The following is a 115,343-nucleotide window of genomic DNA, read 5'->3' on the forward strand; positions in this document are numbered from 1 at the left end:
GTATGGGCGTGCTAACGCTCCGGCCCGGCTCAACCAGCGGAATGGACGCTCAACCAGCGGAGTGGACGTTCTGCGTTGATCAGCACTCCCTAGTTGGTCACCGCCCGCATCGGGCCGGGTGTCCACCAGCCCGACCGTACGTCGGGCTCGACGGACAACTGCGCAACCGTCTGCGGCACAAGGGGAACCAGCTGAATCAGGTTGCCCCAGTCTTTGGCCCAGCCGTTGCGGAGGTACGTCGGCAGGGTCGTCGGACGCAAGTCGTTCTCGACGACGCCGAGCGGGCCGCCGTAGTCGCCCGCCATCCAGCGCTGCGAGTTCACGCGTTCGCCCTCGGCGTCGGGCTCGATCCGCCATTTGGGGACCTCCCACACACCGTTGACGATGCGCGCCGGGCGCTGGCATGGGAACGCGAGTGCCACCTCCCAGTCGAGGAGAACCGGATCGTCGCTACCCACCAGGGAATTGAGGGTCACCATCTTCGACACGCGCGGTGGCGTCAGCGCGATCCACTTGTCGGCGTCGCCCGCGGAGTCGTCTGCGACGACGCGCACGACGGTCGCCTTCGGCGGCGCGGAGCTGCGTGGGAACCGCAGGTTCTGCCACTTCGGTGCGGTGTGGTTGATGCCCAGCGGCGTCATCATGCTCAGCGGCGTGACGGTACCGTCGGCGTCGACCCGCCCGAACTGCAGCCGCACCTTCTGACCCGTCTGAACCACATTGAGCTCGTCGACGTATTCGACGTTGCCCGCCACCGACATCGTGATCAGCGGGGCGTCGGGCGACGCGGCGGGCAGCTGGTACCAATCCGACGTGAGGTGCCCCTGCCCCGACGACACGCCGTACGTCCCGACGATCGGTGCCGCCTGCGCGGACAATCCGAACGGACGTTTGACGGTGGAGACCGTGTTGGTCCGTCCCGGGGTGTCGGCACTCTGGTCGGTGCCGGTCGCCGTGGGGTCGACGAGGGCGGTGTCGGTCGAGTCGGAATCCGAATCGGAGTCCAGCGTCGACGAGACCGCATTCGGCTCGAATCCCGTTGCGCCAGAACCGAGAAGCGCCGCAAGCGCCGACTTCGGCGCCTGCCCGGCGACCCGCGCGGCCCCCAGCACACCGGCATTGGCGTCGCGTTCGACGAGTACCGCGTCGGCCAGCGCGCAGGTCTTACCACCGAAAGCATCGGCGTTCGACTTCGCCCACGACCACGAATTCCGTTGCGAATAGATGGCTTTCGCCTCGGACACGAAGGTGAAGGCGAGTATCGCGGCGCAGATGATCGCGATCGACTTGTTCGGCAGCCGCTGGAGGAAACTCAGCCGGCCGGCGTCGACGCTGCCCGACGACCGGTCGTCGCGGAAGTACTGCCAGGCACCGAGTGCGGTGAGCGCCACCGCAACCGCGAGGATGACGACGTAAAGACCGATGCCGTGGATCGCGGGAGTGTCGTCGGCCCATGGGATGCCGTAGCTGCCCACGTACCACCACTGGTTGCGCCCGGCGAACGCGATAGCGAGAGCATAGGCGCAGGCGGCCGCGATGAACGTCCGGTTGCACCGACGCTTCATCACCTCGGGTGAGATGAAAGCCGTTGCGGCAGCTGCCAATACGCCGGTCAAGCAGGCGAAGGCGCCCATCTGGTGCGTCGCTTTGGTCGGGACGAAGGCCAGCACCACCACCGCACCGGACATCACGCCGACCAGCCGCCACAGCGGTGCGGACACCACGCCGCGCACCCGACGTCGCTGCAGCAGGATGAGCACGATGATCAGCAGCGACAGGAAGGTCACGAACACCCCGACACGGCGCGCGATGGACCCGTCCGGTGTGGGGTTGAGCAGGATGTAATACCGCATCCCCTCGTTCCACCATTTGTTCGTCGGCCCGACGATGCCCTGCACCTTGACGCCTTCGAGGATGGTCGCCAACGTCTGGTCGGCGAAGATCGCGATCAGGATCACCAGCCCCGACGCTAGGATCGGTATCAGGATGGGCCACAGGCCGTCGCGGCGGCGCCGGATCAGCAGGTGCCGCATCAGCGGCCGCAGCCCGGTGATCAGCGGCAGAATCGCGATCGCGCCCGCCGGATGGACCGTCAATGTGCCTGCCGCGCAGATGATCGCCAGCGCCAACGGCAGGAACCGGCCACTCTGGATGGCCCGCTCGACGAGCAGCCAGGTGAGCAGTGTTCCGACGGTGAGGAAGGGTTCGATGCGCAGACCGTTGTTGAACGGCAGCCACACCGCGAGGAATCCGAGGGCGGCCGCCCACATCACCACCGAGGACGACCGCAGCGCAGGGCCGAGCCGCGGCACGGCCGCGCGGCTGATCAGGAACCAGCCGGCCACCGCGAACAGGAACGGCAGCAGGCGCAGCCACGGCGTCGCCGTGCTCACTTCCATCCACAGCGACAGATACCGGTAGTGCCAGCCGAACGGATCCTGCGGCGCACCGAAGTAGCGGTAGTAGTTGACGAGATAGCCGGCATCGCCCGCGACGCGGCCGACGGTGACCTGGTAGCCGTCGTCGGCGGTGTTGCCGCCGATGAACAGCCACACGGCGAGGATCGCGACGACGGTGACGTCGACAAACTTCGGCCGCCACCACCGTTTCGGCACCAGCCGACGCAGTTTGCGGCCGTCGCGGGCGTCGAGCATGCCGAGCGCGACGATCGACACGACCGTCATCAGCACTCCGACGACGAGCAGTACGCCCTTGAGCAGGGTCGGCGACGACGAGAACCGCATGTCGATCGTCGAGCTGAACGAAAGCCCTTCGGTGGGAGCAGTTTTCGGCAGGTCGGTGTAGACACCGATGATCTGCGGGCGGGCGTCGGGGTCGGCGACGGTGAACTGCAACGGCTTACCGTCGGTGCCACTGACGCCGTCGATGCGCCCGGATGTTCCGGTGGTGTCGGCGTGAACGACGATGCGGCAGTTCGGGTTGTCCTGCGCCGCTGCACGAGGCGTGTTGAGCAGCAAGGTATTTCGCTGCGTCACCTGAATGCTGTCGCCGGTGGCGCGCACGAACAGACCGACCTTGCTCGCCTCGACGCCGGCCGACGGCACAGTCGAGACCAGCACACCACCGGTTTTCGGCAACGACGCCGCGAGCGTGCACGGCACGGTCAGGTCGAGTTTGAGCGGCGCGTAGGCGACGTTGGGTGCGACGACGTTGCCGACCGTGCCGCTCTGCGGCCAATTCAGTTGGGTATTGCTGTATTTCACCGGCAGCAGCGGCGACAGGACGGCCAGCAGCACACCGATGGCTCCCGCGACCACCGCCACGAGCTGGATCCGTTTGATCCGCCGTGCTGCGGAATCGGGTTGAGCTGTCATGGATTTCGCCGAGTCACCTTCAGTCGGATCAATCGAGTCAGTCATCTTGGCGCACCACCCGGATCGCGCCGCTGCGCTGCCAACCCCACCGAGACTGGGTCGCCGTCGTGACCCGCGCCGCCGGGGCGTCGGGCGCCAGTGGCGTCAGTTTCTGCAGGTTGCCCCACTCGCGGAACCAATCGTTGGACAGGTAGGTGGCCATCGTGCCGGCCTTGGTCAACGCCTCCGCCGTCGCCAGGATGCCGCCGTTGACGGTCGCCTGCCACGTCTTCGACTGCCCCGCCGCGGTTGTCGGGTCGGGCAGGATCCGCCACTGCGGGATCTGGTCGATCCCGTCGGTGGCGGTCATCGGGTGCTGGCAGGGGAACTGCGCACCGACCGAGAAGTCCACCAGCACCGGATCACTGGACCCGACGACCTGCTGCAGAGTTTTCAGCTGCGGTACCCGGGGCGGCGTGATCGCCAGCCATTGATCGGGGCTCAAACTGTTGTCGCGGGCCACGATTCGCATGGCGGTGGCCTTGGCCGGGATGGTCGCGGTCGGCACCCGCAGGTTGCGCCACGGGCGGTTGGGCTGGCCCGGTCCCGGATCGATCGGGATCGCGGGCGCACCGACCGGGGTGAACGTGCCGCCGTCGTTGCGACCGAACTCCACCTGCAGGGAGCGCCCGGGAGTGACGGCGCCGTCGCGGTCGATGGAGAAGATCGGGCCGGCCGCGGTGATCACGATCAGCGGTCCCACGGAGCGGGCGGGCAGTTGATACCAGTCCGACGTCAGCGTCGCCTCACCGCTGTTGTGTCCATAGCTGCCCATCACCGGCGTGGTCGCGGGGTTCAGCCCGAACGGCAGAGCGACGGTGCTGCCATTGATTCCACGTGGACCGGTACCGCCGGTGGTGCCCGGGCTGCCGCCGGAGATCACGAACGGGCGAGCCAGGTTGCCCGACGTGTTCATCGTGCCGGGGCTCAGCGAGTTCGGGTCGGGCGTCAGGTCCGCGGCGACGCCGTTGGGATCGAATCCGGTCGACTCGCCAGCCAGCGCGGCCGACGCACTCTTGCCGCCGACCGGAGTGAGCATGCCGCGGTTGGCGTCGGGCTCCACCAGGACGTAGTCGGCCATGCCGCAGGTCTTGCCCCGCACGGCGTCGACGTCGGCCGCCAGCGTCGTGTACGTATCCGTGCGTCCCGCAACGGCTTTGGTGAACAATGCGATCTCGACGAGGACCATCGCGGCGGCGATGAGGAACAACGGCGACGACACCAACGCCACCCGCCAGGTGGGTACCGCGGCGTCGGAATCTGCCGACCCCACGGCGTCGGCGCGCAGATGCAGCACCATCGCCGTGGCCATGGCGACCGCGGTGAGTCCGAGGAACAGCGTCGACACCGGGATTCCGGCCAGGGACGGCGGTTTGTCGAACCAGGAGATGCCCAGGTTCGCGGCGAACGGCCAGGCGTTCTTGCCCGCGGTGGCGATCGCGCAGGCCAGCATCAGCGCGGAGACGAATGCGGCCAAGTTGCGTGGTGAACGTCGGGCCGATTCGGCGACGGCGACGGTCGCCACCGCGGCGAGCGCCGCGGCCACGCCCGCGTAGACGCCGAACTGAATGGTCCACTTGGTCGGGGTGAAGGACAACAGGAACGTGGTCAGCAGAATGGCGCTGACCACGCGCCACACCGGTCCCGGATCGACGCCGCGAATCTTCTTGCGGCGCAGCATGACTGCGAGAGTCACCGCCAGCGTGACCAAGGTGAGCAGCACCGGGACGCGGCGGGCGAGCGCACCGTCGTCGGTGCCGACGACGAGGAAGTAGTAGCGCAGCAGTTCCTGATACCAGACCAGCGTCGGGCCGACGGAGTAGCGCACGCGCAACGTCTCCGCGACGGTCGCCAGCGTCTGATCGCGGAACACGACGATCACCACGACGCCCGCCGCCGCGACGATCGGCAGCAGCAGGGCTGCGATCCCGTCCTCCCCGCGCCGCATGCGCAGCACCCGCAGCATGAGCCGCGACCCTGCCAGCAGCAGCGCGACGGCGATGATTCCGTGCGGCGCGAGGGCCAGGGTCAGGCCGGCGGACAGCGCGGCCAGTGCCGCAGGCAGCATTCGGCGCGTCGCGATGGCCTGCTCGACACCCCACCAGGTGAGCAGCGAACCGAGCACGATGATGCCCTCGCTGCGCAGTCCGCTGCACAGCGGAAGCCAGAACGCGCAGAACACCGCGGCGGCGGTGAACATGGCCCACTGCGACCGGCGGACGGCGCCGCCGAGGCGCGGTAGCAGCACGCGGGTCAGGATGAACCAGCTGGCAAGCCCGGCGACGAGCGCGGGAAGTCGCATCCACAGGCCCGTCGCGGAGATCGTCGACCAGTGCGAGAGGAAGCTGTAATACCAGTCGAAGGGCGCCTCGGGGATGCCGAAGAAGCGGTAGTAGTTGGCCAGGTACCCGGCGTCGGCGGCGTTGCGCCCCATGTTGAGGATGTAGCCGTCGTCGGGCGAGCCGGCGCCCAGCCAGAACCACACGACCAGCACGGCGGTGACGACGAGATCGACCGCACGTGGCCGCAGCAGGCGGCGAATGTCGAGCCGACCGACCCGACGGTGATAGCCGCGTACGACGTCGAGGCGCGCCACCGCGACCAGTGCGACGATCGTCGCGAGGACACCGACGATCATGACCAGCAGTTTGGTCACCGACGGTGCTGAATCGAAGCGATTGTCGACGTCGATGTGCGCCTTGAGCCCCTGCGCGGCGGCCGCCTGCACGCTCGACGACGGCAGGTCGGAGAAGATGCCCGCGATCTGCGGGCGGTTGTCCGGGGTCGTCGTGCCGAGTGGGCCGAGTCCGTTGAAGTGGGCGCCGGTGGACGACGCCGACGACCAGATGTGCAGCGATGTGCAGCGGTCCAGGTCGGCGATCGGCGCGGTGGCGACGGACTTGCCGCGGAAGGCGACGTCGATGCGTGTGCCGTCGTCGGTGACGAACAGCGCCGACTGTCGGGCACGCAGCCCCGACGTCGGCATCGTGGACAGAATGACGGTCGACGATGACGCGTCGCGCGGCGCCGAGGCCAGCAGCGAGCATGGAATGGTGATGTCGAGGTTGCGCGGCGTCTGCGCGACCAGCGGCGCGGTGACCGAGGCCGTCTGCGCCGACAACTGCTGCCCCGACGGCCAGTCGATCGTCACCGTCCGCTCGTTGACCGGCAGAAATGGTGTCAGAATAGCGGCGAGAACTGCGATCACACCGGCGACCACGGCGATCGCGGCAACACGATTCCTGCCCGGGCCCGCTCCCTGCGCCTGCGGCGTCGTCTGTGAATCCGGCACGGCAGGTCACATTAGTGCACTCGGCTGTGAATCATGTGAGCCGGAGCCCTGGGAGACAGGCCCTAGGACAGCAGATGACCGATCAGTGCGTCGACGGCACGGTTCGGCCGGACCCGCGGCTTGCTGACCAGATGCAGATCCCAGACGATCTCTTCGGCGAGGGGACGTACGACTATGTCGGAGCGCCGCGCCGCACTGTGCTGCGGCACGATGGCGATGCCCAGTCCGGCGGCGACGTAGTCGGGGACGGTGGTGAGATCGGGGACTTCCAGCGCGACGGTACGGTGCAGCCGCGCGGCGTCGAAATGCTGCTCCACCAGCACTCTCGTCCCGAAGCCCGCGGGCATGTCGACACAGGGTTCGTCGACGAGGTCGGCGAGTCCGATCCGGCCGGCCGTCGCCAGTCGATGATCCCGCGGCAACACCACCACCATCCGCTGCGCCGACACATGCAGGTAGCGCAGGCCGTCGTCGTCGGGCGGCAATCCGGAGAATCCCAGGTCGAGGCGCCCGGCGCGCACGTCGTCGACGATGTCCGACGATCCGCGCGGCCGCACCGCGATCGACAGTTCCACCTTGGGATGGTCGCGGTGGAAGGCGCCGAGTGCGCTCGGGATGTCGAGCATTTCCAGGTTGCTGATCACCCCGATGCGCACGCGTCCGCGCAGCCCTCTGCGCGCCTGCTGCCCGACGTCGCGGATGGACTCCGCCTCGGTGAGCAGTCGTCGCGCATGCGGCAGCAGGTCGCGGCCCTCGGCGGTCAGTTCGACGCGGCGCGTCGACCGTCGGAACAGTTCGGCGCCGACCTCCCGCTCCAAGCTCACGATTCCCGCCGACACGGTGGATTGCACGGCGTTGACGCGGGCCGCGGCGCGGGTGAAATTGAGCTCCTCGGCTACCGCGACGAAGAACTCGATGTGGCGGCTATCCACGTGCGCCTTTCGTCGGTCGGTGTCGTCGGGTCGCCTCACACTTTAGAACTGTCCTAGGGTTGGACACGTGAGTGTGCGCGCGGGAATTGTGGTCACCGGAACCGAAGTCCTCACCGGACGCATCGCCGATCGGAACGGGCCCTGGGTCTCCCAGTCGCTGCTCGACCTCGGTGTCGACGTCGCGCACATCACCATCTGCGGTGACCGGCCCGACGATCTGACCGCGCAGTTGAAGTTCCTCGCCGACGTCGGCGTCGATCTCATCATCACCTCCGGCGGGCTGGGACCCACCGCCGACGACCTCACCGTCGCGACCGTCGCCGAATTCTGCGGCCTCGAGTTGCGGCTCGACGTCGAGATTCAGGCGCACATCACCACCATCATCGAGCGGTGGCGTCGCAACTCCGGCCGATCGGCGGGCGGTGCGGCGTTGGCCGCCGGGATCCGCAAGCAGGCGATGATTCCCGCAGGGGCCCAAGCGATCCCACCGGTCGGCACGGCGCCGGGCGTCGCGATTGCGGCGTCGTCGGGTCGGCCCGCGGTGCTGATCCTGCCCGGCCCGCCGGGCGAACTGCAGGGGATGTGGGAGTCGGCGGTCGCCACCGCCCCGGTCGCCGCGGTGCTCGCCGACAGTGGGGACTACCGCACGGAAACCCTTCGCGCATATCGACTTTCCGAACCCGACCTCGCGGAGAGCCTGCGGATCGCGCAAGGCAGCGTCGCGGGATTCGCCGAGCTGGAGATCACCACCTGTCTGCGCGGCGGCGAGGTAGAGGTCGTGACGCGGTTTTTGTCCGACGACGCCGCGGCCTATGCCGCCCTCGTCGAATTCCTCACGAAAGCCCATGGGCGACAGATCTTTTCCTCGGACGGCTCGACCATCGACGAGGTGCTGATCGCCCGCCTTGACGGGCGGACGGTGGCGACCGCGGAATCGTGCACCGGTGGACTCATCGCCGCCCGACTGACCGACCGGCCCGGATCGTCGGCGTATTTCTTGGGCGGCGTCGCCGCGTACGCGAACGAGGTGAAGACTCGAATCCTCGGTGTGCCGGCTGAACTCATCGTCGCGCACGGTGCGGTGAGTGAGGAGGTCGCCGAGGCGATGGCCGACGGTGCGCGCGAACATCTCGGCACCGACGCCGCAGTGTCGACGACGGGCATCGCCGGCCCCGACGGCGGCAGCGACCGCAAACCGGTCGGCACCGTATGCTTCGGTATTTCCATTGCGGGACAACCGACTTCGACGACGACGCTCGTCTTCCCCGGCAATCGCGCGACGGTCCGGGCTCTGGCGACGACGGCGGCGATGCACTTGCTGAGCGAGGCGATGGACGGGTAACTCCCAGAGTGTCGCGCCCTTCCGCTCCCCGGGTACCGAAGCGAGGAACGAGCTTCGGTGTGGCCCCGCCCCCGAGTACCGAAGCGAGTTCACCCCGCTCCCCGAGTGCCGAAGCGAGGAACGAGCATCGTGTTCACCCCGCTCCCCGAGTGCCGAAGCGAGGAACGAGCATCGTGTTCACCTCGCTCCCCGAGTACCGAAGCGAGGAACGAGCTCGTGTCTCCCCGCTCCCCGAGTGCCGAAGCGAGGAACGAGCTTCGTGTCTCCCCGCTCCCCGAGTGCCGAAGCGAGGAACGAGCTTCGGTGTAACGAGGGGTCGGCGAGACGAAAACCCAACAGGGGAACGGAATTTCGACGACGCCGGGCAGCTGGGGGCGTAGATTCGACGTGATACCGCCACATCCTGCTGGTTGAGCGAGGCGAAGCCGAGTCGAAACCACTGTGACGCTGCGGGTTTCGCCATTGCCCGGTCGGCGGGTTTCGACTCGCTCCGCTCGCTCAACCAGCAGAGGAACGCAGCGCTGCCGACATCGTCGCTCGCCGTCGACTACGTCGCTGACCAGCCGCTACCCCCGCGCAACCGCCATCGACAATCGAGTGCATTCGTCGGCGATCTCGTCGACCGATCGATCCCGCTCGACCAGCCACGCCTCGATGAGGCGGTTCACTCCCCCGACGATGAACCGCGCGTTGCTCAGCGTCGCCGCGGGGTCGAGCGGTTCGACACCGGGCAGGTCGGCAACAACGGCGACCATCGCCTGTGCGATCCGGTCGAGCGTCTCGCGTCGTCGATCTTCCAGCCCGACGACGCCCGCCGGATCACTGGTCATGATGCGGAACATGCGCGGATCGGCGTCGAGCACCGTCAAGAATCCGACTAGTGCCGCGCGCAGACGTTGCTCGACGCTGCCGCCCGCCGCGGTGCTCGCGTCGATGAGCGCGGTGACGATCTCGTCGCGGACCTGATCGGCGACCGCGAGAATCAGTTCGTCCCGACTCGCAAAATGCTCGTAGAAATAGCGGTAGACCAGGCCCGATTCCTTACAGACGCCTCGGACGGTGATCTCGCTCAGGCCCGCTCTGCCCCACGTGTCACGGCCCGTCGCGATGAGTTTGCAGCGCCGCTCTTCCCGGCGGGCGTCCGCGCTGACGCCGCCGTAGTCGCGCACCACATCTTTTCGAGCCATTGACTGGGCAGTCTAGGCGCAGCTAGTTTTGGAAAACAGTCGTTGTCCAAAACTAGCGAGAGGGTGCGATGGCTCCCCCGATCCCGCAGAGACATCCCGCGACACCGCGCACCGTTCCATCGGGCGTCGCGATTTTCGCTCGACTGCTCGGCCTCCGCGGACCCGACGCCGCCGAGTTCGCCTACCTCGGCGAAGCTCTCACGCACGGCGATCCGCCGATGGACCGCCTCGTCGGATGGATGCTCGACGTCGGCATGAGCACCTCGCGCCCGATGTTCGAGCAGGCAGTACGGGCGGGTGTCGACAGCGTCGTCGACGCTCCCGAACCGCTGCGCGACTTCTTCGCCATCGTGGAAGACACACCGTCCTGGGTCGACCCGGCGCAGCTCCGACTCGGCGCGCAAACCATGAACAGCGGCGGCGCTGACGGTCTCTACATCGCCCGCGACGTCGCGTTGCTCGGCGGATACAGCTTCGCCGGCTTCAATCAGACGCTGCTGCGCACCGGCGCGCTGGAGAAGGGCTCTAACAAGCGCTTCGCGGAGACCTCACAGTGGGCGCTCGACGTGATCGCCGACGATGGGCTGACAGTCTTCGGCGCCGGCTACCGCTCGACGTTGCGGGTGCGGATGATCCATTCGCTGGTTCGGCGCCACGTCGTCGAACAGCCCGATTGGGACTCCGATCGGTGGGGCCTGCCGATCAATCAGACCGACATGGCGGCCACACTGGTGGGCGCACTGGTCGCGCCGATGGTCGGCGGACTCGGCATGGGATTGATCAACAAACCCAGCGAGTACACGGCCGTCGCCCATCTCACGCGCTACGTCGGCTGGCTGATGGGCGTCGACGACGAGTTCCTCCCGACCAGCTTTCGGGATTCGATCCGCATTCTGGCCCACACGTCGGCGGCGCTGTCGGTGCCCGACGACACGTCGCCGCAGCTCGCCCGTCCGATGATCGAGGACCCCTTGCGCTGGAATTACCCACGGCTGGTGCATCTTCGACGCCGGATCGCGCGATCGCAGCACCTGTCGGTGAGTGCGTTCTTCCTCGGCCGTCGCGCGATGGGACATCTCGGCCTGCCGACGCGCGTGGTGCCCTGGTATCCGGTGATCCGCACGCCGATCAACCTCGTCGGCTCGTTCGCCGCGATGTTGCCCGGCGGACGCGCCCGCGCATGCCGTCGGGGACGCGCCAGCCAGCTGCGATTCATGGCGACGATGACCGCAACCCCGGCGACGATCGGTGCGACGACCACATTGGCCGGCCACGCGGCGTGACGCCGACGATATATCGAGAAAATCGATATATCTGACCGAGAATGTTCGTTGGACGTGATTGATCGCCCGACGCAGCATTGATGTTATTACTGATTGATCAGTATGTTCAGGTGAGACGAAGCTAACACTGTCGCTGACACACTGTCAACGGCTTCGGCGTCACCTGAGGTTGGACGCGAGGATCCGCCGACAATCGGTTACAGTCGAATTACTGATCGAGCAGTCACTCTCCCGCTCGACAGCCGAAGAGGAGGATCCACGCCGTGGTGCGAGCCGAGACGATGATGGGCGCCGCGGTCAATCGCGCGGCCGAACAGGGCGCACCGTTGGTCGTCGGCCGAGACCCGTGGGCGAGCGTGTCGTCAGAGACCGCCCGAACGATCTTGAAGGCCGCTGTACAGGCGTTCTCTGAGCGCGGCTTCCACGGCACCAATCTCAAGGCCATCACCGCTGGCACCGGACTGAGCACCGCGGCGCTGTACGTGCACTTCAGCTCCAAAGAGGATCTGCTGTTCGAGATCAGCAAACGCGGCTACCTGGAAACGGTCGAGATCGTCGAGGCCGCCACCGCGTTCGACGATCCGGTGGAGGCACTGCGCGTACTCGTCTACGCGTTCACCCGATGGCAGGCCGAGCAGCACACCACCGGGCGGATCGTATTCTACGAGAGTGAGGCGTTGACCGATGAGCACGCCAACGAACTCCTCGAGCTTCGCCGCGGCGGCGAACTGAAGATCCGGGCGGTCATCGAGAAAGGCATCGAGCAGGGCGCCTTTCTGCCCGGAGACGTCCGGGGCGTCAGTGCGGCACTGCTGTCTTTGAGCATCGACGTGGCCCGCTGGTACGGCCCCCACGCGCCCTACTCCCCCGACGAATTGGGTCGGCTCTACTGCGTCCTCGCCTGCCGCATGCTGGGCGTGCGCGACGACGACTGAGCGCGTTCCCCCATCCCGCCGGTTGAGCGAAGGCGAAGCCGAGTCGAAACCCCGATGACACAATTGATTTCGCACGACTATCACCGCTCCTCCCGCCGGTTGAGCGAGCGTAGCGAGCCGAAACCACGCACCTCACGCCGAGAATCTCTCGACGCAACAACGACCGCACCGATCCACGAAACCTATTGTGTCACCGAAGGTTTCGACTCGGGCCTACGCTTGCGCTCCGGCCCGGCTCAACCAGCGGGCTGATACCGCCACTCCCCCCGGCTCAAACTCCCCCCGGCCCAACCAGCGGGCTGATACCGTCACTCCCGCCGCCACACCCTCCCGTTGGTTGAGCGAGCGCAGCGAGTCGAAACCACGCACCTCGCACTGAGACCAGCGGCGAGAACTGCTCACGCAACCAACAGGCACCCCGTCGACTACCACCCCCGCATGTCGACCGGCCACTCATCGACGACGTCGTCGCCGTCGACGAGGTACATCCGCTCGTGCAGTGCGACGGTGGGATCGATGTGCGCGGGAATGACTCGCACATGATCGCCGACGGCGAGACGATGCTCGGGTGCGAAGGTGATGTGTTCGTCGGAGCAGAACCACACCGCGGCGTCGTCGATGGCCGGATTTCCGTGGTCGAGGCTCAGCGCCTTGATCCCGACGTCGGCGACGCACCAGTCCGACGACGCCGAGATCACCCGGCCCAGCACGAACAGTGCCTGACCGAAAGGTAGGCCCACCTGCTGGTAGGCGGTATCCATGAGTGCATACGATCCGGCCTGGATCTCGTCGACCCAGGTGTTGACGGCATAGGTTCCGGTGCCGCCGCCGCTGATCAAATCGCCGCCGACGTCGGCGCTCGCCGATAGCAGCAACGCCATGGCGCGTTCGGCGTGCTCCCGACGCTCGGCTTCGTCGCCGACGAGCATGAGGTGTCCCTCGTACCCCATCACTCCACGGACGGTCAGCCCGGCGCGTCGCGCGACGTCGGCGAGCGCGCCCGCCTTCTCCGGCGCGATCCCGCAGCGCGGCATCCCGACGTTCACGTCGACGATCACCTCTCGCACCCCGCCGTCGACGGCGGCCTGCACCGTTTCCGTCGAGTCCACGGCGACGGTGACCCGGTGTCCGGCGTCGACGAGGCGTCCCAACCTGCGAGTGTCGAGCACTTCGTTGGCCAGCAGCAGATCCTCGCCGAGACCCGCCGCGGCCATCGTCTCCACTTCGCGAATGGTGGCGCAGGTGAATCCGCGATGACCGTTGTCGGCCTGCAGCCGGGCCAACGACGTGCACTTATGCGCCTTCACATGCGGCCGCAGCCGATCTCCGGGCAGGGCGGCCGACATCGCGTCGAGGTTGGCGCGCACCACCGACTGCTCGACGATCAGGGCGGGCGTCTGCAGTTCGTCGATCCGCATCACGCTCCCACCGATCCCAGTACACGGCGGATGTGGTCGTTGGTGAAGGTTCCGGTCGGATCCACCCTCGACCGGACCGCCTGGAACCGTCCCCACTCCGGGTAGAGGTCGGCCAGCCGCTCAGCGTCGAGCAGATGCCGTTTGCCCCAGTGCGGGCGGCCACCGTGGGCCACCGCGATGTCCTGCACGGCCTGGAAGTACGGCCGCCACGCCATCCCGCGGTACATGTGCACCGCGAGGTACGCGGTGTCCCGACCGCAGGCCGGACTCAAGTACGACGCCGTGTCCCCGGCGACGAAGCGAACCTCGATCGGGAAGTTCACCTCGATCCGGTGCTTGTCGATCGCCCGATGGATGTCGGTGAGGACCTGCGCGCACGCTTCGCGTGGCACCGCCCACTCCGATTCGGTGAACCGAACCGTGCGGGGACTGGCGAACACCTCGTAACTCGCGTCGACGGCGTCCGATGCCGTCATCAGACGGTCGACGCCGCGATTGATCCTCGGGATCTGCGCCGGGAACCTCCGACCGACCCGACAGACGGCGTCGAGCAGCCCGTTCTCGACGAACGACCCCAGTCTCTTCGCCCGGTCGCTGCGGGGTCGGGCAGGCAGGTCGGTCCGATTGTTCATCTTGACCAGCGCCGAATCCGCGTGCGGGAACTGGAAGAACTCGAAATGGTCGTTGTCGTCGACGAGCTCGTCGAGTCGGCCGAGGACCTCGGCCATCGGCATCGAACGCTGCTGCGCGTGCAATCGGAATGCAGGCACCACGCGCAGCCGGTAGCTGGTGATGACGCCGAGCGCGCCGAGGCTCACCCGCGCGGCACGAAGGGTCTCGGGGTCGTCGTCGGTCAGGGCGAGAATGCTGCCGTCCGCGAGCACCATCTCGGCTCCGACGATCCCGACCGCGAGATTGCCGAGCCTGGCGCCGGTGCCGTGCGTGCCGGTGGACACCGCCCCGGCCACGCTCTGCCGGTCGATGTCGCCCAGGTTGGGCAATGCCAGCCCGAGTCGAGCGAGTTCGGCGTTCAGATCGGCCAGGCGAGTACCGGCGCCGACGGTGATCAGGCCCGCGTCGTAGTCGACGTCGCGGACACCGCGCAGGGCGTCGATGTTGAGCAGCAATCCGTCGGTGCAGACGAGGTCGCCGAACGAGTGTCCGGCCCCGACGACGCGTACCGTCTGCCCGTCGGCGCTTGCCTTGGCCACGGCTTCGGCCAGCTCGGTGACCGACTGCGGCGCGAAGATGCGGGCGGGAGTGCATCCCTCGTCGCCTGCCCAATTGCGCCACGAGGTCGAGGTGATTGTCATGAGTTCTCCAGCGGGGTGACGAAGGTGTCCGACGGCGGGCCTGATCATGCGTCGACGCCGAGCGCGGCGGCGACAACGGCGTCGGTGGTCGCGTCATACGGTGGGTGCAGCACCTCGATGAGATCGCCCGCACCGCGTCGTACGACGCCGCGGGGATTGGAGAACTCGCGGAAACCGTCGATGCCGTGGTGGCGGCCGGTACCGCTGTTGCCGATGCCGCCGAATCCCAGCGACGGGATGGCGCCCTGAACCGCACACGCGTTGACAACCGCACCGCCGGAGACGGTGTTGTCGAGGACCCGGTCGGCGACAGCGTCGTCGTCGGTGAACACGTACAGGCCGAGCGGGCGCTCCCCGTCGTTGACGTAGGCGATCGCGTCGTCGAGGTCGTCGTAGACCTTGATCGGCAGAATGGGCCCGAAGATCTCCTCGCGCATCAGGGCGAGATCGTCGGCCGGGTCGAGGACGAGCGTCAGCGGCATCTGCCGAGTCGCCCGATTCGGTTCGGCGTCGTCGACGGTGCGGATCTCGGCGCCGCTCGCGCGTGCTTCGTCGACGAGGTCGAGGAGGCGCTGCAGGTGGCGTTCGGTGATGATGCCGGTGCAGTCGGCCGACGTCGCGTAGCCGGGCACCCGCTCACGCAGGTGTGTGAGGACCAGTTCGACGAAGGTGCTCAACTGCGCTCGCGGAACCAGGCAATAGTCCACCGAGATGCACATCTGGCCGTTCTTGACGAGCTTGGTGCCGACGATCTGCGCCGCGGTGGCAGCGGTGACGGCGTCGGGCGCAACGATCGCGGGACACTTTCCGCCGAGTTCCAGCGTGACCGGGACCAGGTTCTGCGCGGCCGCCAGCGCGACGAGTCGGCCCACTTCCGGATTGCCGGTGCAGAGGATGTGGTCCCAGGCGAGGGTCGGGAACTCCTTGGCGAGGTCGAGTCCACCGGTGACGACCGTGACGACGTCGGCCGGAAACGCCTGCGCGATCATGTCGGCGAGCAGCGCCGAACATGCCGGGGTGTACTCCGACGGCTTGATGATCACTCGGTTGCCCGCGGCGAGCATGTCCACCAGCGGCCCGAGGGACAGGTCGAAGGGGAAGTTCCACGGCGAGATCAGACCGATCACGCCCTTGGGCTGGTAGCTGATCGACGCCGTCGCCGTGCCGTACAGGCCCGGATCGGTGTCGCGGTACTCGGGCGCCATCCACTCGTCGAGGTGCTCGGCGGCATAGAGCGCACGTCCCGCTACGCCTGCCACCTCGACGAGGTCGGCGAAGCCACCCGGGTGCACGGCGAAGTCGGCGCTCAGGGCGGCCCGGATCCGTTCGCGGTTGCCGACGATGACTTGCGCGAGAGCCGCGAGGTGCGCGCGCCGCTGTTCGGCGGTGGGCGCACCGCCGGCGCGAACGGCGTGTCGCTGCGCCGCGAAGTGCCGGTGCAGATCCGCCAGCGCGGCGACGTCGTCGGTGCGGTCGGCGGTGTGCGGGTCGGGGACGGTCTGGGTCATCGGGTTCTCCTCTGAAGGTCGGCGTCCACCCAATCCTGACCATTCACCGATGTGATGTGAAACACCGATGTTGGTCGGTTCTACAATCGGAGAGTTGTGGATATAAATCTGCGCCGACTCCGCGCATATGTCGTACTCGCCGAGGAACTGCACTTCACGCGGGCCGCCACCCGACTCTTCGTGGCACAGCAGTCGCTGAGCCGCCAGATCGCCGAATTGGAGCGCGACCTGGGGACTCCACTGCTGCGCCGCACCTCACGCAGCGTCGAACTGACGTCGGCCGGCGAGGTGTTCCTCGACGCGGCTCGCGAGACCCTCGAGTGTTTCGACCGGGGTGTCGAGCAGACCCGCGCGGCGGGCAGCTCGACGCCCGGCATCCTGCAGGTCGGGTTCATCCCCGGCGCCGCCCTCGAACTCACCGCCCCGATCATGGCGGAGTTCGCCGCCACTCATCCCGAGGTCCGCATCGAGCTGCACGAGTCTGGTTTCGCCGATCCCTCGGCAGGTCTGCGCGGCGCCGACATCGATGTCGCGTTCATCCGATTACCCAGTGACACAAGCAATCTCACGACCTATCGACTCTTCGGCGAGCCGTGCGTGGCTGGGGTGAGTCGGACCCATCGACTCAGCGGCCACCATCGGGTACGCGTATCGGACCTCCTGGGCGAGACCCTCACGATCGGCCGCACCGACGATCAGCACTGGCGCGACTTCTGGACCCTCGCAACCTATCGCGACGACGACGCCCCGCCACGTCTCATCGAAACCACGTCGCAGTCCGAGGAGATGGAAGTGGTGTCGACCGGAATGGCCTGCACCATCACGCCCGCGGCCATCATTCGTTACACGCCGCACCCGGCGATTCGATTCATCGCCATCGAGGACAGCCCGAAGTCGGTACTCGCCGTCGCCCACCGCAGCGGCCCGATCACCGCGGTCGCCCAGGCGTTCGTCGACACCGCTCAATCCGTACGCGACCGGGAACAGGCACTGGTCGACGGCATCGAGCGTCCGACGTTGCCGTAGCCGCGCCGTCCTGACAGGTCGAGCCCCACCGGTGATCGCCGACTCGGCCGCGGGAAAATCGTCCGAATAGTGCTGCGGCAAGGGCAGGCTGCCCCCGGGCTACAGATAGTCGGACGTTTTTCCTCATCGGTCGGCGTGAACGCACCGAAACCTACTGCGTCACTGCCCCGGCCGGCACAACCGACGACCCAGACCGCAGACTCCGCAACAGCGGAATGACCGCCAGCATGGCCACCGCGGGCAGCACGAAGCCAATCGCGAGCGCCGACGAATCGGCAGACAACGCTCCCAGCACCACCGCACCGATCAACGCACCGCCGTAGTTGAACAGGTTCACCCTCGCCATGACCTCGTCGCGCCTCGCCGGGCACAGTTCGCCGGCCCGCCCGAATGCGACCGGCACGACCAACCCCGCGGCCGCCCCGGCCGCGGCGAAACCGACCACCGCGCCGACCGGACTCGGCACCGCGGCCACGAGCAGGCAACCCAGCACGGCCGATGCGATGCCGATCGACACCGTCACCGCGCCACCCAGACGCTTCACCAGCAGATCCGCCGTCATGCGTGACACCAGCACCACCGCGAGATACGCCGCATACCCGAGCGGCGCCACCGACGCCGACGTCTTCAGTCCGTCCTGCAGATAGACCGTGCTCCAGCTCGCCACCGCGGAGTCGACCACGAATGCCGCGAACACGAAAGCACCGACCGCCCAGATCATCGCGCGCGGCAACGGCACCGGGCGCGCGTCGCCGCGGGCGGCCCGTGCCTCGCGAGTCGGATCCGCCCAGCGCACCGATACGAACGCCATCGCCGCAGCGCACGCGGCCGCGATCAGCAGCGTCCCGACCGCAAAACCGCCCGACGCATGCACCGCGGACGTGAGAATCGCACCGACGATCCCGGCTGCCGTGTAGCTCGCATAGAGGCGACCGAACACCGGTGCGCCCGACTTGCTCTGCGCGAGGGCGCCCTGCATGTTGTTTGCGGCATCGACCGACCCCGTACACCGCCATCGCGACCGCGAAAAGCACCACACCGGTGCTGGCCGCCGCGACCACCAGGGAAATCGCCTGGATACCGAAGCCGACGGCGACGGCCCACCGGCTGCCCCGATGCACCGCGATCACGTCGGCCAGCACCGATCCGCCCGCTGCGGTCACACACGCCAACAGCAGCAGCATCGCGATGGCACCGTCGGTGAGCCCGACGCGTTCCTTGATCGCGGGCAGCGCCGTCACGACGATCGCGTAACCCAGGCCTTGAGCCGCGTACACGGCGAGCGCGGGCACCAGACGCGGCCGCTCGGAGGTCTGCGGCGAATTCGGCATCATACTCATGTCAACTCCTGAATCACCTTGCGAGACGGGCGATTACAGCCCGATAGACAGTGTGCCATTCGGCACCGCCCGCACCGACGAAGTCGCCGTCGCGGTTGAGCAGGAGCGTGTGCGCCAGGCGTACTCCGGTCACCCCCGCGCGGGGGCTGACCGTGATGTACTGCCCCTGAAAACCGTTGGCCTGGAAGCCATCCGGCGTCGCTCCGTTCCACCATTGGAACCCGTAACCGCCCGACGTCACTGCCTTGCCGTCGGTGATGTATCCGCCGAAGTCGTCGCCGACGGCGCCGCTGGTCGGGATCATCGTCGTGGCCTGGCGCACGTAGGCGGCCGACACCACCTGACGACCGTTCGACGCCCGACCGTCGTTGCGCATCAACTCGCCGAACCGTGCGAAGTCACCGGGCGTCGCGAAGAGTTCCTCCGACGCCACCGCGGCGCCCGTGCGGTCGGTCATGATGTCGGCCGACGCCGCCATTCCCGCCGGTTTCCACAGCTGATCGGACAACACTTCATTGAAGGGCCGGTGATAGAGCTTTTCCAACATCCACGCCAACACCTGCGGATTCGCGCTGTTGTAGTTGAATCGACCCTGGGGCGTCACCCGCGGCAGCGATGCAATATACGCGTTACGCGTACGGCCTATCCGCCCATTCGAGTAGTAGTCCATCGCCATGTCGACCCATTCGACGACCTGATTGTTGCGGGACAGGTCCTGATTGTGTTCATCCCATTCGATGCCGGATCGCATTTCGAGAATGTTGCGGATCGTGGTTCCGCGCCACGCCGTCGCTTTCAGCTCCGGAACATATCGCTCGATCGGGTCGTCGAGCGAGCTGATTCGCCGCTGATCCAGGGCGATTCCCACGAGCGTCGAAACGAATGACTTCGTCATCGACCAGGCTTGGTGAGCGACGATCGGCGAGAAGCCATTCGCGTAGTATTCGGCCGCGACCGACCCGTTGTGTACGAAGACGAGTGCGTCGGTCCCGCTGTCGTTCAGGAAATCTCCGACATTCTTCGTTCGTCCCTGCCAGCGATACGTGACATCGCGCAGGTTCACCTCTTTTTCCGGAAGCGGCGACACCACCTCACCCGCCGCAATCCGCGCATGCGGGAGTACGACGTCGGGCTTCACGGGGTCGAACGGAAGCGGCAGCAGATTTCGGTTCCGCATCGCCTCCCGCACCCAGTTCGACCAGTAGTCCGGCGAGCTCAGCGTCGCCGACGCACCGCCGGCCAGCGCGGGCAGTGCGGGCAACCCGAGCAGACTGCCGCCCTGAGCTGCGGCCAAAAGGCTCCGCCCATCATTCACCCGTACGCCGGAACCTCCGGGGCTGGCGGAGGCCACGGTCGCGGGCACGCACAGAGCGATCGCGACCACGAGCGCCGCGATACGACCGATGAGTTGCCGTTGTGTCATGTGCATCACTATGCCGACCGCATCGATACCAGCGGAAACACCAAAACTGGAGCCATCGACAACGGAGGCAATGTGAATCGCCACAGCCGAATGACCGCGCCATCAGGCGCCGGAATCGGGCTCGAACATTCGCGGCGGCGCGGTGACCGGAATTCGCGGTGCCCTCGTCGCGGCAATCTGGCCCCGCGGCGCCATCCGCGGACCACTCCCGACCTCGTCACGAGGATGAACCGGCTCACCGCCGCACCGCGTGCTCGACGTCAACGCCGGCCCGCTGATCGGGGTCAAACTGCACCTCCTCACGCGAAAGTCGTTGGGCGGCATCCAAACCGACCTGTCCTCGCGAGCCCTCGACGACGCGGGCGAGCCGATCAGCGGGCTGTACGCGGCCGGTGAGGCCGCCGGTTTCGGCGGCGGCGGCCTGCACGGATACAACTCGCCGGAGGGCACCTTCCTCAACGGCTGCATATTCTCCGGACGGGCCGCGGGGCGCGCGGTGGCCGGCACGAGTTGACCGACCGTCCGTTGCGGTCAGCCGGCCACCTACTCCCCGCTGCGCCCCAACCGATTCCAGAATTGATGGACCAGACCGCTGCGCGTCGCGATCACTTCGACGTCGAAGCGGGACTCGATGCCGCCGAGCCCCTCCCACAGACTGACCCCCTCGCCGAGGACGATCGGTTCGACGGTGAGGTGCATGAAGTCGATCAGATCGGCGTCGAGGAAGCTGCGCACCGTCGACGGGCCGCCGCCGATCCGGATGTCGGCGTCACCCGCGAGTTCCCGCGCCTGCGCGATGGCCTCGTGCGGTGAGGCGTCGACGAAGTGGAAGGTCGTGCCGTTGGCGAAGTCGATGGACTCGCGCGGGTGGTGAGTCAGCACGATGACCGGTGTCTGAAACGGCGGTTCGTCCTCCCACCAACCGCGCCACTCGTCGTCGGACCACGGCCCGGTTTGCGGTCCGAACTTCCCCCGCCCCATGATCTCGACGCCGACGCCCTGCCCCCAGATGCTGGTGGCCGTACGGTCGGCGGTGATCGGGGCGTCGGCCGAGTGCACTCCACCGATGAATCGCCCGTCGAAGTGCGCGAACAGCAGCTCTGCGCCGCCGATGGGGTGATCCAAGGTGATCGTGGTGCCCGCCGCGTAGCCGTCGAGCGAGATGTTGAGCAGGTCGACGCGTACTCGGGACGGTCGGGACATGGTGAGCCTCCTGGGTGAAGTGACTTCCGTTCCGACAGTATTGCCCAGGGGTCTGACATCCGTTGACCAGACCGGACGGCCAGCGGCATCCTCGACTCGACAGCCACCGTCACGACTCCCGGCGGCCCGCCGACCGCCGCCGGTTCGCTGACGGATTACATTGCGTCATAACAACTTCGACACCACACACCGGGCGCTGACTTCACTCCCGCCCGCGCATGACCACCCTCGGCCGGACAGACACCGATGACTGACAAGGCGATTCACCGCTCGTCGCACTTGACCAAAATTTTGGTTGTGTGGAAAACTGTAGCGGAGCGCAACCGCAGGCACGGCACCCGCGAATCGCGAACCTTCGACCTCAGGAGTATCGAATGTCTAACTCTCGCAAGCACATCGGCGAGTTCACATCGTCTGGATCGTGGAGCGGCTACTGGCAGACCGCGGTGAGCGATGTGGCACCGCAGGTCCTCACGATTCGGGGCTACCGCGCCGAAGAGATCATCGCGAAGCTCTCCTACGCGGAGACGCTGTTCATGACGATGCGCGGCGAACTGCCCACCCCGAGTCAGGCACGGGTCTTGGACGCGGCACTGTGCGCCGCACCCGATCACGGCTTGATCTCGGTGCACGCATCGACGGCGCGCTTTGTGGCATCGGTCCAGCCGTCGACTCCGGTGCCCGCGATCGCGGCGGGGCTGCTGTGCTGCGGCGAAGTCACGATCTCTCCTCAGGGATCTGCGACGCTGATCGAACGCGGGGTGCGGATGATGGCCGAAGGGCAGCGCATCGCCGACGCCGCCGCCGCGCTGGTCGATGAGCACATCGCCGCACGGATTCCGGTCCCCGGCATCGGCCATCCCAACCACAAGGAAGTCGATCCGCGCGCTGCGGCGCTGCGCAAAGTTGCTGAGACGGAAGGGGTTTGGGGTGAGGGCGGACAGTTCTACGACGCCTTGCACAAGACATTCCTCGAGCGCAAGGGGATCATCCGGCCGATGAACGTCGACGGAGTGTTCGCCTCGGTGTTGCACGATCTCGGTTTCACCGCGCGGCAGATGCCCGGCATCGCGATGCTGTCGGTCCTGCCGGGGATCATCGCGCACGTGGACGAAGAGATCACCGACGGAATTCCGATGCGGGTGATCGCCGACAGTACCTACACCGGGCAGGCGCAACGCCCTCTGGAATCAGGCCACTGGGCGCCAACCGCCCCGTCGACCGTGCCCGCATAACAACTTCTCGATCGTATCGGCACCACTGAGCTGAGGTCCACATGCCTTTTGGCACAACGCATTCCACCGAGTCGTCGCCGTTGCCGCTGGCGGGGATCCGAGTCCTGGACTGCACACGCTATCTGCCCTTCTCCTACGGTTCTCAACTGCTGGTGAACCTCGGTGCCGACGTGATCAAGGTCGAGCCGCCCGGGGGCGAGGACGGCCGCGCGATGCGCACGACCTTCGACGCCGTCAACGCAGGCAAGGACAGCCTGACGATCGACTTCAGAACTGCCGCAGACGCCGCGCGGTTCCTCGGCATGGTCGACGACGTCGATGTCGTCTACGAAAGCTTCCGGCCCGGCGTGATGGCAGGCTTCGGCCTGGCGCCGAAACAGTTGCTCGAACGCAATCCCGCGTTGATCGTCTGCTCGGCGACGGGGTACGGGCAGAGCGGCCCGTACGCGCAACGGCCGGGGCACGACCTCAACTACCTGGCGGTCGCCGGGGCGCTGGTATCACACACCGATCGAGGGCCGATCCTTCCTGGATTTCCGGTGGCGGACATGTCGGCCGGCGTGTTTGCCGCACTGTCGATCACCGCGGCCGTATTGAGCACCATGCGCACCGGCATCGGCCAGCACATCGATCTGAGCATGTGCGACGTCGCGTTGTCGATGAACATGTTCTCGGTCGCATCGGGCCTCGGGGGCTCAGCCGGGCTGCCGTGGCCGCAGATCACCGTCGGCGACTGTCCTTGCTACGGGGTGTGGCAGACATCCGACGGACAGTGGATCGCGCTGGGCAATATCGAGCCGAAGTTCTGGCGCAACTTTCTCGACGAGATCGGACTGCCTCAGTACCGCGACGATGCGCTCGTCACCGGTACGCGTGCCCGACATATCCGCGCAGAGATCGCGGAGGTGATCAACAAGGACACCGCTGCTCGCTGGGACGCGCGGCTCTCCGCCATCGACGTGTGCTACTCCCCGGTCAACGACATGTCGGCAGTGGGCACCGACGCGCAGGTGCGCCATCGCGGCTTTCTCCGTGAGTTGGACTCCACGTGGACGGTCGCATTTCCCGTCAATTTTTCAGGCTTCGAACCCAAGTTCTTCAGCGACGTCCCCGTCGCCGGGCAGTCGGACATTTCTCAATAGCGTTGCGCTCGCTGGAACACCTCCTAGCCGACGAGCGAGCCCCCTTGGGTGGTCTAGCCGACGGGCGGGCGCAGCGAGCCCGCCGGCATATCGTCGAGACCCCTGAGCTACACGAACTCCGATCATCACCGGAAAAGCGCAGTGGCAGAGCATAACTCGCATGACCGAGAACGCGATGACGGTGGTGGGTGCGTCGACTACGGTGTCTGACGCGATCTCGATACGCCGACGAGCTCGTTCACTTCGACTCGTTCCTCGCTCAGTACGGCGCCTCGCACGACGGCCACTCGACCAGCCAGCGGCAGCGCCCCGATCACCGCATCAGCGCTGTCAACTGACCCTATTGGCCCTAGAACTGGGATCGCGCGAACCTGTCAGCGGCGTCGTAGCCGGCGGTGAACGATGATGTGAACGGTAGCTGGAGGAAGCCGTGCGGGCTTGCGTCGTAGACGTGGGATTCCACGGATCGGCCCAATCGGCTGATCGCGGCCGCCATCTGGCGCGACTGCAGCAACAGGGGATCACGGGATCCGACCGCCAAGAACGCGGGCGGCAGCCGATCGGCGGCGAGTATCGGGTTCAACCGCGGGTCCGCGCGCAAGCTGTCGAAGTCGTCCACGTGCAGGTACAGCTGCTCGTCGCGCGTCGGGCCACCGATGATCGGCCCGATGACGGGCAAAGCCTGATAGAAGTCGAAGATCCCATAGAAGAGGAGGATCGCGCGCGCGGCTTGCGCGCACTGACCGCATGCGACTGCCGCCGCGGCCAGATTGGCGCCCGCGGAATCACCGACGACCACCATGCGGTCGATGTCGCCGCCGAGCCCGGGCCCGTGGGTGAGGACCCAGTCGATCGCGGTGCGGCAATCGTCGAACCCGCCCGGAAAACGATGTCTGGGGGCGCGCCGATAGTTCGGTGCCACCACCAGATAGCCGCGCGCCGCGAATTCCGCCGCGACTCGGCGGTAACCCCGGGGTGTTCCCGTCGTCCAGCCTCCGCCGTGGATGTAGAGCGCGATCGGATGTGGACCCATCCCGATCGGCGTGGTGATCTCGGCGTTCAGCGTCCACGAAACACGTTCTGCCATAATGATTTCGTCGATCGCGGCGACCGCGGGCGGGTTGGCGTCGGATACCCTCTCGAAGGCGGCGAGGAGATCGCGGAGGCCGACGCCCGGCGGCAACTCGAAGGTTTCCGAGTAGCGGGTCAGCATCGCATGGTCGTCCAAGATGCACGTCCTTCATGTCATCGCTGGTTCGAGCGAGCCGGCATGGCCGGGCTCAGCGCCGGGGAAGTGCCGCCAATCCGGCGGCGATGGCGGGCGCCACGAGATCGCCCGCGGTGTCGAAGCCGGCCCCGACCGTCTGCTGTCGGAGGTGACGGTAATAGATGCCCTCCAGGATCGCCGCCCGCTTGTAGTGGGCCAATGCGACGTACCAGTCGAGTTCGTCCAGGTCTCGGTCGCATCGTCGTGCGTAGCGCTCGACGATGTCGGTGGATGTCGGGTAGCCGCGGGCCGAGGTCGCATCGAACGGATTGTGCCGACCGTGTCCGACGCTCTGGTCGGGGCTGCGCGATACCAGCAGCGCCAAGTCGGTCAGGGGGTCACCGAGGGTCGACATCTCCCAGTCGAGAACGGCGGCCACCTCGTCGTCGTCGGTGAATAGGAGATTGTCGAGTTTGTAGTCACCGTGGATCAGGGACGCGCTGGTGCGATCGGGGGTGCGTGCGCGCAATCGATCGTAGAGTTCGTCGACGCCGTCGAGGTCGCGTGACCGCGATGCCTGCAGTTGTGAGTGCCAGCGCCGTACTTGGCGGAGCAGAAACCCTTCGGGGCGGCCGAGGTCGGCCAGGCCCAACTCGCCGGGGTGCAGACTGTGCAGGTCGGCGAGGTGATCGATCATCCGCAAGGCCACCGCCTGGGTGCGTTCGGTCCCGATGGCGTCGAGTTGTCCGGCGCTGCGGTAGGCGATTCCGTCGACCCATTCCATGAGGTAGAACGGTGCGCCGAGGATCTGTTCGTCGGTGCAGAGCAGAAATGTCCGCGGGACCGGCAGGGGGCTGTCGGCCAGCGCGTGGAGCACGCGGTATTCGCGGGCGACGTCGTGCGCCGTCGCCAGGACGTGGCCCAATGGCGGGCGGCGCAGGACCCACCGGCGTGCCGAATCGCTGATCACGTAGGTGAGGTTGGACCGGCCGCCGACCAGTTGCTCCGCAGCCGGCGACGATCCCGGCGGGTCGGTGAGGTGAGTGGCCAGGTAGTCGCCGAGCGCGCGCAGATCGAGACCTGGCGGATCGGCCGGTGCCGCGGCGTCGTGAGTCGGCCGGCCGGACTGGCTCAGAGTCATTGCGCCGCCGGTGCGGCCGGGTAGAACTTCGCCGTCCAATTGCGCACCTCCGCGAAGGCTCGCCCTTCTTCACGGGCATAGGCCGGCCGCTGGGTGTAGCGCATGTGTTCCCATATCTGCCAGTCACGTTCGAACACCTCACGGTGCGCGCCGCGCAGCATTACCGCCGCGGTCCCCGTCGGCTGGTCGCCCTCGTCTCCGTCGCTGCGGGGCAGCCAGGCGGTCATTCGCATGGTGGCGTTGCCCGGGCTGGTGGGTGTCGTGCAGATGGTGGTGACTTCACCCGAGGCGTCGGCGTCGGCGTCGGCGGAATCGGCTGTGCCGAAATCGAATCCGTGTCGGGAGATGACAATCCCGACTCCCCAGGCGGTGATCTCCACCGCCTGGCCAACCGGTCCGCGCTTGGTGTTGAGGGTGCCGCGCATCCTGCTGGAGAACGAGTATCCGTCCGGCCCGTAACCGTCGAGTTGGATGTACTCCGCCCACTTGTGGACGTGAACCAGGTGCGCCCCGTCGACCTGGTTTTCGACGACGAATTGCGGGTGGCCGCCCGGGAGCGGTTCCTCGCGCACCGCGTGGGGGTAGATCGGGTAGTAGTTCGGCGAACCGTGCTCGGCAATCGCGGGCATCGGGTCGTCCCATACCGGGTCGGCACCGTCGACGTGGTACCACGCGAAGATGAGGCCGCTGACGACTCGAATCGGCAAGGTCTTCAGTCGCCGCGCACGGTTGACGCGACTGCTGTAGGGGACGTCGACGACCTTGCCGGCGCTGTTCCACGCCCATCCGTGGTATGGGCAGACGATGCAGTCGTCCTTGACTTCACCGCCGTACCCCAGGTGCGCACCCATGTGGCCGCAGTACGCAGCCATCAGGTGAAACTCGCCTGCCGTGTCGCGGTAGAGAACGAAGTCTTCACCGAACACCGTCAGCGGTTTCACACCGCCTGGGGCCAGCTCACCCTCCCAGCCGATCTGGTACCAGCCCATCGGGATGTCGACCGCCAGCCGCACGGTGGTCTGGGTACCTGTGGTTACTGTCATGGTGACTACCTCATACGTGGTCGGAGATTGAGAACTACCTGGGCGAGAGCCCGTTCGGTGGCGAGACATCGGGTAGATGGGAGGTGAAATTCATTGGCAGGCAACATCATCCGCAGACGCGCGAGCAAGTCCTGCACTATTTCCCTCATCTGAGCTTACGACACAATCCCCGCAAAACCAAGCAATTTTTTGGTCGGTACTCAGTGTTGGGCCGCACCGGCCCGAAGGCTGCGCGTCAACGCATCGCGGTGCTCGGGCGCTGCGATCGCGATGAGTCGGCGGGCCCGCTGCGCCGCACCGCATCCCCGCAGCCACGCGACGCCGTGCTCGGTGACGACGACGTCGACGTCGCAACGCGGTGTGGTCACCAAGCTGCCCGGCAACGCGGGCAGGATGTTCGAGGATCCCGCCGAGCTCGCGCGCAGGATGACGATCGACCGTGCGCCGGTCGTCGCGGCCGCGTGGGCGAAGTCGACTTGGCCGCCGACCGCACCGATGTAGGTGCCCTGCCGGACCTCGGCGTTGACCTGGCCGGAGAGGTCGACGCTGATCGCGGAGTTGACGGCACCAGGTTGTCCAGTTGCGCCAGCACCGCCGATGCGTGCGTATAGCTCGTCGGGCGCACCGCGATGGGCAGGTCGGGCATGGCGTCGTAGAATGCCCGGGACCCGACTGCGGAGCCGACGACCACGAGACCCGCGTCGGTCCCCTTGAAGCACCCGGTGACGGCACCTCGACTGATCAGGGCCAGTACCTCGGTGGTGATGATTCCGGAATGAATCCCGAGATCACGGTGGTCGCTGAGTGCGCCCAGCACCGCGGCCGGGAGCGGGCCGACGCCGGTCTGAACGGTCTCCCGGTCAGAGACGAGCTCGGCGACGCTGCGCGCGATCGTCATGTCTACCGCGTCCGGCGCCCGCTGCGGCGCGGTGCGGAGGGGCCGGTCGGTGGAGATCGTCGCGGCGAATCTGCTCAATGGGATTCGGGGCGCCCGCGGGGTGTCCGGCATCTGATCGTTGATCTCCCCGATCAGTGTGCGCGTGTGTGCGATCGCGTCGGCCGCATAGTCGGCGCCGACTCCCATCGAGCAGGTGCCGTCGACGTCCGGGCGGGACACCTGGACGAACCCGACGTCGGTCGGCAACCGTCGCTCGGCGAAGAGTCTCGGCAGGGTCGAATAGTGACAGGGCAGCACGTCGAGCCGACCCGCTCGGCTCTGCGCGCGCAGATCTCCCAGCGCGCCGTATGAATGCAGCGAGATCCCGGCGAGAGGTTCGGTCGTCAGTCGCCGATCCCAGCTCAATCCGCAGAACGCGTGGATGGGGCCGAGGTGATCGGCCTGATCCAGCAGCGCGTGCACCAGCGGAGTGGGTTCAGCTGCGCCCTGGCCCCACCACACGCCGACTCCGGGGTGCAGGTGGGCTGCCAGATCAATCGTCGCGTCGGGACTGCGCTGTCGGTGACCGCCGGCCGTCAACTGAGTGCCACCGGTGTGCAATAGCGCTCGCGCACTTGATGTTTGAGTAATTTGCCCATCGAGTTGCGCGGTAGCCGATCGGCGATCTCGATGCGCTTGGGCACCTTGTAGCGGGCGATCCGGTCTCGGCAGAAGCTCACCACGTCGGCAACGTCGATGGTGGCGCCGGGGCGTGCGACGAGTATCGCGGTGACCACTTCGCCCCATTTCGGGTCGGGCGTGCCGATCACAGCGACGTCGGCGACGGCGGGGTGGGCGTGCAGAACGTCTTCGACCTCGGTCGAGTAGACGTTCTCGCCGCCGGTCACGATCATGTCCTTGATCCGCCCGCACAGGTGCAGATAGCCGTCGGCGTCGATGAAACCCGCATCGCCGGTGTGCAGACCGCCGTCGTGCAGGATCGCCGCGGTCGCCTCGTCGTTCTTGGAGTAGCCGATCATCGGGTTGGGGCAGGTCACGACGAGTTCACCCACCGTCCGCGCCGCGGGGGCGCCGTCGCTGGGATGGATGACGAGCCCGACGCCTGCGACCGGGCGCCCGGCGGCGAGCAGCAACTCCGGGTGCCCGTCGAGTGCCCGGACATGGTCGGCTGGGGTGAGCGTGGTGGTCAGCAGACTTTCGGTCATGCCGTAGATCTGCAGGAAATGCCGTCCGAGGTCGCCCAGCGCGCCGCGCAGGATGACTTCGGCGATCGGAGACCCGCCGTACATGATCAGGTTGAATCGGTAGTCCGCGGGCTCGCGCCGGGGGATCCGTTCGAGGCAGGCGTGGATCATCGACGGTACGAGGAAAGTCCACGAGATCGGGTGGCGCACCGCGGCGTCGAGGACGGCGTCGACGTCGAATCTCGGTTGTGTCTGTACGTGGCCACCCCAACAGGCCGTCGTACGCCACATGATCAACGCCGCGCCGTGAAACAGCGGCGCGACGACCAAGCTGCGGCCGTTGCGCAGGCCGTCCCACGGTTCGACCATCTGTGCCCACTGCGAGATGCTCATCGTCATCGAGTCGTGGCTGTGCAGCACGCCTTTCGGCTGGCCCGTCGTACCGCTCGTGTAGAGCTGCACATCGATGTCGTGATCGTCGCCACAGCCGGCACGGTCCGGCCGCGCGGCTCCCGGCGTCAGTCGCGCTGCGGCCGTCCAGCCGGGCCGGTCGACGGCTCCGAGCGCAACCCACGAACCGACGTGTTCCAACCTCGTGCGCACGGTTTCCATTGCCGCACAATAGTTCTCACCCACGAATACGATGCGCGCCTCCGCGTGGTCGATGAGCTGGGCCCACTCGGCTGGGTTGAGTCGGGTGTTGAGCGGGACGAGGACGAGGTTGGCTTTGGTCGTCGCAAGGTCGAGTAGCAGGAAGTCGACGCTGTTGTCGGCGACTACCGCGACTCTGCTCTGCGGCGGTAGATCGCCGAGCGCCGCGGCGAGCGCGGTCGAGTCCCGGTCGGCGTCGAGGTAGGTGAGTTCGCGCGAATCGTCGGTCATACACGGATCCTGCGGCCGCATACGCACCTGATAGGCGAAGTAATCGGTGAATTTCATGTTGGGTCCTTGCCTAGTGATCGGCGTCGGTGCGCAATGCGGTGGTCAGCCGGTCGACGACGTCGCCGAGGCCGGCGGGCGCGGTGCCGGTGCAACCGCGGATTCCGATGTGGCCGTCGTCGTCGGAGTCGAGGACGATCACGAGGTGCGGATTCCAGAGCGGTGTGTCGATCGCCGCGCGATGGAGGGCCGGGATCCACGACGGGTCGCGGCGGTTGCGGCGAGTCACCGCGACCGTGATCGGGTGCGACTGTGCCGCGCGGACGGCGACCATGGGGCCCGCCGGGCTGATCAGCGCATCGGGCGCGACCGGGTACGGGTGGAGGCCGAGCCGCGTCAAACCGTCGACGACCCTGGTGGTCGCACGGCTGCCAGGAGTCCCGTCGACGAGCAGGCAACTGGTGCCGCAGGGCTGCGGGCCGGCCATCGGCGGCGGGACGGTGTCGTCGGTGAAATTGGGGGCCAGGTGTGTGATGTCGCGAACCGACATGTCGGCCGAATCGATTGCGTGGACGGCCGTCTGACCCAGTCGGGCCTCATCGAGTGCGGCGCCCGTCAGTTCCGTGCCGAACAGCCGCGCGCCGAGTAGTGCCGCGCCGCGAAGTCGCGCCGACGACAACGCGGCGTCGCGCAGGTCCGCTTCGCACAGGTCGGCTCCGTCCAGGTCGGCGTCGCGTAGATTCGCCCCACACAGTTGGGCGCCGGTGAGGACGGCCCGCGCCGCACTGACCGACCGAAGATCGGCGCGGCGCATACTCACTCCGGGAAGATGCGCCTCGGTCAGCGTCGCTTCGACCAGTAGGGCGTCGTCGAAGGATGCCGGTTGTCGACGATCGCGGCCGGCGGCCAGATCGGCGAGCCAGATCGACTGCCATCCGAACCGGGCCCGCGACAGTCGCGCACCGCGCAGGTCGGCACCGTCCCACCGAGACCCTTCGAGATTGGCACCCTCGAGGCTGACTTCTCGGGCGTCGACGCCGGAGAAGTCGGCGTCGCGTAAATCGCAGCCGTCCAACCGCGCGCCGCGAATACAGGTCGACGACCACATCGCCAAGGCCCCGCGCAGGTCCGCGCCACGAAGATCGGCGCCCCGCAGATCGACGTCCTGCAACCGGGTGCCACGCATCCGCGCCGACTGGAGATCCGTTCCGCGCAGATCGACACCATCGAATTCGCGGTACTCCAGGTCAACTCCCGACACGGGGGTGCTCATCGCGCGTACTCCCGACGTTGCGCGGCCGCATGATCTTCCTCCTGGAGGACCATGCGGTCACTCAGCTCGCCTGCTCGCGCGCCGGGCAGGCCCAGCCACTCGGCGAGGACTTGCTGGTTGTGTTCGCCCCGATACGGCGCGGGCCCACGCGGACCCGACCGTGCGGCGGAGAACTTGTACGGCGTGTTGGTCACGCGACGCGTCGCGCCGTCGCGTCCGTCGACGTCGACTGCCACCGCGCGCGAATACGCCAGGGGGCTGGTCAGCGCATCGCCGGGCGAGCGGATGTCGGCCCACACGAGGTTGGCGGCATCCAGTGCGGCACACGCGTCGGCCCGGTCGTCGAACGCCAGGAGCCATTCCTGCACCAGTCGCCGTCGGGTCGCGATCTTCTCCGCGACCGGCGTGTCGGGGGCGAGTCCGTCGGCGAGGTCGAAGGTCCGGCGCAGCCTGCCCCAGGTGTTGTACAACACGCTGGCGATGATGATGGGTCCGCCTGGCGCAGACCAGATCTCGCCGCCGACCCGCGCAGCGGAATACCCGTCGAGGTAGTTGTGCGCGTAGTCGTCGGTGGCGACCATGGCGTCGAACATGCTCATGTCGATGTGCTGACCGGTGCCCGTCGCCTCGGCCAGCCGGACCGCGGCCAGCACCGCGATGGCGCCGTGCAGGGCCGCGTTGTAGTCGCCGACGGCCAGCGCGAGATCGGTCGGATCGCTGTCGTCCAAGGTGGCCTGGCGTGCCATCAGGCCCGCCTCGGCGTGTACCACCGACGCATAGGCTGGGCGCGGTGAGTCAGCGCCCGTCTGGCCGAATCCCGAGATCGACAGCACGACGAGGGACGGCCTGCGGGCCAGTAGAGTGTCGGGAGCCAGTCCTAGTCGGGCCATCACGCCGGGGCGGAAGTTCTCGATCACCACGTCGGCCCGGTCGATGAGATCGAGCAGCACCTCGACACCCTGCGCGGTCCGCAGATCGATGCACACGTTGCGTTTGCCGACATTGAATTGGGTGTAGAAGCCGCTCAGGCCCGCGCGAGTCGCACCGAAGTGGCGCGACTGATCGCCGTCGGGCGCTTCGACCTTCACGACGTCGGCGCCCAGGTCGGCCATGATTCGCCCCACATAGGGTCCGGCGAGCACCCGGGACAGATCGACGACGCGCAGTCCGGCCAGCGGTGACGGTAGGTCAGATGTCATGTCAATGCCTCAGCTGTATTTGGCCAGTTCGTTCTTCGCGACCGACCTCAGGTGTACGTCGTCGGGTCCGTCGAAGATCCGCATTGCGCGGGCGCGGGCGTAGAGACCGGCCAGCGGGGTGTCGTCGGTGACTCCCTTGCCGCCGTGAATCTGGATGGCGCGGTCGATGACGTCGCAGGCGACGCGCGGCGCGACGATCTTCACCGCCGAGATGTCCCCGCGCGCATGCTTGGCACCATATTTGTCGATCTTCCAGGCGGCGTGCAGCACAAGGTGTCTGGCCTGGTCGATCGCCAGTCGGCATTCGGCGATCTGATGTTGCGCGGCGCCCAACTCGGCCATCGGCTTTCCGAAGGCGATGCGGGCGTGGGCTCTGCGGCAGGCGAGTTCGAGCGCACGCTCGGCCATCCCGATGACTCGCATGCAATGGTGGATGCGGCCGGGACCAAGGCGCCCCTGGGCCAGGGCGAATCCGTCGCCTTCGCCGCCGAGCAGGTTGGCGGCGGGCACCCGGACCTCGTCGAAATAGACTTCGCCGTGGCCGTGCTGGTCGTGGTAGCCGAAGATCGGGAGGTCACGGACCACGCGGATCCCCGGAGTGTCTGCGGGGACGAGGATCAACGAGTGCTGGCGGTGTCGGGGTCCGTCGGGATTGCTCTTTCCCAGGACCAGCAGCACCGCGCAGTTGGGGTCGGCTATCCCCGAGGTCCACCATTTGTGCCCGTCGATCACATAGTCGTCGCCGTCGCGGCGGATCGTCGTCGCGATGTTGTTCGCATCCGACGAGGCGACGTCGGGTTCGGTCATGGCGAATGCCGACCGGATGTCGCCGTCGAGCAACGGCCGCAGCCACCGGTGTTTTTGCTCGCCGGTGCCGAACAGATGCAGGATCTCCATGTTCCCGGTGTCGGGGGCCGCGCAATTGAGAGCTTCCGGGGCGATATCCGGCGAGCGGCCGGTGACCTCGGCGAGGGGTGCGTAGTCCAGCACCGACAAGCCCGATACGTCGGGGAGGAACAGATTCCACAAGCCCTGCGCGCGTGCCTGCTTCTTCAGCGACTCGACGATCGGCGGCAGTCGGTGATCGTTGTGGCCCTGTTCCATGCGCCACGACGCATAGTCGTCCTCGGCGGGATAGACGTATTCGTCCATGAAGTCGTTGAGGCGTGCCAGATAGTCCCGTGCGGTCGGCGACAATTCGAAGTCCATCGTCGGCCCCTACGCTCCGGAGATCTGTCGGTCGGCGTCGCGCCAATACTCCTGGCGGACGGCACGTCGAAGCAGCTTCCCGACGCTGCTCTTGGGCAGCGGTTCGGATCGGAAGATGACGCTGGTCGGCTTCTTGACCGACCCGACGATGCTGCGACAGAAGTCGATGAGCTCGTCCTCGGTTGCCTCGGTTCTATCGCGGAGTACGACGACGGCGCGCACCGTCTCCCCCCATCGATCGTCGGGGACGCCGATGACCGCGGCCTCCAGCACAGCGGGGTGGCTGTAGAGCGCGTTTTCTACCTCGGCCGGCCAGACGTTGAACCCGCCGGAGATGATCAGATCCTCCTTGCGGTCGGCGATGTAGAGGAAGCCGTCGTCGTCGATGTAGCCGATGTCGCGGGTGCGGACCCAGCGTCCGTCGATCATTCGTTCTGCGGTCGCCGCGGGATCTCCCCAGATGCCCTGCATCACGCCCGGTGCCGCGATCACAATCTCTCCGAGTTCGCCTGTCGGACAGCGGTTTCCATCGTCGTCAAGGATCTTGACGAAGGAGTTTGCGGCAGGCCGGCCCGCCGAACGCAGCCAGTGGCGCTCGCGCGGGGTTCCATCCACGACGTGATAGCGGGGCGGCAGCGCAGCAGCCGGAACGCATTCGGACTGACCATAGAGCTGGTACATCACGTTGCCCCACAGCTTCTGGGCCTCGACGAGAGTGCGCTCGGCGATCGGCGACGCACCGTAGAGGACACCCTTGAGACTCGACAGGTCACGCGTGCCGGCCGACGGATCGGTGACCATCATCTGGATCATGGTGGGGACCACGATCGCGTATCCGCATTTCTCCCGCTCGATGAGGTCGAGAGCGTTGCCGACGTCGAATTTCGGCATCACCACCTGGCATGCGCCATGGGCGATCATCGGCCAGACGAGCAGGCATGACATATGCGACAGCGGGCCAGCCACCAGCTGCGCGTCGCCTGCCTCGATCCGCGGCAAGAAGAAGGCCACCTCGTTGCCCGCGGCCGCCCATCCCCGCCAGGAGTGGGCGATGGCTTTGGGCCGGCCGGTGGTACCGGCGGAGAATCGCAGGATGTGAGTGTCGTCCACGTCGACGACGACCTCGGGATCGATACCGGAGGACTCGGCCAAGACCGCGTCGTAACTGAGCGCGTCACCGGTGGCCTGACCGTGCACGATGACGTGCTCGACCGACTCGGCCTCGTCGAGCCGTCCCGATACCTCGGCGAGATGGGTGTCCTGGATGATGAGCGCTTTCGCGCCGGTCAGGTTGAGCATGTACACGTGGGTGTCGGCGGTGTTCTGGGTGTACATCGGCGATCTGACCAACCCCGCCAGCGCCAGCGCGCATATCTCCTCGACGGATTCGAACTGATTGTCCCCGAGCGTGGCGACTCGATCCCCCGGTTTGAGTCCCATGTCGACGAGCGCGGCGGCCAGTCGGCATGAACGTTCGTAAAGTTCTTTGAACGTCAGTCGCCTGCCCTCGTACACAACCGCGTCGAGGTCTCGATATTGTTCGCTGCTCTTTCGCAGCAGGTCGCCGATCTGCATTGTGCCACATGACCTTTCGTGTTCTTCTGAGTGAGTTGTCGATGCGCGTCGGCGGCCCTGCGAGCGCACCGAGCCGGAATCGTCTTGTTGTGAAGCCTGTCACACAATCCTCACCCAAGCAAGATTTTGGTTGGTGATTGTCGACGGCGATTGCCCGCGAAACGGGACGCATCAACGATCGGTGAAGACCGGGACGCGTTTCTCGATGAAGGCTGCTGCGGCCTCCGCGGTGTCATTGCCCGCCTGACAATGGACGTGGCGCTGCGCTTCCCGATCGAGTTGGTCGGACAGACTCAGGTGCAGCGAGTCGTTGAGGTTGGCCTTGATTCCGCGCAGCGCGCGGGGCGCCGAGGCCGCGAGCCGCTCGGCGACGGACAGGACGGTCGCTTCCAGTTCGGCGGCGGGGACGGTCCCGTTGACCAAGCCGATCCGGAGCGCCTCGGCGGCGTCGAACCGCCCGGGCAACAGGTAGAGTTCCCGCGCTCGGGCCGGCCCGACGATGCGCGGCAGCGTCCATGAGCCACCGAAGTCGCCGGACAACCCGGCGGTCAGGAAGGCCGTGTTGAACTTTGCGGAGTCCGCGCAGTAGCGCAGATCCGCCGCGCATGCCCAGGCGAGCCCCGCTCCCGCACAGGCTCCGTTGATCATCGCGATCGTCGGCTTCGGCATCTCGTGCAGGAGTTGGGTGGTGCGCATCCTCTTGCGCAACACACTGATCCGCGAGTTCGCGCCGGTGTCGCAAGCAGCGCGGTTGGCGATTCCGGCCAGGTCGCCGCCCGCGCAGAAGGCCTTGCCCGCACCGGTGACGACGACCACCCGAACGGCTTCGTCGTCGGCCACCGCTTCCAGCACGCCGAGCATCGCGTCGAGCAGTTCGGGGTTGACGGCGTTGAGTCGGTCGGGTCTGTTGAGTGTGATGAGCCCGAGCGGGCCTCGTCGTTCGAGGAGGACGGTGTCTGACATGAGTGCTCCCTTGTCGTCGGGTGAATGGGTCTCCTGGCGAATGGGTAATGCGGCTACCGGCGGCCGCCGTTGACGTAGATCGTTTGGCCGGTGACATGTCGGGCGTCGTCACTCGCGAGGAAGGTGACCACGGCGGCGATGTCGTCGGGCTGGGCGACGCGGCGCAATGGAGTCTCACCGGCGACCTTCTGTTCGAGCTGTTCGGGCTCGGCTCCGACGCGGCGCGCCGACGCGGCTGTCATCGGCGTGGACACCCACCCCGGTGCGACCGCGTTCACGTTGATTCCGTACGGGCCGAGTTCCATCGCCAGCGTCGCGGTGAGACCCTGGACGCCTGCCTTCGCCGCGGAATAGTTGACCTGGCCGCGATTCCCGCGGGCAGCGGTGCTACTCAGATTCACGATGCGGCCGTACTTCGCGGGCACCATGTGACGTTGTGCGGCGCGGCTCATCAAGAACGCGCTCTTGAGGTTGACGTTCAGGGCGACGTCCCAGTCCTCGTCGGTCATCTTGTGAACGAGGTTGTCGCGGTTGATGCCGGCGTTGTTGACGACGATGTCGAGGCCGCCGAAGTCGGCCGCGATCTCGGCGATCGTGTCTTCGACATCGGAGGTGAGGGTGACGTCGCACGCGTACCCCCGAGCCGTTCCGCCCGCGTCGGAGATCTTCTGCGCCTCGGCGCGGGCGGCATCCTCGGCGAGATCGATGATCGCGACATGGGCTCCCTGCGCGGCGAGTCGTTCAGCGGTCGCCGCGCCGATCCCGCGGGCGCTTCCGGTGACCACGGCGACTCGATTGGTGAATCCCTGCATGTGTTTCTCATTTCTTGTGCGGTTGCGTGAGTTGGATGCGGCGCGGCGTCGCCGGGCTCAGCGATAGAACCGGCCGACGGTTTAGGCGATGCAGGCAGGCTTGGCGACGCCGTCGCATTCGATGCGTACCAGCAAGGTGATCTGCGTGCAGTTCTCGCTCACCTCGGTCACCTCCTGGACTTCGGCGCCCGCCCGGATTCGGGAACCGACGACGACCGGGGCGACGAAGCGGACCTTGTTGAGTCCGTAGTTGACTCCCATCCGCACCCCATTGAGTGAATAGATCTCCCGGGTCATCGCGGGGATCATCGACAGGGTCAGATACCCGTGGGCGATGGTGGTTCCGAATGGGCCGTCGGCCGCGCGGACCGGATCGACGTGGATCCACTGTTCGTCGGCGGTGATCCGGCCGAACCCATCGACGCGTTCCTGGTCGATGGTGTGCCATTCGCTGTAGCCGAGGTGACCCTCATACGAGGCAAGCTCGTCGATGGTGGCGAATTCGCGCATGATGTGCTTCTTTCATCTCCGGGTCCCGCCCGGATGGCCGCCGTCGGCGAGCGCCGGATCGACCTTCGCAACATACCAAGCAAATTTTCGGTTGGCAATGGCGGGCGGGAGGCGGTACTGATTTCGATAGTGTTGTGGTCCAACGAGTTACGCTGCGTACGTCGCGCCACGGCGGACCCGGCACGGCGTGTGAAACTCAAAACTCGATCGTCAGCGAGTCCGAGTCAGGGTGTGCCTGGCAACCGAGAATGTAGCCGTCGGCGAGTTCCTCGGCGTCGAGTGCCGCACTGGTGTCCATCGTCACCGACCCGGCGCGGACCCTGCAGAAGCATGATCCGCATTCGCCTTCGTTACACGAATAGGGGACGTCGATGCCGTTGGCGAGCATGATGTCGACGAGACTGCGATGCTGCGGCCAGCGCAGCTGATGAGTCTGACCGTCGAGGTGGACGGTCACCTGAGCTCCGGATTCGTCGCCCTCGTCGTCGACTGTCGCGGCCGACGTGAACGGATCACCCGTGAGGGAGTTGAAGGCTTCGACGTGTATTCGGTTGCGGGGCACCGACAAAGCTGTCAGCGCTGCACGAACGGCGGCCATAAAGGGCGCCGGGCCGCAGACGAATGACCTACGGTCGACGTACGGCGCGAGCAGGCCGGTGAGCTGAGTGGCGCTCGGGCGGCCTTGGACCGACTCGAGCCAGTGAACCGCAGTCAGCCGCGCGCTGTGTTCGGCTTGGAGTTCGCGGAGCTCGCGCTGGAAGATGATCGACTCGCCGTCTCTGTTGGCATAGAGCAACGTGACGTGGGCGGTGCCGCGGGCGAGCACCGATTTGAGGATGGACATCACCGGTGTGATGCCGCTGCCGCCCGCGATGAGCAGCACATCCTCGTCGAGGTCGGTCGGCGTGAAGGCACCGGCGGGTACCAGCGCCTCGATCCGATCCCCGATGCGGACGTGATCGCAGATCCAGTTCGACGCGTACCCGCCGTTCGTGCGTTTGACCGTGATCTTCGGTTGACTGTCGGTGATCGGCGAGCTGGCCAGTGAGTAGCAGCGGGCGACCGATCCGGTCTGGTCACTGGGGACGCGCAGCGTCAGGAACTGGCCCGGCGCATAGGAGAACCTGTGACGATCGGCCGCGGGGACATCGAATTCCACCGAGCAGGCGTCCGCGGTTTCCGCGATCACGTTGCTGACGTCGAGAAGAACACCCCGCGACGCGGTCGGTGGGTCTGCTGGCGACATGGAAGCCCCTGTTCTGACGGTAGGGAGTTGGGGGGCGTGCGCCTGGCCGGATATCGGCGCGGCCAGGCGCACGCATGATCACGGAAATATGCGCTTGAGCCAGGAGATCGCCACCCGATACCAGTCCTGGGTATTGCGCTGCATGTTCAGGCAGTGGCCCGAGTCTTTCAGCACATAGGTCTCCAGAACTGCGTTCGGGTAGGCGGACTTCTCTTGCCGAAGCAACGACTGACTGTTCCGGCAATCCGATCCGAGCGGACCGCAGAAGATATTGTCGAATTGCCCGGACACGTCGAGAACCGGACCGGAAATGCGGTTTGATGTTCCGTTGAACAGGATGAGCGGGAACTGTGCGAGTTCACCGGCGGTGGTGGTGTCTTCAGCATATTTCGCGTCAGCCACCGGCACGCCTGGATCAGTGTCTGGAGCGTTGTAGAACAGTGCGCTTCCGCGAGTTCCGGGGATCGAGGTGAAATACGCCTCGTCGCGGTTGGCGAAGCGCGGATCGAGCTTCGCCGGATACACCACCGAACGGAATTCGGGTAGCCCGCTCGGATTGAGCTTGTGCTGAATACCTGTGGCGATGAGGCCGTCGGTGTCGTGATAGGTCGCGGTTTCGAGCATCGCGGTAATGGTGCCGAGCGAATGTCCGACGAGAACGACTCTGTGTGCCGCTCCGGTGAGACCGGCGATAGCGCCGGTACGCAGTGCCCGCACGAGTTGGTGAACGACGTAGGCGTTGACGGTGACGTCGACGCGTACGCCGGGCGGATGAGAACTCCGGCCGGTGCCGATCCGGTCGATGTTAAACGTCCGATAACCATGTTCGTTCATGGTCCGCACATAGGAGTAGGTGTCCGGCCGGTACGGCAGATCCCAGTAGGCGTGGTTGTAGGTTCCGCCGGCCAGCAGCAGTTGGACCGGCCTGTCCATGCCGCCACCCGCCGGTGAGCACAGTTCTCCGTACACCTGGTAGTCGGCCGGGGTCCCCGGAGCCAGTGCCACCCGGGTCGTGCTCGGCACGCAACCGCCTGCGCGAGACGCACCTGCGGCGCCCACACCGAGTATCGCCGACAGCACCAGAAGTGCGGCTGCGACCATCGCGGTGAAGGCCGCTCCATTCTGTCTCGTCCTGACCGGGATGTTACTTGTCTTCAATGCGTTCCTCTCTCTATTATTCAAACGACGGGTGGGTCGAACAAATTAATCAGTAAGAGCGCGGCAACCCCAGAACGTGTTCGGAAACATAGTTGAGTATCATTTCTTGGCTGATCGGCGCCAATCGAAGCAGGCGAGATTCTCGGAAATATCGCTCGACATGATATTCCTGGGCATATCCCATCCCGCCATGTGTTTGTATCGCGCGATCGGCGGCGAAGAATCCTGCCTCGGCACACAGCCATTTGGCCATATTCGCCTCTTTGCCGCACGACAGTCCGTTGTCGTATCGCCACGCGGCGTTACGAGCCATCAACTCGGCGGCATCGAGTCGAGTGGCGGCTTCGGCGAGGGGGAAGGCGATGCCCTGGTTTTGAGCGATGGGCCGGCCGAACACAACGCGGTCCTTGCCGTATCGCACGGCCCGGCGCAGGGCTGCGCGCCCGATGCCGAGCGCCTCGTGTGCGAGCAGGATCCGCTCGGGATTCAAGCCGTCGAGCAGATACCGGAATCCGCTGCCCTCCTGCCCGACCAATGCTGAACTCGGCACTCGCAGTTCGTCGATCAGCACTTCGTAGGATTGGACCGCGTTGCGACCGAGCTTGGGGATCGGGCGCAGATGGACGTGTGTCGACTCGATGTCGATCAGAAACAGCGACATTCCCTCGGTTCGCTTGGCGACCTCGTCTCGCGGTGTGGTGCGGGCGATCAGGACCATCTTCTGCGATTGCCCCGCTTTGGTGATCCACACCTTGCGCCCGGTGATCACGAAATCGTCGCCGTCGCGGCGAGCGAATGTCGATACTCGGGTCGTATCGGTCCCGGCGTCGGGCTCGGTCACGCCGAAGCACACGTGCAACGATCCGTCGACGGCCCGGGGCAGGACCTCCTTGCGCAGTTCCTCGCTGCCGTGCTTGACGATCGTGTTCAGTCCGAAGATCGTCAGATGCATGGTGCTGCAGCCGTTCATGCCTGCTCCCGAAGCGGCAACCTCTTCCAGCAGCAGCGCGGCTTCGAGGATTCCCAACCCGCCACCGCCGTACTCTTCGGGAATCGCGATCCCCAGCCAGCCTGCGTCGGCGAACGCATTGTAGAACTCGGTGGGAAACTCCTTGTTCGTGTCGCGTGCCGACCAGTAGTCGTCCGGAAAGTTCCCCGCCAATTGGCGCACGGCGGACCGGATATCTTCTTGGTTGTCTGTCAGAGTGAAGTCCATATCAATTCTTTCCTGGATACCTGCATGCCGTGGTCGAGCACTCTCGTGGTTGGCGGCAGACCGCTATTTTCGCGCCAGTTCCCATGACTCTGGACTATCGGACAATTGTGTGAGGTATTCGGCGTAATCATTCTCCGCTACCGCGCGGCATCGTTTCCGGTAATTTCCGACGCCGCCGAAGAAGAATAAGACACCCTGCGGCTTTCCCGGGATATTCGCGCCCAAGAACCACGAGTGACGCCCCCGCGTCATGAGTGATCGGTTTACGTAATCCTGGAGCACTTGCCACCAATCGTTCACCGATGCTTGCGTGGGTTCCAGTGCCGCGATCCCCGATTGCCTCGCGTAGTCGACGGTGTCCGCGATCCAGCCGACGGTGGTCTCGATGACGACCGGGATATTCCCGAACGGACTCTGCGGACCGCTGATCATGAACATGTTGGGGAATCCGTCGATGGTGATGCCCAGGTGCGTTCGTGGACCGTCCGACCAGTGTTCACGCAGCGTCCGCCCGCCGCGCCCGCGGATGTCGATCTGATCGAAGGCGCCCGTCGCGGCGTCGAAGCCGGTTGCGAAGACGATGACGTCGGCGGGGTATTCACTGCTTCCGACCCGAACTCCGTCCCGGGTGATCGCGGAGATCGGTTCGGAGCTGACATCGACGAGTTCGACATTCGGGCGATTGAAGGTCTCGTAGTAGAAGTGTCCGAGGGGAGGGCGTTTGGACCCGATGGGATAGGCGGTGGGGCAGAGCAGCTCGGCGGTGTCGGGATCGGTGACGATGGTTCGAATCTTGTGTCGGACGAATTCAGAGACTCGCGCATTGACGTTCTCGTCGATTGTCGTGTCGTTGAATGTTTCGTAGAGGAATCTGAATCCGCCGACCTCCCAACCCCGCTCCAGGATGTCGTCGAATTCGCTGTCGGTCACGTCGTTTCCCGATACCCGTGGTCGATCGAAGGCATAACCGAGCGGGTGGGTCCGCGCGGTCTGCCAGATGTCGTCGTAGTGGGCCCGAATTCCTTGGCGCTCCAGATCTGCCAACGAGTGGTTTCGCGCGGGCAACACATAATTCGGGGTGCGTTGGAAGACGGTCAGCTTCTCTGCGGCCTGCGCGATGAGAGGGATGGCCTGAATTCCGGAGGCACCGGTACCGATGACAGCGACCCGCTTGCCCGCGAAGTCGACCTCGTGGTCGCGGGGCCACCGACCGGTGACGTGCCACTGCCCGGCGAAATCCTCGATCCCGTCAAACTCTGGCGTGAACGGCTGCGACAGCAATCCCACCGCGAGTACGAGATAGGTGCATTCGATTCGCCGTCCGGTGTCGGTGGTCAGAGTCCACGACACCTGAGCCTCATCGAACCGCGCCGCGACGATACGGGTATTGAAGTCGATGTGGCGACGGACGTCGAAGAGGTCGGCGACATGGCCGAGATACCGATACACCTCCCGCTGAGTGGGAAACTTCTCGGTCCAGTCCCAGGTGTTCTGCAGCTCCTCGGAGAACGAGTAAGCGTAGGTCCAACTCTCACTATCAGTGCGCGCCCCGGGATAACTATTCCAATACCAGGTGCCGCCGACGTCGGCCGCAGCCTCGATGACCTTGACCGTCAACCCTCGTTGAATGAGTTCGTACGCCATCCGCAGACCACCGAATCCGGCGCCGACGACGACTGCGTCGACCGACGTCGACGAGAGCGACTTAGCTGTTTCTTGTGACATAGATACTTCGCCTTCATGTGACCGGCATGCCACGCAAACACGTTGCGTGTGGTGATATTTCGATTCGCCACCCGCGGGTGCCGAGCTGGCGGCGCTCCGACGATGATGCTCCCGCAGTGTGTCAAGTATCACCCAGTGGTCCGCAAAAAGCAAATTTTTGCTTGGTTATGCTCTGCACGTGACCCGTAATCATGTTGCGCTTCAGCCTATTTCGGTCCGCCGACGACGATGTTGACCGTTACGTCAACGAGGGCACCCGCCATCCACTCCGCTGGTTGAGCCGGGCTGGAGCGTTAGCGCAGGCCCGTGTCGAAACCACGTAAGCCGACGATTTCAGCGCACCAAAAACATAGGGACAGTTGGCAACTCGTCTCGCCGTCGTTCTCCAACAGCGAAGGAGCTACGGCGAAGCGACCAGACCGGCTAGCAGCACCGTCGCCTGGACGTCGGCGATCTCGTCGATCTTCACCCGCCCGGTCGGCCGGTACCACTGGCTGACTCCCCACATCGCTCCGCGATACGTGCGGTACACGACTTTCAGATTGACGTCGGCGCGGAATTCTCCACTCTCCACGCCTTCTTCGAAGAGGCCGAGCCACAGTCGTTCGGTGCGTTGAATCCCCCGGGAGACATAGGGGAACACCGACACCAGATAATCCCAGTCCTTCTGCAGGATGGCGACTTCGGCACGGTACTGCGCGGCGTTCAGGACGGTCTCGCGAACGAGTTGATAGAGCTTGTCGCGAGCACTCAGATCGGCATTGATGATGCGCTCGTTCATGGGAACGAGTCCGTCGAAATAGGGTGTCAGGAGCTCATCGAGCATCGCCTCCCTTCCGGGGAAGTGATGATAGAGACTGCCGTTGTGAATATTCGCCCGCTCAGCGATGTCACGGATCCGGGTGCGTGAGTATCCGAGGTCGGCGAACGTCTCCGCCGCTATCGCGAGGAGTTCCTGCCTGCGGGTCGATCCCTTGTCGCCTGACGCGGTGGACCTGGCGGACGCCTTCGTGGCGCGTTCGCGTTGCTGGGGTGGCATGATGATCTCCGATCCTCGACGTGCGTCAGCCTACCAAATATTTGATTGGGGCCGCAGCGCCTCGCCGCTGCCCAACTCTCCCGTTGCGGGTACTGTCACGTCGGGTTGATGAGTTCGTCCCGTCTGCGAGAGCGCAATTCGCGACGGAGAATCTTTCCGCTGGTCGTTTTCGGCAACTCCGCCATGAGATGGATTCGACGGGGCGTCTTGTAGGCGGCGAGATTGCTCCGACAGTGCGCGTCGAGTTCGGGGACCTCGACGTCGACTCGCAGGCTCACAAAGGCCTCGACGGTCTCCCCACGATAGGCGTCCGGCACCCCGACGACGGCGGCCTCGCGGACCGCGGGATGCGCGTACAGGACTTCTTCGACTTCGGTGGGCATGACCTTGAATCCCGATGCGATGATGATGTCCTTCTTGCGGTCGACGACGTAGACCCAGCCCTGCCCATCCATGAAGCCGATGTCCCCCGTTCGGAATCGCCCGGAGTGAAACGACGCCGCGTCGGCGTCGGCATTGTCCCAATGGCCCGGCACCACCATCGGCCCGGCGACGACGATCTCGCCGAATGTACCCGGCGGGAGTTCGCGCATGTGATCGTCGACGATCCGTACATCGGCCCCGGGGACCGGCAGCCCGACCGCGACAACCCCCGTCTCCGGGTCGACTGGCGCTGATACCCCCGAGGGGACAGTCACACATCCGGCCGTGGTCTCGGTCAATCCGTAGCCGTTGCGCAGATAGGTGCCACATCGCTCGGATAATTCGGTCAACAGCGCCGCCGGCAGCGGCGCTCCGCCGCTGAACAAGGCTTCGAATGAACCGAAGTCGTCACGGGTCACACCCGGAACGGACAAGAGCGCGATGTAAGCGGTAGGTGGGCCCACCATGTAATGCGGCCGATGTCTACGGATCATGTCGATGGCCGTCGACGCCTCAAACCTGCAGGTCAGAATCAGTGTGCCGGCACTGGCCAGGGTCGCGGCCAGTTCGGCGACCATACCGGTGATGTGGAACAACGGCGCCAGCGCGAAGATCACCGGATGTCGCGGCACGTCGACCGATCCGATCAGTCGTCGCGCGCTAAAGGCCAGGTTGGCGTGCGTATTGAGCGCACCTTTGGGCGCCCCGCTGGTCCCCGAGGTAAAGCTGATCAGCGCGACGTCAGCGGGATCGGTCGGGACGCTGGAGCGCCGACCGCCCGACCGGCGACGCGCGACATCCAGCAGGTCCGCTACGCCCCGGATCGGGCACCGTTCGATCGCGGCCAGCGTGGGCGGAACACGACGGCGCTGGTCGTGAAAATCCAGTTCGCTGGTAGAGAGCACGATCGGCACCTGCACTCGGCGCAGCGCCTGTTCGACCGAGTGCGCCCATTGTCGTTCGGCGAACACCAGCGCGCGGGCGCCGGTAGCGGCCAGGGCGTCGGCGAGCTCACGCGTGCTGTACATCGGGTTGAGCGGCACCACGATGCCGCCTGATTTCCACGCCGCGACGGCCGAGAGGACGAACTGGGGAATGCTCTGCAAGAAGATCGCCAGGCGGTCGCCCACCGCGAACCCCGAATCAACCAGATACTGCGCAATCCCGTCGGTCAGGGTGTCGACGTCGCGGTAGGTCAGTTCGTCCTCGAAGTATCGAATCGCGACACCGTGCGGATTGGTCTGCACAGCCGCGTCGAACAGCGCGGTGATCGTCGTCGTTTCGGCGCGGAAGTCACGCATCAGGGCGTCGTAGTGCGCTTCCCACGGTTTGGCGTCATACCAGCTCATCACGGATGTCCCTTAAGACAGGCGCTCGATGATCAGCGCCATGCCCTGTCCGCCACCGACACACATGGTTTCCAACCCGAATTGCTTGTCGGTGGTGGCGAGCCCGTTGATGAGCGTTCCCATGATGCGGGCGCCCGTCGACCCGAACGGATGCCCCAGCGCGATGGCTCCGCCGTGCACGTTGAGCCGCTCCGGATCGAGGCCGATCTCCCGGTACGACGCGATGACCTGCGCGGCGAACGCCTCGTTGATCTCGTACAGGTCGATGTCGTCGACAGTGAGCCTCGCTCGGGACAGCGCCCGGCGGGTGGCCTCGACCGGCCCCAATCCCATGATCTCCGGGGAGAGACCCGACACTCCCGTCGCGACGATGCGCGCCAGCGGCGTTATGCCGAGTTCACGCGCTCGCGTGTCGCTCATGATGACGGTGGCGGCCGCGCCGTCGCTGAGTGGGCAGCTGTTGCCCGCGGTGACCGTGCCGCCGACACGAAACGCCGGCTTCAGGCCGGCCACGGCGTCGTGGGTCACGCCCGCCCGCGGGCTGTCATCGGCGGTGATGACCGTACCGCCGGTCGTGGTGATCGGCGTGATCTCGGAGTCGAAGAACCCCCGTGCGAGCGCCGCCTCGGCGAGGTTCTGGCTGCGCACCGCGAACGCGTCTTGATCCTCGCGACTCACCTTCGACAGGTTTGCGACGTTCTCCGCCGTCTGTCCCATCGCGACATACGCGTCCGGCAAGTCTCCGACGGTTCGCGGATTCGTCCACTCCCCGTTGCTCTGCGCGAGTTGTCGGGTCCGTTCCTTCGCCGAGTCGAACAGCGCATTGTCCGCAGCGGGATCGGCGACTCCCAGCCAGCCGCCGTGATACCGCGACACGCATTCCACCCCGGCGGAGATGAAGACATCTCCCTCACCCGCCTTGATCGCGTGGAACGCCATCCGCGCGGTCTGCACCGACGACGCACACGCCCGGATGACCGTGGTGGCGGGCACATCGTCGAGCCCGAGCAGAATCGAGACTCGTCGAGCCATGTTGCGGCCGTGCTCGTCGTGGGGCTCCGCACAACCCAGGTGGAGGTCGTCGACAGTCGAGGGATCGAGTTCGGGCACCTTGTCCAGAGCCGCCCGAATCACCGCCGCGGCAAGGTCGTCGGGACGGACGTCGGTCAGCGACCCCTTGACCGCACGCCCGATCGGAGATCGCGTTGCGGCGACGATTACTGCTTCTGGCATCAGAGATCCTTCCAGCGGCGACACGGGCATCCGTGTCGCGTTGAACCAAATTTTTGCTTGAGTTGACGTTAGCGACGGACCAGACAGACACGAAAACCATTGTCGCCAAAGCTATTTGAGAATAATCCACTCGCGCTTACCGGACTCGGCCTCGGTCATCCGAGTCGAGAACGAACGAGGACACTCGGCGGGCAGTCGCAGGTGTCCTCGCCGTCGCGCACGCCCTAGAACTTGATCGCGACGTTCTTGACGGTCAGAAACTCGTCGAGACCTTCTCGGCCGCCTTCGCGCCCATAGCCGCTGGCGCCGATGCCACCGAACGGCACGGTCGGGTCCAGACCGACCAGTTTCCCGTTGACTCCGATGCCGCCCGCCTGGAGGTCTCGGCACAACCGCATCGCCCGGCTCAGGTCTGCCGTATGAACGTAGGCGGCGAGACCGTATGGCGTGCTGTTCGCGATTCGTACGGCGTCGTCGTCATCGTCGAAGGGGATGACACAGACGACGGGACCGAAGATCTCCTCCTGCGCTACCGCAGATGCGGGGTCGACGTCGCGCAGCAACGTCGGCGCAATGAAGAATCCGGGTCGGTCGAGTGCGGCACCTCCGGTCACACAGGTAGCACCTCCGGTACCGACGCTCTCGTCGATCACGCCGAGGATTCGGTCGAATGCGCCCTGGGTGAAGACCGGACCCATCATGGTGTCGGCGGCGTACGGATCGCCGACCGTCACCTGCTCCAGCGCAGCGGCGACCCGGGCGACCACGTCGTCGTAGACCGATCGTTCAGCAAGAATCCGACTTGGTAGCGAACATCCCTGACCGCTGAGCGTGGTAACGATCGTCGACCACGACGTGGCCGCCTCCAGGTCGGCGTCGGCGAAGATGATGTTCGCCGACTTGCCGCCCAACTCCAGCACCAGCGGGGTGAGATTCTCCGATGCGGCTTGCTGGAGTTTGCGTGCCGTGACACCACCGCCGGTGAAGCTGACCTTGGCGACACCGGGATGGCGGACGAGGGCGTCGCCGGCGATGTGATCGCCCAGGATCGTATTCACCAGGCCTGCGGGCAGGCCGACTTCATCACACAATTGGGCGAATCGAACCGCTTGGAAGCCCGCCTGCTCCGCCGGTTTGAGAATCACTGAACAACCCGCGGCCAACGCGGGAGCCACCGCCATCGCGATGCTGGCGATCGGCAGGTTCCAGGTCAGAATCTTGGCCACCACGCCCACCGGTTCGCGCAGTGTGAAGTTGATTCCTTCCTCGCGCGGCACGGGGATGGTGTCCCCGGTGACTTTGTCGGTCCATCCGGCGTAGTAGTCCAGCCAGCCGACTGACGCATCGGCCGCCCACCGAGTGATGTTGAGCGGCGTGCCGATCTCGAGTGCTGCGAGTTCGGCGAAGCATTCGATGTTCTCGCGCAGCGCCCGGGCCAGCGCTTGCAGCTTCTCCCGACGGTGAGTCGGGCTCTCGAGTCGCCATTGCTGTTGGGCCCGCGCACTCGACTCGACGGCGGCAGTCACCTCGGCCGGCCCCGCCAGCTGAAATTCGACTTGCGCCTGGCCGTTGGCCGGATTGATGTGGGTGAAGCTATGTCCGCTCGTTCCGACGACGGCCGCCCCGTCGATGTGCATGGCGTCGGGCAGAGTTGTCGCGTGTTCGGCTGGTGCCGTCTGGATCGCTGATGTCATTTGGGGTGTCTTCCTCGATGTGGTGCCGGTCAGTGTTCGTGGATGATCACGCCGCGAAGGTTGCGGCCGGATTTCATGTCTGCGTATCCGTCGTTGATCTGGTCGAGGGGATACTCACGCGTGACCATCTCGTCGAGTAGGAGTTGGCCGGACTTGTAGAGCGCAAGCAGCCGCGGAATGTCCGAACGCGGATTGGCTTCACCGAAGAGCGAGCCACGAATCTGCTTCTGCCACATGGTCACTTCGAAAAGACTCACTTTGGCATCGATCTGAGTCGCCGGAGCGACACCGGTCACGACTACCTTTCCCGCCTTGCGCGCCAGACCGACCATCGGCTGCAGCATGTCGCCGTCGACGACTCCGACGGTCAGAATCGCGACGTCGGCCATGACCCCGAGCGTGAGTTCGCCGACAAGCGTGTTCACCTCGTCGACGCTGCCGACGAAGTGGGTAGCGCCGATTCGCTTTGCGAGTTCTTCCTTGCTGGGTTCGAGATCGACCGCGACGATGTTTCGTGCGCCCGCCATGCGCGCACCTTGCACCGCACTGCCGCCGATTCCGCCGATTCCTACGACGACGACGGTGTCGCCCGGCTCGATCTCTCCGGTGTTGACCGCCGAGCCCCATCCCGTCGTAACGCCACAACCCACCAGACATGCGCGGTCCAATGGGATGTCGGAGTCGATCTTGATCACCGAATTCTCCGGCACCACAGTGTAATTCGCGAAGGTGCCCAACATCGCGAGGGAACCCACGTCGGTTCCGCGGGCGTGCGCCCGGGCGGTGCCGTCGAGCTGTGTGCCGCCCAGCATGTGCGCACCGAGGTCGCACAGATTCGAATGCCCGGTGGCACACCATCGACATTTGCCGCAGGACGGAATGAACGACATCACGACGTGATCGCCCGGCGCTACGCCGACGACACCGGGCCCGACGGCCTCGACGACACCTGCGCCCTCGTGACCGCCGATGATGGGAATGCTGATCGGCAGGTCACCGGTGACGGCGTGGTCGTCGGAATGGCATAACCCGCTCGCCACCACCTTCACCAGGACCTCGTGATCTTTCGGATCGTCGAGGTCGATGTCTTCGACGCTCCATTCGGTGTTGCGTTCCCACAAGATTGCCGCGCGTGCCTTCATATCGGTGACGTCTCCCAGTTATCGAGTAGCGAGATTCGCGAGGGTGGGATCAAGCCCCAACCGACGACGCCGAACATCCGTCAGCCCTCGCCGTAGAGTGATGGTCGACCACTTAACCAAAAATTTGCTTGGGTGATCTAGCTCGCACAGTAGCGAACTCCGCCGACGCGAGTCAAGACCCCGGCAGTCGCCCACCGTCCGATCACCACAACGATCTCTGACCGTCCGGCCGCAGGGCTAAGCTCACCTTCCGTGAGTCCTTTCCGTTCCCGAAACATCTTCCGGCTCGGCGCGATCGGCGTGGTGACACTCGGTGCCGCCGTGGCCGTCGCACTGACGACTGCTGTCGCAAACGCCGAGAAGCTGCCGCCGACCGGCGCGCCGTCGTGGTCGGGGATGGACGTCCGCAACTACGACGGCCCCGTACCCGCGAAGGCCGGGACGCTCATCAACCACGTGCCGCTCGACGCACGACTGTCGGTGCCGGCCGCGGGCCGCTCCTACCGCATGCAGTATTCGACGCCGAATCAGCACGGTCAGATGGCGACGAGCACCGCAGTTGTGTTCTTGCCCAAGGGAACTGCGCCGGCGGGCGGCTGGCCGGTGATCGCCTGGGCGCACGGGACCGTCGGGCTGGGCGACGACTGCACGCCGTCGGCGCAGCCGCGCTCGCAGCGCGACTCCGACTATCTCTCACACTGGTTGCGGCAGGGCTACGCGGTGGTGGGCACCGACTACGTCGGGCTCGGCACACCCGGCCTGATGAGCTATCTCAACGGTCGGTCGGAGGCGCACTCCATCGTCGACTCGGTGAACGCCGTCCATCAGCTGGGCCTTCCGCTGGCGAATCGGTGGGCCATCGTCGGGCAGTCGCAGGGTGCGGGCGCAGCTCTCAACGGGGCGCGGTACGCGAACGAACTCTCACGTGGAAGCGGGCTGGACTATCGCGGCGTCGTCGCGACCGGAACACCGGCCAACATCGAACAGATCATCGCCCTCGGCGGCCCGACGTTCCCGCCGGTGAAACTACCCGCCGGGCTCAACACCTATGCCGCCTACATCCTGGCCGGGTTCATCGACGCCCGGCCCGACCTGCACCCCGAGCAGGTGCTGACCCCCTACGGCCGGCAGATCGTCGAGCAGGCTCGCCACCTCTGCTACCCGGAGATGAGTGACCTGATGGACGGCAAGCGGCTCACCTCGCTCTTCGCCAAGCCGATCACCGCGATCCCCGGCGCACGGCAGGCGCTCGCCGACTACATGGGGACCCCGTACAGCGGCTACGACCGGCCGATCTTCCTCGGCCAGGGACTGCGCGACATCGACGTTCCCGCACCGTCGGCGCTCTCGTTGTACGCACAGATGAAGGCCGACAACCAGCCCGTCGAACTGCACGTTTACCCGAGTCAGGACCACTCGGGCACGGTATACGCATCGATGGCGGATTCGACGCCGTTCCTGGCGCGAATCCTGCGGTGACTATTCCTTGTCGGCGGCGGCCGCGCGCTTGCGATCCTCTTCGCGCACGCGCTTGGCCGTCGCCCGTTCCGCGGACAGCCACTCGGGCATCTCGGCCAGCATTACCTTGATCTGCTCGGTGGTCAGCGCTTCGTCGATTCCGTTGCGCGCCAAAGCTGTTACCGAGATTCCAAGCTTCGCCGCGACCAGATTCTTCGGGTGCGGACCAGTTCGACGAAGCTCCTGCAGCCACTGCGGCGGGTCGGACTGCAATGCGGCGAGTTCGTCGCGGGTGATCGCGTTCTGCTGAAACTCCACGGGCGTCGCGGGTAGGTACACGTCCAACTTTCGGGCTGCCGTGAGCGGTTTCATCGCCTGCGCGGAGGGCTGTGTACTCATTCGACCAGGGTATCGGTCCCGCCGACGACTCGCGCTGATGGGAGGTACTGGTTGTGACTCCCTGCATCCGAGGCGCGGACCTAACGTTGGTGCGAGCGGACCACGCCACAATCAAGGAGCGCAATGACCGACACATTCGACCAGATCTTTCCCACCGGCGAGAAGAACGAGGCCTTCGGGCAGTACTTCATCGGGCAGAGTTACCTGGCTCCGTTGACCGACGGGACTGTGCCCGTCAACAACGTCACCTTCGAGCCGGGCTGCCGCAACAACTGGCACATTCATCACGGCGCCGACGGCGGTGGTGACCAGATCCTGCTGTGCACGGCCGGTAGCGGCTGGTACCAGGCCGACGGTGACGAGCCGGTCAGCTTGGAGCCGGGCACGGCGATTCGGGTCCCGGCCGGCACCAAGCACTGGCACGGCGCCAAGGCCGACTCCTGGTTCTCCCACGTCGCGTTCATCACGCCGGGCGGCGACGTGCGAAACGAATGGCTCGAGCCCGTCACCGACGACGAGTACGGCCGACTGCCGGCGAGCGGATCGACTAGCGGCGACTGAGAAGCGCTACGGTCGTGGCGTGACTACGCCCGCGGCTTCGACGTTCCGGCTCGCCATCGTCCCCGGCGTGACCCCCGCGAAGTGGGTGCGGACCTTCGCGCAACGTCGACCCGAGCCGCTGGAGCTCCTCCCCTGCGACAACACCGCCCACGCCATCGCGCAACTGTCCGACGGCGTCGCCCACGCCGCGCTGGTCCGCGAACCCCCGGCGTCGACACCCAACTCCATCTCCCTGTACGACGAGACGACGGTCGCCGTCGTCGGCAAGGATCATCTGTTCACCGCGGCTACCGAGGTGTCGGTCATCGATCTCGCCGACGAACCCCTGCTCATCCCCCTCGACGACCCGCTGACCTGGGATGATCGCCCAGGCGCCGTCGTCGAGCACCGGCCGCCGACGGTCTCCGACGCCATCGAACTCGTCGCCGCGGGGGTGGGTGTGCTCCTGGTCCCGATGTCGCTGGCCCGGCTGCACCATCGGCGCGACATCACGTTTCGACCTGTCAGGCGGGCCCCGACGACGCCCGTCGCGCTGGTATGGGCCGAGTCGTCGCCTGCGGTCGAGGAGTTCATCGGGGTCGTGCGGGGGCGTCGAGCGAACTCCTCGCGGGGGCAGTCCGCACCGGCCCCGAAACGCTCCGCCAAGGAGAAGATGCTGGCCAAGCGGGCGGCCCGGGAAGCGGCCGGCAAGACTCCGAAATCGTCGAAACGGGGCCGACCTCGACACCGGTGAGCGATACCGGCAGCGCAACGAGCGGGCCGAATGTTACGTCATCGTGGTCACATCGTCGCCGAGCACACCCGACTCTCAGGTGTCCGCGGGTATTCTCAAGCCCGATGTCTACCACTGAGTCACTTCCGATCGAGACCCGCCGCCTAGTCGGATGGTCCCGCACCACGCCCATCGACGGCCACGTGCTGGACACCAACGACGTCGAGGTCATCGCCAAGGCCGTCGCACAGGTCGCCGACGACAACGCCGACAAGCCCACCTACCTGCAGCGCGGCATCATCGCGCGCGGTCTGGGCCGCTCATACAACGAGTCCGCCCAGAACAGCGGCGGCCTCACCGTCGACATGACGCGGATCAATCGCATCCACAACATCGACGGCGAGACCGGCATCGTCGACGTCGACGCCGGGGTGAGCCTCGACCAGCTCATGCAGACCGCCTTGCCGTTCGGACTGTGGGTACCGGTGCTCCCGGGCACCCGCCAGGTCACCATCGGCGGCGCCATCGCCCACGACATCCACGGCAAGAACCATCACAGCCAGGGCAGCTTCGGCAATCACGTCACCGAGCTCACGCTGCTGGTCGCCGACGGTCGAATCCTGACCCTCACCCCGGGCGGCAGCGCCGACGACCCGACGGGCGAACTCTTCTGGGCGACCGTCGCCGGCATCGGGCTGACCGGCATCATCCTGCGCGCCAAGATCCAGATGAAGCGCACCGAGAGCGCGTATTTCATCGCCGACACCGCGCAGACCGCGAGTCTGCAGGAGACCCTCGACCTGCACTTGTCGGACGGTTTCGAGGACGGCTACGAGTACGCCTCGGGCTGGTTCGACACCATCAGCGCCCCGCCGAAGCTCGGCCGTGGCACCTTCTCGCGCGGCAACCTGGCGACGCTCGACGAGCTGCCGGAGAAGTACCGCAAGGATCCGCTGAGCTTCAACAACAGGCCGTTGATCACCTTCCCCGACGTCTTCCCGCGTGGCTTGGCCAACAAGCTGAGCTTCTCGCTGGTCGGCGAGGCGTACTACCGGATCGGACCGCCCAGCGAGGGCAAGGTCAAAAATCTCGCGCAGTTCTACCACATGCTCGACGTGTTCGGCGACTGGAACAACGCCTACGGGCGGGGCGGCGGCTTCGCGCAGTACCAGTTCATCGTGCCGACCGGCAACGAGGACGAGTTCACCCGCCTCATCGAGGACATTCAGGCCTCCGGGCACGTGAGCTTCCTCAACGTGATCAAGCTGTTCGGCGACGGCAACCAGGCGCCGCTGAGCTTCCCGTTCAAGGGTTGGAACGTCTGCCTCGACTTCCCGATCAAGGCCGGTCTGGCTCAGTTCCTCAACGAGCTCGACGCCCGGGTGATGGCGATGGGTGGACGTCTGTACACCGCGAAGGATTCCCGGACGTCGGCGGCGAGTTTCCACGCGATGTACCCGCAGATCGATTCGTGGATCGCCACGCGTCGCGGCATCGACCCGACCGGCGTGTTCATGTCCGACATGGGCCGCCGCCTCGAACTGAACTAACCCTCTACGCAAAGGACCTCCACGAATGATCAACGCCGTCGGCGTTCCCCAATCCGTCCTCGTTCTCGGTGGCAGCTCCGAGATCGGCCTGGCCATCACGGCCGAATACCTGTCGCAGGGCGCCTCGCGCGTGGTGCTGGCCACCGTACCCGGTGATCCGGCCGCCGACGCCGCCGTCGAGAAGATGAAATCGGCCGGCGCCACCAGCGTCGAGCAGATCGACTTCGACGCACTCGACACCGAGTCGCACGCCGCAGTCATCGACAAGGCGTTCGCCGGCGGCGACATCGACGTCGCCATCGTCGCCTTCGGCATCCAGGGCGACGACGAGCAGGCCTGGCAGGACCAGAAACTCGCCGTCCTCGAAGCGAAGATCAACTACACGGCCGCCGTGTCGGTCGGCGTGCTGCTCGGGGAGAAGTTCCGCGCACAGGCGCACGGACAGATCATCGCGATGAGCTCGGTCGCCGGTGAGCGCGTCCGCCGCAGCAACTTCGTCTACGGCTCCACCAAAGCGGGCCTCGACGGCTTCTATCTCGGACTCGGAGAAGCATTGCGCCCCTTCGGTTCTCGGGTGCTCGTCGTCCGTCCCGGCCAGGTCCGCACCCGGCTGTCGGCGCATGTCAAAGAAGCCCCCCTCACCGTGGAGAAGGAGGTCGTCGCGCAGCTGGCCGTCGCCGCGGCCGCCAAGGGCAAAGAGATCGTCTGGGTCCCCGGCCCGTTCCGCTACATCATGATGGTGCTGCGCCACATCCCGCGCCCGGTGTTCCGCAAGCTTCCGGTGTAGCTCGCGCTTGCCTACAACTCAGGCGGGGTCCACGACAATAATTGTCGTGGACCCCGTTTCATCTGTGGGGTAGTCGCAACTCTGGATTACACCGCACGCTCGACTGCGCGCCCACCCGGCGGAGTTCCAACTCCGCCGCAGCATTCCAATTGCCGCTCGCGCCTGGGCGCGGTTGGGATGGACTCGCGTCTCTTGCGCACCAGTCGTATCAACGAATCGTTCTGCCCACCCGGCTACCGAACCTGAATTCACCGATGGTAGGCCCTTCCGCTGGTTGAGCCTGAACCCAGCGATAGTGGACCTATTCCGCTGGTTGAGCCGGTCCGAGGCGCTAGCCGAGGTCCGAGTCGAAACCACTGTGACGCTGCGGGTTTCGTCGTTGCCGAGCCGGCGGGTTTCGACTCGCTCCGCTAGCTCAACCGGCAGAGGAACGCAACGGTCATACAACTCTTTAAGTGCGACACTCTACTAGCGCCTCGGACCTGCTCAACCAGCGGACTGGGCCTACCATCGGCGGATCCAGACCGAAGTGTCGACGCGCGCGTCTGGACCGCGCCACGGCCGCACTCACAGGACAACCCGACTCGCAGCTTTCGCCGCTCAACGACGCATTCCGTCGTACTTCTTGACGGCACCCATTGACTTTTGACGGTCTAGTCACTAATTTCACATGTATGTCAGGTGATACGGCTCACACGCTCTCCCCCATCGACGACGCACTTGTGCCCTACCCGGCCGGCGACGTCGCGCGATACCGATCTGCTGGATGCTGGCGCGGACGCTCCCTGCCCGACGAATTGGCCGACGTCTTTGTCGAACATGCCGATCGCCGAGCACTCGTCACCGCCGACGTCTGCTGGACGTACGCCGAATTGCACCGTGAGGTGCAGGTGTTCGCCCGCGGAATCAGCGCGTCGACGACGCTGCGCCCCGGCGACCGCGTCATGTTCCAGATGGGCAACGTCGCCGAGACGGTCGTCGCCTACCTCGGCGGGCTGACCGCGGGGCTCGTCCCGGTCTGCACGCTCGCTCAGCACGGCGCTCGCGAAGTCGGCCTGCTGGCCAAGCACGTCGGCGCCCGCGGACTCATCACCCAGGCCGACTTCCGCGACGGACGCCTTCTCGGCGTCGCCCAGGCACTCAGCGACGAGGGCATCGTCGACACCGTCATCGTCGCCCGCGGTGACGCCTTCGCGGGCGCGCAGTCCTACACGCAGATCATGAACTCCGGCGCCGCCGACAACGCTGCGTCGTCGGCGCCGGCCCCCACCCTCACCGACGTCGCGGTGTTCCAATTGTCTGGTGGCACAACGGGATTGCCAAAGGTCGCGCCCCGGCTACACGAGGAGTACGTCTACAATTCACAGCGTTGGGCGCAGGTCCTGGGTTGGTCGCCGACCACCACGATCCTCTACCCGCTCCCGCTGATGCACAATGCCGGGATCGCGCTGGCCCTGCAGCCCGCGCTGTTCTCCGGCGCGACGACGGTACTCGCCGAAAGCGCCGACACCGATCTCATGCTCGACCTCATCGCGGCCGAGCGGCCCACTGTCCTACCGCTGGTCCCGCCCGCCGTGGCGATCCGACTCCTGGAGAACCCCCGTTCTGCCACAACAGATCTCACCTGCATCGAACAGTTCATCGTCGGCGGTCAGAAACTCGCCGTCGAGGTGGCCCGGCAACTGCGCGACGACCTCGGCATCCAGGTCCGCCAGATGTTCGGCATGGCCGAGGGCATGTTCCTGGTGACACCGCCCGACGCCGACGAGCGCGTCGACTTCAACACCGTCGGCCACCCGATCTCGCCGCTCGACGAAGTACGCATCGTCAATCCGGCCACCCTCGACGACGTCGCCCCCGGCGAGCTCGGCGAACTGTGGGCTCGCGGTCCGTACACGATCCGCGGCTATTACCGCGCGCCCCAACACAATATCTCCGCCTTCACCGCAGACGGCTTCTACCGCACCGGCGATCTCGCGCGAGCCCACCTCATCGACGGTGAGACCTACTACTCGATCGACGGCCGCATCAAAGACGTCATCAACCGCGGCGTGGAGAAGATCCACGCCGAGGAGGTCGAGGAACTGATCCTCGAACACCCCGGAGTCGAGAACGCCGCCGTCGTCGCGATGCCCGATCCCGTTCTGGGAGAGAAGGTTTGCGCGTACATCGTGATGCACGACGCGCAGCCGCCGCTCACCGTACCCACCCTCGCGGCGCATCTCGGCGGGCTCGGGCTGGCGAAGTACAAGTTCCCCGAACGCGTCGAAATACGCACCGCACTGCCGCTTTCCAACGTCGGCAAGATCTCCCGTAAGGACCTCCGCGACGACATCGCCGGTCTACTCACCCAGCCCGCCGGCGCCTGACCGCCATCGTAGAAAGAGCACAACTCATGACACATCGAACCATCGCGATCATCGGCGGCGGGCCTGCCGGACTCTTCGCCGCGCGGCTGATCAAACTCAACCAACCCGACGCCGACGTCACCGTCTACGAGCGCAACGGTCAGGACACCGCGACCTTCGGGTTCGGCGTCGGGCTCACCGAGTCGACGATGTCGAACATCGACCGGGCCGATCCCGCTGCCGCAGAACGTATTCGGAACGTCAGCCGGGCCGGACACGATCTGAAGCTGCGCGACGACGCCGGCGACATCGTGCTGCACGGCGCACGTAATCTCGCGATCGGCCGTGCCGAGCTACTGGTCGAACTCAATGCCCTCGCACTCGACGCCGGCGTACGCATCGAATACGGAACGCGGATCGGCGTCGACGACCTCGACGCCGACGTGATCGTCGCCGCCGACGGCGTGCGCAGCGCCACCCGCGCGCGCTTCGCCGATCAGCTCGGCGTCCGCGAGACCCTCGGTCGCGGCCGATACATGTGGTGCGGCATCGATTTCGCCGTCGACTCCGCCTTCTTCGCCGCCCGTACCCGCGGCGACGCGCTGTTCGTCACCCACGCCTACCCGTACACCGAGGACCGCAGCACCTTCCTCCTCGAAGCCGACGACGAGACCTTCGAGACCGCCGGACTGGCCGCCTTCGACGCCGCCACTCCAGTCGGCGAGTCCGACACCGCCAGCCTCGATCTGCTCAGCGAGGTCTTCTCCGACGACCTCAAACAGCGTCCGCTGCTCGCCAATCGCAGTCGCTGGGCACGCTTTTCGACAATCGGTCTCGATCGCTGGTCGACCGGAAACGTCGTTCTGCTCGGCGACGCCGCGCACACCGCCCACTACACGTTGGGGTCGGGCACCAAGCTGGCCCTCGAGGACGCGATCGCCCTGGCCGACGGCCTCGCCGGGCACGCTGACGTCGCCGATGCGTTCGCCGCGTATGAAGCTGCTCGACGCCCCTCGGTCGACCGGTTCAAGCTTCTCGCCGGGCGCAGTCAGCGGTGGTGGGAGAGTTACCGATTGCGCCATGCACAACCGGCCGAACTGATCGCGATGTCGTACATGACACGTGCCGGCAATCTCACCGTCGCCGATTTCGCGGCGCACGAACCGACCACCGCCGCTACCGCACTGCGCAGCCTCGGAGCCGAACCACCCACGGAGCCAAGCGAACTCGATGACTGGATTCTCTCGCGTGCGGCGACGTTCACGCCCGAACAGGTCACCTACCGACTGACCTGGACCGAACCGGACGTGTGGGGCGCCGCCGCCGACGACGCCGTTGCGTCGATTCCCAGCGGCGGTGTCGTCGAGGTCAGCGGCCCCGACGACACCACCTCCGTCGGGGCGCGCATCGACTTCGCCGAGCGTCTGCGGCTCACTGGTCACGCACGTTCGATCGTGGTGCTGCCCAACAGTTTCCGTAGCCAAGCCGCCGCTGCCATCGCGACCGGTCGTACCGACGCCGTCATATTCGAAGCCTGAGAGCAACCGTAAGTCAAGGTCCTGCAAGCGAACCGTCCCGCAACCGAAAATCACTGCCCACCTTCACCTTAGGAGAACCATGACCACCACCACTGCCGCCGCCACCCCGATCACCGTCGATGCCGCGGGTGTCAGCCTGAGCGGACGAGCCGCCGAACCCGCCGGACCGTCACGCGGCCTGATCGTCGCGATGCACGGTGGCACATACGATTCCGGCTACTACGACGTCGGGCCCGATTCTCTGCTGGCCCTCGGCCCGCGGCTCGATTACACGGTGGTCGCCGTCGACCGGCCCGGCTACGGCGCTGCGACCGACGTCGACGATGCACACAAGTCGTTCGCGGGCCAGACCGCGGTTCTCGTTGCGGCAGTGGATGAGTTGGTTGCCCGCTACGGCGGTCCCGTTGTCCTGATCGGCCATTCCATCGGCGGAATGATGGCCTTGCGGACGGCCGGAGCCATGTCCACGCCACCCGCGGGGGTCGAGGTCAGCGGGCTGGGCGAGCTGTGGCAGCCCGGGTTGCGGGAGATGTGGTCGTCGCTCATCGGCGACGCACCCGCCGTCTCACTACCGGCCGAGGGCCACGCGCAGGTGATGTTCGGCGAGGAGAACACCTTCGACGCCGGGTCCGTCACCGTCGACGCGGAACTGCTCCGCCCGCTGCCGATGCCGGAACTGGTCGACGTCGTGGCCTGGTCGGAACAGCTGCCCCAGGTCGGCGCCGCGATCAGCGCACCGGTCAGTCTGACACTGGCCGAACAGGACCGGATCTGGCAGTCCGACGACGCCGCCCGCACCGCCCTCGCCGGTCACTTCACCGCCGCGGCCAGCGTAGACATCGACCTGTTCACCGGTGCCGGACACTCGATCGAGCTGCATCGCCGGGCACGTGCATATGCCTTGCACCAGTTGGCCTTTGCAGAAGATTGCCTGTCGCGGGTGTAACCCACGCGACATGAGGCGGCCGGTTCTCCGGCCGCCTCAACGTCGTTGGCACCCCAGCCTGGATTCGCCGACTGGACCCTCCCGCTGGTTGAGCCTAGTTGAGCCTGGACTCACCGACGGTAGGCCCACTCCGCTGGTTGAGCCGGGCCGAAGCGCTAGCGAAGGCCATCCCCTCCGCCGGTTGAGCCGGGTCTCACCATTAGCGAAGGCCATCCACTCCGCCGGTTGAGCCGGGCCGAAGCGCTAGCGAAGGCCCGTGTCGAAACCACGCAACCCGACGATGCCAGCGCACCAAACGCTCAGCGACAGTTGATCACTCGTCTCACCATGGTTTCGACACGCTCGTCGCTAACGCTCCTCACGGCTCAACCAGCGGGCGGCGCGACGGGCCCGGCTCAACCAGCGAGAGGAGGCGCGGCGAGCTTCGCTTACTTCGACTCCCCGCGCTCGCGCAATCGACGGGTTCGGGACCCGGCAGCGCAAGATGCACCGACTCGACGTCGATGCAGCGCACGCACCTCGCGCCGAACGCAAATGGCCGGCCGGTCACGACGACCGGCCGACCGCTCCGACTTCCTTTAGCCCAACTCCCCCAACCACTTTCCCATTTCCAGCCCGGCTAGCGTCGCACCGGTCGGCTCGCCTTCCACCAGCGCACCGCCGAAGTGTTTGCCGGGTACCCGCACATGCGTGACACGATCGGACCCGAACGCTTCGACCATCTGCTGCGCGTCGGCCGGGAAGCACGCCTGATCGCCGGTGAGTTCCACCAACAGACAAGGGATGGAAATCGCAGGAGCACAACGCAATAGGCTCGCCCTACTGGAAATCGACGACCACGTCGACAACCATGCTTCGGGCGTCGTGACTCGTCCGAATCCGACCACCCCGTAGTTCGTCAGATCGGGGCGATATCCGAAGAGCGAGCCGTAGGGCCGATCGTTGGGGTCGAGCGAGAGGTCCACACTGCGCAGATCGGCGTCGGTGCGATGTACCGTGATCACTCCGCTGGCCAACGACATTCGACGGTCCCGCGCTGCGCCGGACTCCTTGAAGCGGCGTCGAGCGGCGTTCGCGTCGGCAATCGCCTCTCGTGCCACGGCGTCGATGCGCTCCACGCGCCGACGTTGCGCCGCACGATAGTCGGCGACGAACTCCGGCGAGTACGACGACGGCTCGGGCGCGGCACGAAAACCGTTGTCCGGGTTGTACATGTCGAGTCCCGGCACCGCCGACATCGGGTCGAGCTCGTTCGCGACGGACGGATCGATCATGCGCCCCAACAGGACTCCCTGCCCGGGATGCGGCGCCATCAGCATCAGCCCCGACGGCACCGGCATGTCGGCGTCGCGCAGTGGCACCGCCTTGCCACCCGGCGTCGTCGCGAAACGCTCGGCGGGAGCGAGTGACGCCTGCTCGATGTAGTAGGCGGCAAGCGCTCCACCACCCGAATGTCCTACCGAGACAACGTCTTCGAAGCCCATGTCCCACAGGAACGCGTGTCCGGCGGCGACGTCGAGCAGCGCCTGCTCATGCAGGAGAGTCATGTCGTTGAGCCCGGTACGGGTGCTCTGCGTCCACACCGCGTAACCCTGTTCGAGCAGTTCGGGCACCAGCACGTGATGCGAGAAATCCTGCCGCGGGTGCATCAACACGCACACGACGACCGCACCCGGACGGACCCTTAGAATCCCGGACACGGTCGCACCGTCGCGCGTGGTGATCTCGTGCGTCGTGGTGACCGTGTCGTCGGGGATGGATGCGGCGGCGAGATAGCGCCCCGCACCCAACCGCTCGCCGACCGTCATCGGGCGACCACTCGCAGCGCGTCCTTGTCGTGCTGCACGATCCGCGAATCCTCAAGCCCCGCAATGGCGCTGTACCAGACCGCGTGACGCGCACCGGTGGCCCGACGGTCGATCACGAGATCGTCGACGGCGCTCACCCGGAAATACGGGCCGACCCGATCGACGACGACGTCTGCGGCATCCGACGCGACGCGGACCACACCCTCGTTCTCCGGGACGTCGAGGACGTACATCCGGGCGCTCATTGTGCGGCTCCGGCCGGAACCCAGTCGGCTGCCTTCTCGACGATCAGTTCCGCCTTGCGGGTGAGCAGCTTGTCCATCGACGGTGAATCTCCCTGTGCCACATCGCACAATGCTTCGATGGTCAGCTCGGCGTCGAGGTCTTCCTGCGGGGTGACCGGTCGCAGGGCGCGCGTGATCTCCACCATGTAGCCGTTGGGGTCGTGGGTGTAGATCGACTCAATGGTCTCGTGCATCACCTGCATCTCGACCGGCCAGTTGGAATCGTCGAGGCGGCGCCGGTACTCCAGCAGGTCCTCCTCGTCGGCGACGTGGATCGCGAGGTGGCGCGAACGGACGAAGTACTCCGGGGCTCCCGCGGGGAGTCGCGCCCAGGAGTCGCCGGGCAACTCGGCGTCGCCGATCGGCTCTAGCCCGAAGTAGTAGAAGAAGGCGATGCGGTCTCCCCCGCCGATGTCGAAGAAGAAGTGGATGAAGTCGGGATGGTTGTCCGGGCCCCAGCCCGCGGCGCAGATCGAGTGAACGACGGGGAATCGCAGCACATCCCGATAGAAGCGGACGGTTGCGGCCGGGTCGAAGGTGGGGAACGCGGCGTGGTCGACGCCTTGGACTCGATGTTCTGGTTTCGTCATGGGAGTCTCCGATTCGTGGGTGGAATTCGTGGCGGATGGAACTACTGGGCGAGGACGGCGTCGGCGCGCAGCAGCGAGCCAGCACCGGGGATGTTGACAGGGAGGTTCAGGCTGCGCAGGATCGAATACGCCCCCGCGGTGGCGGCGGACAGGACGGGCAGACCAAGTTCCCGTTCGGCTTCTTCGACGATCGACAACGACGGCATCTGCACGCAGCACGACAGCACCAGCGCGTCGGCTCGGCTCAGGTCGAGGCTGCGCGCGGCGTCGAACACCCGTTGCGACGGAATGCAGCCGACTTCGGCGTTGTCGGCGACTTCCAGCGCCCGCCAGTCGACCACCTCGAAGCCTTCGTTCTCGATGTAGGCGACGACCTGCTGGGCGAGCGGGCGCATATACGGCATGACCAGCGCAACGCGTCGCACACCGGAGTCACGCAGCGCCCTCACCAGTCCGCCCGCGCTGGACAGCGCCGCCGCTGAAGATCCGTCGGCCGAAAGCTGTTCCGCAACAGCATCTTCGACGAGGCGATGCTCGCCGAGTCCGGTGGCCATGATGGCGACCAGGCAGGCATAGAGCACGGCATCGACCCCGGCGTCGGCGACCTCGACGACGCACCGTTCGCGTTGCGCGTTCATCGCCGCGAGCTCCTCCGGGGTGACCGCGTGCATCCGCATCCGGCTCGAGTGGAAGGAGAATTCGACGCCCTCGACGCCGGCCAGGATTCGCGGCAGCTCGGTCTCCACCGTCACGTTCGAGCTCGGGACGATGAGTCCGATGCGATTGATCGTCATTAACCACTCCAGTTCGTTAGACGTATATGACGATATTCTGACGGATACGTCGAATTGTCAAGGGGTTGCCGAGATCACCACACCGCGCGACCCGTGCACCGCCGAGACGCATACGCTCAATCGCATGGCGAAACCGACGATCCGAAGCGCAGGCAGGCACGACCTCGTCCTCGAGCAACTGCTCGACGCCGCCGAGACCCTGTTCGCCCGACAGGGCGTCGCCGGCACCTCGCTACAAGAGCTGGCCGACGCCGTCGGGCTCACCAGAACGGGCATCTACCACTACATCAACGGCAAGGACGACCTGCTCGAACAACTCGTCCGCGGCTTCACCCTGGAGACCGCCGAGTCACTGCGCGCGCTCGCCGAACGCACCGACGAATCGGCCGCCGACCGTCTGCACACCGCGGTGAAGTCGATGGCCCAGCGCGTCGCCGAACACCCCAAACGCTTCCGACTGCTTCTGACCAGCGAAGATTCATTTCCCGAGACGCTGGCCAAACAGCACCGCGCGGCCCGCCGTGAGACGCTGCTCGCGATGAGCAGCATCATCGATCAGGCCAAGACCGAGGGAAGTTGCCGCCCGGTCGACACCGCGCACACCGCGTTCGCGCTCATCGGTGTCGCCAACTGGGTGGCCTTCTGGTACCCCCGGCCCGGTCAGGACAGCGACAGTCCGGCGCAGATCGCCGCCGAGCTGGCCGACATCGCGCTGGGCGGAGTACTCAGCAGCCGCAGCGTCGACGCCGGGGCCGGAGCCATCCCGGGAGCCCTCGCACTGCTGCGCGAGGACGTCGCGCGGTTGGATCATCTGCTGGCCGACTTGCCGCAACCGCCGACCTGACCGGCCCCGCGCCGCCGCACCTCCCGGTACCCTCAGATACCTGTTCGCGTCAGGGTTCGCTGACATGTTGCGGACAAGCATTGACCGCCAGGAGGGCACCGCGGAATGGTCACGATCGACCCCACTCTGATACGAGCGGCTTCGAACCAATCAGAAAACGTTCCGCTGAACGCTCACCCACGCGTACGGAGTTAAGCGAATGCCACCCCGTTGGGAATCAATCACAATCGATGACTGGCTGACCCCCGATGTTGACATCGATCTGGAGCCACTGGGCGGTAAGGAAAAGTTCTGGCTCCCTGGACCCGATGGGCACGAGTACCTGTTCAAATTCTCGCGATGCGATCCAGATGGAACAAATGTGCGCGGCGAGGACTGGGCAGAGTGGGTGGTCCACGAGCTGGCAAACCTCATCGGAGTCCCCACGGCCGTTGTGCGGCCGGCCAGCTGTGAGGGCCGCCGAGGAATCGTCTCACGTTCGGTATGGCGTGCGCGCGAACAACTCATCCACGGCAATGAGTTGATCGCGCAAGTGGACCCCAACTACGACTCTGCCGCACAGCGGCAGAATCCGGGCTACACCGTCGAAGCTGTCGGCGCGGCTCTGGATGGAGTCAGCGCGCCCGCAGAGTGCGACCCCGCGATCGAGAACGGATTTGATGCGTGGGCCGGATACGTTCTGCTGGACGCCTGGGTGGCTGGCCGTGACCGCCATCATGAGAACTGGGCAGTGATCGACGACCGCGGAAGGCTCAGTCTGGCACCGTCCTACGATCACGGAAACGCCCTGGGCTTCCAGGAATCCGAGGCGAAGGCGGCTCTTCTGTCGTCGGATCCCGACGCGCTCGATCGTTGGATGCGGTTACCGTGCGACTGACATCAAGCATCTTCGCCGAGATTCCCGATTCGCTGATGTCAGACACCGGACGTACATTCAGGGTCAAGCTACTCGAACTCAATCAGGAAAGGATTCTAGATGCCCTCAGTGCATGACGCATCAGTCGCTCGAGACTTGCGCGGCGACGATGCTGTGGCCAGTCGTCGACTTTTCCTGATCTGGCAGAATCCTGACACCCGCAAGTTCGTGAGGGTCGGCGTGCTCAGCGAGCTTGTGGATGGACGCTATGTCTACGAGTACACCGACGGTGCCCACGGTGACGGATTTCACCCCTTGGTTCAGTTTCCTGATCTCGACCGCGTCTACGTCTCCCGAGGTCTCCCCGCGTTCTTTGTCAACAGGCTGATGAACAACCGGCGACCGTCATATCCCGACTACCTGAACGCGATCGGCGTCGACTCCCCGGATCTGGAAACTCCAATGGAGTTGTTGGCTCGAACCGGCGGCCCGCGTTTCACCGACACTTTCCACCTCGTTGACGACTTCACCAGTAATGACGACGGACTTATAGTCACCCGGTTCCTCGCCTCCGGCATACGTCACATCGCAGGATCGGACGATGCGCTCAAGCGTGTTCACCCCGGCGACCGGCTAGAGCTGCGAGCGGAGCGGGAAAACCCCGTCAACCGGCGTGCCCTGCTCGTGTGTGCCGTCTCAGACGAAGCGCTGGGCTACGTGCCAGACTGGCTGCTCGAGGATCTGACCGCACTGCGCGCCCGCTCCGAATCATTCGAGATCTACGCCGAACGCGTCAGCCCCGACGAGCATCCGCACATGCGATTGCTGTGTCGGGTTGAAGCCGAAGCGCACTGAAACCTGACCGCAGATGCCCTCGCCGCGCGTGCCGCGGCCAGGGCTCCCGACGCGGACTGACAGCGTCCCCACCCCACCGACTAACCTCGACCCGGTGACGGCAACGCAGAATCCCGCTTCGGTGTCCACCCGTTCCCGGCTCGTCGACGTCGGGGGACTCGTGACCGCCGTGGTGGTAGGACTGGTGGTCGCCTGGGCCGGACTGCTGATCATCGACAAGGTCGGCTGGCCGGCGTTCAACTCGTCGAATGTCACCCGGGCGTTGACTACGGTCGGTCAGGCCGTTGCCGTCGCGGTCTTGGTCGTCGCGGTGATCGCCTACCGCGTTCGACGCTGGGCCACGGCACAGCAGATCATCTCGGCCTCGGGCATGGCCGGGCTGGTGACCATCACACTCGGCATGCCGCTCGGTGCGACCAAGCTCTACCTCGGCGGTCTGTCGGTCGACCAGCAGTTCCGCACCGAGTACCTCACCCGACTCACCGATTCGCCTCACCTCGCGGACATGACCTACCACGGACTGCCGCCGTACTATCCCGCCGGCTGGTTCTGGCTCGGCGGGCGGTTCGCCGCGTTCGACGGCCTGCCCGGCTGGGAGGCGTTCAAACCGTGGGCCATCATCTCCATCGCGGTGGCCGCCGCATTGGCCACCGTCCTGTGGAACCGGATGATCGGCACCGACCGCGGTGTCGCCGTGTCACTCGCCGTGACCGTCGTAACGCTGATGTACACCGCCCCGGAGCCCTATGGCGCCGTGCTGATCCTGCTCGGCGTCCCAATGCTCGTCGTGTTCGTCAACGCGTTGCGGGGACCCAGATTCGACGCCGGGCCCGTCGCCGCTTTCCGTGCCAGTTCGTGGCCGGCCGTCGTGGCGTCGGGTCTGTTCATCGGACTGTCGGCGACCTTCTACACGCTCTTCACCGGATTGCTCGCCGGCATCGCGATCCTGCTGACGCTGTGGTTCCTCGTCGTGGGATGGCTGGCCGCGTCGAACAAGGCTCTGCCCGACGCCGAGGTGACCGCGCAGCGTCGGGCGATGGCTCTCGGGGTCGTCGGGCGGTTGGTCGTGATGGGTGCGATCGCCGGCCTTGTCGCGCTATTGGCCTGGGCGCCTTACCTTTCCGCGCGAGTGTCGAGCAAACCCGCGAGCGGGGGCACCGCCGAACACTATCTTCCCGAGGCCGGCGCGCTGTTCCCGGTGCCGATGTTCGACTTCTCCCTCGTCGGGCTGCTGACCCTCATCGGCCTGATCTGGGTGCTACTGCGTTTCCGGACCCGCACCATCGCCCTGGCCTTCGCCGCGGCGATCGTCGGCGTCTACGCGGTGACCGCGCTTTCGCTGCTGCTGACTGCCGTCGGCACCACGCTGCTGTCCTTCCGGCTCGGCCCGGTCATCATCGCAATCCTTTCCGCCGCAGGCATTTTCGGTGTCGCCGAGGTGGCCCGTGTGGTGGTCGGCAAGCTCGGCGACGTGCGCTTGGCGGTCGGCGCCCTCGGCGTGCTCGTCGCGATCGCGATGGCGCAGTCGGTCCCCGGCATGCTCAGCTCCGACATCACCACCGCCTACACCGACACCGACGGCACGGGCGTCCGCGCCGACAAGAAGCCGGCCGGCGCCGAATCGTACTTCCCGCAGATCCGCACGCTGATCCACGACCAGACCGGGAAACCGGCCGACCAGACGATCGTTCTCACCGCCGACTACGGCTTCCTCTCCGTCTACCCGTACTGGGGATTCCAGGGTTTGACGTCGCACTACGCGAATCCACTCGCCGAATTCGACAAGCGCGCCAAGACAATTGAGCGCTGGTCGAAGCTCACCACACCCGGGGAGATGGTCGCCGCACTCGACGCCGCGCAGTGGGCGCCGCCGACCGTATTCCTGTTCCGCTACAGCGCCGACGGGTACACGCTGAAGCTGGCCCAGGACGTCTACCCCAACGATCCCAATGTCCGCCGCTACACCGTCACCTACCACAAGCCCGCGTTCGCCGATCCCCGGTTCCAGGTGACCGAGGTGGGGCCGTTCGTCCTCGTCGTCCGAAAGGAACACAAATGAGCAGCGCCCGCCTCTCGTCGCTCCGCTCGCCCCGATACACCATTGCGAGCATCCAATCCGACTCCGGAACAACTCATTTCGTATCAACCGAGGTGTCGAACTGGATCATCTTGCAGCATGGATCCGACCTGGCGCTGATCGACGGCGGCTACCCCGGTCAGGCACGCGACGTCGTCGACTCGATTCGGGAGATCGGCGGGCGCCCCGAGGCCGTCGTCGGCGCGCTGCTGACCCACGCGCACGTCGATCACATCGGTGGGCTCGCGAAACTCGTTGAGCAGTATGACTTTCCGGTCTACGCCGACGACCTCGAAGTGGGCCACGCACGACGCGAGTACCTCCAGCAGGCGACACCCGCCGACGTCGTGCCACTGACCCGGCATGTACGCGGCATTCGCTGGCTGTCGAAGATCATTCCGCTCGGTGCATTGACGAAGGACGGAATCGCTGCGGCACAAGGATTCCCGTCATCGTCGAATCCACCCGCACTCGATCTTCCGGGAAAACCGGTGCCCGTCGCCGCCCACGGTCACACTGACGGGCACAGCGGCTACCTCGTCGCCGACGGCGTGGGCCTGGTCTCCGGCGACGCACTCGTCAGCGCCCACATGACCTCACCGCTGACCGGGCCGCAGTGCCTGTCCAAGCATTTCCAGCACGACGCCGAGGCCAATCGCACTGCGGTGCAATCCTTTACCGCACTCGACGCGCAGATCCTCCTGCCCGGCCACGGACCGCTGCTGCGGACGAGCGTCGCCGACGCCGCGCGAGAAGCATTGGAGCGGTAGCTATTCTCGCGGCCAGCGGTCGACGAGCACTGCCGGGGTCCACTGCGGCCACGCCACGACGCCGACCGGATCACCGTCGGTGAACACCGCGACTACCTGTGGGCCCGATGCACGCGAATTGTCGTAGACGTAGGCATGATTGCTGACTTCGATGGCTTGCCTCGCAATCGGCCACACGCGGTCGTGGCGGTGTCGAATCTTATCCTCGGGCACATCGTGACCGCCTGCACGCACGCGACGCGTCACACGGGCGACGGACAGCTCAACCGGCACCATCACCACGTGCAGGACCACGGTGTACCCCAACTTCCTCGCCTGCACGGCGAGGTCGAGCTTCGACGGATGCGATGCGACAGTTTCAGCGATGAACGATCGCCCGGCGGCGAGTAGTTCTCGCCTTGTCCGGTCTGCGATCTGCGCGGCGTCATACGAGTAACGCGCCTCGTGACCCGGCCAACGTTGTTTGGCTATCACATCAGCATTGACAAATACGGCATCCGAGCGCCGAGGAGCAAGCGTGAGAGCTATGAAGGTCGACTTACCGGCGCCGTTCGGGCCGATGACCAAATCAAGTCGCTTCACTCGTGGACCTAGCGGTCCACAATCGTCGATGTTCCGTCCGGCTTCAACTCGACCAATCGTCCGTCGTCGTTCAGCGATACGGTCGTGATGCCTTCAGCCGCGAGCAATGTCGAGTAGTCGGTGCGCGTCAGATCGTGGGCAATCGCACTCGCCACCTCCGCGTTGTAGACGACACCCTCTTCATCGGTCAGATAGGTCAACGGCAACCTTCCTGCCAACGCCGCTTCGACGCGACTGCGGGCAATCGTGCGCTGCGAGCTCACCTCTCGGCCAATCCGCGTCCAATGCTCCAACTGCTGCCGCGCCGACCTATGTTGCCGCCGCCCCTCTGCTGCGGCACTCTCGATCAGGTCGGCATCAAGCCTGGTCAGACGGTCAGCACCCATGTTTCCACCCCTCTGGTTTCAAATTGTTCTGCAGCTGATACAAAATGTTACACCCGGTGCGTTCTCGTGTCATCCAAGTCGGAGTAACCCAGCTCAGCCGCGCCGCACGTACTCCATCAGGAACTGCAGCGCGTAGTCGTAGCCCGCGACGCCGAGCCCCGCGATGGTCCCGACGGCGATCGGTGACACATAGGAGTGGTGGCGGAACGGCTCACGTTTGGCGACATTGCTGATGTGCACTTCGACGATCGGCACCTCGGGAACCACGAGCGCGTCGGCCAGGGCGACCGAGGTGTGCGTCCAGCCGCCCGGGTTGATGATGATCCCGCTGACATTGCCGCGCGCTTCGTGGATCCAGTCGATCATCTGGCCCTCGTGGTTGGTCTGCGCGGCGCGCAACCCGAATCCGCCGTCGGCGGCCCGACGTTCGGCGGCGTCGACGATCTGCGCCAGCGTCGTCGAACCGTAGACCTCTGGTTGCCGAACGCCCAGGGTGTTGAGGTTGGGGCCGTTGAGCAGGAGGATCGGCAGGGGTTCGGTGCGGGCGTGATTATCGGTCATCCGATCACCTTAAGACAGTCCTTCAGGCGTAACCGATACCATTTCCCCTTGTGCCAGCCCACACCGTAAGACGTGCCAAGCTCGCAGCCATCATCACGGGGTTGCTGGGGTTCTTCATGGCATTGGCTACCCCGTTGATGCCGGTCAACCAGACCACCGCGGAGATCTCCTGGCCGCAGCACGGCGTCATCCGCGGCGTCGAGGCCCCACTTGTCAGCTATGTACCCATCGACCTGACCGCGTCGATTCCCTGCTCAGCGATCACTCAGCTGACGACCGCTCCCGACGCCGCGTCGAAGTCGGTGCTGCTCTCGACGCTGCCCAAGCAGGCCGACAAGTCCGCCGACCGCGGCCTGTTCATCCGCACGACCGGAACCGCCAAGGACGCGCTCGATACCCGCTCGGTCGAGGTGGTCATCCGCAATACCCCGCTGGTGTCGGCGACATTCGCGCAGCTGCGCGCACAGCCGTGTACCCGCATCGACGTGAGCGCGACCGCCGACGAAGTGCGCGCGGAATTCGTCGGCACCAAGAACTCCGACGGGCAACCGCTGACCGGTAGCACCGTCGACCACGTGTCGGAGCATTACGACGCCGACCAGCGCCCGCAGGTCACCGGGCTGTTCACCGACCTGTCCGGACCGGCCGGCGCGGTGGCAGGACTCAAGGCGCACGTCACCATCGACTCCCGCTACAACACTCCGCCGACACTGCTCAAGTGGATCGTGCTGATCGTCGGCGTGATCGCCACGCTGGTCTCGCTCGTCGCACTGGCCGCCCTGGACTCGACCGACAGTCGCCGACATCGACGGATCTTCCCGGCCCGGTGGTGGCGTCTCAATCCCCGCGACTATGTGGTCCTCTCGGCGCTGCTGATCTGGCATTTCATCGGCCCCAACACCTCCGACGACGGCTACCTGCTGACGATGGCGAAAGTCGCCGAGGGCAGCGGGTACACCGCCAACTACTTCCGCTGGTACGGCGCGCCAGAAGCCCCGTTCGGCTGGTACTACCAGGTGTTCGGGTGGCTCTCGCATGTCAGCTTGGCCAGCCCCTGGCTGCGGCTGCCCGCCCTCGCCTGCGGTGTCGTCTGCTGGCTCATCGTCAGCCACGAAGTGCTGCCGCGCCTCGGCCGCGCCGCGGCCCGGTCCTCCGTCGGCTGGACGTCGGCGTTCGTCTTCCTCGCGATGTGGTTCCCGTTCAACAACGGCCTGCGGCCCGAACCCATCATCTGCCTGGGTGCGCTGCTGACCTGGTGCTCGGTCGAGCGCGCCATCGCCACCGGCCGTCTGCTGCCCTTCGCCCTGGCCTGCCTCATCGGCGCGTTCAGTCTTGCCGCCGGCCCGACGGGCCTGCTCGCCGTCGCCGCGCTGGTGGCCGGCGCGCGGCCGATGATCATCGCAACCATCAAGCGCGCCAAGGTGATCGACGCCGCGACACGACCCGACGCCGCGACGACGCATCGCGGCCGCTGGGCGTCGTATCTCGCGCTACTCGCACCGATCCTCGCCGCGGGCACCTTCGTGATCTTCGTGGTCTTCCAGAGCATGACGTTGACGTCGTTCCTGGACGCCTCGGCGATGAAGACCGCGCTCGGCCCGACGCTGCACTGGTACAACGAAATCGACCGCTACTCTTCACTTTTCGCATATTCCGCGGACGGTTCCATCGCCCGACGCTTCGCGGTGCTGGCGATGCTGCTGTCGCTGGTGGTGTCCGGCGCGGTGATGATTCGACGCTCCCGCATCCCCGGCACGGCGCTCGGACCGTCGCGACGCATCGTGGGAATCACGTTCGCGTCCTTGCTCTTCCTCATGTTCACACCGACCAAGTGGACCCACCACTTCGGCGTGTTCGCCGGGCTCGGAGCGGCATTGGCGGCGATCGCCGCGGTGGCCGTCGGCAACGGGGTGCTGCATTCGCGGCGCAACCGCACGATCTTCGCCGCGCTGACGCTGTTCATCGCCGGATTGGCGTTCACCGCGCCCAACTCCTTCTACTACTCGTCGGCGTGGGGAATGCCGTGGGGCGTCGAGCAGGTGACCTTCGGTCTGAAGCTGTCCGACGTTCTGCTGTACGCCTCATTGCTGCTACTCGCGCTGGCGCTGTGGTTCCACCTGCGCGAGCCGTTCGCCGGTCGTGATCCGCGCGACGACGCTGCCAGCACTCCAGCGTCGAAGTCGGAAAAACGCAGGCGCGCACTGCCTTCCACGCTACGGACCGCCCCGCTCGCCTACGTGGCCGCAGCCGTCGTGCTGTTCGAGATGATCACCGCGGTGTTCGCGGGCATTCAGCAGAGCACCTCCTACTCGGTTCCGCGGACCAACCTCGAAGCGTTGACCGGCAAGGAATGCGGCATGGCCGACAAGGTCTACGTCGAATCCGATCCGAGCTCCTACCTGCTGTCGCCGGTCGACAAAACGCTCACCGATCCGCTGTTCGGCCCAAAGGGCACGGCGTCGACATCGGTGGGCTTCACCGCGAACGGCGTTCCGGAGGAGCTCAACGCAACGGCGTCCGCCGGGTCGCTCGGCGTGCTCGCCGGTGCGGCCCAAGCAGATCCGGACGTGTTGAACGCGAACACCGGCGGCACCGGCGGCGGCGAGATCACCAAGCCCGGCATCAACGGATCGGTCGCGCAACTGCCCTTCCTCCTCGATCCGAACCGCACACCGGTGATGGGCAGCTACTCGTCAGGCGATCAGATTCCCGCTCGCCTGACGTCGGGGTGGTATGCGCTGCCCAAGGACTTCCGGTCGCGGCCGCTGCTGACCTTCTCCGTCGCGGGCTGGTTCAACACTCCCGACCTGCAGTTGGAGTACACCACCGACGCCGTCGGGCCGAATGCGCGCGACGCCGAGCTGACCAAGACCGGCACGCTCGATCTGATCGACCCCGGGCCGCGCCCGTCGTGGCGCAACGTCCGGATCATGACCGATCAGATCCCGGCCGACGTGACCGCGGTGCGGATCATGGCCAAGGACGAGAACCTGTCGCAGGACCAGTTCATGGTGGTCACCCCGCCGCGGCTGCCGAAGCTGCGGACTCTGGAGGACGTCGTCGGGCGGACCGATCCGGTGCACATCGACTGGACATCGGGGCTGGTGTTCCCGTGCCAGCGCCCGTTCGACCATCACTACGGCGTCGCCGAGATCCCCAAGTGGCGCATCAAGCCCGGCGCCGACCTCGCCGCGGCCGTATCCGCGTGGCAGGCGGCCGACGGCGGAGGCCCGCTCGGCTGGCTCGAAGTGTCGCAGCAGGCCGACTCGTTGGCGACCTACATGCTCGGCGACCTGGGCCGCGACTGGGGATCGTTGGAGAAGTACACGCCCTACGACGACACCGCCACCGTCGCGACGATCACCTCCGGCACCGCGACGCGCAGCGGATTCTGGGCGCCTGCGCCGATCCGATACTGATGAGGGGATTCACGTGAGCTACGACGTCTGGCTGATTCCGGCGGAGTCCTGCGAAAGTGCCGACGCGGCACGCGAATTCGCGATCGGACAGGACGAAAGCCGGTCGACGCCCACGGCGGTCGCCGAGCGGCTCGCCGCAGACATCTCCGCGGCGAACGCTCCGCTCGACGAAGAGTCCGGGTTCCTGTCCCTGTTCCCGTTGGAGGCGAGCGGCGCGGCCGTCTTCGTGCCATCGCCGTTTCCGCGTATTCAGGTCGCCCGCGATGTGGTTGTGCCGCAGGCATTCTCGGCCGGCTACGGCGTGTACGATCCGCAGCTGCACGTCGTGCTCGATCCCCGCACCGCGGTAGCCGGCACGACCATGACGTCGACCGAGGGCACGTTTCCCACCATCACCCCGGGCCTGATCGAATTCTTCGTCCGCGCAATGCAATCCGACGATTTCGTGATCATCGAGACCGGCGCCGAGCAGTACATGCAGACCAAACGCGTCGACGCCGACGAGTTCCTACTGGAGTATCGCGCCGGTTCAGCCGAGTGCCACTTCGGTACGACGGTCGCGACCGCGGCCGACGTCGCCGAAGCGATGCGCGGCTGGATCGCCGGGAATGACGCAGCGTACCAACGTCATTCGTGGGAGAGGATTGATCTGGGATAACTGGAGGCGGTCAGCTCGCTCTGGCTCGACGCCACACCACCGCGGGATCCCACGACATCCCACGCATCTGTTGTGACACGGATGTCAGCGTGAGGTTCTCGTTATCCAGAACGTCGATGTACCTGATTCGGTCGGTCCCTATCCAATTGGGAAACAGCGACGCAGAGACGACGTGGTGCACCGTGCGACAGTTGTCCTCGATCTGATAGCGGCCGGAGTAGGCGAGGTATCCGCTTGCCGCGGAACTCAACTCGTCCTCGGTGCCGGAATGAACGCCCGGGGCGGCGAACCTCTGCCGATCGGGTGCCATGAGCTGTGCTGACATGTACCCGTCCGCGGTGTACATGATCAGGCCAGTCGCATCCGGTCCGAGCGGATAGTGAACCTCTCCAGTCGACGCGGTCATCGAATATTCGACGAGTTCCCACGCTCCGACGAGGCAGCTTCGAACGCTGTCATCCACAACCATCCCCGTTCGCGCAAACCCTCTGCCGATCTGTTGATAGATCGATCTACCGCAGACTATGGCGTTTCACTCTTCAGGTCAAGGGCCGAGCCAATCCGCCGCGCGACGACGCAAGTGCACGCTTACACGGCGGGTACTCGACCAACCAAGCAGAAGCGAACCAATCACTCAGACGACAGCGGCGACCGCCGCCGGCTCCACCGTGACCTTGATCGCCGTGCCCTCCTTGACCACCGCGAAGGCGTCGAGGACGTCGTCGAGGGGAATATGCCGCGTGATCAGATCCTTGACCGGAACCTGCCCGGTGGAGATGTACTGCAGCGCCCGCTTGTTGTGTTCGGGTGCCGAGCCGTTCGCTCCGTGGATGTGCAGCTGACGATAGTGCACCAGGTTGGAGTCGCAGGTGATGGTCGGATCGGTCTTGGGCAGACCTCCGAAGAAGGAGATCCGGCCGTTGCGGGCGGCCATCGAAATCGCTTGTTCCTGAGCGACATTCGCCGCGGTGGCGGTGATGATGACATCGGCTCCCCGCCCCCCGGTCAGTTCCATCATCTTCGCCACGACGTCGACTTTCGACCCGTCGATGATCTCGTCGGGCGCCACGGCGTCGGCCGACATCTGCAGGCGGCCGGCGTTGACGTCCACCAGGTAGACGGGACCGGCCTTGTGCACACCGCGGGCGATGCGGATGTGCATGCAGCCGATCGGTCCCGCCCCGAACACGACGACGGTGTCGCCCTCTTCGATGCCGAGCAACTCCTGTGCGTTGATGGCGCATGCGAACGGCTCCGCGGCAGAGGCCTCGTCGTAGCCGACGTTGTCGGGGATGCGGTTGAGCCCGTCGACCTTGAGTACCTGCTTGGGCACGATCATGTACTCGGCGAACCCGCCGTCGTACTGGTAGCCGATGGACGTCTGGTTCTGGCACACCGCCATCCAGCCCTTGCGGCACTCGTAACAGTCGCCGCACGGAACGGCGGCGATCACCTGGACGCGGTCACCGATCTGCCAGTTCGCGGCGTAGGTGCTGTTGACGTCGCCACCGACCTCGACGATCTCGCCGGCCACCTCGTGCCCGAGTGTGCGCGGCGGAGTGAGGTTCTGATGCCCGTTGTGGAAGATCTTGACGTCGGTGCCGCAGGTGGAGCAGTTCTTCACGCGGATCTTGACCTCGTCCGGCCCGCAAGTGGGCTCTGGGACGTCTTCCAGTCGGACGTCCTCGGGTGCGTAGAAGCGGAGAGCCTTCATGGGGTGGGTTCCTTTCGGGGTCGGTGTGATTTAGAACTCTAGCGTGCATTCGGGCATAAATCCACCGGTTTCTCTGCCCAATTTTGCCCGATCACTTGCTTTCGTGCCCGTTTGTGTGTGTACTTATTGATGTGACCGCCCTCACGGTCAGGATCAAAACGGAGGTAAACCACATGTCAGAAGCTGACGCCTCAACGACGGCGGCGCAGAGAACCGGCCTGCGGGTACGGGTGCAGAAATTCGGTACCGCGCTGTCGAACATGGTCATGCCCAACATCGGCGCATTCATCGCCTGGGGCCTGCTGACCGCACTGTTCATCGAGTCCGGCTGGTTGACCGGCATCTTCGGCAGCCTCGACGATCCGCACGGCTGGGTCGCCAAGATCGGCGGCTGGGGCGCGTTCGAGAACGGCGGCATCGTCTCGCCGATGATCACCTACCTGCTGCCCATTCTGATCGGCTACACCGGCGGCCGCATGGTCCACGGCAACCGCGGCGCGGTGGTCGGCGCGATCGCCACCGTGGGCGTGATCACCGGCTCCGACGTCCCGATGTTCATGGGCGCCATGATCATGGGCCCGCTCGGCGGCTATCTGATGCGCAAGCTCGACGCCCTGTGGGCCGGCAAGATCAAGCCCGGCTTCGAGATGCTGATCGACAACTTCTCCGCGGGCATCCTCGGCCTGATCCTGGCCGTGCTCGGCTTCTTCGGCGTCGGACCACTGGTCTCCGCATTCACTCGGGCGGCCGGCAACGCCGTCAACTTCCTGGTCAACCACGACCTGCTGCCGTTGACCTCCATCTTCATCGAACCGGCCAAGGTGCTGTTCCTCAACAACGCCATCAACCACGGCGTACTGACGCCGCTGGGCACCGCGCAGGCCGCCGAGACGGGCAAGTCGATCCTGTTCCTGCTAGAGACCAATCCCGGCCCCGGTCTGGGAATCCTGTTGGCGTACACCTTCTTCGGCCAGGGCGCGGCGCGCGCGTCGGCTCCGGGCGCCGCGATCATTCAGTTCTTCGGCGGCATTCACGAGATCTACTTCCCCTACGTTCTGATGAAGCCCCGACTGATCCTGGCCGCCATCCTCGGCGGGATGACCGGCGTGTTCATCAACGTCCTGTTCAATGACGGACTACGCGCCCCGGCGGCTCCCGGCTCGATCATCGCCATCTACGCGCAGACCCCAGGCGACAACTTCGTCGGAATCACCCTGTCGGTGGTCGGCGCGGCCGCGGTGTCGCTCGTCGTCGCAGGGTTCCTGCTGAAGATCGATAAGAGCGACGACGGTGACCTCGCGGCGGCAACCGCCGAGATGGAGGCCATGAAGGGCCGCAAGTCGAGCGTGTCGTCGATGCTGACCGGCGCCGCCCGCGGCCCGATCACCGACATCGTGTTCGCCTGCGACGCCGGAATGGGGTCGTCGGCGATGGGCGCCTCGGTGCTGCGCCGCAAGATTCAGAAGGCGGGCTTCGCCGACGTCACCGTGGTCAACCAGGCCATCTCCAACCTTGCGGACACGCACGATCTGATCGTCACCCACAAGGATCTGACCGAACGGGCACGGCAGTCCACACCGTCGGCCATCCACATTTCCGTCGACGACTTCATGAGCAGCCCACGCTACGACGAGATCGTCGAACTGCTCGGCCAGACGAACACCGCAGCTGACACGAAAGACGTTGTAGTCGAAGAGGATTCGGCGTCGACGCCCACCCCGGCGTCGAACGGCGGGGTGGCCACGGCACCGGCTCCGACGCTGCACGCCCTGGCTCTGGAATCGATCGTCCTGCACGGCACCGCGACCTCACGCGACGGTGCCATCGACGAAGCCGGTCGACTGCTCGTCGACTGCGGTGCGGTCGAAGAGTCCTACGTCGCCGCGATGCATGAGCGGGAGAAGTCGGTCGCGACGTTCATGGGTAACGGCCTGGCCATCCCGCACGGCACCAACGAGGCCAAGGGTGCCATCGTCCGGACCGGGCTGTCGTTCGTCCGCTACGACGACCCCGTCGATTGGAAGGGAAAGTCGGCCGAGTTCGTCATCGGCATCGCCGGGGCGGGCAAAGACCACCTCGCTCTGCTCAACAAGATCGCCAAGGTATTCCTCAAGGCCGACGACGTCGAGCGGTTGCGTTCGGCTCAGACCGCCGAAGAGGTTCGAGACATCCTCACGGGGGCGTGAGGATCTCGACGATCACGGTTGTTGCCCCGGGTAGCGTGAAGTCTCGTGGATTCCGATACCCGCCAACGCCAGATCGTCGAGTTCGCCCGCACGCGCGGGCGGGTGGAGGTCGTCTCGCTCGCCGACGAACTGGACGTCGCGAGCGAGACGATTCGCCGTGATCTGAAAGCACTCGCCACGCGGCGACTCCTCAAGCGGGTACACGGCGGGGCGGTACCGCTGGAGACCGCCGCGTTCGAATCCGGCCTCGAATACCGCAGCCAGGTGGATCTGGCGCAGAAGCACCGCATCGCCGCCGCCGCCGTCGAACAGCTGCATGGTGCCGAGACGATCTACCTCGACGAAGGTTTCACACCCCGCCTGATCGCCGAGCGCGTCGCCGACCTCGACCTCACCATCGTCACCTCGTCGCTGTTGGCGGCCGAGGCGTTGGCCCACAGTTCCACCGTCACCGTGCTGTTGCTCGGCGGCCGGATGCGTGGACGGACGCTGGCCACCGTCGACAGTTGGGCCGTCGAACGGCTCAACAGCCTGGTGATCGACGTCGCCTTCCTCGGCACCAACGCCGTCTCGCTCGATCACGGGCTCACGACGTCGGATCCCGCGGTCGCCGCGGTGAAGGGCACCGCGGTCAAGGTGGCTCAACGCCCCATCCTGGTGGCCGCCCATTCCAAATTCGGACAGACCAACTTCTGCCGCTTCGCCGAACTGCGCGAAATCGAGACCATCATCAGCGGTACCGAACTCGACGCCGCCGACGCCCACCGGTACGAGGCCGCGGGGCCCGCGGTCATCCGGGCATGACTCCTCTCGACATCCACCCCCGCGTGCTGCGTTACTTCCTCGTCGTCGCCGAGGAACTGCACTTTCGTCGCGCGGCGGAGCGCCTCTATATCACCAGTCCTGCACTGAGCCAACAGATTCGGCAGCTTGAGACAACCCTCGGTGCCACCCTGTTTCGCCGCACCTCACGAAGCGTCGAACTCACTGAGTCTGGTGCACAACTGATTCCGTTGGCACGCAGCGTTATTCAGGCGAGCGATACACTGAACCGTTGGGCGGCAACCGATTCTCCACATCGCGCGGTCGTGTGCGTCGGCTTCATGTCGACCGGAGCGGGCGAAGCCACCCAGTCGATTCTGCGTGCCGCAGGCGAGTTGCTCCCGGACGTGGACCTTCAATTGCGCCACGTGGATTGGGGTGAGCAATCGCGCGTTCTCATCGACGGTGTAGTGGATGCCGCATTCCTGCGCGAACCGGTGTCGATGGTCGACTTCCGGTGCACGACAGTGCTGAGCGAGCCACGCGTTGCGATGCTCCCGGCGTCGCACCCACTCAGCGGCCGCAGCACCGTCTCATTCACCGAGATCGCCGACGAGATCTTCTTACCAAGCGCAACCGGCACCACCGAATGGACCGACTACTGGCTCGTCGATCCGCGACCCGACGGTTCGCGCGCCCGGCGCGGGCCGGGGATCTCAACGGTGGAGGAAATGCTCGAACACTGCGCAGCGGGCCGCGGCATCGCGACGACTGCTGCGTCAGTCTCGCAGTTCTACGCACATCCCGGCGTGCGCTTCGTAGTGATCGAGGATCTACCCGACAATCGCGTCTACCTGGCAGTTCGCGCCGACAACGACAGTCCCCCGGTTGCCGCATTCGAAGCTGTCGTGCGGCAGACCCTCGTCGCCCGCCAGAAACATCGATAGGCGTCCCTTACCGGTCGACGTGAGATAGAACCTGGTCCACACGGGCCTCGACGGCGCACAGTGGATTGCGCCACGGATCGCAGACTTCCTCGAACCCAACTGTGGCACACCACTATTCACCCATCTCAAGGAGTCCCGATGACCACCGTGGATGACGCGTGCCCTGTGAACGCTCAACCCCGCAATCCGCTGTTTTGGATGACCAGCCCCGGCAACACCCCGAAGGGTGAACGTCGCGACTTCTACCGCATGGAAGAGACCGGCTGGACCGACTGGCTCATGCCCGGCACCCGGTACAAGCTTCTCTACTGCAACCTCGTCTCCGGCGCTTTCACCATCCTTCTGCAGGTCGACGCCGGAATTCAGGCGACATCGCACTGGCACGTCGGCAACCTGCAGGTCTATATCCTCGACGGTGGCTTCTACTACTACGACGGCACCGTCACGATCGACGGCGAGACGATCGAGGACCGCGGCACGACCGACTCGTTCACCGTCGAGACCGCGGGCACCGTTCATCAGCCCTTCGCCAGCGACACCGGTTGCGTGATGCTTGCGATGTTCGACGGTCCCATCGGCGGCTACACCGACGACGGCCAACTCGCCGTGATGGGTGACGCACGCCTGCACTACTACATGGCCAAAGACAACAACGCCGTCCGCAACACCCAGCTCGTCGACTACAGCTACGGATCGACGGACCTCCAGTGACCAGCGAAAGTTCCATCATGACGACAATGTCCGACCTCGCCGGACTTACTGCCTATGTCACCGGAGGCGGCGGAGGATTTGGGCGAGCGATCAGCCTCGAACTCGTCTCCCGAGGCGCCGCGATCGCCGTCGTCGACCGCGACGAGGCATCCGCGCAGGCAACGGTCGACGCCGCACGCGACGCAGGCGGCAAGGCGGTCCCGGTCATCGCCGACCTGACCGACCTCGAGTCGGTCGGTCGATCGATCGAGGCCACCATCGACATATTCGGCGCCCTCGACATCGCGGTCAACAATGCGGGAATCGGTGGCGAGATGACATCACTGGCCGACTATCCCGTTGACGCCTGGCACCAGGTTATCGACGTGAACCTCAACAGCGTCTTCTACTGTTTACAAGCCGAACTGGCAGCGATGGTCGCAGCCGGCAGGGGTGGGTCGATCATAAATACCGCGTCGATCATGTCGACGGTAGCGATGCCGACGATCGGCGCGTATGTGGCGTCGAAGCATGCCGTTCTCGGGCTTACCCGGGCCGCAGCCGTCGAATATGGGGCGTACGGCATCCGCGTCAACGCAGTCGGGCCGAGCTTCTCCAGAGTCGGTTTCACCGCGGCGAAGATCGACGACGACCGGCAATGGGATGCCATGGCAACGCAGCATCCGCTCGGACGTACCGCCTCGCCCTGTGACGTCGCCGGAACCGTAGCCTTCCTCGCCTCCCCATCGGCACCCTTCACCACCGGACAGTTGCTGCTCGTCGACGGCGGCTACACCGCTCAGTAAGTAAGGACTCACCGCAATGACATATTCACCACGGGTCGCGATCGTGACCGGCGCGGGCGGCGGCATCGGTGCCGCGACCGTACGCGTCCTCGTCGACGCAGGGATGTCGGTCGCCGCCGTCGACCTCGACGAGACGTCGGTGCACGCACTCGCCGCTCAGCTCGGCGATCAGTGTCTGCCGTTCACTGCCGACGTCTCCACACCCGAGGGAGTCGACTCCTATCTCACCGCGACCCTTGCGAAGTTCGGTCGCATCGACTACCTGCACAACAACGCCGGTGTCGAAGGCCGGGCGACCGATCTCACCGACAGCGACCCCGCCGAATTCGCCCGGACTCTCGCCATCAATGCGGGCAGTGTCTACCTCGGTATGCGTGCTGTTCTTCCGCACCTGTACGCGCAGGGCTCCGGCGCGATCGTCAACACTGCAAGTCAGGCCGGTTTGGAGGGAGTTCCCCTGCTGTCGTCGTATGCGGCGAGTAAGCACGCCGTCGTCGGACTGACGCGCAGCGGCGCACGGGAAGCCGGTCCGCGGGGAGTGCGAGTCAACGCCGTAGCACCCGGTCAGATCGCCACGAGGATGATCGAGAGCCTCGAGGAACAGTGGGCGCCCGGTTCGGCCGACCGGGTACATGACCAGTTGGTGTCGCTGATTCCGCTCGGCCGCTACGGCCGAGCGGAGGAAGTCGCCGCGACGGTCCGCTGGCTACTGTCGGACGAAGCGTCGTTCGTCAATGGTGCCGTGTACACCGTTGACGGCGGCACAACCGCGTAGCCACGCAAATCCGAAGTCACGGGCGCGTCGACCTGCCGGAATGCACCCGCCATGCACAGGTGCCATAACATCTACTGGCGTGCCTGTGACCTCCCCCGCTGCCACGCGACTCGTCGCGGTGATCGCCGGAATCGTCGGCGTCATACTCTGCGGCCTCACCCCGTTGCTGCCGGTCAAGGCCACTGACGCATCCTTCAGTTGGCCGAGTACCCAGCGCCTCGGCGCCGCCGACTCGTCGGTGACCGCGCCGCTGATCGCGCAGACCGCCAAGTCGATGCAGATCAGCATTCCCTGCCGGGTACTCGCCGACCTGCCGGCCGGTCCGACCACCGTGCTCGCGACGATGCCCACCAGGGCAGGAGCGTCGGCGTTCATGTTGTCGGTCAAGGCCGAGGGGACCTCGGTCACGGTCACCACCCGCAACGCGGTGCTGGCCACCGCCGCGCGCTCCGCGATCGCCGCCGGCGGCTGCACCGACCTGAAGGTGTGGTCCACCGCCACTGGTATCGGAGCGCAGTTCGCCGGGCTGGGGCCGGCGACCGTCCTCGCGTCGGACAAGCGCCCGCAGATCGACGGCATCTTCAGCGATCTCACCACCCCCCAGGCGAAGGCCGCGTCCGCCGCGGGTCTGCACGCCCGCATCGACATCGACAACCGCTACGCGTCGTCGCCGACGATACTCAAGCTGCTGGTGATGATTCTCGGCGTGCTGGCCGTCGTGGTGTCGCTGGTCGCGCTGTACCTGCTGGACCGGATCGGCGGCTACCACCGCAACGTCGGTCGCACCCGGGCGATGTTGCGGCACAGTCTGATTCCGCGGCCCACCGACATCGCCGTCACCGCGATCCTGGTGCTGTGGGCACTGATCGGGGCGGGCTCCCCCGACGACGGTTACATCCTCAACATGGGCCGCGTCGCCGTCGACGCCGGCTACCTGCCCGACTACTACCGCTTCTTCGGTATCGCCGAGACCCCGTTCGACTGGTACTACAGTTTCCTGTCGCATTGGTCGGCGGTCTCGCCGTCGATCCTGTGGATGCATATCCCGTCGCTCCTGGCCGGCTTGGCATCGTGGTTCGTCCTCACCCGAATCCTCCTGCCCCGCTTGGGTCCCGCCGTGCGGCGCAGCGGCTGGGCGCAGTGGGCCGCGGCGATGACCTTCGTCGCCTTCTGGCTCCCGTTCTGCAGCGGACTGCGCTCGGAGGGCATCATCGTGGCGGGATCACTGCTCACCTGGTGGGCCGTCGAGCAGGCGATCGCCACCCGGCGCCTGCTCCCCGCGGCGCTCGCGGCGCTGGCCGCGGGCTTCACCTTCGCGCTTGCCCCGCACGGCGTCATCGGCATGGCCATCCTGTTGGTTGCGGCCCGTCCCATGCTTCGGATTCTGCTTCGCCGCCGCCGCGAGGTCGGCCTGCTGCCCCTGCTGGCGCCTCTGGCCGCGGCCGGCATGCTCGTCGTGATCGTCGTGTTCCGCGATCAGACCTTGGCGACCGTCGCCGAAGCGATCAAGATCCGCTACCAGGTCGGCCCGAAGATCCCGTGGTACCAGGAGTATCTGCGGTACTACTTCATCTCGGTGACCACGCCCGACGGTGGACTCCCCCGTCGAGTTCCGGTGCTGCTGCTCTTCACGGCGGTCTTTGTGACGGTGGCAGTCATCTTGCGGCGCACCAGGATTCGCGGCGTCGACAACGGTCCCACCTGGCGTCTCATCGGCGCCGTCGGCGTCACTCTGATCCTGCTCGCCTTCACTCCGACCAAGTGGACCATCCAGTTCGGCATCTTCGCGGGGCTGGCCGCGGCGGCCGCCGCCACCGCGACTCTGGCGATCGCGCAGACGGCGGCGAGTTCCACGCGGAACCTGACAGTATTGATCTCCGGCCTGTTCTTCGCGCTCGCCGCGGCGATGGCGGGCAAGAATGCCTGGCCGTACGGTTACAACCTCGGCATCGCCTGGTTCGACCGCGCGCCGGTGATCGCCGGCATCCCCATCTCCGGGCTGTTCCTCGTTCTCGCCGTCGTCACCGCCGGATTGGCCGCCTGGCAGCACCTGCGCCAGGACTACGTCTCCAACCGCGGGCTCGCACACGGCGGCGTCGTCGACGACGCTGCCGCACAGCAGGATTCGGCCGAGGCCAAGGCTGATCGACGCCGGCTCGCGCTGGCGTCGTCGCCGCTGGCGGTGATCGCCGCGGTCATGGTGCTCGCCGAAGTGCTGGTCTTCGCCAAAGCCGCCGTCACCCGCTACCCCACCGTCACCGTGTTCAGTGAGAACGTGAACACGTTGCGCGGCAAGCCCTGCGCCCTGGCCGATCAGGTGCTGGCCGAGCCCGACGCCAACGCCGGAATGCTCGAACCGGCTGGCGGCCAGTCCGCGTCGCAGGCGCTCGCCGGCGCCGATAACGGTTCGATCGGCTTCTCCCCCAATGGAATTCCCGACGATCTCCATCCGGATCCGGGCAGCGCGCGCCCCGGCCAGATGAACGTCGCGGGCAGCGTCGCCAAACCCTTCGTCGTCAGCGGTGCGCCGAGTGCCGGGACCACCGGTGGTCGGGGCCCGACGACGGTCAACGGATCGCATATGGCGCTGCCGTTCGGACTCGACCCGAAAACGACGCCGGTGCTCGGCAGCTACGCCTACAACGGTCCCGCCCAGCTGACCACCGACTGGTACCGCTTGCCCGACCGTTCCGCGTCGCCGCTGCTGGTGATCAGCGCGGCCGGTTCGATATCGACCGTCGACGCCGAGGGCGCCCGGGTCTTCGGGCAGCCGGTGCTCCTGCAGTTCGGCCGCCCCGGCCCGGCTGGCACGTTCGAGCCGATGGGCCCGGGTGTACTGCCCATCGACCCCGGCCCGGTCATCCCCAACATGCCGTGGCGCAACCTGCGGATTCCGATGACCGCGGTACCGCCGGCCGCGACGGTGGCCCGAATCCTGGTGGTGGACAACAACTTGGGGCCCAAGCAGTTCGTCGTGGTCACCCCACCGCGCGCTCCTGAGTTGGTCACCTTGCAGAAACTCGTCGGGTCGCAGGCACCGGCGCTGATCGACTTCACGGTCGCCGCACACTTCCCCTGTCAGCGGCCGATGGCGATCACCCACGGCGTCGCACAGATCCCGCGATGGCGGATCCTCGGTGACTATGTCACGACCAACTCGCAGTCGAAGACCTGGCAGGCCGCCTCCGACGGCGGGCTGCTGGGCGTGTCGGAATCGACGACGTCCGCGTCGACGGTGCCGACGTACCTGTCCGGCGACTGGCATCAGGACTGGGGCGCCCTCGAACGGCTCACGCCGCTGGCACCCGACGCGGTGCCCGCGAAAATTCAGACCGCACAACGCAATCAATGGGGCTGGTCGCGGACCGGTTCGATCAGGGTGGAGCCGGACTCGCAATGACGACTAGTGTATCCGGTTCGACCGGCACGACGACCCGGCGCGCCGCGCTCATCGCGCCGCTGACCGCACACGACTATCGCGGCGCCAAGTGGACGGCGGTGGTGTGCGGTGTGCTCGGCATCCTGATCGCCGTGCTGAGTCCGCTCCTGCCCGTCGACCGCCCGACGGCGCAGTTGAACTGGCCACAGGGTCACGGCGTCAACGACGTTGCGGCACCGATGGTTTCATTTGTACCGGTGACCATGAACGTCTCGGTGCCCTGTGCGCTCGCCAAGGACCTTCCGAAAACCGGCGGCGTGTTGCTGTCCACCATTCCGGCCGATGGCCTGCAGGCGAGCGCTCGCGGGCTGTTCATCCGAGCGACCGACGACTCGATTGTGGTCACCGACCGCGATGTGGTGATCCTGTCCACCAAACGCACTGTGGCGCAGAACAACCCCGCCTGCCGCGTGGTGTTCGTCGCGGACGGCAAGGGAGTCCACGCCCGCATCGACGGCGTCGACGCGCAGTCCGCGCCGGGCAGCGTACTGACCTTCAATCTCCCCGACCCCGACATGCGCCCGCAGATCGTCGGCGTCTACTCCGACCTTCCGGCGTCGGCGAATACCGAACATCTCGCGCTGCGGGCCGACATCGACAACCGCTTCTCCACGACACCGTCGGCGCTGAAATTCTGGGCGATCGTCTTCGGCATCGTGATGACCATCGTCTCACTCATCGCGCTGGGCGTGCTGGACTCGCGCGACGGCCGGGGTCACAAACGGATTCTGCCGATCGGCTGGTGGCGGATCCGGCCGATCGACGTCCTGGTGTTCGCCATCCTCGCCTTCTGGTGGATCGCCGGCGCCAACACCTCCGACGACGGCTACAACTTCACCGTCGGTCGCATCACCCGCAACGCCGGGTACGCGGACAACTACTTCCGCTACTTCGGTGTGCCGCAGGACCCGTTCGGCTGGCATTTCCAGGTGATCTCGGCGATGAGCGAGGTGAGTCTGTCCGCTCCGTGGATGCGACTGCCCGCCTTCGCTCTCGGCCTGCTGGGCTGGTGGCTGATCAGCCGTGAAGTGATCCCGCGTCTGGGCCGAACGGTCCGCAACAGCACTCCGGCGCTGTGGTCGGCCGGGTTCGTGTTCCTGGCGATCTGGTTGCCGTACAACAACGGTCTGCGTCCCGAGCCGGCCGAGGCCGTCGGCGCACTGCTCACCTGGTGTTGCGTCGAGCGCGCCATCGCCACCCGGCGGCTGCTCCCGTACGCGGTCGCGGCGCTAACCGCGGCGTTCACGTTGGCGTTGGCCCCCGGTGGGCTGATGGCGGCGGCGGCGCTACTGGCCGGCTTGCGTCCGATCGTGAAAACCCTCGTGTCGCGGCGTAAGCGGGACGGTCTGCTGCCCATGCTGGCGCCGATCGTCGCCGCCGGGTTCGCCGTGCTCTACGAGATCGGCGCCGATCAGAGCCTGATGCCGCTCGTCGACGCTTACAAGGTCGCCTCCGGGGTGGGGCCGACACTCGCCTGGTGGGAGGAGCCGGTCCGGTACTACTACCTGATCCTGCCGACCGCCGACGGCACGTTGGCCCGCCGCTTCGGCATTCTCACGATGATTCTGTGTCTGTTCGTCGTGATGTTCCGGTTGTTGCGCAAAGAACACCCGAATGCCATTGCCCGAGCACCGATTTGGCGTCTGATCGCGGTGACGTTGGGCACCATGTTCTTCATCTCGTTCACCCCGACCAAGTGGACGCATCACTTCGGTGTGTACGCGGGCATCGCCGGCGGTCTGGCGGCCGCTGCGGGCGCGATGATGTCGCCGATCATTCTGCGCTCTCGACGCAATCGGATGTTCTTCGCGTCGGCGATGCTGACGGTGACGGCGATCTCCTTCGCCGGCCCCAACGGATGGTGGTTCGTCGCGAGCTACGGTATCCCATGGTGGGATCGAGCGCCCGCCGTCGGCGGCGTTCAGTTCTCGTGGATCTTCTTGGCGCTGGCGGTGCTTGCGGCCGCGGCCGGGCTCTGGTTCCATTTCCGCGACGACTACGTCGACGAACAGACCCGTAGCCGCGGATCGTCGACGATCGCCCGGCTGAAGTTCGCGCCGCTGCCGGTGCTGTCGGTGTTCGTAGTGCTCTTCATGGTCGCGTCGTTCGCGAAAGCGGCCTACGTGCAGCGCGACAGTTGGTCGTGGTTGAAGTCCAATTCCCGTGCGCTGCAGGGCAATGACTGCGCACTGGCAAACGAGGTGATGGTCGACGCCGATCCGAACGCCTCGATGCTCAGACCTGCGCGCGTGGGCGGGGTGACACCGTCGCTCGCCGCGAATCTTGCGGGCACGGCGTCGACCGGCTTCAGCCCCGACGGTGTCCCCGCGGGCACCTCCGTCGACGCGACGCTGTCGAGCAGTTCGACCTCGGACGACTCGTCGTCGAGCACCACGTCGACCGACACCAGCGCCACGACCGATGATTCCACTGCCACCCAACAGAATTCGTCCGCCGCGGAGACCCCCGGCACCCACGGGAAGAAGGGTGTCAACGGTTCGACGGCGAAGCTGCCATTCGGCCTGGATCCGGCCACCACCCCGGTACTCGGGTCGAACGCATCGCCGAGCGGTACCGGGTCGCTGACGTCGGGCTGGTACCAGTTACCTTCTCCCACATCGAAACTCGATCCCGACGCCCCTCTGCTGACCGTCGCCGCCGCGGGCACGATCGCGGGAACCAACAGTGTCGGCACGTCGCATTCGGGCCAGCAGGTGGACGTGCAGTTCGGTCGACACAACGCCGACGGCACGGTGACCGCGTTGGGTCGGCTGAGTCCGTACGACATCGTGGACGACGTCACCTGGCGCGACCTGCGATACCCGCTCGCCAAGGCGCCGAAGGGCGCCGACGTGGTGCGGATCGTCGCGACGGACACCAGCGGCGCCCCGGCACAGTGGGTTGCGGTGACACCGCCGCGGGTAGCCACCCTGCGCACCCTGAATGACGTTGTGGGACAGACTGATCCGGTGTTCATCGACTGGCTGCCGGGCTTCGTGTTCCCTTGCCAGCAGCCGATGGCGGTGCGCAACGGTGTACTCGAGGTACCCAGGTGGCGCATCCTGCCCGACGCCCAGGCGACCGAGAAGAACAGCCAGACGTGGATGGCGGGCAAATCCGGTGGGCCCCTGGGCATCACCGAAGCGATGCTGGTTCCGACGATCGTCCCGACCTACCTGCGCAACAACTGGGACCGCGATTGGGGTGGGCTGCAACGCTACACCGAGATCGCTCCGGCACCCCCGGCGGAATTGACGCTGGGCACCACGCGGGAGTCGGGGCTGTGGGACCTGGGACCGATGCGCTCGATCGGCTACTGAGACATCACGAGCGCGCGGGCGTACGGTTAGCCCATGCGTCTGAGCACCTGCATCCTACCCGTCTTCGACGCCGCCGAGACTCGGACTCGGTGGCGTGAAGCCGAGCAACTCGGCTTCACGAGCGCCTACACCTACGACCATCAGTCCTGGCGAATGTTCCGTGACAAGCCTTGGTACGACGCACTTTTGACACTTTCGCTAGGGGCGTCGGTGACTACCGGCCTGCGGCTGGGCACGCTGGTCACCACACCCAACTTCCGGCATCCGGTGACACTGGCCAAGGATCTGATCACCCTCGACGCGATCAGCGACGGCCGCATCACACTAGGACTCGGGGCGGGCACGGCGTCGTTCGACGCCGACGTACTCGGCGACCCGCCGCTCACGCCCCGGCGTCGGCAGGACCGCCTCGAAGAGTTCACTCGTGACCTCGACCAGCTGCTGACCAACGACGCCGTCTCCTTCGCCGGCGAGTGGTACACCGCCGTCGAGGCCCGCACCATCCCCGGATGCGTTCAGCGCCCGCGTATTCCGTTCGCGATCGCCGGAGGCGGACCCCGTGGAATGCGGCTCGCCGCCGAACTCGGCCAGGCCTGGGTATGCGACCTGTCGATCTTCGACGCCGGCGACGACGTCCCCGCAGAACTACTGAATCAGCTTGAGCGACTGGGTAATACGTTGCGCGACGCGGGACGGGCACCGGAAAGCCTGGAGCGCATCCTATTGGTGGGCCTCGACGCTCCCGCGTTCAGCCACGACGTCGACGCACTGATCGGTGCCGCGGGCGAGTACGCCGCGGCGGGGTTCACCGAGATCGTGATTCACGCGCCGATCCACGACGTCGGGCTGGGCACCCGACCGTCGGTCTACGCCCAGGCGGATCGGATCGCGCGCGAGATCGCGGAGCTCTAGCGTCTCGTGTCGCGTATTAGTTCGCGGTAGCGATGCAGAGGCGGATGAGGGTTGTGTGGCTGCTGCAGTTGGGGTTTGTCATGTCAGAGCACCCTGCTTCGTCCCATCCTGCTGGTTGAGCGAGGCGAAGCCGAGTCGAAACCACTGCGACGCTGCGGGTTGCGTCATTGCCCGGCCGGTGGGGTTTCGACTCGCTCCGCTCGCTCAACCTGGTTTCACCGGTCCGGACACTCCATCTGCTGGTTGAGCCGCGAGGAGCGCTAGCGACGAGCGTGTCGAAACCCCTGTACCACAATGCATTTGATGGTAGCGCACTTGTCGAACTGTGATGGAATCGAACATCGAAGCGTGTGCACCCGAAGGGTGCACACGCTTCACTTGCCGGGTGAAAGTCGCCGATATTGGCGCGCATCATCGAAAGTCGTTGTGGCTGAGAGGTTTCGACACGGACCTCGGCTAGCGCCTCGGACCGGCTCAACCAGCAGAGCGGCGCTTCGGCCGGTGGATCCAGGCTCAAACCGGCGGAGGAACGCAAGATCGATTCTCGTTGCCCGATCGCTGCGGAAGCTATCGCCCACCCCAAACCGATTGCGCGCCAAGGTCACCGACGCGAATCGTGATGGCCAGCGAGCCGAGCGCCACGATCACCGTCAGTACCGCGACGGCGCTGCGCACCCACTTCGCGGCGCCGTCGCCGAGATAGCGTCCGCGCAGCGCGCTGACTCGATCCGAGGTCAACAGCCACCACAGCGCGGTCAGTCCGAACAGCGGCCCGACCAACAGGATGACTTTGTCGCCCCATTCGACGTGGTCGGCGAGCGGTCCGGTGGGCACCACACCCAACGAGTGTTCGAGCGACTCACCCGCTGAGGTGACCAATGGCAGAAAGATCAGCGCGATCAACGAGAGGATCGCCGGCGTCGGGCCGAGCCAGACGCGCGCCCTCGGCCACACCGCCGACACGATCGCCGCAAGGGCCGCGAGTGGGATCATCACGACGACCACGTGGACTAGGAGCGGGTGAGCGGGCAGACCGTTGATGGTGTCCATGCCGTCGAGCCTAACGCCCCGACGACCTGCGCATACGGTAAGCGTTTCCTTGCTTGCGCCGCCCTGCGGCGTGCGATTAGGTGCTGATATGTCCACTCCCGCGACGCATGCCGATGAGCCGCACACCGGATCGCTGTCGAACCGGCTGAACTGGCTTCGGGCCGGTGTCCTCGGCGCCAATGACGGCATCGTGTCCACGGCGGGCATCGTCGTCGGTGTCGCCGCCGCGACGACCACCCGTCAACCCGTCTTCATGGCGGGAATCGCGGGGCTCGCCGCCGGGGCGGTGTCGATGGCACTCGGTGAATACGTGTCGGTGAGCACTCAACGCGACTCCGAGCGGTCACTGCTCGCGAAGGAACGTCGGGAATTGCGGGACAAGCCGACCGAAGAGCTCGACGAGCTCGCCGGCATCTATCGGGGGAAAGGTCTCAGCGCGGCGACGGCCCGCCAGGTCGCCGAAGAATTGACCGCGCACAACGCTTTTGAGGCTCACGTGGACGCCGAGCTGGGATTCGACCCCAACGAGTTGACCAATCCGTGGCAGGCGGCGACGTCGTCGGCGGTGTCGTTCACTCTCGGAGCGCTGCTGCCGCTGATAGCGATCCTCGCGCCACCGGTGTCCATCCGAGTGCCGGTGACGTTCGTCGGTGTGCTCATCGCCTTGGCGCTCACCGGCTGGATCAGTGCGCGGCTCGGCGGTTCACGGCCCGGCCGCCCAGTCCTGCGCGTGGTCATCGGCGGCGCGATAGCAATGCTGGTGACCTTCGGGATCGGGCATTTGACGGGATGAGGTCGAACACCGACTCACAGCAGTCGAAACGTCGACAACCTAACGTCGGGGCTGCGCGACGAACACCCAATAGCCGCGCGGTCCGTCGTTCAGCCACAGTTTGTCTCCGACGATCCTCGTCGACCGCGTACCCGCGAAGGCCTGCCGGAAGATCGCCTCGGCACCCGGCGCGAAGCACGCGCGCATCGTGGAGATCATGTGCCCGAACGTCACGCTGCTGCCGTGCACCACGGCCATACCGCCGGTCGCATTGCAGCCGTCGTTTCCAGACAGTGAGTTGTTCCGGATGGTGAAATAGGCCGGGGATCCCGTATACATCCGTGGTGCGGTACGGGCGTAGCCGCTGGCTTGCAGCTTCCATGCGGTACCCGACAACGGGGTCGTCGGGTGTGGTCGAGTCGGCGCCGCCTCGGCGGTCGGCGCAGCGACGACGAAGACAGCTGCGGCTGCCGCGACCACTGCGGTGGAGAGTCGAATGCGCGCGGTATTCACGATCGTGGACATAGTTCGAGAATAGCGCCGTCGGCGTCGGGTCACCTACGTCCACGCCAAATCGATTACCGCAGTTAGATCGGCATCAGGTAGTGCTTGCGCTCGGTGCGCAGGACCTGCTTGTCCTGCAGCTGCGCCAACGCTTTTCGCAACTGCAACCGGGTCTGCGACGGCTCGATGACGGCGTCGATGTAGCCGCGTTCGGCGGCCAGATACGGCGTCGCCATCATGACGTTGTAGAAGTCGATGAAGTCGCGGCGGACCTTGTCGGCGTCGCGCGCCGACATTCCCTCGGTCTGGCGTCGGGTCAACACCGCCGCGGCCGACTCTGCACCCATCACCGCGATCTTGGCCGACGGCCACGCGAAGTTGATGTCCGCGCCGAGCTGCTTGGACCCCATCACCGCATACGCACCGCCATAGGCCTTGCGCAGCACGACGGTGACCTTGGGGACGTCGGCCTCGACGTACGCGTAAAGGAACTTGCCGGAGCGCCGGATAGTGCCCTTCTGCTCCTCGACCAGCCCCGGCAGGATGCCCGGCGTATCCACCAAGAACACCAGCGGGATGTTGAAGGCATTACAGATCCGGACGAAGCGGGTGGCCTTCTCCGACGAATCGGTGTCGATCGTCCCGGCCATCACATTCGGCTGGTTCGCGACGATCCCGACGCTACGGCCGTCGACGCGGGCGAATCCGGTCAGGATGTTCGGCGCGAACAGCTCGGCCACCTCGTGGAAGGCACCGTCGTCGAAGAGCCGGATGATGATGTCGCGCATGTCGTAACCGGCATTGTCGTTGTCCGGCATGAACGTATCCAACGACAGATCGGTCTCGGTGATCTCAGGTTCCAGACCCGGGTTGATCACCGGCGGCTTCTCATGACAACTCGACGGCATGTACTGCAGATACTCGCGCACCCAGTCGAAGGCGGCCTTCTCGTCCGGCGCGACGTGATGGATGTTGCCCCAGCGCGCCTGGTTGTGAGCACTGCCGAGGTCTTCGGCGGAGATCTCCTCACCGGTGGTCTGCTTGATCACGTCGGGGCCGGTGACGAACATGTAGCTCTTGTCCTCGACCGCGACGAGGATGTCGGTGTTGGCCGGCGTGTACACGGCCCCACCGGCACATTTGCCGAGAATCACCGACACCTGCGGTGCCAACCCCGACAACAGATCGTTGCGGCGGCCCATCTCCGCATACCAGGCCAGCGACGTCACCGCGTCCTGAATGCGCGCGCCGGCCGAATCGTTGATGCCGACCATCGGGCACCCGATCTTGCCCGCCCACTCCATCAGGCCGGCGACCTTACGGCCGAACATCTCGCCCACCGTGCCGCCGAGCACCGTCTGATCGTGACTGAACGCCGCGACCGGACGCCCGAAGACCAGTCCGTGGCCGGTGACCACGCCGTCGCCGTAGCCGGTCTCCGCGGCGCCCGGCATCTTGGCCAGCGCACCGATCTCGACGAACGTGCCCGGATCGAACAACATCTCCAACCGCTGACGGGGGGAGCAGATCCCCTTCTTCGCGCGCTTCGCGAGAGCCTTCTCGCCACCCGGTTCTTTCGAGATCTCCAGCTTCTCGCGGAGGTCGGCCAGCTTTGCCGCAGTTGTGTCGGTCACGTCACTCCCCATTTCCCGTCGCTACGCTCGCCCCGGTGACATTTCCCGTCGCTACGCTCGCCCCGGTCACATTCTTCATCCGGCTGGTCAGATCCGCGCCGATCTTGGCGATGAACGGCTCGTCGACGATCGACAGGTGGTCGCCACCGATGTGGATGATCTCCAGATCGTCGACCACTTCGCTCCACCGGCCGTCCTCGTCGATCTTGGCCCACTTGGGCTCCAACTCGATGGCGCCGTCGTGCATCTTGTCGGCGCGGTAAAGGACCACCTTGCCGTCGTACGGTGTCGGCTGGATCTGATCGAGGACTCGGTTCTCGATGAACGACGTCCGCTGGTGCTCGATGATGCCACCGGGGATCTTGGTGTCGCTCATCGACATCATCTCCATGATGATCTGGAACTGCCCGGCGTCGTCGGCGTCGACGAGACGATCCATCGGGATCGGGATGTCGGCGTCGAGGTCGTAGTTACGGACCGCGAAGTTCTTCCACCGCTCCAGGCGTTCACGTTTCGAATCGGGCGTCTCGATCATGTCCTCGGTGGGCCGCACGACGTCGATCAGCCCGACGAACGCGACCTCTTCACCCGCCTCGCGCAGCACCTGCGCGACGCCGTAGGCCAGCGCGCCACCGAACGACCAACCGACCAGCACATAAGGACCGTGCGGCTGAATCTCGCGCAGCTTCGGCAGGTAATCGCGGACCCGCTCTTCGAGCGAACCTTCGACGCCGCGGTCGAAGCCGATGACCGGCCGATCCTCGGGAAGTCGTTTCAGCAGAGCCTCATACGCCATCGTGTTGCCGCCGGCCGGGTGGAACAACAGGATCGGGACGGCGTCACCGGTTTCCGGGTTATAGGACTTCTTGCCGTCGGGTACCAGCCGCAAGTAGCGGACGAAACCGTCGGTGTCGGCGCTGTCGTCCATGTGCTGGCGCACGTAGTCGGACAGTTCCTCGATGGTCTCCGAATCGAGGACGTCCTCGATGTCCAGTTCGCCGCCGGCCCGTTCGGACAGCCGGTCGGTGAGTTTCTGCGCGGTCTCCTCGTCGAGCACGGGCAGCTTGTTGAAGATGCCGCCGGCCGACTTGCCGGTCACCACCGCGTACACACCGAAGGTCAGCCGCTCGGCCGCGTCGCGCGGCGGAACGTCGGAGCCCGCGGCCTCGGCGACCGCGGCCTGATCTTGCAGATCGACGGGGGGCGCGGGGTTTCGACTCGGCTCGTCGCTAGCGCTCCTCACCGGCTCAACCAGCGGAGTGGTCGGCTCGGCCGACGGAGTGGTCGGCTCAACCAGCGGAGAGGCCGACGCAGTAGCTGCCTCCAGCGCGTTCTGCGAGTCGATGTAGGCGTTGAGGGCCGCGGTGTCGAGTTCGCCTCCGCCGGCGGCCTTTTCGGCCAGATCGTCGAGCTGATCGCGGTGTGCGACGGCGAACACGACGAACTTCTCGATGTCGGCGAGGGTCGCTTGACGCATCGCCTGCAGTTGCAGCTGCGGGATGTCGAACTCGTATTCGACCCGGTTCTTGATGCGCACCGCCATCAGCGAATCCAGTCCGAGCTCGATCAGAGCGATCTCGCGGGGCAGGTCCTCGGGGTCGTAGCCCATCGACTCGCCGACGATGATCGCGAGCCGATCCCCCGCTGTCTCAGCGGAATTCGGGTCCCACTTGTTGCCGATGTCGTCGACGACCTCGTCCTCGTCGACCACCTTGTCGTCGGCGAACACCTCGACAGCCGACGTGACCGGTGCGGCGGTCGCGGTTTCGCTGAGGGCTCCGGTCACCCCGGCGTCGAACAGCAGACGGAAGTGTTTGCCGTCGCGAGCGTGGATCGAGACCGACGCTCCACCCGGATGCGGGCTGAGCGTGGTGGTGAGCGTCCCCGACGTCGGGAGCTGCGCGTAAGACTCGCTCGCTCCGACGACCGCATCCGAAATCACTTCTGCCGCAGCGGATCTCGCCAACTCACGGGGATCGGTCACGACGGCTGCGGTGACCTCCCAGGCATGCCGGCCGTCGGGCAGCGCGACGTGCGAGCCGGGAGCCCGGCCGCCCGAACCGCCACCGGAGATCTGCGCCTGCAGCCAGTAGTCCTTGCGCTCGAAGCGAGTACGTGGGATGTCGGCGAAGTCGCCGGCACCGAACAGACTCGCGACGTCGACGCCGTGACCGTGCACGTAGAGCTTCATCAGCGCGTTGATCACGCCGAAGTTCTCGTCTTCCTTGCGGCGCAGTGTCTCGATGAGCTCAGCATCGTGCAGCCCGGCCGAGAAGGTCACGGCCGCAACGGAAATGAGCACAGCCGGGTTGGGCGAGAGCTCCAGGAAGGTGCGGTGCCCGTTCTCCACCGCCTTGGCAATGGCCTGGCTGAACCACACGCTGTGGCGCAGGCCCTTGAGGAAGTAGTCGATGGTGTGCACCGGTTCGTGGCCGGGGCGGTAGAACGTTTCGCGGTCCACCGAGCTGTAGAAGCCGACGGTCGGGCGCAGCGCGTCGATGCCGGTCAGCTCGTAGGAGAGCTCACCGAGGATCGGGTCCATCTGCGAGGTGTGGCTGGCACCCTTGGTCTGCAGTTTGCGGCCCAGTTTGCCCTCGGCCTCGGCGCGGGAAACGATTGCGTCGACCTGTGATTCGGGCCCGCCGATGACGGTGTGCGTCGGCGCCGCATAGACGCAGATCTCCAGATCCGGGTAGTCGGTGAGCACGTCGTTGATGTCCTCGGCGCTGTACTCGACGAGCGCCATCAACCGAATGTCGTCGCCCTGCAGCATCGACTCACCCTCGCCCATCAAGCGCGAACGCTGACAGATGACGCGGGTCGCATCGGCCAGCGAGAGTCCGCCGCTGATGAACGCGGCCGACGCCTCACCCATCGAATGCGGTACCAGCACACCGGGTTCCGCGCCGTGATGACGCAGCAACTGCGCCAGCGCGACCTGAATCGTGTAGATGCCGACCTGGCTGGTCTCGATGCCGTAGGTCTGCTCGTCGTCGACGAATATCTCGGCGATCGAGTAGCCCAACTCGTTTTGGACATAGCCGTCGACCTCGTCGACGTACTTGCGGAAGACCGGGTTCTCCAGATAAAGCTGCTTGGCCATCTTGCGATGCTGGCTGCCGAAGCCCGACAACAGCCACACCGCCGACGCCGGATCCGGCGAATCAGCGCTGTACACAAGGGGATTCGCCTTGCCTTCGGCTACCGCACGGACACCCTTGACGGCGTCGTCGTGGGTGCGGGCCATCACCACGGCGCGCGAGCGGCCGTGGTTGCGGTGCGCGAGCGCTCGGCCGACGTCGGCCAGCGGTGTGGCCTGCCCTTCGTCGGACTCCAGCCAGGCGAGCAGATCCTCGGCGGCCTTGCGTCGACGTGACGGCAGGAATGCCGAGATGACAAGCGGCACAACCGATCCCTCGACGGCGGCCGGAGCGAAGCCGTCGCCGGGGTCCGTCTCGACCTCGGCTACCACGACGTCGTCCTTCTTCGACTGGGCGGCGAGGATGGCACGCTCGGCGTCGGTCAGGTAGTCGTCGTCATCGTCGAAGCCGGCGTCGACGAGATCGGCGGCGTCCTCCGAAACCGATTGCGACTCAACCGAAGTCGCCGGCGCGTCGGAGAGGTCCGCGGGCAGCACCTCACGTACGACGAGGTGCGCGTTGGTGCCGCCGAAACCGAAACCGGAGATGCCCGCGATGGCGGTGCCGCTGTAGCGCGGCCACTCGGTGACCTCGTCGATGAGCTTGAGGTTGGTCGCGTCGAACTGGATGTACGGATTGGGCCCCGCGTAGTTCATCGACGCCGGCAGCTTGTTGTTCTGCAGTGCGAGAATGACTTTCGCGATCGCGCCGGCACCGGCCGCCGACTCCATGTGACCGAAGTTGGTCTTCGCCGAGCCGAGCAGCATCGGCTGGCCGGGGGTACGCCCCTTGCCGACCACGCGGCCCAGCGCGTCGGCCTCGATCGGGTCACCGAGGATGGTGCCGGTGCCGTGGGCCTCGACGTAGTCGACGCTGCGCGGGTCGACCGCGGCGTCGGCGTAAGCCTCACGCAGGACCGCGACCTGAGCCTCGGGGTTGGGGGCGAAGATACCGTTGGAGCGGCCGTCGGAGTTGACCGCGGATCCGGCGACCACCGCGAGCACCTGATCGCCGTCGCGCCGGGCGTCGGCCATTCGCTTGAGCACCACGAGGCCGCCGCCCTCGGAACGGACCATGCCGTCGGCGTCGGACGAGAAGGCCTTGATGTGGCCGTCCTTGGCGACCGCGCCGATGGTGTCGAAGCCCACCGTCGCGGCCGGGGTCAGCAGCATGTTCACACCACCGGCCAGCGCGACCTCGGACTCGCCCGAGCGCAGGCTGCGGACGGCCTGGTGGATCGCCACCAGCGACGACGAGCAGGCGGTGTCGAGGGCGACCGACGGTCCGTGGAAGTCGAAGAAATACGAGACGCGGTTGGCGATGATCGACGTCGACGTACCGGTCAGCGCGTAGGCCGCCGTCTCGTCGGAGCCCTCGCCGAGGCCCATCGCGGCCATCAGCTGGTAGTCGTTGGTCGAGGTGCCGACGAAGACGCCGACGTCGCGGCCCTTCAGATCACTCGGCGGGATGTGCGCGTGTTCCAGCGCCTCCCAGGTCAATTCGAGCGCGAGACGCTGCTGCGGGTCGACCATCTCGACTTCGCGGGGCGACATCTGGAAGAAGTCGGCGTCGAAGCCCTTGACGTCGTCGAGGTAACCGCCGCGCAGGTTGGCCTTCGCCAGCACCTCCGCCAGGCGCGGATCGGACTTGAATTCCGCCCAGCGGCCGTCGGGCAACTCGGAGATGCCGTCCCGACCCTCGATCAGCGCTTCCCAGGTGGACTCGGGGGTGTGCCCGGCCTTGGGGAAGCGCGTCGACAACCCGACGATCGCGATGTCGTCGTCGGCGCTGCGCTCGCGCTCCCAGAAGCGATCGGCATCGGCGTCGAGCCCGGCGTCGGGGTCACCCTCGATGATCCGCTTGGCCAGCGACGCGATGGTCGGATGCTGGTAGGCGACGGTCGCGGTGAGGATGACGCCGGTCTCGTCTTCGATGTCGCCGGCCAGCGCGACGGCGTCGCGCGAAGAAAGCCCGAACTCCTCCATCGGCCGGTCGTCGGAGATGGAGTCGGCGGGCACGCCGGTGGCGGTGGCGATCCAGTTGCGCAGCCAATCGCGGAGTTCGGCGACGGTGAGCTCACCCACTGTCTCGCCAGGGGTGGCCGATGCCGCCGGCCCGCTCGCTGCGGTCGCGGCGTCGTCGGGGCTGTGGTCGTTATTCAGTTCAGACATCGTTTCCAGACTACTGGTTCGTAACTATTGGTCGGGCGCATCCGGGAAGGCGGTCTGCTGGTAGCCACCGCGCAGTGTCCCGTCGATGTAGGCGGCCTTGGCAGCCCGACGAGCGATTTTGCCGCTCGAGGTGCGCGGAATGGAACCGGCCGGAACGAGGAGCACATCGCGCGTCATCACGCCGTGTCGTTGAGCGATCGCGGCGCGCACGGTGTCGGCCACGTCTTGCGGGTCGGTCTTGCGGCCCACGCCACGCTCGCCGACGATGACCAACTGCTCGGAGGCGTCGTCGGCGTCGAAGGTCAGTCCGCTCGCCGCGTTGTCGAAGACCTCGGCGGGCAGCTGGTTGGCCGGAACCGAGAACGCGGCGATGAAGCCCGGACGCAGTGCGGTGCTGCTGGCCTCGGCGCTGTGCTCGAGATCCTGCGGGTAATGATTGCGGCCGTCGACGATGACGAGGTCCTTGACGCGGCCGGTGATGTAGAGCTCACCGTCGAGCCAGACGCCGTAGTCGCCGGTGCGCATCCACGTGGCGTCGGCCGGCGCGCCCGCGCTGTGGCTGCCCTCGGGCAGCGGCGTGGTGAGCGTGTTCTGGAAGGTCTCGACGGTCTCGTCGGGCTTGTTCCAGTAGCCGACGCCGATGTTGAGTCCGTGCAACCAGATCTCGCCGACCGTGCCGTCGGCGCATTCGGTGCCGGTCTGCGAGTCGACGATGGTCGCCCACTGGCTCACCGCGACCTGCCCGCAGGAGACCTGCGCGAGAGCGTCGGGGGCGTCGGCGTCGACGACGACCATCCGGCCGGCGTTGAGCTCGGCGCGGTCGACGTAGATGATCTTCGCCTCGTTGGCGCGCTGCGTCGCGGAGACGAACAGCGTGGCCTCTGCCATGCCGTAGCAGGGCTTGATCGCCGTCTTCGGCAGCCCGTACGGGGCGAAGGCGTCGTTGAACTTCTTCATGGAACTGACCGTGACCGGCTCGGAACCGTTGATCAGGCCGATGACATTGGACAGATCGAGGGACTCGCCGTCCTTGGGCAGGCCGCGCGCGGCCGCATGCTCGAAGGCGAAGTTGGGTGCGGCAGCATAGGTTTCGGCACCGTCGGCCGCAGCGGCCAGCTCTTTGATCCACCGTCCCGGGCGGCGCACGAACGCCTGCGGGCTCATGATCGTGATGTAGCGCCCGCCCAGCGCGGGCAGGATGACGGTCAGCAGGCCCATGTCGTGGAACATCGGCAACCAGGTGACACCGCGGGCGTTGCGGTCGATCTCGATGGTCGAATAGATCTGCAAGACGTTGGCGGCGACGGCCTGATAGGTGATCTCCACGCCGGCGGGTATCCGCGTCGAACCCGACGTGTACTGCAGATACGCGATGGTGTCGCGGTTGTGGTCCTTGCCTGCGACCGGGGCGACCCAGCTGGAGCCGACCGAGTCGGGCACGGCGTCGACGGCGATGACGCGCGGGCGCTCCTTGGCGGGCCGGTCGGAGAAGAAGTCGCGGACCGCCTCAGCCGACTTGGTCGAGGTCAGAATCGCGGTGGGCTCACAGTCGCCGAGCACCGCGTGCAGGCGGTCGGTGTGACCGGGCTCGTCCGGGGAGAACAGCGGCACCGCGACGTTGCTGGCATAAAGCGCGGCGAAGAAGCCGATCACGTATTCCAGCGACTGCGGCGCGAGAATGGCCACCCGATCACCGGGTTTGGTCACCTGCTGCAGACGCGCGGCGACCGCGCGCAGGCGTTTACCGAATTGCGCCCAGGTGAGGTCCTGCGCTTCGCCGTCGCGCTCACGCGAATAGTCGATGAAGCGGTACGCGAGGGTGTCCGCGGCGTCGCGGACGTTGCGCTCGACATAGTCGACGAGCGTCGCGTCTTCGGTGAAGTGAAGGTTTCCCGACTCATCGAGAAAGTCTTCGAATTCAGTCTTCAGCATTCGTACTCCCGTGCTGCGCGCAGTGTGGTCGGCAGCCATTCTTGTCCGGCAGGGCACCACCTGTGGAATCGGCTCCACCTGTCGTGCGCAATGCGAACTTTTTGTGTTGTCGTATTCGGTGTTAATTACTGTGCAGCATGCTTGTGGCGCACAGTTATCCAAACGTTACCTTAAAGTGGTACCCGGACATGTGCGCCAAACCGTGGATATCCTACTCTCCCCGCAGGAGCGGGATGACCGGAGCGAACGCATCCATCTGCGTCGGGAAAACGCCGACATAGGACATCGACGTCCGGCGTCGAACCTCCCGAATCTGATCCGCGATCTGCTCGAAAGTTCCGAAGGCCAGATACGGCGAAGCCAGGATGTCGTCGACGGTGAGCGTGACGTCGCGGGCGATGTTGGGCGGGTAGCCCTGCTCCAGCGCCTTGAGCGCCATGTCGGCGGTGGCCTCGCGATCGTCGGTGATGACGATCGTCGCGATGGTCCAGTTCAGTTCGATGTCGTCGAATCGATCACCGGCGGCCTGGCGAATGACGTCGACGCGCTCGATGGTCTTCTCGATCGTCATATCCGACAGTCGCAGCTGACCTTCGCGGGTGGTTCCGGTGGCGACCGAGATGACGTCGGCGTACTTGGCCGCCAACGCCAGCATCTTGGGCCCACCACCGCCTACCGCAATCGGCGGACGCGGCCCCTGCCGAGGACGCGGACTGCCGACGAGGCCCTTGATCTGGTAGAACTCGCCGTCGAAGTTGACTTCCTCGCCGCGCAGCAGGCCGTCGAGGATGATCAGCGCTTCTTCGAGCCGACGGATCCGCACGCCCGGCGACTCGAATTCGATGCCCGCCTTGTCGAACTCCTCCTTCATCCAGCCCGCGCCGATGCCCAGTTCGAGGCGCCCCTTCGACAGGACGTCGATGGTGGTGGCCTCTTTGGCGAGCAGGGCCGGATGGCGCCAACCGTTGGCCAGGACCGAGGTGGCCAGCCGAATGGTGCTGGTGGCCTGCGTCAACGCGCCGAGCGCGGCGATCGGCCCCACCTGGTTACCCAGATGGTCGGGGATGGCGAACGTGTCGAAGCCATACTCCTCGGCAGTCTGCGCGAGCTGTACGAACCTCCGGGCGCCGCCCTCGTCCTTGTTGCCCTCGCCGCCTGCGCCGAAGCGGAACTTGCGGGTCATCACGATCTCCTCGCCGGTCTGCATAAAAATTCACCGCAACCGGAGGTTCGTAGACAACCCCGGATGCGGCACGCGACCACCCACGTTACGTGGGTGATCGCGTGCCGACCAAATGTAGGCGGACCGCCGTCGCGGTCAACTGTGCTTGGGGTGCGGGGCGTCGGCGATCAGTCCGGCCGACCACCCGTACATCCACTGCGTGGCGGTGGAACCGTTCAGTTGCCAGTACTTCGGCGTCGCATACATCGCGTGGATCGGATTGTTGATCGCGCCCGCCAATTGGGTGACCGCCCGCAGCGGATTGGCGACCGTCGGCGAATCGCAGATGAGATCGCCTGGGGCGCAGATACTTTGCACCCGGTCACGAAGCTCGCCGTAGCCGCTTTGGCGCGGACCGTTGAACGTGATCCCCGGGACCAGGCTGCCCATGCCCGCCAGCGCGATCTCCGCGCCGACGCCGTCGGGGTCGGGCCCGACGTCGACCTGCTGACCCGACTGTCGCCGACCGTCGGCGATGAGTCCGACGCCCAGAACGAGATCTTCATTACCCTTCGGTAATACCCCGCGTCCGGTGCCGATGATGCTGGCCAGATCGCCGCCGATGACGGCGCCCTGCGAGAAACCGATGATGACGAACCGAGTGAGCGGGCACTTCGCATTCACCGCCGTGATCCGCGCGGACGCCCGCTGGTAGCCCTGCGCACGCGACGTGTTGTAGTCGGCCTGGGTGTCGGCGAGATTCGTCGGGTTCCGAAATTGCGCCATGTAGGGCACCGTGTACACCTCGGTACGCGACGTCGGGAACTGGTGCTGTAGCGCCGTGGAGACGCGCAGCAACAACGACCGCGGATTCGCATGCGGATGCAGCGGGTCGTCGGTGGCCTTCGACTCCCAGGTTCCGGGGATGACCAGCGTCTCGACGTCGGGGCAGCTGGCCGCCTGAGAGTCGGGACGGTGGGGGCCGGTGGTGGGCGGACTCGTCGGGGGCGGGGTGATCGGCGGCGGCGAGAGGGTGTTGATGATCAGAATCACGATCAAGACGATCGCGATGACGATCAACGCGGCGATCAGCAGCAGCCACCGCGAGAACTTGCGTTTCGGCTTGCCGTGCAACGCTTTTCGTGCGCTCATCAACGGATCAGCAGTAGTTCTCGACGGCGGCCTTGATTACCTTGTCCGCCTTGGCGTTCGCGTCCAACGCGTCCTTGGTCCCCGGGCTCGTCGACGCCAGGACGATCGCCTTCCACACGTTCTGGTCGCCACCCTTGCTGCGTTGCGCGCAGATGTAGTCCGCCATCGTCAGGGCGATGGTGTTGTCGGTGTCGCCCATGAACGTCACATTCATCTTCTTGAGCGCCGCGAGGTACTTCTTGCCCTTGTCGGAGACCGGCGCCGCCGTCGTTCCGCCGGGGAAGTCCGCCGGCTGCGACGTCGCCGAGTTGGGATTGGTGGCGGGCATGCCCGGCTTCGACGTGTCGGTGCCGTCGGGAGTCTCGTTGGCCTGCGAACTCGTCGCCGAACCCGAGGTCTGCGGGGATCCTGAGTACATCGACGTCGTGGTGACCGGCTGCGTGATCGGAGCGCTGGCCGTCGAATCGTCGCCGCATGCGGTGACCAACGACAGTGCGAGTGCACCCGCGCCCGCGAGGAGTGCCCAGCGAAGGATCCGCTTCGTCATGTTGTGTACTACTGCCTTTCACCCGGTCAGTTCTTCTTCTCGCGCCAGCCCCCGCTGTTTGTTCGACGCCTGTGTCAATCTACCCGCCTGATACGGGTGCGGTTGACCGCGATACACCCCGACCTGCGACAACACCGGAATTCCTCAGCCAGATTTCAGGCATCGCATGTCTGCGGATCAGGGTGGCCCGCGGTTGGGTACTACTTGGTGACCCGAGCACCGTCGCGCGCCGTCCAGACGATCTTGCCGTGCTCGAACGTGTTGAACCGGCCCTTGCCGTCACGAGTGGGTTGCTCGTCGCTGGTCGGCATCCCCAACTTCCCGCCGGACCCGCCGATGCCCGCGTACAGGCCGCCGATGCCGCCGGCCACGATCTTGGGGCCCTTCGGGCCGACGAAGATCCGACCACCGCGGAAGTCCTGGGCACGTCCGCCCGGCACCGCGTACTCGGGGGTGAGGCATTCGGCGAGGGTCGCGCGGTTGGCGTCGGCGACCTTCTTGATCTTGCCCGCGGCCCGGCACGCCGGCCGGTCGTTGATGAGGCCCAGTGCACCGGCCGCCTGCGGCCACGCCTGAGTCATCTCGAACTGCCAGTACGGCCAGGTATGGGTACCCGACGGTCGGTAGACCGCCTGGCCGGGGATACCCAGTTGATTCAACTTGGTCGCGAACTGCTGCGAGGTGATCCTGGAGAGCAGTTCCAGCCCGACGCCGCTGTAGTTGGTGGCCAGCATGGGGATGTCGGACGCCTTGTCGTGCGGGCCGATCATGCCGTTGCCCGACGACACGTACAGGCTCGTCCCCTGCAGCTTGTCGGCTAACAGGTAGGGGTCGTGTTCCTTCCACGCTTCGTTGCTCGGCGTGCCGAACATCTTGGCCGAGTCGTAGCCGCCGCCGTCGCGCACCGCGAACTGGATCGCCTGCGGCATGCCGAGCGAGGTCAATTGCAGGATCCCGGAGAACGACGCCGCGAACTTGTAGAAGCCGGGGTTGCGCGAGGCCAGCATCATCGCGGCCGTGCCGCCCATCGACAGTCCCTCCACGCCGCGCACGTCGGTCGAGCGCCAGTCGGTCTCCAGGACCGGCGGCAACTCGTGGATGAGGAAGGTCTCCCACTGATAGTTCTTGCCGCGGTCGGGCGCGAGCCAGTTCGTGTAGAAGCTCGACTCTCCGCCGATCGGCAGCACGACGTTGACGTTCTTGTCCTTATAGAAGTCTTCGGCGTTGGTGTTGATCAGCCAGCCGTTCTGGTCGTCCTGCGCGCGCAGCCCGTCGAGCATCAGCAGCTGAGGGAACTTGGCGGTCGGCTTGGCCCACCAATCCCGGGCCAGCAGCAGCTGAACCTGGATGTCGGTGTTCATCGCCGCGGAATGCACCCACAGTGCGACGTGGCGATCGCTCAGCCAGGAGATCTTGGTGACCTTGCCCGCGGGCACCGACGCCGGCTGCGCGGGGGCCGGCGCCGACGGGCTCGGCGCCGCGGGCTTGGGCGTTGCGGGCTTGGGCGTTGCGGGCTTGGCCGCGGGCGGCGTCGACGCTGCCGGCGCCGGCGAAGCGGGTGCCGGGGCGGGCGCGGCCGGAGCGGGCGCCGCCGGAGCGGGGGCAGCCGGAGCAGGGGCAGCCGATGCGACGCCGACGCCGCTGAATGTCACGACGCCACTGACAGCTACCGCAAGCGCCGTATATGCGATACGACGCCGACCTGGTTCTCTCATCGCCACGTACTCCCTCTCCCGCGCCCGGCCGACGTGTCTCCGGCAGGCGCTAGCCGCAGCGCTCCGCCGTCTCCCATAGGCAGCAGAACGCCCTACCCGTGTTTTTCTACACCTTGAGTTGAGAGTTTCGCGGTTGCCACGCTGTGACTCGTGGGATTTTTGTTACTACTGTGACTGGGTCGCAAACAGAATCGGCGTCAAGGGCGAGATGCCCTTGACGCCGACCTTGTTTACAGTTCTGTGCGGATCGCGGCTACGACCTACTGGAAGAAGCCACGCGCCTTCGCGTTCCAGACCATGTCCTGCCAGTAGCCCCACGCGTGGGTGCCGTTGGCGTCGTAGGTCATGACCGGCAGGCCCTGCAGCGCCGCCGCGGCCTCGAAGGCCTTGGCCTGGGTGAAGGCCAGGAACTCCAGGGTGGAACCCTTGAACAGGTCGTCGAAGACGTTGGGCAGAGCGTTGTACCGGCCGAACAGGCCGTTACCCGAGCCGACGAAGATCTTCATGCCGTGCATGCGGTTGATGTTGAGGAACGGGTCGTTCTGGTACCAGCGGGCGTCCCACGGCGGGCCCCACATGCTGTCGACGTTCCACGGCTTGGGATCGACGTCGAGCATCGCCAGACGGATCATCGTGTGCATGCCGGGTGCCGACAGGAAGTTGTAACCCGACAGCGACGCCGCGCGGTCGAAGTTGTTGCGGTTCTGCGCACCGATCACCAGGGCGGCGTTGCCACCCATCGACAGACCCATGATCGCGTACTTGCCGTTGCCGACGCGGTAGCCGCGGGAGTCGAGGCCCCTGATCAGGGTGTTGGTGATGACGCAGTTCCACGTGTAGCGGTACTGCTGGTTGTTGAAGTTGCTGGGCGCATTCCAGTCGGTGTAGAAGCTGGCGGGTCCACCGATGGGCTCGACGACGTTGATGCCGGAGCGGACCATCTCCTGGATGTTGGTGTTGATTTCCCAGCCGCTGTAGTCGTACTGAGCGCGCATGCCGTCGAGCATGATCACGGTCTTGTAGTTGCCGGGGCGCTTCCACGCGCGGACCTTGACCGCCGGCATGCCGCAGCCGCCGACGTAGAACTGCTCCCGGCCGAGCTGGGTGGCGCCGATTCGGGCGTTTGCCTGCCCGGCGCCGACGACGACACTGGCCAGACCGATCACCGTCAACGCAGCCACGATCATGGCTGTCAACCGGTGCGGCTTGCCCGCCGACCGCGGCGTAGAAGCGTTTACGCGCATTCGCCTGAACTCTCTCTCTTCATCGCACCGGCATACACCGGTCGCTGAAACTCTCTCGGATCCGTTCGCCCCGACTGGTCGGGCCCAGCCTCATCTGCATGAGGTCGTGAGCCACATCGAAGTGAGCCTATTGCACACCCCGGGGGGCTGACAAACGCTGAGGCGCAATCGCAACCTGTGGATAACCTATTTGCGCTGGCACAGCCGTTTTATTGGACATCGATGTTTTTATCGCAGCTCCGACGCCCAGCGTTACCGTTTCGAGACCAAAGCGGGCAATTTGGGAGCTGTGAGACAAATGAGACGAACCTGAGTACAAGGCAGTCATCGCTGGTGAATCCGCGGCGGCATCGGCAGCCCGCACCGCTCGATCTCGTACTCCGGATTGCGCTGGATCCGGTAGCTGGTGAACCCGAAAGACTGCTTCAGACTGCTCTTGAAGCGAGCGAGCGTCCACGGCTCCGCCTTGTACGACGCCAGCCGGTCCTGCGTCTGTCGACACGTCAGCGCCACCTGAGCCTGGCGCACCGTGTCCTCGTCGAGGTAGCTCGGCAGCACCGGCCGACGCGGGTATGCGCCGGATTCGGCGATCACCCATTCGGTCGGCAGCACCTTGTCGTGTCCGATGCGGCCGTCCTCGAGGCGCTGTGTGTGTGCGGCGACCGGGTAGGCCAGGCCCATCTGATCGATCACTCGCACGTCCAGCGGCGCGTTCATGCTCGTCATCCCCAGATTGAGGAAGTAGACGGTCACCTCACGCTTGATGCCGGCGGGCATCTTGGTGGGCAGCTGTGCGACGTACCACTCGTCGTAGTTGGCCGACGGCAGAATCACTCCACCGGTGGCGTGCAACTCGTTGATCTTCTCCACCATCGCCCGCATTCGGGGATAGGCCAGATAGTCCTCGGCGGTCACCGGATTCTCGTTGCCCATGTTGGTGACGTAGAACCGCCGCTCGTCGACGATGCCGCTGCGGCCGATGTCGATCCCCGCGTTGGGCAGCATGTTCTCGTGGGAGTTGATCGCCCAGACCAGGGTGGTGACCCACAGGCCGGCCATCAAGACCGCGCCGCCGAGCTGCCACTGCGCCAGCCGGGTGCGATTCCGCGCCGCCTTCGACGACGCCGCCTCGCTCGACGGCCGGCGGAAGGCGTCACGGACGTGTGCGGGGAGGGTCAGCGGCACGACGATGATCGGCAGCAGCATGATGAACAACGGCACCAGCAGCACGCGGGCGTGCATGAAGTCGCCGCCCTGATGCAGCCAGTACACGGCGTCGAGGAAGCCCGCGGCGACGATCACGCCGACGACGACCGCCGGCCGCTGCAGCCCACCGGTGAACGCCGCCCAGCGTCCACGAAGACTCGAATCACCTTGCGGCACAACATCATCGAGAATACTGTCGTCATGCGCCGACGGGTCCGGCGTGGCGTCGAGCGCCTTGCCGCGCAACCGTCGCCCGACGATGATCCACACCGCGGCCACGAGCGCCAGGATGACCGGCAGCAGCAGGGTGTACGGGCCGAACATGTTGCCCAGGTAGATGAAGCCCTGCTTCCACTTGGACCCGCTGGCGTCCTTGGCGATGGCCGGGTTGGGCACCAGCACCGCGTAGTAGCCCATCCGGAAGATCTGGTAGCCGACCGGCAGCGCGCCCGCCACGACGACGATCGCGATCCGCAGCCACCACCGCTGCGGCGCCAGGAACACCAGCACCAGCGCCAGGCCACCGAGGATCGTCAATTCGGGCCGCACTAGGGGTGCCAGGCCGGCGACGAAGGCGAGGGTCAGGTCGGCTGCGACGACCCGCTTGGTCTTCGGGCCGGTCAACGCCCCCCGACGGCCCCACGCAAGCATCAACACCCACAACCCGGCGACCCACAACAGCGCCAGACCGTTCTCCAGTCCGCTGGTGGCGAAGTCGCGCGCGGGCGGCAGCGCGATATAGATGATGGCGCCCAGCGGAAGCAGCAGCGAGATGCCGACCGCACCGCCCCGAGCGGTCAACGACGGCCAGTACAGGCGCGCGGTGCCGTACATCGCCAGCGGCACGGCGAGAAGCGAACAGATCAGCGCCACCCACAGCGCGACGTATTCGAGCTGCCCGCCGGTGACCCAGGCCCAGAACCACAGCACATAGGTCCACGCCGTCGAGGTGTTGGCCTCGACGCGCTCGCCGGCGTTGAAGACCGGGCCGTTGCCCGCGAACAGGTTGCGCAGCGTGCGCAGCACGATCAACCCGTCGTCGGCGATCCACCGACGCTGCCAGGCCCCGATCGCGAAGAAAACGGTGATGAGCACCGCACCGACGAACCCGCTGGTCGCCGTGGTCGCATGCCGGACTCCCCAGCCGCGCAGACCACGCCTCTCGGTCAATTCCGGTCGGGTAGATTCAGCCTGCTCGACGGCGGAATCAGAGGTTGGCATAGACGGCGACACCAACGCATACTATCCAGGCCACCGCGAGGAACTGCAGCACCCGGTCGCCCAGGGCGATCTCCTCGGGCTCGCCCGCGGCACCGCCGTCGACGTCGACGGCATAGCGCAGGATCGCGACCGTGAACGGAACGATCGAGATCGAGTAGAAGACGTTGTTGTCGTGGATGCCGCTCGAATCGAGTGCCCACAGGCCGTAGCAGAGGACCACCGCGGTCGCCGACAACGTCCACACGAAGCGCAGATAGGTCGTGGTGTAGTACTCCAGCGACTTACGGATCTTCGCCCCGGTGCGCTCGGCGAGCTGCAACTCCGCGTACCGCTTGCCCGCCGCCATGAACAGCGAACCGAAGGCCATCACCAGCAGGAACCAGCGGGACAGGCCGTTGGGCAGCTCCGCCGCGACACCACCGGCGATGGCGCGCAGCAAGAAGCCCGACGACACGATGCAGATGTCGATCACGGCCTGATGCTTCAACCCGAAGCAGTAGCCGAGCTGGATGAGCAGGTACACCCCGATGGTGACCGCGGTCTGCCAGTTGGCGATGAACGCGACCCCGATCGACGCGACGGCCAGCACCACGGCCAGCACGAAGGCCAGGTTGCGCGGCACCACTCCCGCGGCGATCGGACGGAATCGCTTGGTCGGATGATTGCGGTCGGCCTCGACGTCGAGTGCGTCGTTGATGAGGTAGATCGATGACGCCACCAGGCAGAACGCGACGAAAGCCAGGCCGACGCGGGCCATCATGTCGACGTTGGTCAACACGTCGGTGCCCGCTGCCAGCGGCGCCGCGAGCACCAGGACGTTCTTCACCCACTGGCGTGGACGAACCGCCTTGATCAGACCAGTCGCCAAGTTCTTGGGCGGGCCCAAAACCTTGTCGTGTTCGATCGGCTCCTCGCTCATCTCACATCCGCTCTGCTGCTTGTGCGTCCCGCGAAGAGACGACTCCCCAGGATCTTGTCACCGAACAGTTTGTCACCAGCGATGACCGCGCCCGCGCTCGCCGCTCCGATTGCCGCACCGGCGACGACGTCGGACGGGTAGTGCACGCCCAGCACCAGCCGCGACAGCAGCATCGGCGGCACGATCGCGGCGGGAACCACCGCGGGGTGCAGGCCCGCCGCCCGCCCGATGAGGATCGCGGCGGCGGTCGTCGACGTGGCGTGCGACGACGGGAAGCTCAACTTGCTCGGGGTGCCGACGCCCACCCGGATGGCCGGGTGGTCGGGTCGGCGACGTCGAACGACGCGCTTGATGATCACCGACGCCGCGTGCGCACCGAATGCTCCGACCCCGGCCTGCGCCCAGGTCAGCTCACCGCGCGCATCGCCCCGACGTCGAGCCGCCACCACGCCGGCTCCGGCGATGGCGAGCCACCCCAGGGAATGCTCGCCGAAATGCGAGAGGCCGCGCGCGGTCGATACGACGCCGGGCTGATCGACGAGCGCCGACTGTACCGCGACGAGGACCGCGGCCTCGCCGGTCGGCGGCGTCGATTCGGCGGTCACCACATCAGTCGATTCCGAAGACACGGGCCCAACTCTCCTTGCTCGTCAGATCGTCGTGTGCGGCCCGGTAGCGCTGCGCCATCTCCGGGAAACGCGCCTTGAGTTCCTTCACCAGCGCCGCGGATTCGCGTGCCAGGGCGATCATCTTGTCCCGGTCACGCTGCCGGTAGACGACGCCGCGACCGTCCGCGGTGGTGACGGTGACGCCGTCGACGCGGCCCAGGCTGTACCAGCGGGCCTCGATCGGCGGGTAATTCGCTTGCGGCACTTCGTAATGCCGCGGGTCGGCGGGCCGCATGTTGTTGACCACCGCGGCTGCCAGCGAGCGCACCTTGGCGATCGGGTTGGCCGGCTCGTTCACACCGAGCGCGGTGGCCTCGCCGGTGGTCTTCGGCAGCGACTGCGCAGACTCCAAGACCACGGCGTCGGGGAATTCCTTGCGCATCGCGGCGACCTTCGGCAGCGCCGTCGGCAGCAGCGACCGGATGTGGTCGGGTCCGGCGAGGAAGTCGCGGATCGCCTCGTTCTGGATGGCGACCGTCGAATACTCAAGGCATAGAAGGTGTTTCGCGGTGGCCTTGGCCATCGACTTGAGGATTCCGTTGATCGGGCCGTCGTGGTGGATGGAGGCCACGACGAGTCGGTTGCGCAGGTGGAAGTACGCCTGCCAGTCGATGGCGTCGTCTTTGTCGCTCCAGGCCATGTGCCAGATCGCGATCCCCGGGACGGTCGCCGTCGGGTAGCCGGCCTTGGCCGCGCGCAGCGCGAACTCCCAGTCGTCCCACTTGATGAACAGCGGCATCGGCAGCCCGATGGTCTCCGCGCAGGCGCGCGGGATCATGCACATCCACCAACCGTTGCCCTCGACGTCGATGCGCCGATGCAGGTTCTTGGAGTTGTCCCGGTCGCGCAACGGGTATTTGGAGAAGTCGTGGTCGTATTCGACGAACGGTGCCGCGGTCCACATGAAGTTCCCGCGGTTGATCACCTCACCCATGCAGTGCAGGTGACTACGGTCCTGCAGGTTGAGCATCTGGCCGCCGACGAGCATCGGCGACTTGGCGAACCGCGACATGGCCAGCGCACGCAGGATGGAGTCCGGTTCGATCGCGATGTCGTCGTCCATGTACAGCACGTACGGACTGTCGGTCAGGCGCAGCGCCTCGTACATGATGCGGGCGTACCCGCCGGAGCCGCCCAGATTGCCCTGGCTGAACATGTGCAGCCGATCACCGAGCGCCGCAGCGGCCTCGGTGTAGCCGGGCTCGTCGACGACGTTGCGCGTGCCCTGGTCGGGCATGATCACGGCGTCGATCACCTCGTCGACCAGCGGATCGCTGGTCAGCGCGGCGAGCGCGGCGACGGCGTCGGTCGGACGGTTGAAGGTGGGGATGCCGACCGTGACGCGCTTGGTGTCTGGGATCAGGATCGACGCCGCGTCGGCGTCGGCGTACCAGCCGGCGGCGACGATCTCGGTGTCGGTGTCGGTGGTGATGTCGAACCAGATCCAGCCGCCGTCTTCGAACGGCCCCAAGTCCAGCTCGAATTCGATGGTGCCGCGGCCCGTTTCATCGGTGGGGATCAAGTCGCCGCCGATGCCGATGCGTGAGCCGTCGATCTTGGACCGATACAGGTCGACGCGCGCGGTGCCGATCACCTCGAGTCTGAGGACCACCGAGGTCAGCACGCTCCAGTGCCGCCAGTAGGCGGCGGCGAAGGCGTTGAAGTAGGTCTCGAAGCTGACCTCGGACTCCGCACCGATCAGCACCGAAGTGCGGCTCGGGGCGTGCGCGCGGCGGTTGTTGCTGTCGGATTCGACCAGGTAGAGCGAGCGGACGTCGAGCGGTTCGCCCGGACGCGGGAAGATGACGCGCTGCAGCAGCGACGCCGCCTTACTCGGTGTCTGAAACTGCGACTCCTCCGTGCTGGTGCTTGCACTTGCCGTCATGAACTCGCCTCTTCCGAATCCGCCAGCGGCGCACCGTCGAGCAGGTGCGGCGCGAGCGTGTTGTCGAACATGGTCAGGGCACTGGCGATGGCCATGTGCATGTCGAGGTATTGGTAGGTGCCCAGCCGTCCGCCGAAAAGCACCTTGGCGCTTGCGGTTTCAGCCCGGGCGCGGTCGCGGTAGCGGGTCAGCATGGCGCGGTCGTCGGGGGTGTTGATCGGGTAGTACGGCTCGTCGTCGTCGCCGGCGAAGCGGCTGAACTCGCGCATGATGACCGTCTTGTCGGCCGGGTAGGTGTCGCGCTCGGGGTGGAAGTGGCGGAACTCGTGGATCCGGGTGAACGGGACGTCGGCGTCGTTGTAGTTCATCACCGGGGTGCCCTGGAAGTCGCCGGTCGGCAGTACCTCGGTCTCGAAATCGAGTGTGCGCCAACCCAATCGACCTTCGGAATAGTCGAAGTAGCGGTCCAGCGGGCCGGTGTAGACCACCGGCGCGTCGGGGTTGGCGGCACGCAGCTCGTCGCGGACGTCGAACCAGTCGGTGTTCAGCCGCACCTCGATGCGGTCGTCGGCGGCCATCTTCTCCAGCCACGCGGTGTAGCCGTCGACCGGCAGCCCCTCGTAGGTGTCGTTGAAGTAGCGGTTGTCGAAGGTGTAGCGGACCGGCAGTCGGGTGATGTTCCCGGCGGGCAGGTTCTTAGGGTCGGTCTGCCACTGTTTGGCGGTGTAAGCCTTGAAGAACGCCTCGTAGAGGGGGCGGCCGATGAGGCTGATCGCCTTCTCCTCGAAGTTGGCGGCGTCCTTGCTGTCGAACTCGGCGGCCTGCTGGGCGATCAGCGCACGGGCCTCGTCCGGCGTGTGCGACCGGCCGAAGAACTGATTGACCAGCCCCAGCCCCAACGGCAACGGATACGCCTGGCCCTCGTAGAGACCGAAGACCCGATGCTGGTAGCCGGTGAACTCGGTGAACTGGGTGACGTAGTCCCATACCTTCTTATTAGAGGTATGGAACAGATGCGCGCCGTAACGGTGCACCTCGATGCCGGTCTCCGGCTCGGCCTCGGAGTAGGCGTTTCCACCGATGTGATGCCGACGGTCGAGCACCAGGACCCGCTTGTCGAGCTGGGTCGCCGCGCGTTCGGCGACGGTGAGTCCGAAGAATCCGGAGCCGACGACGATCAGGTCGTATGCACTATTGCCTGCCACGGGAGTTCAGAGTATCGGAAACTACCTGAGCGTTTCCCGCTCATCCGCTGCGGGGTGCGACGAGTCACAAGCCCACCGCAGATCCCCGCCGGCGTCGGATCCGGGTGGGACGAGCCGCCGGTCCAGGCGGATTTGTTCACCGCCAACCTCGTCCATGATGGTGAACGTCGGGGCGGCGGCTCGTAAAATGCGGGAATGACAACCGAATTGCCCGGCACAGCCGACGCGGCTTCGTTCGACGTAGGTCAATTCTGGTACTCGTTCGACGATGATCATTGGGAATGGTCCGACGAGGTCGCACGCATGCACGGGTACACCTCGGCTGCGGACGTGACGCCGACCACGACTCTGATGCTCGCGCACAAGCACCCCGACGACAAGGTTCGCGTCGAAGAACTGATCGCGCGGATCCGCACCACCCGGGAACCGTTCAGCAGTTCCCATCGCCTCATCACATGTTCGGGCGCCACGCTGCCGGTGCTGGTCGTCGCCGACGTAGAGACCGACGACGCAGGCGAACCGATCGGCACCACCGGCTACTACATCGCCCTGAGTGACCATGAGGCGCTGGCCGAGGCGGCCGACGTCGTGCACGACGAACTCCGCCGTACGGTGCACGAACAAGTGGAGGAAGCCCTCGCGCGTAGGCTCGCAATCGAGCAGGCCAAAGGTGTGCTCAAGCTGATCTACCGCCTCGACGATCAGCAGGCGTTCGAACTGCTCAAGTGGCGATCACAGGCAACCAACGTGAAGCTGCGTGACCTCGCCGAAGCGATCTGCGAGACGCTCCCGACAATCGAATTGCCCTCAG

At 66.0% G+C, this 115,343-nt stretch carries 88 protein-coding genes and 2 pseudogenes (1 of these 90 running past the window's edge); 34 read left to right on the plus strand and 56 right to left on the minus strand.

The window, feature by feature from the left end; all coding sequences use genetic code 11:
* Positions 1-89: 89 nt before the first annotated feature.
* The 3 genes from HH308_RS16940 to HH308_RS29865 all read right to left on the minus strand — a co-directional run bounded on the left by HH308_RS16940 (position 90) and on the right by HH308_RS29865 (position 7,598).
* The gene (locus tag HH308_RS16940) at positions 90-3,335 is read right to left on the minus strand and encodes an arabinosyltransferase domain-containing protein (RefSeq protein WP_246284670.1); all 3,246 of its coding nucleotides are present in this window, start codon (positions 3,333-3,335) and stop codon (positions 90-92) included.
* A 37-nt stretch (positions 3,336-3,372) separates the two neighbouring features.
* Entirely contained in the window at positions 3,373-6,666 is a 3,294-nt protein-coding gene (locus HH308_RS16945; RefSeq protein ID WP_170195412.1) for an arabinosyltransferase domain-containing protein, read from the minus strand.
* A gap of 62 nt (positions 6,667-6,728) precedes the next feature.
* Positions 6,729-7,598, minus strand: a complete 870-nt coding sequence (locus HH308_RS29865; protein WP_170195413.1) for a LysR family transcriptional regulator — start codon at positions 7,596-7,598, stop codon at positions 6,729-6,731.
* Between the two features lie 67 nt (positions 7,599-7,665).
* Here HH308_RS29865 and HH308_RS16955 point away from each other — a divergent pair, with 67 nt between their 5' ends.
* Positions 7,666-8,940: a competence/damage-inducible protein A gene (locus tag HH308_RS16955; RefSeq protein WP_170195414.1), complete on the plus strand. Its 1,275-nt coding sequence runs from the start codon at positions 7,666-7,668 to the stop codon at positions 8,938-8,940.
* A 566-nt stretch (positions 8,941-9,506) separates the two neighbouring features.
* Here the strand turns inward: HH308_RS16955 and HH308_RS16960 are convergent.
* Positions 9,507-10,127, minus strand: coding sequence for a TetR/AcrR family transcriptional regulator (locus tag HH308_RS16960; RefSeq protein ID WP_170195415.1), 621 nt, complete (start codon positions 10,125-10,127; stop codon positions 9,507-9,509).
* 68 nt (positions 10,128-10,195) lie between these two features.
* Here HH308_RS16960 and HH308_RS16965 point away from each other — a divergent pair, with 68 nt between their 5' ends.
* Positions 10,196-11,410 carry an oxygenase MpaB family protein gene (locus HH308_RS16965; RefSeq protein WP_170195416.1) on the plus strand — a complete coding sequence of 405 codons (1,215 nt, stop codon included), beginning with the start codon at positions 10,196-10,198 and terminating at the stop codon, positions 11,408-11,410.
* A 263-nt stretch (positions 11,411-11,673) separates the two neighbouring features.
* Positions 11,674-12,345, plus strand: coding sequence for a TetR/AcrR family transcriptional regulator (locus HH308_RS16970; RefSeq protein WP_170195417.1), 672 nt, complete (start codon positions 11,674-11,676; stop codon positions 12,343-12,345).
* 425 nt (positions 12,346-12,770) lie between these two features.
* On the opposite strand, the gene HH308_RS16975 is transcribed toward HH308_RS16970, so the two are convergent.
* From HH308_RS16975 to HH308_RS16985, 3 genes are read right to left on the minus strand one after another with little or no spacing between them, the layout of a single operon-like run.
* Positions 12,771-13,763, minus strand: a complete 993-nt coding sequence (locus tag HH308_RS16975) for an alanine racemase (RefSeq protein WP_170195418.1) — start codon at positions 13,761-13,763, stop codon at positions 12,771-12,773.
* Positions 13,763-15,076 (minus strand): D-arabinono-1,4-lactone oxidase, encoded by a 1,314-nt coding sequence (locus tag HH308_RS16980; RefSeq protein ID WP_170195419.1) that lies wholly within the window; start codon positions 15,074-15,076, stop codon positions 13,763-13,765. Before HH308_RS16980 ends, HH308_RS16975 begins: the two co-directional genes overlap by 1 nt.
* Before the next feature lie 44 nt (positions 15,077-15,120).
* Positions 15,121-16,584 (minus strand): aldehyde dehydrogenase family protein, encoded by a 1,464-nt coding sequence (locus HH308_RS16985; RefSeq protein ID WP_170195420.1) that lies wholly within the window; start codon positions 16,582-16,584, stop codon positions 15,121-15,123.
* A gap of 96 nt (positions 16,585-16,680) precedes the next feature.
* Between HH308_RS16985 and HH308_RS16990 the strand changes: the two genes are divergently transcribed.
* Positions 16,681-17,610: a LysR family transcriptional regulator gene (locus HH308_RS16990; protein WP_170195421.1), complete on the plus strand. Its 930-nt coding sequence runs from the start codon at positions 16,681-16,683 to the stop codon at positions 17,608-17,610.
* Positions 17,611-17,761: 151 nt separating this feature from the next.
* Here HH308_RS16990 and HH308_RS16995 read toward each other — a convergent pair whose 3' ends face one another.
* Positions 17,762-18,589 (minus strand): MFS transporter, encoded by an 828-nt coding sequence (locus tag HH308_RS16995; protein ID WP_170195422.1) that lies wholly within the window; start codon positions 18,587-18,589, stop codon positions 17,762-17,764.
* 5 nt (positions 18,590-18,594) lie between these two features.
* Here HH308_RS16995 and HH308_RS17000 point away from each other — a divergent pair, with 5 nt between their 5' ends.
* Positions 18,595-18,864, plus strand: coding sequence for a hypothetical protein (locus tag HH308_RS17000; protein ID WP_170195423.1), 270 nt, complete (start codon positions 18,595-18,597; stop codon positions 18,862-18,864).
* Between the two features lie 99 nt (positions 18,865-18,963).
* On the opposite strand, the gene HH308_RS17005 is transcribed toward HH308_RS17000, so the two are convergent.
* Positions 18,964-20,373, minus strand: a complete 1,410-nt coding sequence (locus tag HH308_RS17005) for a serine hydrolase domain-containing protein (protein WP_170195424.1) — start codon at positions 20,371-20,373, stop codon at positions 18,964-18,966.
* 241 nt (positions 20,374-20,614) lie between these two features.
* On the opposite strand from HH308_RS17005, the pseudogene HH308_RS17010 reads away from it, so the two are divergent.
* Positions 20,615-20,887 (plus strand): annotated as a pseudogene (locus HH308_RS17010) (FAD-binding protein); the annotation flags it as partial.
* A 29-nt stretch (positions 20,888-20,916) separates the two neighbouring features.
* On the opposite strand, the gene HH308_RS17015 reads toward HH308_RS17010, so the two are convergent.
* Positions 20,917-21,576 (minus strand): dihydrofolate reductase family protein, encoded by a 660-nt coding sequence (locus tag HH308_RS17015; RefSeq protein ID WP_170195425.1) that lies wholly within the window; start codon positions 21,574-21,576, stop codon positions 20,917-20,919.
* A 374-nt stretch (positions 21,577-21,950) separates the two neighbouring features.
* Between HH308_RS17015 and HH308_RS17020 the strand changes: the two genes are divergently transcribed.
* Together HH308_RS17020 and HH308_RS17025 are read left to right on the plus strand one after the other, a co-directional pair.
* Complete coding sequence (locus tag HH308_RS17020; RefSeq protein ID WP_170195426.1) at positions 21,951-22,811, plus strand: citrate/2-methylcitrate synthase; 861 nt, start codon at positions 21,951-21,953, stop codon at positions 22,809-22,811.
* 41 nt (positions 22,812-22,852) lie between these two features.
* On the plus strand, positions 22,853-23,953 hold the full coding sequence (locus tag HH308_RS17025; protein ID WP_170195427.1) for a CaiB/BaiF CoA transferase family protein: 1,101 nt from the start codon (positions 22,853-22,855) through the stop codon (positions 23,951-23,953).
* 349 nt (positions 23,954-24,302) lie between these two features.
* On the opposite strand, the gene HH308_RS17030 is transcribed toward HH308_RS17025, so the two are convergent.
* The 21 genes and pseudogenes from HH308_RS17030 to HH308_RS17130 form a co-directional block, all read right to left on the minus strand.
* Positions 24,303-25,181 (minus strand): alpha/beta hydrolase, encoded by an 879-nt coding sequence (locus tag HH308_RS17030; protein WP_170195428.1) that lies wholly within the window; start codon positions 25,179-25,181, stop codon positions 24,303-24,305.
* 52 nt (positions 25,182-25,233) lie between these two features.
* The gene (locus HH308_RS17035; RefSeq protein ID WP_170195429.1) at positions 25,234-26,301 is read right to left on the minus strand and encodes a phosphotransferase family protein; all 1,068 of its coding nucleotides are present in this window, start codon (positions 26,299-26,301) and stop codon (positions 25,234-25,236) included.
* Positions 26,298-27,344, minus strand: coding sequence for a Rieske 2Fe-2S domain-containing protein (locus tag HH308_RS17040; RefSeq protein WP_170195430.1), 1,047 nt, complete (start codon positions 27,342-27,344; stop codon positions 26,298-26,300). The genes HH308_RS17035 and HH308_RS17040 overlap by 4 nt, the downstream gene beginning before the upstream one ends.
* 200 nt (positions 27,345-27,544) lie before the next feature.
* Positions 27,545-28,779 (minus strand): annotated as a pseudogene (locus HH308_RS17045) (acetyl-CoA hydrolase/transferase family protein).
* A 38-nt stretch (positions 28,780-28,817) separates the two neighbouring features.
* Positions 28,818-30,365 carry a class I adenylate-forming enzyme family protein gene (locus HH308_RS17050; RefSeq protein WP_170195431.1) on the minus strand — a complete coding sequence of 516 codons (1,548 nt, stop codon included), beginning with the start codon at positions 30,363-30,365 and terminating at the stop codon, positions 28,818-28,820.
* 13 nt (positions 30,366-30,378) lie between these two features.
* Positions 30,379-31,578, minus strand: a complete 1,200-nt coding sequence (locus tag HH308_RS17055; protein WP_170195432.1) for a pentapeptide repeat-containing protein — start codon at positions 31,576-31,578, stop codon at positions 30,379-30,381.
* Positions 31,575-32,777, minus strand: coding sequence for a CaiB/BaiF CoA transferase family protein (locus tag HH308_RS17060; protein WP_170195433.1), 1,203 nt, complete (start codon positions 32,775-32,777; stop codon positions 31,575-31,577). Before HH308_RS17060 ends, HH308_RS17055 begins: the two co-directional genes overlap by 4 nt.
* Before the next feature lie 9 nt (positions 32,778-32,786).
* Positions 32,787-33,986 (minus strand): acyl-CoA dehydrogenase family protein, encoded by a 1,200-nt coding sequence (locus HH308_RS17065; RefSeq protein ID WP_170195434.1) that lies wholly within the window; start codon positions 33,984-33,986, stop codon positions 32,787-32,789.
* 9 nt (positions 33,987-33,995) lie between these two features.
* Complete coding sequence (locus HH308_RS17070) at positions 33,996-35,561, minus strand: class I adenylate-forming enzyme family protein (protein WP_170195435.1); 1,566 nt, start codon at positions 35,559-35,561, stop codon at positions 33,996-33,998.
* 171 nt (positions 35,562-35,732) lie between these two features.
* On the minus strand, positions 35,733-36,524 hold the full coding sequence (locus HH308_RS17075) for an enoyl-CoA hydratase (protein WP_170195436.1): 792 nt from the start codon (positions 36,522-36,524) through the stop codon (positions 35,733-35,735).
* Between the two features lie 53 nt (positions 36,525-36,577).
* Positions 36,578-37,336, minus strand: a complete 759-nt coding sequence (fabG, locus tag HH308_RS17080; protein ID WP_170195437.1) for a 3-oxoacyl-ACP reductase FabG — start codon at positions 37,334-37,336, stop codon at positions 36,578-36,580.
* A gap of 81 nt (positions 37,337-37,417) precedes the next feature.
* Positions 37,418-37,846, minus strand: a complete 429-nt coding sequence (locus HH308_RS17085; protein ID WP_170195438.1) for a MaoC family dehydratase — start codon at positions 37,844-37,846, stop codon at positions 37,418-37,420.
* A gap of 196 nt (positions 37,847-38,042) precedes the next feature.
* Positions 38,043-39,092: a ferredoxin--NADP reductase gene (locus HH308_RS17090; RefSeq protein ID WP_170195439.1), complete on the minus strand. Its 1,050-nt coding sequence runs from the start codon at positions 39,090-39,092 to the stop codon at positions 38,043-38,045.
* 78 nt (positions 39,093-39,170) lie between these two features.
* Entirely contained in the window at positions 39,171-40,115 is a 945-nt protein-coding gene (locus HH308_RS17095; RefSeq protein ID WP_170195440.1) for an alpha/beta hydrolase, read from the minus strand.
* Positions 40,116-40,299: 184 nt separating this feature from the next.
* Positions 40,300-41,466: an acyl-CoA dehydrogenase family protein gene (locus HH308_RS17100; RefSeq protein WP_170195441.1), complete on the minus strand. Its 1,167-nt coding sequence runs from the start codon at positions 41,464-41,466 to the stop codon at positions 40,300-40,302.
* A gap of 63 nt (positions 41,467-41,529) precedes the next feature.
* Positions 41,530-43,191 carry a flavin-containing monooxygenase gene (locus HH308_RS17105; RefSeq protein WP_170195442.1) on the minus strand — a complete coding sequence of 554 codons (1,662 nt, stop codon included), beginning with the start codon at positions 43,189-43,191 and terminating at the stop codon, positions 41,530-41,532.
* A 400-nt stretch (positions 43,192-43,591) separates the two neighbouring features.
* The gene (locus HH308_RS17110) at positions 43,592-44,230 is read right to left on the minus strand and encodes a TetR/AcrR family transcriptional regulator (protein WP_170195443.1); all 639 of its coding nucleotides are present in this window, start codon (positions 44,228-44,230) and stop codon (positions 43,592-43,594) included.
* 95 nt (positions 44,231-44,325) lie between these two features.
* Positions 44,326-46,002, minus strand: a complete 1,677-nt coding sequence (locus HH308_RS17115) for a class I adenylate-forming enzyme family protein (protein ID WP_170195444.1) — start codon at positions 46,000-46,002, stop codon at positions 44,326-44,328.
* 12 nt (positions 46,003-46,014) lie between these two features.
* Positions 46,015-47,235, minus strand: a complete 1,221-nt coding sequence (locus tag HH308_RS17120) for an acetyl-CoA C-acetyltransferase (RefSeq protein WP_170195445.1) — start codon at positions 47,233-47,235, stop codon at positions 46,015-46,017.
* Positions 47,236-47,459: 224 nt separating this feature from the next.
* Positions 47,460-48,929 (minus strand): aldehyde dehydrogenase family protein, encoded by a 1,470-nt coding sequence (locus HH308_RS17125; protein WP_170195446.1) that lies wholly within the window; start codon positions 48,927-48,929, stop codon positions 47,460-47,462.
* 29 nt (positions 48,930-48,958) lie between these two features.
* Positions 48,959-50,071 (minus strand): NDMA-dependent alcohol dehydrogenase, encoded by a 1,113-nt coding sequence (locus HH308_RS17130; RefSeq protein ID WP_170195447.1) that lies wholly within the window; start codon positions 50,069-50,071, stop codon positions 48,959-48,961.
* Between the two features lie 252 nt (positions 50,072-50,323).
* Between HH308_RS17130 and HH308_RS17135 the strand changes: the two genes are divergently transcribed.
* Positions 50,324-51,550 (plus strand): alpha/beta hydrolase family protein, encoded by a 1,227-nt coding sequence (locus HH308_RS17135; RefSeq protein ID WP_312870663.1) that lies wholly within the window; start codon positions 50,324-50,326, stop codon positions 51,548-51,550.
* On the opposite strand, the gene HH308_RS17140 is transcribed toward HH308_RS17135, so the two are convergent.
* Complete coding sequence (locus HH308_RS17140; protein WP_170195448.1) at positions 51,551-51,928, minus strand: DUF5997 family protein; 378 nt, start codon at positions 51,926-51,928, stop codon at positions 51,551-51,553.
* Between the two features lie 123 nt (positions 51,929-52,051).
* Here HH308_RS17140 and HH308_RS17145 point away from each other — a divergent pair, with 123 nt between their 5' ends.
* The 7 genes from HH308_RS17145 to HH308_RS17175 all read left to right on the plus strand — a co-directional run bounded on the left by HH308_RS17145 (position 52,052) and on the right by HH308_RS17175 (position 60,370).
* Positions 52,052-52,489 (plus strand): cupin domain-containing protein, encoded by a 438-nt coding sequence (locus HH308_RS17145; protein ID WP_170195449.1) that lies wholly within the window; start codon positions 52,052-52,054, stop codon positions 52,487-52,489.
* A gap of 19 nt (positions 52,490-52,508) precedes the next feature.
* Entirely contained in the window at positions 52,509-53,222 is a 714-nt protein-coding gene (locus tag HH308_RS17150) for a LysR substrate-binding domain-containing protein (protein ID WP_170195450.1), read from the plus strand.
* Between the two features lie 104 nt (positions 53,223-53,326).
* Positions 53,327-54,751 carry a decaprenylphosphoryl-beta-D-ribose oxidase gene (dprE1, locus tag HH308_RS17155; RefSeq protein ID WP_170195451.1) on the plus strand — a complete coding sequence of 475 codons (1,425 nt, stop codon included), beginning with the start codon at positions 53,327-53,329 and terminating at the stop codon, positions 54,749-54,751.
* 25 nt (positions 54,752-54,776) lie between these two features.
* The gene (gene dprE2, locus HH308_RS17160; protein ID WP_170195452.1) at positions 54,777-55,538 is read left to right on the plus strand and encodes a decaprenylphospho-beta-D-erythro-pentofuranosid-2-ulose 2-reductase; all 762 of its coding nucleotides are present in this window, start codon (positions 54,777-54,779) and stop codon (positions 55,536-55,538) included.
* Positions 55,539-56,212: 674 nt separating this feature from the next.
* A complete protein-coding gene (locus tag HH308_RS17165; protein ID WP_170195453.1) occupies positions 56,213-57,907 on the plus strand; it encodes a (2,3-dihydroxybenzoyl)adenylate synthase in 1,695 nt (564 codons plus the stop codon).
* 26 nt (positions 57,908-57,933) lie between these two features.
* A complete protein-coding gene (locus tag HH308_RS17170; protein WP_170195454.1) occupies positions 57,934-59,424 on the plus strand; it encodes an FAD-dependent monooxygenase in 1,491 nt (496 codons plus the stop codon).
* 79 nt (positions 59,425-59,503) lie between these two features.
* Positions 59,504-60,370, plus strand: a complete 867-nt coding sequence (locus HH308_RS17175; protein WP_170195455.1) for an alpha/beta hydrolase — start codon at positions 59,504-59,506, stop codon at positions 60,368-60,370.
* 578 nt (positions 60,371-60,948) lie between these two features.
* Here HH308_RS17175 and HH308_RS17180 read toward each other — a convergent pair.
* The 4 genes from HH308_RS17180 to HH308_RS17195 are packed head-to-tail and all read right to left on the minus strand — an operon-like array spanning position 60,949 to position 63,846.
* The gene (locus tag HH308_RS17180) at positions 60,949-62,178 is read right to left on the minus strand and encodes an alpha/beta fold hydrolase (RefSeq protein ID WP_170195456.1); all 1,230 of its coding nucleotides are present in this window, start codon (positions 62,176-62,178) and stop codon (positions 60,949-60,951) included.
* Positions 62,175-62,423: a hypothetical protein gene (locus tag HH308_RS17185; RefSeq protein ID WP_170195457.1), complete on the minus strand. Its 249-nt coding sequence runs from the start codon at positions 62,421-62,423 to the stop codon at positions 62,175-62,177. The genes HH308_RS17180 and HH308_RS17185 overlap by 4 nt, the downstream gene beginning before the upstream one ends.
* Positions 62,420-63,052: a VOC family protein gene (locus HH308_RS17190; RefSeq protein WP_170195458.1), complete on the minus strand. Its 633-nt coding sequence runs from the start codon at positions 63,050-63,052 to the stop codon at positions 62,420-62,422. The genes HH308_RS17185 and HH308_RS17190 overlap by 4 nt, the downstream gene beginning before the upstream one ends.
* A 41-nt stretch (positions 63,053-63,093) precedes the next feature.
* The gene (locus tag HH308_RS17195) at positions 63,094-63,846 is read right to left on the minus strand and encodes a maleate cis-trans isomerase family protein (protein WP_170195459.1); all 753 of its coding nucleotides are present in this window, start codon (positions 63,844-63,846) and stop codon (positions 63,094-63,096) included.
* A gap of 124 nt (positions 63,847-63,970) precedes the next feature.
* Here HH308_RS17195 and HH308_RS17200 point away from each other — a divergent pair, with 124 nt between their 5' ends.
* The 5 genes from HH308_RS17200 (at position 63,971) to HH308_RS17220 (ending at position 69,248) form a co-directional block, all read left to right on the plus strand.
* Positions 63,971-64,690 carry a TetR/AcrR family transcriptional regulator gene (locus HH308_RS17200; RefSeq protein ID WP_170195460.1) on the plus strand — a complete coding sequence of 240 codons (720 nt, stop codon included), beginning with the start codon at positions 63,971-63,973 and terminating at the stop codon, positions 64,688-64,690.
* A gap of 199 nt (positions 64,691-64,889) precedes the next feature.
* Positions 64,890-65,567 (plus strand): HipA domain-containing protein, encoded by a 678-nt coding sequence (locus tag HH308_RS17205; RefSeq protein WP_170195461.1) that lies wholly within the window; start codon positions 64,890-64,892, stop codon positions 65,565-65,567.
* A 135-nt stretch (positions 65,568-65,702) separates the two neighbouring features.
* Positions 65,703-66,401 (plus strand): HIRAN domain-containing protein, encoded by a 699-nt coding sequence (locus HH308_RS17210; RefSeq protein WP_170195462.1) that lies wholly within the window; start codon positions 65,703-65,705, stop codon positions 66,399-66,401.
* Between the two features lie 94 nt (positions 66,402-66,495).
* A complete protein-coding gene (locus tag HH308_RS17215; RefSeq protein WP_376767229.1) occupies positions 66,496-68,460 on the plus strand; it encodes an arabinofuranosyltransferase in 1,965 nt (654 codons plus the stop codon).
* On the plus strand, positions 68,457-69,248 hold the full coding sequence (locus tag HH308_RS17220; RefSeq protein WP_170195464.1) for an MBL fold metallo-hydrolase: 792 nt from the start codon (positions 68,457-68,459) through the stop codon (positions 69,246-69,248). The genes HH308_RS17215 and HH308_RS17220 overlap by 4 nt, the downstream gene beginning before the upstream one ends.
* Here the strand turns inward: HH308_RS17220 and HH308_RS17225 are convergent, their stop codons facing one another.
* From HH308_RS17225 to aroQ, 3 genes are all read right to left on the minus strand, one after another.
* Positions 69,249-69,830 carry an ATPase gene (locus tag HH308_RS17225; protein WP_170195465.1) on the minus strand — a complete coding sequence of 194 codons (582 nt, stop codon included), beginning with the start codon at positions 69,828-69,830 and terminating at the stop codon, positions 69,249-69,251.
* Positions 69,831-69,838: 8 nt separating this feature from the next.
* Positions 69,839-70,216 carry a TA system antitoxin ParD family protein gene (locus HH308_RS17230; RefSeq protein WP_170195466.1) on the minus strand — a complete coding sequence of 126 codons (378 nt, stop codon included), beginning with the start codon at positions 70,214-70,216 and terminating at the stop codon, positions 69,839-69,841.
* Positions 70,217-70,309: 93 nt separating this feature from the next.
* A complete protein-coding gene (aroQ, locus tag HH308_RS17235; RefSeq protein ID WP_170195467.1) occupies positions 70,310-70,777 on the minus strand; it encodes a type II 3-dehydroquinate dehydratase in 468 nt (155 codons plus the stop codon).
* Positions 70,778-70,827: 50 nt separating this feature from the next.
* Here aroQ and HH308_RS17240 point away from each other — a divergent pair, with 50 nt between their 5' ends.
* Together HH308_RS17240 and HH308_RS17245 are read left to right on the plus strand one after the other, a co-directional pair.
* The gene (locus HH308_RS17240; RefSeq protein ID WP_312870666.1) at positions 70,828-74,196 is read left to right on the plus strand and encodes an arabinosyltransferase domain-containing protein; all 3,369 of its coding nucleotides are present in this window, start codon (positions 70,828-70,830) and stop codon (positions 74,194-74,196) included.
* Positions 74,197-74,209: 13 nt separating this feature from the next.
* On the plus strand, positions 74,210-74,854 hold the full coding sequence (locus tag HH308_RS17245; protein WP_170195468.1) for a hypothetical protein: 645 nt from the start codon (positions 74,210-74,212) through the stop codon (positions 74,852-74,854).
* A 10-nt stretch (positions 74,855-74,864) separates the two neighbouring features.
* Here the strand turns inward: HH308_RS17245 and HH308_RS17250 are convergent, their stop codons facing one another.
* Entirely contained in the window at positions 74,865-75,323 is a 459-nt protein-coding gene (locus HH308_RS17250; RefSeq protein ID WP_170195469.1) for a lipocalin-like domain-containing protein, read from the minus strand.
* A gap of 165 nt (positions 75,324-75,488) precedes the next feature.
* Complete coding sequence (locus tag HH308_RS17255; protein WP_170195470.1) at positions 75,489-76,568, minus strand: zinc-dependent dehydrogenase; 1,080 nt, start codon at positions 76,566-76,568, stop codon at positions 75,489-75,491.
* Positions 76,569-76,741: 173 nt separating this feature from the next.
* Between HH308_RS17255 and HH308_RS17260 the strand changes: the two genes are divergently transcribed.
* From HH308_RS17260 to HH308_RS17300, 9 genes are all read left to right on the plus strand, one after another.
* Complete coding sequence (locus HH308_RS17260) at positions 76,742-78,754, plus strand: PTS mannitol transporter subunit IICBA (protein WP_170195471.1); 2,013 nt, start codon at positions 76,742-76,744, stop codon at positions 78,752-78,754.
* 45 nt (positions 78,755-78,799) lie between these two features.
* Positions 78,800-79,558: a DeoR/GlpR family DNA-binding transcription regulator gene (locus tag HH308_RS17265; RefSeq protein WP_170195472.1), complete on the plus strand. Its 759-nt coding sequence runs from the start codon at positions 78,800-78,802 to the stop codon at positions 79,556-79,558.
* Positions 79,555-80,463 (plus strand): LysR family transcriptional regulator, encoded by a 909-nt coding sequence (locus HH308_RS17270; protein WP_170195473.1) that lies wholly within the window; start codon positions 79,555-79,557, stop codon positions 80,461-80,463. Before HH308_RS17265 ends, HH308_RS17270 begins: the two co-directional genes overlap by 4 nt.
* A gap of 138 nt (positions 80,464-80,601) precedes the next feature.
* Complete coding sequence (locus HH308_RS17275; protein WP_170195474.1) at positions 80,602-81,174, plus strand: cupin domain-containing protein; 573 nt, start codon at positions 80,602-80,604, stop codon at positions 81,172-81,174.
* 17 nt (positions 81,175-81,191) lie between these two features.
* On the plus strand, positions 81,192-81,959 hold the full coding sequence (locus tag HH308_RS17280; RefSeq protein WP_170195475.1) for an SDR family NAD(P)-dependent oxidoreductase: 768 nt from the start codon (positions 81,192-81,194) through the stop codon (positions 81,957-81,959).
* Between the two features lie 16 nt (positions 81,960-81,975).
* Entirely contained in the window at positions 81,976-82,734 is a 759-nt protein-coding gene (locus HH308_RS17285) for an SDR family NAD(P)-dependent oxidoreductase (protein ID WP_170195476.1), read from the plus strand.
* A 40-nt stretch (positions 82,735-82,774) separates the two neighbouring features.
* Positions 82,775-86,134 (plus strand): arabinosyltransferase domain-containing protein, encoded by a 3,360-nt coding sequence (locus HH308_RS17290; protein WP_170195477.1) that lies wholly within the window; start codon positions 82,775-82,777, stop codon positions 86,132-86,134.
* Positions 86,131-89,493 carry an arabinosyltransferase domain-containing protein gene (locus HH308_RS17295; protein ID WP_170195478.1) on the plus strand — a complete coding sequence of 1,121 codons (3,363 nt, stop codon included), beginning with the start codon at positions 86,131-86,133 and terminating at the stop codon, positions 89,491-89,493. The genes HH308_RS17290 and HH308_RS17295 overlap by 4 nt, the downstream gene beginning before the upstream one ends.
* Positions 89,494-89,526: 33 nt before the next feature.
* The gene (locus HH308_RS17300; protein ID WP_170195479.1) at positions 89,527-90,405 is read left to right on the plus strand and encodes an LLM class flavin-dependent oxidoreductase; all 879 of its coding nucleotides are present in this window, start codon (positions 89,527-89,529) and stop codon (positions 90,403-90,405) included.
* Positions 90,406-90,972: 567 nt separating this feature from the next.
* Here the strand turns inward: HH308_RS17300 and HH308_RS17305 are convergent.
* On the minus strand, positions 90,973-91,455 hold the full coding sequence (locus HH308_RS17305; RefSeq protein ID WP_170195480.1) for a DUF2231 domain-containing protein: 483 nt from the start codon (positions 91,453-91,455) through the stop codon (positions 90,973-90,975).
* An 88-nt stretch (positions 91,456-91,543) separates the two neighbouring features.
* On the opposite strand from HH308_RS17305, the gene HH308_RS17310 reads away from it, so the two are divergent.
* A complete protein-coding gene (locus HH308_RS17310; protein WP_211188567.1) occupies positions 91,544-92,248 on the plus strand; it encodes a VIT1/CCC1 transporter family protein in 705 nt (234 codons plus the stop codon).
* A gap of 39 nt (positions 92,249-92,287) precedes the next feature.
* Here the strand turns inward: HH308_RS17310 and HH308_RS17315 are convergent, their stop codons facing one another.
* The 14 genes from HH308_RS17315 to glf form a co-directional block, all read right to left on the minus strand.
* A complete protein-coding gene (locus tag HH308_RS17315; RefSeq protein WP_170195482.1) occupies positions 92,288-92,752 on the minus strand; it encodes an META domain-containing protein in 465 nt (154 codons plus the stop codon).
* 62 nt (positions 92,753-92,814) lie between these two features.
* Positions 92,815-94,365 (minus strand): acyl-CoA carboxylase subunit beta, encoded by a 1,551-nt coding sequence (locus HH308_RS17320; RefSeq protein WP_170195483.1) that lies wholly within the window; start codon positions 94,363-94,365, stop codon positions 92,815-92,817.
* 1 nt (position 94,366) lies between these two features.
* A complete protein-coding gene (gene pks13, locus HH308_RS17325) occupies positions 94,367-99,676 on the minus strand; it encodes a polyketide synthase Pks13 (RefSeq protein ID WP_170195484.1) in 5,310 nt (1,769 codons plus the stop codon).
* Between the two features lie 24 nt (positions 99,677-99,700).
* Positions 99,701-101,608: a long-chain-fatty-acid--AMP ligase FadD32 gene (fadD32, locus tag HH308_RS17330; protein WP_170195485.1), complete on the minus strand. Its 1,908-nt coding sequence runs from the start codon at positions 101,606-101,608 to the stop codon at positions 99,701-99,703.
* Between the two features lie 211 nt (positions 101,609-101,819).
* Positions 101,820-102,791, minus strand: a complete 972-nt coding sequence (locus tag HH308_RS17335; RefSeq protein ID WP_211188569.1) for an LLM class F420-dependent oxidoreductase — start codon at positions 102,789-102,791, stop codon at positions 101,820-101,822.
* A 135-nt stretch (positions 102,792-102,926) separates the two neighbouring features.
* Positions 102,927-103,922 carry a cutinase family protein gene (locus tag HH308_RS17340; RefSeq protein ID WP_170195487.1) on the minus strand — a complete coding sequence of 332 codons (996 nt, stop codon included), beginning with the start codon at positions 103,920-103,922 and terminating at the stop codon, positions 102,927-102,929.
* A 7-nt stretch (positions 103,923-103,929) separates the two neighbouring features.
* A complete protein-coding gene (locus tag HH308_RS17345; protein WP_170195488.1) occupies positions 103,930-104,469 on the minus strand; it encodes a DUF732 domain-containing protein in 540 nt (179 codons plus the stop codon).
* A gap of 200 nt (positions 104,470-104,669) precedes the next feature.
* Positions 104,670-106,184 (minus strand): alpha/beta hydrolase-fold protein, encoded by a 1,515-nt coding sequence (locus tag HH308_RS17350; RefSeq protein ID WP_170195489.1) that lies wholly within the window; start codon positions 106,182-106,184, stop codon positions 104,670-104,672.
* Between the two features lie 260 nt (positions 106,185-106,444).
* Positions 106,445-107,428, minus strand: coding sequence for an alpha/beta hydrolase (locus HH308_RS17355; protein ID WP_170195490.1), 984 nt, complete (start codon positions 107,426-107,428; stop codon positions 106,445-106,447).
* Between the two features lie 324 nt (positions 107,429-107,752).
* Positions 107,753-109,855, minus strand: a complete 2,103-nt coding sequence (locus HH308_RS17360; RefSeq protein WP_211188570.1) for an arabinofuranosyltransferase AftB family protein — start codon at positions 109,853-109,855, stop codon at positions 107,753-107,755.
* A complete protein-coding gene (locus HH308_RS17365) occupies positions 109,842-110,774 on the minus strand; it encodes a decaprenyl-phosphate phosphoribosyltransferase (RefSeq protein WP_170195491.1) in 933 nt (310 codons plus the stop codon). Before HH308_RS17365 ends, HH308_RS17360 begins: the two co-directional genes overlap by 14 nt.
* Positions 110,771-111,403 carry a phosphatase PAP2 family protein gene (locus tag HH308_RS17370; RefSeq protein ID WP_170195492.1) on the minus strand — a complete coding sequence of 211 codons (633 nt, stop codon included), beginning with the start codon at positions 111,401-111,403 and terminating at the stop codon, positions 110,771-110,773. Before HH308_RS17370 ends, HH308_RS17365 begins: the two co-directional genes overlap by 4 nt.
* Positions 111,384-113,327, minus strand: a complete 1,944-nt coding sequence (locus tag HH308_RS17375; RefSeq protein WP_170195493.1) for a glycosyltransferase — start codon at positions 113,325-113,327, stop codon at positions 111,384-111,386. The genes HH308_RS17370 and HH308_RS17375 overlap by 20 nt, the downstream gene beginning before the upstream one ends.
* Entirely contained in the window at positions 113,324-114,532 is a 1,209-nt protein-coding gene (glf, locus tag HH308_RS17380; protein ID WP_170195494.1) for a UDP-galactopyranose mutase, read from the minus strand. Before glf ends, HH308_RS17375 begins: the two co-directional genes overlap by 4 nt.
* 195 nt (positions 114,533-114,727) lie before the next feature.
* On the opposite strand from glf, the gene HH308_RS17385 reads away from it, so the two are divergent.
* On the plus strand, positions 114,728-115,343 hold the 5' portion of the coding sequence (locus HH308_RS17385) for a PAS and ANTAR domain-containing protein (protein ID WP_170195495.1). It continues 83 nt past the right edge of the window; only the first 616 of its 699 coding nucleotides appear in the window; it begins with the start codon at positions 114,728-114,730; its stop codon lies off the right edge, out of view.

Origin of the sequence: Gordonia asplenii (assembly GCF_012933505.1) — a bacterium.
In the GTDB taxonomy this organism is placed as follows: Bacteria; Actinomycetota; Actinomycetes; order Mycobacteriales; family Mycobacteriaceae; genus Gordonia; species Gordonia asplenii.

Excerpts from the sequence above, each read along its gene's own strand:
- HH308_RS17315 (WP_170195482.1), bottom strand. The coding sequence starts at position 92,752 with ATGTCCACGATCGTGAATACCGCGCGCATTCGACTCTCCACCGCAGTG.
- HH308_RS17220 (WP_170195464.1), top strand. The coding sequence starts at position 68,457 with ATGAGCAGCGCCCGCCTCTCGTCGCTCCGCTCGCCCCGATACACCATT.
- HH308_RS17025 (WP_170195427.1), top strand. The coding sequence starts at position 22,853 with ATGCCTTTTGGCACAACGCATTCCACCGAGTCGTCGCCGTTGCCGCTG.
- HH308_RS17200 (WP_170195460.1), top strand. The coding sequence starts at position 63,971 with ATGGCGAAACCGACGATCCGAAGCGCAGGCAGGCACGACCTCGTCCTC.
- HH308_RS17290 (WP_170195477.1), top strand. The coding sequence starts at position 82,775 with ATGCACCCGCCATGCACAGGTGCCATAACATCTACTGGCGTGCCTGTG.
- HH308_RS17140 (WP_170195448.1), bottom strand. The coding sequence starts at position 51,928 with ATGAGTACACAGCCCTCCGCGCAGGCGATGAAACCGCTCACGGCAGCC.
- HH308_RS17145 (WP_170195449.1), top strand. The coding sequence starts at position 52,052 with ATGACCGACACATTCGACCAGATCTTTCCCACCGGCGAGAAGAACGAG.
- HH308_RS17180 (WP_170195456.1), bottom strand. The coding sequence starts at position 62,178 with ATGACGGTCGGCGAGCGGTTGGGTGCGGGGCGCTATCTCGCCGCCGCA.
- HH308_RS17015 (WP_170195425.1), bottom strand. The coding sequence starts at position 21,576 with ATGTCCCGACCGTCCCGAGTACGCGTCGACCTGCTCAACATCTCGCTC.
- HH308_RS17130 (WP_170195447.1), bottom strand. The coding sequence starts at position 50,071 with ATGAAGGCACGCGCGGCAATCTTGTGGGAACGCAACACCGAATGGAGC.
- HH308_RS17115 (WP_170195444.1), bottom strand. The coding sequence starts at position 46,002 with ATGAGCTGGTATGACGCCAAACCGTGGGAAGCGCACTACGACGCCCTG.
- HH308_RS17005 (WP_170195424.1), bottom strand. The coding sequence starts at position 20,373 with ATGACACAACGGCAACTCATCGGTCGTATCGCGGCGCTCGTGGTCGCG.
- HH308_RS17195 (WP_170195459.1), bottom strand. The coding sequence starts at position 63,846 with ATGACGATCAATCGCATCGGACTCATCGTCCCGAGCTCGAACGTGACG.
- HH308_RS17270 (WP_170195473.1), top strand. The coding sequence starts at position 79,555 with ATGACTCCTCTCGACATCCACCCCCGCGTGCTGCGTTACTTCCTCGTC.
- aroQ (WP_170195467.1), bottom strand. The coding sequence starts at position 70,777 with ATGACCGATAATCACGCCCGCACCGAACCCCTGCCGATCCTCCTGCTC.
- HH308_RS17075 (WP_170195436.1), bottom strand. The coding sequence starts at position 36,524 with ATGTCAGACACCGTCCTCCTCGAACGACGAGGCCCGCTCGGGCTCATC.
- HH308_RS17350 (WP_170195489.1), bottom strand. The coding sequence starts at position 106,184 with ATGAGAGAACCAGGTCGGCGTCGTATCGCATATACGGCGCTTGCGGTA.
- HH308_RS16960 (WP_170195415.1), bottom strand. The coding sequence starts at position 10,127 with ATGGCTCGAAAAGATGTGGTGCGCGACTACGGCGGCGTCAGCGCGGAC.
- HH308_RS17285 (WP_170195476.1), top strand. The coding sequence starts at position 81,976 with ATGACATATTCACCACGGGTCGCGATCGTGACCGGCGCGGGCGGCGGC.
- HH308_RS17340 (WP_170195487.1), bottom strand. The coding sequence starts at position 103,922 with ATGAGCGCACGAAAAGCGTTGCACGGCAAGCCGAAACGCAAGTTCTCG.
- HH308_RS17345 (WP_170195488.1), bottom strand. The coding sequence starts at position 104,469 with ATGACGAAGCGGATCCTTCGCTGGGCACTCCTCGCGGGCGCGGGTGCA.
- fadD32 (WP_170195485.1), bottom strand. The coding sequence starts at position 101,608 with ATGCTGAAGACTGAATTCGAAGACTTTCTCGATGAGTCGGGAAACCTT.
- HH308_RS17120 (WP_170195445.1), bottom strand. The coding sequence starts at position 47,235 with ATGCCAGAAGCAGTAATCGTCGCCGCAACGCGATCTCCGATCGGGCGT.
- HH308_RS16965 (WP_170195416.1), top strand. The coding sequence starts at position 10,196 with ATGGCTCCCCCGATCCCGCAGAGACATCCCGCGACACCGCGCACCGTT.
- HH308_RS17205 (WP_170195461.1), top strand. The coding sequence starts at position 64,890 with ATGCCACCCCGTTGGGAATCAATCACAATCGATGACTGGCTGACCCCC.
- HH308_RS17295 (WP_170195478.1), top strand. The coding sequence starts at position 86,131 with ATGACGACTAGTGTATCCGGTTCGACCGGCACGACGACCCGGCGCGCC.
- HH308_RS17310 (WP_211188567.1), top strand. The coding sequence starts at position 91,544 with ATGTCCACTCCCGCGACGCATGCCGATGAGCCGCACACCGGATCGCTG.
- HH308_RS17165 (WP_170195453.1), top strand. The coding sequence starts at position 56,213 with ATGTCAGGTGATACGGCTCACACGCTCTCCCCCATCGACGACGCACTT.
- HH308_RS17255 (WP_170195470.1), bottom strand. The coding sequence starts at position 76,568 with ATGAAGGCTCTCCGCTTCTACGCACCCGAGGACGTCCGACTGGAAGAC.
- HH308_RS17375 (WP_170195493.1), bottom strand. The coding sequence starts at position 113,327 with ATGACGGCAAGTGCAAGCACCAGCACGGAGGAGTCGCAGTTTCAGACA.
- dprE2 (WP_170195452.1), top strand. The coding sequence starts at position 54,777 with ATGATCAACGCCGTCGGCGTTCCCCAATCCGTCCTCGTTCTCGGTGGC.
- HH308_RS17360 (WP_211188570.1), bottom strand. The coding sequence starts at position 109,855 with ATGCCAACCTCTGATTCCGCCGTCGAGCAGGCTGAATCTACCCGACCG.
- HH308_RS17070 (WP_170195435.1), bottom strand. The coding sequence starts at position 35,561 with ATGCAGATCGGCGACCTGCTGCGAAAGAGCAGCGAACAATATCGAGAC.
- HH308_RS17305 (WP_170195480.1), bottom strand. The coding sequence starts at position 91,455 with ATGGACACCATCAACGGTCTGCCCGCTCACCCGCTCCTAGTCCACGTG.
- HH308_RS16995 (WP_170195422.1), bottom strand. The coding sequence starts at position 18,589 with ATGCAGGGCGCCCTCGCGCAGAGCAAGTCGGGCGCACCGGTGTTCGGT.
- HH308_RS17105 (WP_170195442.1), bottom strand. The coding sequence starts at position 43,191 with ATGTCACAAGAAACAGCTAAGTCGCTCTCGTCGACGTCGGTCGACGCA.
- HH308_RS17110 (WP_170195443.1), bottom strand. The coding sequence starts at position 44,230 with ATGCCACCCCAGCAACGCGAACGCGCCACGAAGGCGTCCGCCAGGTCC.
- HH308_RS16940 (WP_246284670.1), bottom strand. The coding sequence starts at position 3,335 with ATGACAGCTCAACCCGATTCCGCAGCACGGCGGATCAAACGGATCCAG.
- dprE1 (WP_170195451.1), top strand. The coding sequence starts at position 53,327 with ATGTCTACCACTGAGTCACTTCCGATCGAGACCCGCCGCCTAGTCGGA.
- HH308_RS17060 (WP_170195433.1), bottom strand. The coding sequence starts at position 32,777 with ATGACATCTGACCTACCGTCACCGCTGGCCGGACTGCGCGTCGTCGAT.
- HH308_RS17170 (WP_170195454.1), top strand. The coding sequence starts at position 57,934 with ATGACACATCGAACCATCGCGATCATCGGCGGCGGGCCTGCCGGACTC.
- HH308_RS17050 (WP_170195431.1), bottom strand. The coding sequence starts at position 30,365 with ATGAAATTCACCGATTACTTCGCCTATCAGGTGCGTATGCGGCCGCAG.
- HH308_RS17040 (WP_170195430.1), bottom strand. The coding sequence starts at position 27,344 with ATGACAGTAACCACAGGTACCCAGACCACCGTGCGGCTGGCGGTCGAC.
- HH308_RS17035 (WP_170195429.1), bottom strand. The coding sequence starts at position 26,301 with ATGACTCTGAGCCAGTCCGGCCGGCCGACTCACGACGCCGCGGCACCG.
- HH308_RS17260 (WP_170195471.1), top strand. The coding sequence starts at position 76,742 with ATGTCAGAAGCTGACGCCTCAACGACGGCGGCGCAGAGAACCGGCCTG.
- HH308_RS17300 (WP_170195479.1), top strand. The coding sequence starts at position 89,527 with ATGCGTCTGAGCACCTGCATCCTACCCGTCTTCGACGCCGCCGAGACT.
- HH308_RS17355 (WP_170195490.1), bottom strand. The coding sequence starts at position 107,428 with ATGCGCGTAAACGCTTCTACGCCGCGGTCGGCGGGCAAGCCGCACCGG.
- HH308_RS17250 (WP_170195469.1), bottom strand. The coding sequence starts at position 75,323 with ATGGTTGTGGATGACAGCGTTCGAAGCTGCCTCGTCGGAGCGTGGGAA.
- HH308_RS17100 (WP_170195441.1), bottom strand. The coding sequence starts at position 41,466 with ATGGACTTCACTCTGACAGACAACCAAGAAGATATCCGGTCCGCCGTG.
- HH308_RS17085 (WP_170195438.1), bottom strand. The coding sequence starts at position 37,846 with ATGCGCGAATTCGCCACCATCGACGAGCTTGCCTCGTATGAGGGTCAC.
- HH308_RS16985 (WP_170195420.1), bottom strand. The coding sequence starts at position 16,584 with ATGACCCAGACCGTCCCCGACCCGCACACCGCCGACCGCACCGACGAC.
- fabG (WP_170195437.1), bottom strand. The coding sequence starts at position 37,336 with ATGCAGGGATTCACCAATCGAGTCGCCGTGGTCACCGGAAGCGCCCGC.
- HH308_RS17275 (WP_170195474.1), top strand. The coding sequence starts at position 80,602 with ATGACCACCGTGGATGACGCGTGCCCTGTGAACGCTCAACCCCGCAAT.
- HH308_RS17280 (WP_170195475.1), top strand. The coding sequence starts at position 81,192 with ATGACGACAATGTCCGACCTCGCCGGACTTACTGCCTATGTCACCGGA.
- HH308_RS17190 (WP_170195458.1), bottom strand. The coding sequence starts at position 63,052 with ATGACGAAACCAGAACATCGAGTCCAAGGCGTCGACCACGCCGCGTTC.
- HH308_RS17020 (WP_170195426.1), top strand. The coding sequence starts at position 21,951 with ATGTCTAACTCTCGCAAGCACATCGGCGAGTTCACATCGTCTGGATCG.
- HH308_RS17090 (WP_170195439.1), bottom strand. The coding sequence starts at position 39,092 with ATGTCGCCAGCAGACCCACCGACCGCGTCGCGGGGTGTTCTTCTCGAC.
- HH308_RS17230 (WP_170195466.1), bottom strand. The coding sequence starts at position 70,216 with ATGGGTGCTGACCGTCTGACCAGGCTTGATGCCGACCTGATCGAGAGT.
- HH308_RS16980 (WP_170195419.1), bottom strand. The coding sequence starts at position 15,076 with ATGACAATCACCTCGACCTCGTGGCGCAATTGGGCAGGCGACGAGGGA.
- HH308_RS16975 (WP_170195418.1), bottom strand. The coding sequence starts at position 13,763 with ATGCGGATCGACGAACTGCAGACGCCCGCCCTGATCGTCGAGCAGTCG.
- HH308_RS17335 (WP_211188569.1), bottom strand. The coding sequence starts at position 102,791 with ATGACCCGCAAGTTCCGCTTCGGCGCAGGCGGCGAGGGCAACAAGGAC.
- HH308_RS17055 (WP_170195432.1), bottom strand. The coding sequence starts at position 31,578 with ATGAGCACCCCCGTGTCGGGAGTTGACCTGGAGTACCGCGAATTCGAT.
- pks13 (WP_170195484.1), bottom strand. The coding sequence starts at position 99,676 with ATGTCTGAACTGAATAACGACCACAGCCCCGACGACGCCGCGACCGCA.
- HH308_RS17175 (WP_170195455.1), top strand. The coding sequence starts at position 59,504 with ATGACCACCACCACTGCCGCCGCCACCCCGATCACCGTCGATGCCGCG.
- HH308_RS17365 (WP_170195491.1), bottom strand. The coding sequence starts at position 110,774 with ATGAGCGAGGAGCCGATCGAACACGACAAGGTTTTGGGCCCGCCCAAG.
- HH308_RS17125 (WP_170195446.1), bottom strand. The coding sequence starts at position 48,929 with ATGACATCAGCGATCCAGACGGCACCAGCCGAACACGCGACAACTCTG.
- HH308_RS17185 (WP_170195457.1), bottom strand. The coding sequence starts at position 62,423 with ATGAGCGCCCGGATGTACGTCCTCGACGTCCCGGAGAACGAGGGTGTG.
- HH308_RS17065 (WP_170195434.1), bottom strand. The coding sequence starts at position 33,986 with ATGGACTTCGAATTGTCGCCGACCGCACGGGACTATCTGGCACGCCTC.